95 protein-coding genes and 3 tRNA genes (1 of these 98 only partly in view) are annotated in these 103,482 nt (G+C 55.7%); 15 read left to right on the top strand and 83 right to left on the bottom strand.

Features of this window, described 5'->3' with window-relative positions; genetic code table 11:
- The 11 genes from FHR98_RS11045 to ccsA form a co-directional block, all read right to left on the bottom strand.
- Positions 1-461: TCP-1/cpn60 chaperonin family protein (locus FHR98_RS11045; protein WP_281369946.1), on the bottom strand; the 461-nt coding region annotated here is incomplete at its 3' end.
- A 70-nt stretch (positions 462-531) separates the two neighbouring features.
- Positions 532-819, bottom strand: a complete 288-nt coding sequence (locus tag FHR98_RS11040) for a co-chaperone GroES (RefSeq protein ID WP_183416739.1) — start codon at positions 817-819, stop codon at positions 532-534.
- Positions 820-970: 151 nt separating this feature from the next.
- Positions 971-2,251 carry a GTPase HflX gene (gene hflX / locus FHR98_RS11035; RefSeq protein WP_183416760.1) on the bottom strand — a complete coding sequence of 427 codons (1,281 nt, stop codon included), beginning with the start codon at positions 2,249-2,251 and terminating at the stop codon, positions 971-973.
- Positions 2,252-2,324: 73 nt separating this feature from the next.
- Positions 2,325-2,576, bottom strand: coding sequence for an RNA chaperone Hfq (hfq, locus tag FHR98_RS11030; RefSeq protein WP_183416738.1), 252 nt, complete (start codon positions 2,574-2,576; stop codon positions 2,325-2,327).
- Between the two features lie 120 nt (positions 2,577-2,696).
- Positions 2,697-3,404 (bottom strand): HAD family hydrolase, encoded by a 708-nt coding sequence (locus FHR98_RS11025; RefSeq protein ID WP_183416737.1) that lies wholly within the window; start codon positions 3,402-3,404, stop codon positions 2,697-2,699.
- 9 nt (positions 3,405-3,413) lie between these two features.
- Positions 3,414-4,790, bottom strand: coding sequence for a Trk system potassium transporter TrkA (gene trkA / locus FHR98_RS11020; RefSeq protein WP_183416736.1), 1,377 nt, complete (start codon positions 4,788-4,790; stop codon positions 3,414-3,416).
- A 28-nt stretch (positions 4,791-4,818) separates the two neighbouring features.
- The gene (gene ntrX / locus FHR98_RS11015; protein WP_183416735.1) at positions 4,819-6,210 is read right to left on the bottom strand and encodes a nitrogen assimilation response regulator NtrX; all 1,392 of its coding nucleotides are present in this window, start codon (positions 6,208-6,210) and stop codon (positions 4,819-4,821) included.
- A 10-nt stretch (positions 6,211-6,220) separates the two neighbouring features.
- Entirely contained in the window at positions 6,221-8,512 is a 2,292-nt protein-coding gene (locus tag FHR98_RS11010; RefSeq protein ID WP_183416734.1) for a sensor histidine kinase NtrY-like, read from the bottom strand.
- Positions 8,513-8,520: 8 nt separating this feature from the next.
- Positions 8,521-10,032 carry a nitrogen regulation protein NR(I) gene (gene ntrC / locus FHR98_RS11005; RefSeq protein WP_183416733.1) on the bottom strand — a complete coding sequence of 504 codons (1,512 nt, stop codon included), beginning with the start codon at positions 10,030-10,032 and terminating at the stop codon, positions 8,521-8,523.
- On the bottom strand, positions 10,029-11,234 hold the full coding sequence (locus FHR98_RS11000) for a two-component system sensor histidine kinase NtrB (RefSeq protein ID WP_246377716.1): 1,206 nt from the start codon (positions 11,232-11,234) through the stop codon (positions 10,029-10,031). The genes ntrC and FHR98_RS11000 overlap by 4 nt, the downstream gene beginning before the upstream one ends.
- Positions 11,235-11,262: 28 nt before the next feature.
- Positions 11,263-12,075 carry a cytochrome c biogenesis protein CcsA gene (ccsA, locus tag FHR98_RS10995; RefSeq protein WP_183416732.1) on the bottom strand — a complete coding sequence of 271 codons (813 nt, stop codon included), beginning with the start codon at positions 12,073-12,075 and terminating at the stop codon, positions 11,263-11,265.
- Between the two features lie 83 nt (positions 12,076-12,158).
- Here ccsA and FHR98_RS10990 point away from each other — a divergent pair, with 83 nt between their 5' ends.
- Genes FHR98_RS10990 through FHR98_RS10980 form a run of 3 tightly spaced genes read left to right on the top strand, consistent with a single transcriptional unit; the run spans position 12,159 to position 14,319 of the window.
- Positions 12,159-13,340: a bifunctional 2-C-methyl-D-erythritol 4-phosphate cytidylyltransferase/2-C-methyl-D-erythritol 2,4-cyclodiphosphate synthase gene (locus FHR98_RS10990; RefSeq protein WP_183416731.1), complete on the top strand. Its 1,182-nt coding sequence runs from the start codon at positions 12,159-12,161 to the stop codon at positions 13,338-13,340.
- Positions 13,337-13,852 carry a phosphatidylglycerophosphatase A family protein gene (locus FHR98_RS10985; RefSeq protein WP_183416730.1) on the top strand — a complete coding sequence of 172 codons (516 nt, stop codon included), beginning with the start codon at positions 13,337-13,339 and terminating at the stop codon, positions 13,850-13,852. Before FHR98_RS10990 ends, FHR98_RS10985 begins: the two co-directional genes overlap by 4 nt.
- On the top strand, positions 13,831-14,319 hold the full coding sequence (locus FHR98_RS10980; protein WP_183416729.1) for a CinA family protein: 489 nt from the start codon (positions 13,831-13,833) through the stop codon (positions 14,317-14,319). The genes FHR98_RS10985 and FHR98_RS10980 overlap by 22 nt, the downstream gene beginning before the upstream one ends.
- On the opposite strand, the gene FHR98_RS10975 is transcribed toward FHR98_RS10980, so the two are convergent.
- From FHR98_RS10975 to tpiA, 13 genes are all read right to left on the bottom strand, one after another.
- Positions 14,316-14,756, bottom strand: coding sequence for a type II toxin-antitoxin system RatA family toxin (locus tag FHR98_RS10975; RefSeq protein ID WP_183416728.1), 441 nt, complete (start codon positions 14,754-14,756; stop codon positions 14,316-14,318). The two genes, FHR98_RS10980 and FHR98_RS10975, sit on opposite strands and share 4 nt — an antisense overlap.
- Positions 14,757-14,809: 53 nt before the next feature.
- The gene (locus FHR98_RS10970; RefSeq protein ID WP_183416727.1) at positions 14,810-15,859 is read right to left on the bottom strand and encodes a TauD/TfdA family dioxygenase; all 1,050 of its coding nucleotides are present in this window, start codon (positions 15,857-15,859) and stop codon (positions 14,810-14,812) included.
- Positions 15,856-16,815: a lipoyl synthase gene (lipA, locus tag FHR98_RS10965; protein WP_183416726.1), complete on the bottom strand. Its 960-nt coding sequence runs from the start codon at positions 16,813-16,815 to the stop codon at positions 15,856-15,858. Before lipA ends, FHR98_RS10970 begins: the two co-directional genes overlap by 4 nt.
- Positions 16,816-16,843: 28 nt before the next feature.
- A complete protein-coding gene (lpdA, locus tag FHR98_RS10960) occupies positions 16,844-18,244 on the bottom strand; it encodes a dihydrolipoyl dehydrogenase (RefSeq protein WP_183416725.1) in 1,401 nt (466 codons plus the stop codon).
- 19 nt (positions 18,245-18,263) lie between these two features.
- Positions 18,264-19,598 carry a pyruvate dehydrogenase complex dihydrolipoamide acetyltransferase gene (locus tag FHR98_RS10955; protein WP_183416724.1) on the bottom strand — a complete coding sequence of 445 codons (1,335 nt, stop codon included), beginning with the start codon at positions 19,596-19,598 and terminating at the stop codon, positions 18,264-18,266.
- A gap of 63 nt (positions 19,599-19,661) precedes the next feature.
- The gene (locus FHR98_RS10950) at positions 19,662-21,050 is read right to left on the bottom strand and encodes a pyruvate dehydrogenase complex E1 component subunit beta (protein WP_183416723.1); all 1,389 of its coding nucleotides are present in this window, start codon (positions 21,048-21,050) and stop codon (positions 19,662-19,664) included.
- A 34-nt stretch (positions 21,051-21,084) separates the two neighbouring features.
- Complete coding sequence (gene pdhA / locus FHR98_RS10945; RefSeq protein WP_183416722.1) at positions 21,085-22,167, bottom strand: pyruvate dehydrogenase (acetyl-transferring) E1 component subunit alpha; 1,083 nt, start codon at positions 22,165-22,167, stop codon at positions 21,085-21,087.
- 139 nt (positions 22,168-22,306) lie between these two features.
- Entirely contained in the window at positions 22,307-22,663 is a 357-nt protein-coding gene (locus tag FHR98_RS10940) for an FtsB family cell division protein (RefSeq protein WP_246377713.1), read from the bottom strand.
- A gap of 191 nt (positions 22,664-22,854) precedes the next feature.
- Positions 22,855-24,129 (bottom strand): phosphopyruvate hydratase, encoded by a 1,275-nt coding sequence (gene eno, locus FHR98_RS10935; RefSeq protein WP_183416721.1) that lies wholly within the window; start codon positions 24,127-24,129, stop codon positions 22,855-22,857.
- A 122-nt stretch (positions 24,130-24,251) separates the two neighbouring features.
- A complete protein-coding gene (kdsA, locus tag FHR98_RS10930) occupies positions 24,252-25,103 on the bottom strand; it encodes a 3-deoxy-8-phosphooctulonate synthase (protein WP_183416720.1) in 852 nt (283 codons plus the stop codon).
- Between the two features lie 18 nt (positions 25,104-25,121).
- The gene (pyrG, locus tag FHR98_RS10925) at positions 25,122-26,747 is read right to left on the bottom strand and encodes a CTP synthase (RefSeq protein ID WP_183416719.1); all 1,626 of its coding nucleotides are present in this window, start codon (positions 26,745-26,747) and stop codon (positions 25,122-25,124) included.
- Positions 26,748-26,954: 207 nt separating this feature from the next.
- The gene (secG, locus tag FHR98_RS10920; RefSeq protein ID WP_183416718.1) at positions 26,955-27,332 is read right to left on the bottom strand and encodes a preprotein translocase subunit SecG; all 378 of its coding nucleotides are present in this window, start codon (positions 27,330-27,332) and stop codon (positions 26,955-26,957) included.
- Between the two features lie 120 nt (positions 27,333-27,452).
- The gene (gene tpiA, locus FHR98_RS10915) at positions 27,453-28,196 is read right to left on the bottom strand and encodes a triose-phosphate isomerase (RefSeq protein WP_183416717.1); all 744 of its coding nucleotides are present in this window, start codon (positions 28,194-28,196) and stop codon (positions 27,453-27,455) included.
- Positions 28,197-28,439: 243 nt separating this feature from the next.
- Here tpiA and FHR98_RS10910 point away from each other — a divergent pair, with 243 nt between their 5' ends.
- Together FHR98_RS10910 and trpE are read left to right on the top strand one after the other, a co-directional pair.
- Positions 28,440-30,347 carry a SurA N-terminal domain-containing protein gene (locus FHR98_RS10910; protein WP_183416716.1) on the top strand — a complete coding sequence of 636 codons (1,908 nt, stop codon included), beginning with the start codon at positions 28,440-28,442 and terminating at the stop codon, positions 30,345-30,347.
- Positions 30,348-30,360: 13 nt separating this feature from the next.
- Entirely contained in the window at positions 30,361-31,872 is a 1,512-nt protein-coding gene (trpE, locus tag FHR98_RS10905) for an anthranilate synthase component I (RefSeq protein ID WP_183416715.1), read from the top strand.
- A gap of 32 nt (positions 31,873-31,904) precedes the next feature.
- Here the strand turns inward: trpE and FHR98_RS10900 are convergent, their stop codons facing one another.
- Entirely contained in the window at positions 31,905-32,744 is an 840-nt protein-coding gene (locus FHR98_RS10900; protein ID WP_183416714.1) for a divergent polysaccharide deacetylase family protein, read from the bottom strand.
- Between the two features lie 393 nt (positions 32,745-33,137).
- Entirely contained in the window at positions 33,138-33,539 is a 402-nt protein-coding gene (gene cueR, locus FHR98_RS10895) for a Cu(I)-responsive transcriptional regulator (protein WP_183416713.1), read from the bottom strand.
- Positions 33,540-33,703: 164 nt separating this feature from the next.
- On the opposite strand from cueR, the gene FHR98_RS10890 reads away from it, so the two are divergent.
- From FHR98_RS10890 to lexA, 6 genes are all read left to right on the top strand, one after another.
- Positions 33,704-34,297 carry an anthranilate synthase component II gene (locus FHR98_RS10890; protein ID WP_183416712.1) on the top strand — a complete coding sequence of 198 codons (594 nt, stop codon included), beginning with the start codon at positions 33,704-33,706 and terminating at the stop codon, positions 34,295-34,297.
- Positions 34,298-34,312: 15 nt separating this feature from the next.
- Positions 34,313-35,347, top strand: coding sequence for an anthranilate phosphoribosyltransferase (trpD, locus tag FHR98_RS10885; RefSeq protein ID WP_183416711.1), 1,035 nt, complete (start codon positions 34,313-34,315; stop codon positions 35,345-35,347).
- Positions 35,344-36,153, top strand: coding sequence for an indole-3-glycerol phosphate synthase TrpC (trpC, locus tag FHR98_RS10880; protein WP_183416710.1), 810 nt, complete (start codon positions 35,344-35,346; stop codon positions 36,151-36,153). The genes trpD and trpC overlap by 4 nt, the downstream gene beginning before the upstream one ends.
- A 3-nt stretch (positions 36,154-36,156) precedes the next feature.
- Entirely contained in the window at positions 36,157-36,633 is a 477-nt protein-coding gene (gene moaC / locus FHR98_RS10875; protein ID WP_183416709.1) for a cyclic pyranopterin monophosphate synthase MoaC, read from the top strand.
- Positions 36,633-37,835 carry a molybdopterin molybdotransferase MoeA gene (locus tag FHR98_RS10870; protein ID WP_183416708.1) on the top strand — a complete coding sequence of 401 codons (1,203 nt, stop codon included), beginning with the start codon at positions 36,633-36,635 and terminating at the stop codon, positions 37,833-37,835. Before moaC ends, FHR98_RS10870 begins: the two co-directional genes overlap by 1 nt.
- A 128-nt stretch (positions 37,836-37,963) precedes the next feature.
- Positions 37,964-38,659, top strand: a complete 696-nt coding sequence (gene lexA, locus FHR98_RS10865) for a transcriptional repressor LexA (RefSeq protein ID WP_183416707.1) — start codon at positions 37,964-37,966, stop codon at positions 38,657-38,659.
- Positions 38,660-38,700: 41 nt separating this feature from the next.
- Here the strand turns inward: lexA and FHR98_RS10860 are convergent, their stop codons facing one another.
- Positions 38,701-40,671, bottom strand: coding sequence for a ComEC/Rec2 family competence protein (locus FHR98_RS10860; protein ID WP_183416706.1), 1,971 nt, complete (start codon positions 40,669-40,671; stop codon positions 38,701-38,703).
- A gap of 400 nt (positions 40,672-41,071) precedes the next feature.
- Here FHR98_RS10860 and gltX point away from each other — a divergent pair, with 400 nt between their 5' ends.
- The gene (gene gltX / locus FHR98_RS10855; RefSeq protein WP_183416705.1) at positions 41,072-42,499 is read left to right on the top strand and encodes a glutamate--tRNA ligase; all 1,428 of its coding nucleotides are present in this window, start codon (positions 41,072-41,074) and stop codon (positions 42,497-42,499) included.
- A gap of 67 nt (positions 42,500-42,566) precedes the next feature.
- Positions 42,567-43,862, top strand: coding sequence for a citrate synthase (locus tag FHR98_RS10850; protein ID WP_183416704.1), 1,296 nt, complete (start codon positions 42,567-42,569; stop codon positions 43,860-43,862).
- 30 nt (positions 43,863-43,892) lie between these two features.
- Here the strand turns inward: FHR98_RS10850 and lpxB are convergent, their stop codons facing one another.
- The 19 genes from lpxB to proS form a co-directional block, all read right to left on the bottom strand.
- Complete coding sequence (gene lpxB / locus FHR98_RS10845) at positions 43,893-45,098, bottom strand: lipid-A-disaccharide synthase (protein ID WP_183416703.1); 1,206 nt, start codon at positions 45,096-45,098, stop codon at positions 43,893-43,895.
- Positions 45,088-45,948 carry an LpxI family protein gene (locus FHR98_RS10840; RefSeq protein ID WP_183416702.1) on the bottom strand — a complete coding sequence of 287 codons (861 nt, stop codon included), beginning with the start codon at positions 45,946-45,948 and terminating at the stop codon, positions 45,088-45,090. The genes lpxB and FHR98_RS10840 overlap by 11 nt, the downstream gene beginning before the upstream one ends.
- Positions 45,926-46,714: an acyl-ACP--UDP-N-acetylglucosamine O-acyltransferase gene (gene lpxA / locus FHR98_RS10835; RefSeq protein ID WP_183416701.1), complete on the bottom strand. Its 789-nt coding sequence runs from the start codon at positions 46,712-46,714 to the stop codon at positions 45,926-45,928. The genes FHR98_RS10840 and lpxA overlap by 23 nt, the downstream gene beginning before the upstream one ends.
- The gene (fabZ, locus tag FHR98_RS10830) at positions 46,714-47,187 is read right to left on the bottom strand and encodes a 3-hydroxyacyl-ACP dehydratase FabZ (protein WP_183416700.1); all 474 of its coding nucleotides are present in this window, start codon (positions 47,185-47,187) and stop codon (positions 46,714-46,716) included. The genes lpxA and fabZ overlap by 1 nt, the downstream gene beginning before the upstream one ends.
- 2 nt (positions 47,188-47,189) lie before the next feature.
- Positions 47,190-48,206: a UDP-3-O-(3-hydroxymyristoyl)glucosamine N-acyltransferase gene (gene lpxD, locus FHR98_RS10825; protein WP_183416699.1), complete on the bottom strand. Its 1,017-nt coding sequence runs from the start codon at positions 48,204-48,206 to the stop codon at positions 47,190-47,192.
- Between the two features lie 23 nt (positions 48,207-48,229).
- Complete coding sequence (locus FHR98_RS10820; protein WP_183416698.1) at positions 48,230-48,787, bottom strand: OmpH/Skp family outer membrane protein; 558 nt, start codon at positions 48,785-48,787, stop codon at positions 48,230-48,232.
- A gap of 26 nt (positions 48,788-48,813) precedes the next feature.
- On the bottom strand, positions 48,814-51,123 hold the full coding sequence (bamA, locus tag FHR98_RS10815; RefSeq protein ID WP_183416697.1) for an outer membrane protein assembly factor BamA: 2,310 nt from the start codon (positions 51,121-51,123) through the stop codon (positions 48,814-48,816).
- Between the two features lie 43 nt (positions 51,124-51,166).
- On the bottom strand, positions 51,167-52,303 hold the full coding sequence (rseP, locus tag FHR98_RS10810) for an RIP metalloprotease RseP (RefSeq protein ID WP_183416696.1): 1,137 nt from the start codon (positions 52,301-52,303) through the stop codon (positions 51,167-51,169).
- 151 nt (positions 52,304-52,454) lie between these two features.
- Positions 52,455-53,633 (bottom strand): 1-deoxy-D-xylulose-5-phosphate reductoisomerase, encoded by a 1,179-nt coding sequence (locus FHR98_RS10805; protein WP_183416695.1) that lies wholly within the window; start codon positions 53,631-53,633, stop codon positions 52,455-52,457.
- Positions 53,626-54,459, bottom strand: coding sequence for a phosphatidate cytidylyltransferase (locus FHR98_RS10800; RefSeq protein WP_183416694.1), 834 nt, complete (start codon positions 54,457-54,459; stop codon positions 53,626-53,628). Before FHR98_RS10800 ends, FHR98_RS10805 begins: the two co-directional genes overlap by 8 nt.
- Positions 54,437-55,180 carry an isoprenyl transferase gene (locus FHR98_RS10795; RefSeq protein ID WP_183416693.1) on the bottom strand — a complete coding sequence of 248 codons (744 nt, stop codon included), beginning with the start codon at positions 55,178-55,180 and terminating at the stop codon, positions 54,437-54,439. Before FHR98_RS10795 ends, FHR98_RS10800 begins: the two co-directional genes overlap by 23 nt.
- A 5-nt stretch (positions 55,181-55,185) precedes the next feature.
- Entirely contained in the window at positions 55,186-55,707 is a 522-nt protein-coding gene (frr, locus tag FHR98_RS10790; protein ID WP_221205854.1) for a ribosome recycling factor, read from the bottom strand.
- 41 nt (positions 55,708-55,748) lie between these two features.
- The gene (pyrH, locus tag FHR98_RS10785) at positions 55,749-56,513 is read right to left on the bottom strand and encodes a UMP kinase (protein WP_322091245.1); all 765 of its coding nucleotides are present in this window, start codon (positions 56,511-56,513) and stop codon (positions 55,749-55,751) included.
- Between the two features lie 82 nt (positions 56,514-56,595).
- The gene (gene tsf, locus FHR98_RS10780; RefSeq protein WP_183416691.1) at positions 56,596-57,519 is read right to left on the bottom strand and encodes a translation elongation factor Ts; all 924 of its coding nucleotides are present in this window, start codon (positions 57,517-57,519) and stop codon (positions 56,596-56,598) included.
- A gap of 47 nt (positions 57,520-57,566) precedes the next feature.
- The gene (gene rpsB / locus FHR98_RS10775; protein WP_183416690.1) at positions 57,567-58,430 is read right to left on the bottom strand and encodes a 30S ribosomal protein S2; all 864 of its coding nucleotides are present in this window, start codon (positions 58,428-58,430) and stop codon (positions 57,567-57,569) included.
- 208 nt (positions 58,431-58,638) lie between these two features.
- Positions 58,639-62,106: a DNA polymerase III subunit alpha gene (dnaE, locus tag FHR98_RS10770; RefSeq protein ID WP_183416689.1), complete on the bottom strand. Its 3,468-nt coding sequence runs from the start codon at positions 62,104-62,106 to the stop codon at positions 58,639-58,641.
- 61 nt (positions 62,107-62,167) lie between these two features.
- Positions 62,168-62,848, bottom strand: a complete 681-nt coding sequence (locus tag FHR98_RS10765) for an ABC transporter ATP-binding protein (RefSeq protein ID WP_183416688.1) — start codon at positions 62,846-62,848, stop codon at positions 62,168-62,170.
- The gene (locus FHR98_RS10760; protein WP_183416687.1) at positions 62,841-64,088 is read right to left on the bottom strand and encodes a lipoprotein-releasing ABC transporter permease subunit; all 1,248 of its coding nucleotides are present in this window, start codon (positions 64,086-64,088) and stop codon (positions 62,841-62,843) included. The genes FHR98_RS10765 and FHR98_RS10760 overlap by 8 nt, the downstream gene beginning before the upstream one ends.
- A 46-nt stretch (positions 64,089-64,134) precedes the next feature.
- A complete protein-coding gene (proS, locus tag FHR98_RS10755) occupies positions 64,135-65,460 on the bottom strand; it encodes a proline--tRNA ligase (protein ID WP_183416686.1) in 1,326 nt (441 codons plus the stop codon).
- 253 nt (positions 65,461-65,713) lie between these two features.
- On the opposite strand from proS, the gene FHR98_RS10750 reads away from it, so the two are divergent.
- Positions 65,714-67,000 (top strand): NCS2 family permease, encoded by a 1,287-nt coding sequence (locus tag FHR98_RS10750; RefSeq protein WP_246377707.1) that lies wholly within the window; start codon positions 65,714-65,716, stop codon positions 66,998-67,000.
- A gap of 186 nt (positions 67,001-67,186) precedes the next feature.
- Here FHR98_RS10750 and FHR98_RS10745 read toward each other — a convergent pair whose 3' ends face one another.
- From FHR98_RS10745 to FHR98_RS10605, 29 genes are all read right to left on the bottom strand, one after another.
- A complete protein-coding gene (locus tag FHR98_RS10745; RefSeq protein ID WP_183416685.1) occupies positions 67,187-67,732 on the bottom strand; it encodes a DNA-3-methyladenine glycosylase I in 546 nt (181 codons plus the stop codon).
- A 17-nt stretch (positions 67,733-67,749) separates the two neighbouring features.
- Positions 67,750-67,986 carry a DUF1467 family protein gene (locus FHR98_RS10740; protein ID WP_183416684.1) on the bottom strand — a complete coding sequence of 79 codons (237 nt, stop codon included), beginning with the start codon at positions 67,984-67,986 and terminating at the stop codon, positions 67,750-67,752.
- Positions 67,987-68,017: 31 nt separating this feature from the next.
- Complete coding sequence (mce, locus tag FHR98_RS10735) at positions 68,018-68,422, bottom strand: methylmalonyl-CoA epimerase (RefSeq protein WP_183416683.1); 405 nt, start codon at positions 68,420-68,422, stop codon at positions 68,018-68,020.
- 21 nt (positions 68,423-68,443) lie between these two features.
- A complete protein-coding gene (locus FHR98_RS10730) occupies positions 68,444-70,108 on the bottom strand; it encodes a ribonuclease J (RefSeq protein WP_322091244.1) in 1,665 nt (554 codons plus the stop codon).
- Between the two features lie 26 nt (positions 70,109-70,134).
- The gene (locus FHR98_RS10725) at positions 70,135-70,905 is read right to left on the bottom strand and encodes a type III pantothenate kinase (RefSeq protein ID WP_183416682.1); all 771 of its coding nucleotides are present in this window, start codon (positions 70,903-70,905) and stop codon (positions 70,135-70,137) included.
- Positions 70,905-71,714 (bottom strand): biotin--[acetyl-CoA-carboxylase] ligase, encoded by an 810-nt coding sequence (locus FHR98_RS10720; protein WP_183416681.1) that lies wholly within the window; start codon positions 71,712-71,714, stop codon positions 70,905-70,907. Before FHR98_RS10720 ends, FHR98_RS10725 begins: the two co-directional genes overlap by 1 nt.
- Before the next feature lie 12 nt (positions 71,715-71,726).
- A complete protein-coding gene (gene nuoN / locus FHR98_RS10715) occupies positions 71,727-73,184 on the bottom strand; it encodes an NADH-quinone oxidoreductase subunit NuoN (protein WP_183416680.1) in 1,458 nt (485 codons plus the stop codon).
- Between the two features lie 15 nt (positions 73,185-73,199).
- Positions 73,200-74,726, bottom strand: coding sequence for an NADH-quinone oxidoreductase subunit M (locus FHR98_RS10710; protein WP_183416679.1), 1,527 nt, complete (start codon positions 74,724-74,726; stop codon positions 73,200-73,202).
- A gap of 10 nt (positions 74,727-74,736) precedes the next feature.
- A complete protein-coding gene (nuoL, locus tag FHR98_RS10705; RefSeq protein WP_183416678.1) occupies positions 74,737-76,665 on the bottom strand; it encodes an NADH-quinone oxidoreductase subunit L in 1,929 nt (642 codons plus the stop codon).
- Positions 76,666-76,675: 10 nt separating this feature from the next.
- Complete coding sequence (nuoK, locus tag FHR98_RS10700; protein ID WP_183416677.1) at positions 76,676-76,987, bottom strand: NADH-quinone oxidoreductase subunit NuoK; 312 nt, start codon at positions 76,985-76,987, stop codon at positions 76,676-76,678.
- A 1-nt stretch (position 76,988) separates the two neighbouring features.
- Positions 76,989-77,603 (bottom strand): NADH-quinone oxidoreductase subunit J, encoded by a 615-nt coding sequence (locus FHR98_RS10695; protein WP_183416676.1) that lies wholly within the window; start codon positions 77,601-77,603, stop codon positions 76,989-76,991.
- Between the two features lie 103 nt (positions 77,604-77,706).
- Positions 77,707-78,195, bottom strand: a complete 489-nt coding sequence (gene nuoI, locus FHR98_RS10690; RefSeq protein WP_183416675.1) for an NADH-quinone oxidoreductase subunit NuoI — start codon at positions 78,193-78,195, stop codon at positions 77,707-77,709.
- Positions 78,196-78,216: 21 nt separating this feature from the next.
- Entirely contained in the window at positions 78,217-79,227 is a 1,011-nt protein-coding gene (gene nuoH, locus FHR98_RS10685) for an NADH-quinone oxidoreductase subunit NuoH (protein ID WP_183416674.1), read from the bottom strand.
- Positions 79,220-81,280 carry an NADH-quinone oxidoreductase subunit NuoG gene (gene nuoG, locus FHR98_RS10680; RefSeq protein ID WP_183416673.1) on the bottom strand — a complete coding sequence of 687 codons (2,061 nt, stop codon included), beginning with the start codon at positions 81,278-81,280 and terminating at the stop codon, positions 79,220-79,222. Before nuoG ends, nuoH begins: the two co-directional genes overlap by 8 nt.
- Positions 81,281-81,286: 6 nt before the next feature.
- Entirely contained in the window at positions 81,287-82,576 is a 1,290-nt protein-coding gene (nuoF, locus tag FHR98_RS10675) for an NADH-quinone oxidoreductase subunit NuoF (RefSeq protein WP_183416672.1), read from the bottom strand.
- Positions 82,576-83,205, bottom strand: a complete 630-nt coding sequence (gene nuoE, locus FHR98_RS10670; protein WP_183416671.1) for an NADH-quinone oxidoreductase subunit NuoE — start codon at positions 83,203-83,205, stop codon at positions 82,576-82,578. Before nuoE ends, nuoF begins: the two co-directional genes overlap by 1 nt.
- The gene (locus tag FHR98_RS10665; RefSeq protein ID WP_183416670.1) at positions 83,202-84,380 is read right to left on the bottom strand and encodes an NADH-quinone oxidoreductase subunit D; all 1,179 of its coding nucleotides are present in this window, start codon (positions 84,378-84,380) and stop codon (positions 83,202-83,204) included. Before FHR98_RS10665 ends, nuoE begins: the two co-directional genes overlap by 4 nt.
- Entirely contained in the window at positions 84,380-85,015 is a 636-nt protein-coding gene (locus tag FHR98_RS10660) for an NADH-quinone oxidoreductase subunit C (RefSeq protein WP_183416669.1), read from the bottom strand. Before FHR98_RS10660 ends, FHR98_RS10665 begins: the two co-directional genes overlap by 1 nt.
- 32 nt (positions 85,016-85,047) lie before the next feature.
- Complete coding sequence (locus tag FHR98_RS10655) at positions 85,048-85,602, bottom strand: NuoB/complex I 20 kDa subunit family protein (protein ID WP_183416668.1); 555 nt, start codon at positions 85,600-85,602, stop codon at positions 85,048-85,050.
- A complete protein-coding gene (locus FHR98_RS10650) occupies positions 85,593-85,958 on the bottom strand; it encodes an NADH-quinone oxidoreductase subunit A (protein WP_183416667.1) in 366 nt (121 codons plus the stop codon). The genes FHR98_RS10655 and FHR98_RS10650 overlap by 10 nt, the downstream gene beginning before the upstream one ends.
- A 238-nt stretch (positions 85,959-86,196) precedes the next feature.
- Positions 86,197-87,075: a sulfotransferase family protein gene (locus tag FHR98_RS10645; RefSeq protein ID WP_183416666.1), complete on the bottom strand. Its 879-nt coding sequence runs from the start codon at positions 87,073-87,075 to the stop codon at positions 86,197-86,199.
- 160 nt (positions 87,076-87,235) lie between these two features.
- Positions 87,236-87,312, bottom strand: a tRNA-Asp gene (locus tag FHR98_RS10640).
- A gap of 111 nt (positions 87,313-87,423) precedes the next feature.
- The gene (locus FHR98_RS10635; protein WP_183416665.1) at positions 87,424-87,945 is read right to left on the bottom strand and encodes a thermonuclease family protein; all 522 of its coding nucleotides are present in this window, start codon (positions 87,943-87,945) and stop codon (positions 87,424-87,426) included.
- A gap of 110 nt (positions 87,946-88,055) precedes the next feature.
- The gene (locus FHR98_RS10630; protein ID WP_183416664.1) at positions 88,056-88,340 is read right to left on the bottom strand and encodes a DUF2160 domain-containing protein; all 285 of its coding nucleotides are present in this window, start codon (positions 88,338-88,340) and stop codon (positions 88,056-88,058) included.
- A gap of 25 nt (positions 88,341-88,365) precedes the next feature.
- Positions 88,366-89,166 carry a carbohydrate ABC transporter permease gene (locus tag FHR98_RS10625; RefSeq protein ID WP_183416663.1) on the bottom strand — a complete coding sequence of 267 codons (801 nt, stop codon included), beginning with the start codon at positions 89,164-89,166 and terminating at the stop codon, positions 88,366-88,368.
- The gene (locus FHR98_RS10620) at positions 89,166-90,029 is read right to left on the bottom strand and encodes a carbohydrate ABC transporter permease (RefSeq protein ID WP_183416662.1); all 864 of its coding nucleotides are present in this window, start codon (positions 90,027-90,029) and stop codon (positions 89,166-89,168) included. Before FHR98_RS10620 ends, FHR98_RS10625 begins: the two co-directional genes overlap by 1 nt.
- A 10-nt stretch (positions 90,030-90,039) precedes the next feature.
- Positions 90,040-91,107 (bottom strand): ABC transporter ATP-binding protein, encoded by a 1,068-nt coding sequence (locus FHR98_RS10615; protein ID WP_183416661.1) that lies wholly within the window; start codon positions 91,105-91,107, stop codon positions 90,040-90,042.
- A 58-nt stretch (positions 91,108-91,165) separates the two neighbouring features.
- Complete coding sequence (locus tag FHR98_RS10610) at positions 91,166-92,233, bottom strand: ABC transporter ATP-binding protein (protein ID WP_183416660.1); 1,068 nt, start codon at positions 92,231-92,233, stop codon at positions 91,166-91,168.
- A gap of 112 nt (positions 92,234-92,345) precedes the next feature.
- The gene (locus tag FHR98_RS10605) at positions 92,346-94,085 is read right to left on the bottom strand and encodes an ABC transporter substrate-binding protein (RefSeq protein WP_183416659.1); all 1,740 of its coding nucleotides are present in this window, start codon (positions 94,083-94,085) and stop codon (positions 92,346-92,348) included.
- Between the two features lie 828 nt (positions 94,086-94,913).
- Between FHR98_RS10605 and FHR98_RS10600 the strand changes: the two genes are divergently transcribed.
- Positions 94,914-95,528, top strand: a complete 615-nt coding sequence (locus tag FHR98_RS10600; RefSeq protein WP_183416658.1) for a DUF1326 domain-containing protein — start codon at positions 94,914-94,916, stop codon at positions 95,526-95,528.
- A gap of 59 nt (positions 95,529-95,587) precedes the next feature.
- Here FHR98_RS10600 and FHR98_RS10595 read toward each other — a convergent pair.
- The 8 genes from FHR98_RS10595 to FHR98_RS10560 all read right to left on the bottom strand — a co-directional run.
- Positions 95,588-95,663, bottom strand: a tRNA-Val gene (locus FHR98_RS10595).
- 120 nt (positions 95,664-95,783) lie between these two features.
- On the bottom strand, positions 95,784-96,056 hold the full coding sequence (locus FHR98_RS10590; RefSeq protein WP_183416657.1) for an HU family DNA-binding protein: 273 nt from the start codon (positions 96,054-96,056) through the stop codon (positions 95,784-95,786).
- Positions 96,057-96,226: 170 nt separating this feature from the next.
- A complete protein-coding gene (gene lon / locus FHR98_RS10585; protein ID WP_183416656.1) occupies positions 96,227-98,632 on the bottom strand; it encodes an endopeptidase La in 2,406 nt (801 codons plus the stop codon).
- 159 nt (positions 98,633-98,791) lie between these two features.
- Positions 98,792-100,057: an ATP-dependent Clp protease ATP-binding subunit ClpX gene (clpX, locus tag FHR98_RS10580; protein WP_183416655.1), complete on the bottom strand. Its 1,266-nt coding sequence runs from the start codon at positions 100,055-100,057 to the stop codon at positions 98,792-98,794.
- A gap of 134 nt (positions 100,058-100,191) precedes the next feature.
- Entirely contained in the window at positions 100,192-100,830 is a 639-nt protein-coding gene (gene clpP / locus FHR98_RS10575) for an ATP-dependent Clp endopeptidase proteolytic subunit ClpP (RefSeq protein ID WP_183416754.1), read from the bottom strand.
- A 111-nt stretch (positions 100,831-100,941) separates the two neighbouring features.
- Positions 100,942-102,501, bottom strand: a complete 1,560-nt coding sequence (tig, locus tag FHR98_RS10570; protein ID WP_221205845.1) for a trigger factor — start codon at positions 102,499-102,501, stop codon at positions 100,942-100,944.
- 72 nt (positions 102,502-102,573) lie between these two features.
- Positions 102,574-102,658 (bottom strand) — tRNA-Leu (locus FHR98_RS10565).
- A 102-nt stretch (positions 102,659-102,760) separates the two neighbouring features.
- Positions 102,761-103,482 carry the 3' portion of a thiamine pyrophosphate-binding protein gene (locus FHR98_RS10560; RefSeq protein ID WP_437126637.1) on the bottom strand. Its footprint extends 1,744 nt past the window's final position, so the window shows 722 of its 2,466 coding nt (coding positions 1,745-2,466); its start codon lies beyond the right edge, outside the window; the stop codon is at positions 102,761-102,763.

Genomic DNA, 103,482 nt, shown 5'->3' with positions numbered 1-103,482 from the left:
TCGCCGTTGGCCGAAATCGTGCCAACCTGCGAAACCTCGTCCGCGCTCTTGATCTTCTTCGAGCGCTTCTGCAGGTCTGCAACAACCGCCGCAACCGCCGTGTCGACGCCGCGCTTCAGGTCCATCGGGTTCATGCCCGCAGCAACCGCCTTGGCACCTTCGCGAACAATAGCCTGGGCCAGAACCGTCGCCGTGGTCGTACCGTCGCCGGCAACGTCATTGGTCTTGCTGGCGACTTCGCGCACCATCTGCGCGCCCATGTTCTCGAACTTGTCGGAGAGTTCGATTTCCTTGGCAACCGAAACGCCGTCCTTGGTGGTCCGCGGCGCACCGAAGGACTTGTCCAGCACGACATTGCGGCCCTTGGGACCCAAGGTAACTTTAACAGCGTCTGCCAGGGTATCGACGCCGCGCAGCATCCGCTCGCGCGCGTCCTGACCGAATTTTACTTCTTTAGCCATAGATCGCAAACTCCCTTGCGTTATTTGGCATTAATTACAGATAGTTGATCGTCGTTTTTAAAGCAATAATCTAGGCCACAATGCCCATGATATCGGACTCACGCATGATCAAGACGTCCTTACCATCGACCTTGACCTCGGTGCCCGACCACTTGCCATAAAGCACGACATCGCCGGATTTCACGTCGAGTGGGCAGAGTTTGCCACTATCGTCGCGTGATCCCGGACCCACTGCGAGGACTTTACCCTGCATCGGCTTTTCCTTGGCGGTATCGGGAATGATGATCCCACCCGCGGTTTTCTCTTCAGACTCGAGCGGTGCTACGACCACGCGATCATGAAGCGGCCTGAATTTCATGGCTCTTCTCTCCATCGCTTCGCGGTTAACAGAATAGGGTGAAACGACCGACTTTATCGATCGATTAGCACTCATGCCAGCAGAGTGCTAAGGGTGTTTAACGAACCCCAGATAGACTGTCAACGCTTTAGCCCTGCTTCGATTGCCGGACTCAGGCGTCTGAACGTTTGCGAGGGAATTTTCGATCAAACCGCGCAATATCCGCAGCGGCCAACCTAACCTCCAAATGGGCCGCGGCATCATCATCTTCACGCGCTATAATTTCGCCGTGGCTATAAAGCCATGCCAAGGCTTTGCCATCATTCAGGGGAACGTCTCGTTGGATTGTATCGCGACCCAAGGCAAGATGATCCTCTATCGCCTGCAAAAGCAACTCGGCACCCTGCCCGGTCAGCGCTGAACAGGCGATCGCCCTTCCATCCCTGTCCGCTTGGTTTAAGACAATGTTAGCCTGCTCGGCTGGAAGAAGATCAATTTTGTTCAGCACTTCAATCACGCTGCCGTCGAGCCTTTCTTCGAGCCCTAGATCACGCAGGACATCCAGGACTTCGGATCGCTGCAGTTCACTGTCCGGATCCGCAATATCGCGCACATGGACAATCAAATCCGCTTCGACCACCTCTTCGAGCGTTGCTCGAAAGGCAGCGACGAGATCTGTTGGCAGGTCGGAAATGAACCCGACGGTGTCGGAAAGGATCACCTCCCGTCCCCCGGGCAACTTCAGGCGCCGCAGAGTTGGGTCAAGCGTTGCAAACAGCAAATCTTTCGCGAAAACCTTGCTGTCGGTGAGACGATTGAACAACGTGGACTTTCCGGCATTTGTATAGCCAACAAGCGCAACCACGGGGCTGGGCACGGCTTTGCGCGCTTTGCGGTGCAGTCCCCTTGTTCGGCGCACTTGCTCAAGCTGTCTTTTAAGTTTTGTAATCCGCTCGGTGATCAATCGTCGATCTATTTCAATCTGGCTTTCGCCAGGACCGCCGATGAATCCCAGGCCGCCACGCTGACGCTCCAAATGCGTCCAGGAACGCACTAACCGCGATCTTTGGTAGGTCAAGGCAGCCAGTTCAACCTGAAGCTGACCTTCCCTGGATTGGGCTCGCTCACCAAAAATCTCGAGAATCAAACCGGTGCGATCTATAACCTTACAATTCCAGGCTCGCTCCAGATTACGTTGCTGTACGGGCGTGAGCTGCGCATCCACGAATGCAACTTCAATCTCCAAATCTGCAATCAGCTCGCAAAGGCGCGCAACCAAGCCACCACCCAGCAAGGTTGCGGGCACCACTTTGGAAAGCGAAACCGCTTCCTGGTACGCCACTTTCAGAAAAATTGCCTGAACCAAACCGACGGCCTCCGCCAGTCGGCGCTCCGGATCGCGTGCTACCTTGCCAGCTTGCTGCTGCGCGGCGCGGCGGTATTGTGGGAAAATGACGAGAGCGCGGCCACTGCCGGCGCCTCGCCAGCCCTGACCACGCTCCGATCCATCATGTCCTTGCGCCAGATTAAGCCTCCTCGTCTTCCTTGCCACCGTCGAAGAGCTGTATCGGCGCCGCCGGCATTACCGTCGAAATTGCATGCTTGTAGACAAGCTGTGCGTGGGCGTCGCGCTTCAACAACACAGAGAAATTATCGAACCAGGATACAATGCCTTGCAACTTCACGCCGTTCACCAAGAACACGGTGACAGGCACCTTGTTCTTACGGATATGATTGAGGAAAACGTCCTGGACGTTCTGGGATTTTTCAGCGGCCATTTTTTGGCCCCTCCTTATTTTTGGCTCGTGGTTATAGGGGTCACTCGCTTCTTGTTTGGAATCGCCGCTGCTTCACCGTCCTCGCTGAAAGCCCGGCGAAACGTCGATCCCTCGTGTTTTCTAACACGGAAGTTGCGATTTAAAAAAGCCATGCTGAGCAAGCAAAGTATGCAATTCTGAAAAATTCTTAACATGGAGGTCCGGCGGGCATTCGGCAAACTCCCGCGCAATTGGCGGCGTTTCGCGCAACAATACAGACGTACACCCGGCATTCTTGGCGCAAACCACATCGACGTCGGTGTCACCGACAAACCAAACCGACCTTCCGGCTTCTACGCCACTTACCGAAAGAGCCATGAATACAGGCGCATGTGATGGTTTGTCACACTCAGCGTCTCCGGCACCAATCAAGGCGCTGAAAAAGCCTGTCCAACCAAGCTGTGCGGCTTCATCTCGCAAAGTCGTTCCAGTCTTGTTACTGACCACCGACAGAGGGCCGCAGCCCTCGTTTGCTGCTTTCTCCAAAAAGGCCTGACTACCTTCCAAACCCTTGAGTTTGCCAATGCTTATCTCTCGGTAATGCTGGATATAGGTCGCGATTGCCTGCTCGGCACGGTCCCCGAAAAGTTCGGGAAAGGTTTCTCTCGCCGAACGGCGCACATGCTGCCGTGTTTCCTCAAAACTCCAGGGTTGGAGGCCAAACTCCCGGAACGTGGGTTCCAGAGCCGCATGAAGCAGCGCCCAGGTATCGATCAGTGTATTGTCCCAATCGAAAATCAACGCTATCGGCGGCTGAATTTCCACCACTTTTCTAGAGAAGGGCTGCACGGTGAAATCCTAGAAAAACTCAAGCCTGACCGAGAACAGTTTCTCGACCTTTTTTACAGCTTCAGCACTGGCAAACAGGACAACGCGATCATGCGCTTTGATGACCGTATCACCGCGGGGGATAATCACTTCCGGCGGGCGCACGATTGCACCGATCAAAACGCCTTCGGGAAGTCGAGCTTCCCGCAGGGGAATGCCTACTAACCCGGAAGTTTCAAGCGCCTCTGCCTCAATGACTTCACCAAAACCGTCCGCCAAGCTATGAACTGACCGGATGCGGCCGCGGCGGACATGCTGAAGAATTGTCGACACGGTAATGGCCCGCGGGCTAACGATAGCATCAATCCCTAGTGAACCGACTAAGGCTCCATAAGAAGTCTTGTTGACCAGTGTAACGGCCCGCTGACAACCAAACTGCTTTGCCAAAAGCGAGCAGAGAATATTGACCTCGTCATCGTTCGATACCGCGATCAAGGTCTCCGTTGCCTTTACATTTGCTTCCTCAAGGATATCCGAGTCCAAGGCGTCGCCGTGAATAACAACCGTGCTTTCCAGGGTTCGAGCCACGAACTCTGCGCGACCCTTATCAACCTCTATGAGCTTCAGATTCACGTGCGGATGTTTTTCCTCGAAGCTCTGCGCCAAATTGAGCCCAATGTTTCCGCCGCCGACGATGATTACCCGCCTGGCTGCTCGTTCCTCGTGCCCAAAGGAGGCCATCGCGCGCTGCAGATGATCGCTATCGGCAATGAAATAAACGTCATCGCCCTCTCTCAGTTCATCTTCGGGGCGCGGAACAAAACCTTTTCCCCCTCTTTGAACGCCAACGATCACAATATGCAAATCCGGGAACAAATCAGTTAGCTGTCGCAATGGGGTATTTAGGATCGGTGTTTCTTTTGAACAGCGGACGCCGATCAGCGTGACCTTCCCATCCGCCAGCGCGATCGCGTCGAAGGCGCCGGTGATCTGGAGGCGTCTTTCAATACCGCGGGCGACCTCCAGCTCCGGCGAGATGATATGGTCGATCGGCATGTGGTCACTACTGAACAAATCCGACCACATGGGCTCGAGATAACTTTGGTTCCTGACGCGGGCAATCTTCGTCGGTACTTCGAAGATCGAGTGGCAAATCTGACAGGCCACCATATTGACCTCGTCGGCGTAGGTAACCGCGATCACGAGGTCGGCATCGCGCGCGCCTGCGCGCTCAAGCACCTCGGGATAGGAGGCGAATCCCACAAGACCCTTTACATCCAGGTTGTCGCTAATCTTCTGGACAAGGTCCGGGTCGCGATCGACGACCGTGATATCGGCCCCCTCGCTTGCAAGGTAACGCGCAATATTGAAGCCAACCTGTCCGGCTCCGCAGATGATTACCTTCATGGACTATTGCCCTTGTTGCACCGACATCTCAATGGCGATCGGCTGAAGATGAAATGCCAAGGCTTCGTAGTTTTCTGTGGAGTGCTGACCGCTCCATCCCCACAAAAGCCGCCGTCCGTGAAATGTTACCGCCGAACCGAATTACTTGCGCCTCGAGATACTGCCGCTCGAACATCTCACGCGCGTCGCGCAGCGGCAATGACATCAACTCCGAGGCCCCTTCACTCCGCAGAATCACGGGAGTAATCGCACCGATCTCCACTGGCAACATATCAGCCGTGATCACGGCCTCGTCACCATCTCCTCCCATGATCAGCATCCATTCCACAGCGTTACGTAACTGACGCACATTCCCCGGCCAGTCGTATGACTGGAGAGCTGCAAGCGCATCTTCACTAAAGACCCTTTTCGCAACACCTGCCGCCTCTGCGGAGCGTTGCATGAAGTGTTGGGCCAACATAGGAATATCCTCGCGCCTCTCACGCAAGGGCGGAACCTTCATCGGGACGACATTCAAACGATAATAGAGATCTTCGCGAAATGTTCCCTCCTCGATACGCTTTGCCAGATCGCGATTTGTCGAGGCTATGACGCGGACATCAACTTCGACCCGCCGATCGCCCCCGAGACGCTGAAAAGTTTGTTCCTGCAAGACGCGAACGATCTTGCCTTGAGTTTCCAGCGGCATATCCGCGACTTCATCCAACAACAAGGTGCCGCCGTGGGCGCGTTCTAAAGTGCCAGCCTTGGCAGTGCGGCCAGCCTCTCCGTCACCTTCAATTCCAAACAGCTCTTCTTCCAGTCGGTCGGGATGCATCGAGGCACAATTAACAACAACGAAAGACGCATCGGCCCGGCGAGACTGTAAGTGCAAACAACGAGCGACAACTTCTTTTCCGGTGCCGGCTTGGCCGGTGATCAAGACTCGGCTGCCCGTCGGTGCCACCTTTTTGATCGTCTGACGAAGGTTGTTGATACTTATCGTCTTTCCGATCAACTTTTCCTCTGGCCCGGCGCGCATCTTTAATTCGCGGTTTTCCCTGCGAAGACGCGATGCCTCCAATGTGCGCGTCAAGATCAGCAAAAGCCTATCGCTATCGAAAGGCTTCTCGATGAAATCGTAAGCCCCCATCTTTATGGCCTTAACCGCAGTCTCGATAGTGCCATGACCGCTGATCATGATGATAGGCAGGTCTGGGTCGTGTTGACGTATCCATTTCAAGATTCCCAAACCATCCAAGGGAGAATTGTTGAGCCATATATCCAAGATGACGAGGCTTGGCCGGCGTGCTTGAATCGCAGCAATTGCGGCATCACTGTTTGCCGCATCCCGCGTTTGATACCCCTCGTCCTCAAGGGTTCCCGCAATAAGCATCCGGATGTCGGATTCGTCGTCAACGATCAGAATTTCTGTGGCCATGGTTACTTTTTTAGTTTCCTTCGTCCTGAGAAGTGACACCTGAGCGATCTTCTTTTGTGAAGACGAGCCGCACCATTGCCCCCCCTTCCGGGATGTCCTCCAGCCCCAAATGACCTTGATGATCTTCCATTATTTTTTTGACAATCGCCAGTCCTAGGCCGGTCCCTTTTTCCCGGGTCGTAACGTAAGGCTCTGTAAGTCTGTGCTTTTCTAACGGCGGCAAACCCTTTCCGTTGTCGCTAAACAGCACCTCAATCTGGTCGCCTTGCAGCGAGACCTGGATGCGAATCCGCCCTTGAGGTCCGTCCTCCCCCCGGCCTTCAATTGCCTCTGCGCCATTTTGCAGAATGTTTGTAAAGGCACGTCCTATCTGTTTGCGGTCACAGTGAAGTTCTACCGGTGCTTTAGGAAAATCCTTTTCGTAGATTATACCAGTGTTGCTTTGTTCCTGCAGAACCAAAGCCTCTTTAAGCACGGAAACCAGGTCCTCATTCTTAAACACCGGTTGCGGCATGCGGGCAAACGACGTGAACTCATTTACCATTTCGCCGATGTCAGACACATGACGCCGGATAGTGTCTATGCACACCTCAAAAGTGTGTGGGTCGCTTTTTATTTCCTTGAGATATCGCCGCTTCAAGCGCTCTGCAGATAATTGAATCGGTGTAAGAGGGTTTTTGATCTCGTGCGCAATGCGGCGCGCGACATCCGCCCAAGCTGCCTTTCGCTGTGCGGAAACCAACTCCGTGATATCGTCAAATGTGATTACAAAGCCCAGCAGAAATCCTTCTTTTTGAAACTCTGCCGTCACGCGGATCAAGAGGCTCCGTGCATGACCATCGGTATCGATAACCTGTATCTGGCTTTCCGCCGGCCGCCGTAGCCGCTTTCGCGACAGTTGAATCAGCTCTGCAGCTTCGGGCAAAACATCACTTAGCGGCCTGCCCTCAAGTTCATCGGCGCTTTGCCCCAGAAAATCCGTAGCAAAGCGGTTTGCCAGCGTGATACGGCCCATTTCATCCAAGCCGATAATCCCCGCCGTGACGCCCGCAAGAACCGCTTCTATGAATCCTTTCCGGTGTTCAAGTTCAGCGTTGGCTTGCAACAAAGCGTTCTGCTGGCTTCCCAGTTGGCTCGTCATGCGGTTGAAAGCGCGCGACAGATGCGCAAGTTCGTCTGTGTCTTCGCCTTCAACCACCCGGGCTTGGAGATCGCCAGCACTCACTTTCTCCGCAGCACCGATCAGGTTTCTGATCGGCTCGCTCAATCGGTTGGCAAACGCCATGCCCACCCAAAACGAACAGAGCAGAAGAAGTGTCGCGACCAACAAGAAGACAACCGCGAATGTCACTTGAAGGCCTGACCGTTGTCCTTCCAGTTCGGTATAGAGTTGGTAGGCGCCTCTCGTTCTATCCATGTGGCCGATGACCCGGGGGTCGATCAATCGGCCGATAACCAAGAAAGCATCGGCGAAGCTCTCGAGCTTAACGATGGCCCGTACACGTCCTTCCGACTCGCTCGAATAGACCACGACTTCGCTAGCGCGTGCGCGATCCAAGTACCGCTGTGGCACGGTTGGTGGGATCGACAAACCCAAGACAAGGTCAGAACGGGCGAATATGTTCCCGCCACTATCGATAACCGTTGCATCACTTAACGCACGGATCGCAGCCTGCTGCTTCACGAATGATTGAAGGCGTTGCGGGCTGTAAAGCAGCGCAGTTCCGGCTCGTCCCATGTCCTGTGCCATCGCGACCGCATCGCCAGCAATAGTTTGACTGTGCTCGTCCATGTAGGCTTCGGCAACCTCGAGCGAGTTCCGGATCGCTGTAGAGACTTGATCGCTAAACCAAGCGCGAAGCCCATACTCGAACACGATTGCCGAGAATGCCGCGACCACCACGGCCGGTAACGCCGCAACAAGGCCAAACAGTCCCACCATCCGCGCATGTATTCTTGCGCCTGCGAGCCCCTTCCGCCGCTCTAACCAGATATAGACCAAGCGTCGGCCCACAAGGACCAATAGGCTTAGCAGGAACACCATATCCAGGATCAAAAGCGCCGTTAACGTCCGGTCATCGACCTCCACCAAAGCGTTGCCGGTCGTAATCAGAAAAGTGGAGACGCCACTTACCACCGATGCAAAAACCAAAAGGAAAACAAGCTTCCGCTCGAGTCCTATTCGCCGAGCCCAACGGCTCCAACGCCAAATCAAAGTCTCTTTTGGTGAGCCGAGGAATTCATCGGGCAATTTTCTATTGCTTTCGACGACAGCTGCCTTGGCCTCGATGCTTTCTGGCATGCTTTTCTCTATTTGCGCCGACGTGGTGTTAAACGGCTCGCCGGCCGCGTTCGAATGCCCCCGGAGGGGTACTTTAAACTACGGACAACTTGAATGTCCAAATCGCGTATTTTTTTCCGCAAGGTATTGCGGTTTAGCCCCAACAATTGCGCCGCGCGAATCTGATTGCCTTTAGTCGCAGCAAGCGAAAGCTCAATCAGCGGTCTTTCAACTTCTTGCAAAACGCGCTCGTAAAGGCCGGAAGCCGGCAAAGAACCTTCATGCGCCTCGAAGTACTGCCTAAGGTGCCGTTCCGTCGCATCGGAAAGAGATTCCTCGCGGAGTTCCGACATACTCGCCGGATCTTTTTGCTCGGCCTGCTCGGTTAATTCCTGAGCAATAATATCGAGGTCTATGATCTCTTGAGTATAGAGTGCCGCCAATCGGCGCGTCAGATTCTCCAGCTCACGCACATTGCCCGGCCAGGGATAATTCTTGAGGTAAGCCATTCCGGCAGGATCAGGTGATTTGAGCGGCAATCCTTCCCTGTGGGCCAGATTGAAGAAATGTCTTACCAGTTCGGGAATATCCTCACTTCGTTCACGCAGAGGCGGAATACGGATTGGCACGACATTCAAGCGATAATAGAGGTCCTCCCGAAACTGACCGGCACGCACCATCTGACGTAAATCACGGTGTGTTGCCGCGATAATACGAACATCTGCTTTGATCGGCTGGCGCCCGCCGACCGTGGTGTATTCGCCTTCCTGCAAGACCCGCAGCAAACGCGTCTGCGCATCCAGTGGCATATCGCCAATCTCATCAAGAAACAGTGTCCCCGCTTTTGCTTGTTCAAAACGGCCTGCTGATCTTTGAGTCGCGCCCGTAAAAGCGCCCTTCTCGTGCCCAAAAAGCTCGCTTTCTATCAATTCCCTCGGAATCGCGGCCATGTTAAGGGCAATGAACGGGCCTTCCTTGCGTTTTCCATAATCATGCAGCGCCCGGGCGACCAGTTCCTTGCCTGTGCCAGACTCACCAAAAATCATGACGGTGAGATCGGTGCCCATAAGCCGCGCCAACACACGGTAGATCTCTTGCATCGCCGGCGAACGGCCGATCAATGGCAAGCGTTCCTCGTCGCCGTCGCCAAGCTTTGCGAGAGATGCATCATCACCGGGACTTGCTAACGCCCGCCGCACCGTTTCGACAAGTGTCTGAAGATCGAAGGGTTTGGGCAGATACTCGAACGCGCCCCGCTCGGTGGCTTTAACCGCTGTCAGTAATGTGTTTTGTGCGCTCATTACGATAACCCGCAAATCCGGGCGCGCTTTACGGATTCGGGGTACCAAATCCAACCCATTCTCATCCGGCATCACGACATCGGTGATAACCAAATCTCCGTCGCCACCACTCACCCATTGCCAGAGCGCAAGTCCGCTGCCAGTGGCGCGCACATCATAGCCCTGTCGGCTCAGCGCTTGCGAAAGCACGGTGCGAATCGCCTTATCATCGTCGGCGAGAAGGATGGTGGCGCCGGTCATGACCGTTTGTTCCGCATGAGGGCAAGAGGAAGCATAATTCTGAACTCCGTGCGCCCCGGTTCGCTGTCGAACTCAATGACCCCACCATGGGAATCGACAACTTTCGCCACTAAGGCCAGACCTAGGCCCTTACCGCTTGTTTTCGTCGTAACAAAAGGATCAAACAAGCGCAGTTGAATATCTTCCGGTATCCCGCCTCCGTTGTCCCTAACACTCACCATCAACGGCAGGTCTACACGGTCTCCGCCACCACGTACCGCCAATCGAACACCCTGCAAGAATCTGGTTCCAATATGTATCTCCCCCCCTTGATCCGGCACCGCCTCCGCCGCGTTTTTGACGAGGTTCAAGAGCGCTTGAATCAAAAGGTCACGGTTCCCGAGCACTGGCGGCAAGGACGGATCATAGATCTCGAAGAACCTGACATTACGGCCAAAACCACTCTGTGCGATGCGTCGAACATGTTCCAGCACCTCATGGATGTTGACTGAACCACGCTCGATCGGTCTGTCATCTGAAAAGCTTTCCATATGACCAACCAACGAAACAATGCGGTCAGCTTCCTCGCAGATAAGATTTGTCAGTTCCCGGTCTCCAGGATTCTCGACTACGCCCTCGAGCAGTTGAGCCGCTCCCTTAATGCCGGAAAGCGGATTCTTGATCTCGTGAGCCAGCATTGCACCCATCGCGCTGACCGAACGCGCTGCGTTGCGATGGCTTAGTTGATGGTCGATCTTGCGGGCAATGGAGCGCTCTTGAATCGAAACAACCACCTGACCCGGCGTTTCTGCAATTGCAGACGCGTCGATAGAAACAAAATGCGATCCTATTCTTTGCGTCTCAATTGTCAGTCCATACTCCGAGACCGAAGAATGCGACGAGCGCGCCTGCATGATCAGCGAGAAAACTGTGGAGTCTTCCTGTAGAAAATCGCCTAACGGACGATCTATTAGCGTGGCGCTGCTGGATCTGAAGAACTGCTCGCAAGCTAGATTTACATACAAAAACCGATCCTGCGCATCCAACACGAACACCGGTTCCGGCAGAGCGTTCAAAACAGCGGCAATATCCAACGGCACTGAATCCATGGCATCTGAGGCAATAGCGGCCGCCATAAAGTTACTTCTCCGAAAACGATTTACAGAGCACCTAATTTCAGCAGTTGGGCAGCTGTGCCCAAATTTTGTGCTGTTGTACCGCAAGCGCCCGTCAAGACAAAGCTTTTGCTTTTTAGGATGCCAGCAAAACGTCCGTTACGAACTTCACGCCAGGATAACTGAGGGTCAGCAGCAGATATGCACCAAGGGCCAATCGCGCCGCCCTTTGACCGCGTAAACCGCTTCTGGTTTGAACAAGGAGTAAAAGCCCAATCAACGCAAAAGCCGCCAGCGATAGCAGGGTCTTATGGTCTAGTTCGATCAGAGGCTGATTGTGCATCAAGCGAATGGCAATGCCAGTCACGATACCAACTCCCAAAACCGTTTCGGCGATCTTGAGAAATCCGACCTGAAAGGCCTCGCCTTCAGCCAGTGCCGGAAGCCGCCTGGTTAGCCGCGTTGGTCGCTTGGACTTGAGTGCCGCCTGTTGCAGCAAAACGGCGACACCTGCTACAGCGGCGAGCGTGGTCGCCGCGTAGGTCAACAACGAAAGTAGAACATGCAGCAGAAATAGGCCGTCAAAAGCGCCTTGTAGTCGGTGCGCCTGCGCCGTGCCGCTCCACACGGTTGCCAGCAAGCCCAATAAAAAGAGATAAGGCATTAGCAACGGCGACAGGTCCAAAAGCCCACTCCATCGGAAACTAAGCAACAGCAATACCGTGAGCGTGACCGACAATGACAACCAAAGTGCAACGCTAAACCCGGCAGGCCACCCAGCCGTTGCCAGCAAGGGTCCAAGAAAGCCGAGAAGGCTCCCCACAGCCGCTACAAGCACCAGCAAGCGCTGTCGGCCCTCAAACTCACGGCGCCCAGGACTTCCAGCCACAAGCAAAGCAGGAAGAAGGGATATCAGGGCAACGAGACTGAACAAAATCGGCTGTGGCATGAGGACTATATAATGCTCTCTTGGCGCTGGTGACAGAGAACTTTAGTCTGCACCACACATTGGTAATCCAAGATAGGGAATTGATGGGACAAAATGTACCAAAAGGCGGGACTATCGCACTGGTCGTAGCGGCAGGCCGGGGAACCAGAGCAGGCGGCGATGTGCCCAAGCAATATCAGCCACTCGGGGGCCGACCATCGCTGCTCTATTGTTTGGAAACTCTTGTGAACCATCAGGCCATTGACGCGGTACGCGTGGTGATTGGTCCAGACGATTCCAGTATTTACAACGCCTCAGTGCCGAATATCGCCTTGTTAGACCCGATAGTCGGCGGAGCGGAACGCCAGGAATCCGTCCGCCTCGGGTTGGAAAGTTTGGTCGCGCTGGAGCCCCGCCGAGTCATCATACATGATGGTGCACGCCCCTTTATAAATCCTGGCCTTATTGATTGCTTGCTGCAATCGCTGGACAGCTTCAACGGTGCCATTCCAACCATTCCGGTTATCGACACTCTCAAGCGTGGTGATGGTGCGCTTTGTCGAGAAACAGTTCATAGAGAGGGCCTCTACCGCGCACAAACACCACAAGCATTCCAGTTCCAGGAGATTTTAGATGCGCACCAAAGCTGCCGCGGTCAAACCTTGACCGATGATGCCGCCGTCGCGGAAGCCCACGGAATCACCGTAGCCATGGTCGCTGGGGACGAAGACAACATGAAGCTCACCGAGAGCAGAGATTTTATTCGCGCAGAGAAGTTGTTGCGTGCAGCTTTCGAGACACGGAGCGGTCAGGGGTTCGATGTTCACCGCCTCGCGCCAGGGTCCGGCATTATGCTTTGCGGTGTAAACATCCCTTGCGATCTTTCCTTGATCGGCCATTCCGATGCAGACGTCGGATTGCATGCTGTCGTGGACGCGGTCCTAGGGGCCCTCGCGGAAGGCGATATAGGCAGCCATTTCCCGCCAAGCGAGGCGCGTTGGCGCGGCGCGGACTCTTCTTTATTCGTAAAGGAGGCCGTTAGGCTGATGACCACGCGCCATGCTAGACTCTTGCACCTTGATGTCACCTTAATCTGTGAGCGCCCGAAGGTTGGCCCTTACCGGGAGGCAATGCGAGATAGACTAGCGGGGCTATTTGGCGTTCTGCCGCAGCGAATCAGCGTCAAAGCAACCACCACCGAGCAGCTAGGTTTTACTGGGCGTGGTGAAGGAATCGCGGCCCAAGCGCTGGCTACGCTCCATGGTCCCGTGAGGGAAAGTCTATGAGGTCCGCTCATGGCCACAGGAAAATGGGTTGGTACGACCCCGCTCGCTTGCTCGCTACGTGGTTCGGCAGTGGGCTTTTGCCGGGTGCGCCTGGGACCTGGGGATCGCTTGCCGCCCTCCCCTTCGCTGCCGTCATTCTTTGGATCGGCGGAAGCGCGCTTTTGCTTGTCGCCTCGACCCTCGTCTTTCTGATCGGGATATGGGCATCCAACCGCTATGCGGAATCAATTGGCAAGAAAGACCCCGGCGCCGTTGTCATCGATGAAGTGGCTGGACAATGGCTGGCGCTGACACCCGTGTGCCTTGAACCGGTGGGGTTCCTAGTTGGCTTTGCACTGTTCCGAACCTTCGATATTTTGAAAACTTGGCCGGCCAACTGGCTAGAGCGCTCGCTACCTGGCGGATTAGGGATAATGAGTGACGATATGGTTGCCGGTTTCTATTCGGCTATTGGCACCGTTCTTCTTTTAGATTTATTTGGAATTGCAAAGTGTTGGACAGTGACATTCTAGCTTTGGCTGAAGAAGTTATCGTGCGCTGCACAGCACGTTCGGCTACCCTGGCCACGGCGGAAAGCTGCACAGGTGGCTTGATCGGCGCCGCCCTGACCTCAATCGCGGGCTCCTCCGCTGTGGTGGATCGCGGTTTCATCACCTATTCAAACGAAGCCAAGTCCGAACTATTGGACGTTGCGGCGGATTTGATCGCCACTAAGGGTGCGGTGAGTTCCGAGGTCGCCGCTGCAATGTGCAGAGGTGTATTGGCAAAGTGTCCTGTCGATTTCGCCGTGTCTGTAACGGGCATCGCCGGACCTGGTGGCGCGACCCCGGATAAACCCGTGGGCCTCGTCTTTGTTGCTGCGCAGCGCCGCGGTCGTGACCCAGTTGTTACCCGCAATGTATTTCCCGGGAACCGCACGGCGGTGCGGACAGCCTCGGTAGCCACCGCGCTGAATCTGCTGTTGCAGGAACTAAACTAAACGTTTTTCCCGTAGAGCGCTGTCGCCCGCGTTTCAAAAGCGCGCACCATTCGGCGAACGGCTTCATCAAAAAGCGGCTGAATCACTCGCTGCAACAGGCGGGAACGAAATTCAAAGTCCACATAGAAATCGATCAAGCACCCGTCGGGATGGTCTTCAAACACCCAATGATTGTTGAGATAGCGAAAGGGCCCGTCTATATACGACACATGAATTCGTCGAGATTCCGGGTTCAATGTGACCTTGCTTGTGAACCGCTCCCTGAACATTTTAAAACCGATGATCAGGTCCGCGATTATCAAGGCTCCCTCTCGTTTGCGGATGCGCGCCCCGATACACCACGGTAAGAATTCGGGATAACGTTCTACGTCGGCAACCAACTCATAGAGCTGCTCTGGACTATGGGGCAGAACTCGTTTTTCAGCGTGCGTCGGCATGTCCAGCTAGTCTCGTTGGTGCGGGTGAAGGGGGTGACTAACGGTGTTAGCCATCAAACGTCAAGGATAACCTGAGGAATTACGCCAGGAACCCTGATACCGCCTCGAATTTCACCGGGCGTGACCGTGCCGTAGCGCTCGCAAAACACGGGTGGCAAAGGCCGCCCATTTGGCGTCGAGAGCCAAAGCCGCAAAAGGTGTCGCCGGCGCTCCACTTCGGACCAATCCTCATAGGCCGCCCGCGCATGCAAAATCTGATGATTGTGTAATAGCTGAACATCGCCCGGTTGGAAATCCATCGCCAGATAAAGACTTGGGTCATTTGCAAGACTATCCAGATAATCCAGAGCCTCAATCTGCCTGTTCGTCAAACGCGGGATCTCAGGAAAGCGCTGCTGGGCCGCCTCGATGAAATCCCTTGCATAGAACCCAGTGATGCGGTCGCCATATCTATGGAAAACCGGTATCTCGTAATAGGGCCCCTTTCCCTCGGGTACTTCATTCTTCCGATCCAGGACGAAGGGCTCATAGAGGACATTCAGTAAGTCTGGGCGCCTCGCCAGCATCTCATTGTGCAAAGTACTCGAACTGACGATCCTGCTCTCTCCACCTTGTTTGGCAGGACGAAGACAAAGCAGGCCGACAATATCGCAGGAATCCGTATGGAAAGGCTGGCGGTAGTTTGTTTGATAAATCCGTACGGCGGGATCTCGATAGTCTTTGCCAAGGTTTTTCACATGGCCAAGCAAATGCCCGTCTCCATTCTGAGGCACGGGATTCCCAAAATAGAGACCAAGCATCCAATAGACCCACGCGGTCGTTTCGCGATCCCAACGCTCGACCGGCAAGCCACGCAGTAAGATGAAGCCTCTGCCGGTCAGCACCTCTTCGGCGGCGCGTTGGAACTCTGGAAACTTTGGCACCTCCGAAAAATCCGTTTCCTGCAGCTCCTTCCCGGCATGCCGCAGAATCTCAATGGCACTTTCAAATGCCATGATCTGTTCGGTGGTAACTTCGACGATCCAATCACCGCGTCCGGCCATCTCGGGGCCGAACCAGACCCCTGGGCCAACTTCCGCCGCCATTGCGACGGTCGCGGTCATCCCGAGACAGCAGCTAAGCGCTCTTCGCGTGTCCGACGCATCTTCTCGAAATCCTCATCTGCGTGGTACGAAGAGCGCGTCAAAGGTGACGCTGAAACCATCAAAAAGCCCTTGTTGTAGGCTTTCCGTTCAAAAGCCTTGAACTCATCGGGCGGCACGAACCGGTCAACGTGATGGTGCTTGGGAGTCGGTTGCAGATACTGACCAATAGTCAAGAAATCGACGTCGGCCGACCTTAGGTCGTCCATGACTTGGTAGATTTCTTCTTTGGTCTCTCCAAGACCGACCATCAATCCCGATTTCGTAAAAATCGTCGGGTCGATTTGTTTGACTTGGTCTAGTAAACGAATGGAATGGAAGTAACGTGCGCCCGGACGGACGGGTCCATACAAGCGAGGTACCGTTTCCAGATTGTGGTTGAAGACGTCCGGCTTGGCGGAAACCACAACCTCCAACGCTCCATCCTTCCGCAAGAAGTCCGGCGTCAGAATTTCAATGGTCGTATTTGCAGACGCCTCACGAATCGCGAGAATCGTATCGGCAAAGTGACGCGCTCCGCCATCATCCAGGTCATCCCGGTCAACCGAGGTGATAACAACATGCCGGAGACCCAACTCTTTCACCGCCTTGGCAACATTGAAGGGTTCAAAGGGGTCCAACGCGCCTGGTTTACCTGTGGCTACGTTGCAGAAACTGCAGGCGCGGGTACAGATACCGCCCATGATCATCATTGTAGCGTGCCGCTTGGCCCAGCATTCTCCAATATTGGGACAAGCCGCCTCTTCACAAACCGTCGTCAGTTTGTTCTCGCGGACGATCTTGCGGGTTTCGTGATACTCCTTGCTGACAGGCGCTTTTACCCGAATCCAATCCGGCTTTTTGCGGTGAACCGGCTGATCGGGTTTGTGGGCCTTCTCCGGATGGCGAACGCGGAGCTTTTCAATTTCAGCGGACATTGCGAACCTTTATTCCTTGGGTTGTGCCCTAGAAGTGGATCGCCCGACCATAGGCGTCAAGCACGGACTCATGCATCATTTCCGAAAGTGTCGGATGCGGGAAAACCGTATGCATCAGTTCTTGTTCCGTTGTCTCCAGATTCATGGCCACAACATAGCCCTGGATCAACTCAGTCACCTCTGCGCCCACCATATGTGCGCCTAGAAGCTCGCCCGTTTTCTCATCAAACACGGTCTTGACCAGTCCTTGGTCCTCACCCAGAGCAATTGCCTTACCATTCGCTATGAACGGGAAGCGGCCCACTTTAACTTTATGCCCCTTCTCTTTGGCCTTGGCCTCCGTAAGGCCAACACTGGCGATCTGTGGGTGGCAATAGGTACAACCGGGTATCTTCGACTTGTCGAAGGCATGGACATTTCGGCCGGCTATCTTCTCAATACAAACGACACCCTCATGTTCTGCCTTGTGCGCCAGCATCGGCGGGCCCGCCACATCTCCGATAGCATAGACACCAGCGACATTGGTCCGCCCATAGCCATCGGTTACGACACATCCGCGGTCAGTTTTGACTCCCAAAGCCTCCAGCCCCAGATTCTCGATGTTGCCAACGACACCGACAGCGGAAATAACTTTCTCAACAGTAATTTCCTGCGTCTTACCCTTGGCGTCCTCAAGGTGACAGGTGACCGAATCCTTTGCTTTCTTGACCGAAGCCACTTTGGTTCCGGTCAGAATCTTGATGCCCTGCTTTTCAAACTGCTTGCGCGCCAGGCCTGCAATTTCCGCGTCCTCTACCGGCAGCACCTGGTTCATCACCTCTACAACGGTCACTTCGGATCCCATCGTGCGATAAAAAGAAGCAAACTCTATGCCGATTGCCCCAGATCCGATCACCAGTAGCGATTTGGGCAAGGTCTCCGGAACCATGGCCTCGAAATAGGTGAGGATTTGCTTCTTGTCAGGCTCGATACCTGGCAAAGCGCGCGGTCTGGCGCCGGTTGCAACAATGATATGTTTGGCGGCGTACTCGCCCACGGCCTTCCCGTCTTTCGATACGGAAATCTTGCCCTGACCTTGCAGGACCGCCTCACCGTCGATCACCTCGACCTTGTTCTTCTTCAAGAGGTGTCCAACGCCGCCATTCAAGCGCTTAGACACCCCCCGCGAGCGCTGCACCACGGCTTTCATATCGAAGCCGACTTTCTCTGCCGACAAGCCATAGTCCTTGGCGTGGGACATATAGTGAAAAATTTCCGCGCTCCGAAGCAAAGCTTTGGTCGGGATGCAACCCCAGTTGAGACAGATTCCACCAAGGTGTTGCTTCTCTACGATCCCAACCTTCAGGCCTAGCTGCGCCCCGCGAATAGCGGTCACATAACCACCAGGACCGGCACCGATGATGAGTACGTCGAAGCTTTTCTCAGCCATGCGTCTAATTTCTCCGTTCTCAGAGCAACATCGACAGTGGGTCTTCGATCAACACCTTGAAAGCTGCCAGATACTCAGCGCCGACCGCGCCGTCCACGACACGGTGGTCGACGGAAAGAGTGCAGCTCATGACCGTACCGATGGCCAGGGCTCCGTCTTTAACCACAGCGCGCTGCTCCCCGGCACCAACCGCCAGGATGCAACCCTGCGGCGGATTGATAACCGCTTCGAAGTGCTTCACGCCGAACATGCCTAAATTCGAGATGGAAAAGGTACCGCCTTGGTATTCCTCCGGGGTCAGTTTTCCATCGCGGGCTCTAATCGCCAAGTCTTTCATTGCGTTTGATATTTCGGCCAAGCCCTTACCTTCTGCAGCCTTGATGATAGGCGTTATCAAACCGGCGGGCGTTGCCACCGCAACCGATATATCCGCGTGCTTGTAATAGAGGATGCCGCTTTCATCGTATGAAGCGTTGGCCGCCGGGACTTTCTTTAACGCAAGTGCCGCCGCCCGAATTACGAAGTCATTGACCGAAAGCTTATAGGCGTCAGAACGAGAGTTCAGATCCTTACGGACCTTCAATAACTCATCCACCTGGCAATCGACTGTCAGGTAAAAATGCGGGACGGTTTGCTTCGATTCAGTCAGGCGTTTTGCAATCACCTTGCGCATGGAAGTCAGCGGCTCTTGCCTGTACTCCATTCCCAGCATGTCGGCGAGTTGCTTGGCCCCCGGACCGGAAGCCGTAGGCGCCGACGCTGGCGCCGTGACGGCTGTGGTAGCTGCAGTTGCAGGGGTTGCTCCTGGCTGTGAGGCCGCCGTCGTGCCACCCTTGACCGCCGCCTCGACATCCGCTTTGACGATCCGACCGTTGGGACCGCTTCCGCTGATCGTCGACAGTGTCAATCCTGCCTGTTCCGCCATACGTTTTGCGAGGGGGCTGGCCAGAACGCGTTCCTCGCCAGCGCCACTTTTTGGCGCGCTCTGCGGTTGCGTTGCTTGCGCCGCGGGCGCCGTATCCGATTTAGAGGGGGTTGTCTCGGACGGCTCAGGCTTCGACGGTGCCGGACTCTCTCCGCTCCCGGCACCATCCAGGGCGGATTTATCTTCGCCCTCCTCAAGCAGGATTGCGATCACGTCGTTAACGGGAACGCCCTCTGTGCCTTCTGCCACGACAATCTTACCGACAACGCCTTCCTCGACGGCCTCAACCTCCATGGTTGCCTTGTCGGTCTCGATCTCGGCGATGACATCGCCGGAGGCGACTTCATCACCTTCCTTAACCAGCCACTTCGCCAGTTTGCCCTCTGTCATCGTGGGTGATAACGCCGGCATAAGAACCTTCACGGTCATAGTTGGTCCTCCGCGCCCTGGCCACTTCGCTTGAGAAGCCCCAGGCATATCAAAGTCCTAAGATCAATCCGCATAACAAACGGCTTTAGCGGCTGCCACAACATCCTCAGCCTGAGGTAACGCCAGTTTTTCGAGATTGGCCGCATAAGGAAGCGGCACATCCTTACCGCAAACACGTGCGACCGGAGCATCCAACCAGTCAAACGCCTGTTCCATGCAAATGGCGGCGATTTCCGACCCAATGCCGCAGGGCCCCCAACCCTCCTCGACGCTAACGATTCTATTGGTCTTCTTGACCGACTGGATGATTGTTGCCGCATCGAGAGGCCGCAGACTGCGCAGGTCGATGACTTCTGCCTCAATCCCGTCTTCCGCCAGTTTCTCAGCGGCCTGCAATGCCTTGGCCACACAAATTGCGTAGGCAACGATCGTTACGTCGCTGCCTTTGCGAACGACTTTGGCCTTACCAATCGGCACAACCCAATCGTTGCTCTTGGGAACCTCGAACGATTGCCCATAAAGTATCTCATTTTCCAAGAAGACAACGGGATCCGGATCACGAATAGCTGCCTTCAGCAACCCTTTCGCATCGGCGGCACTGTAAGGCGCCACCACCTTGATGCCGGGTATATGCGCATACCAACTCGCATAGTCCTGCGAGTGCTGAGCGGCAACACGTGCTGCGGCACCGTTGGGACCACGGAAAACAATGGGAACGTTCACTTGACCGCCTGACATATAAAGCTGCTTTGCCGCCGAGTTGATGATGTGATCAACCGCCTGCATGGCGAAGTTCCAGGTCATGAATTCGACGATGGGTCTCAACCCGTAATAGGCCGCGCCCGTGCCCAGGCCGGCAAACCCCATCTCGGTTATAGGCGTATCAATGACACGCTTGGCCCCAAACTCCTCCAACAACCCTTGCGTGACCTTATAAGCGCCCTGGTACTCAGCGACCTCTTCACCCATTACAAATACTTTTGAATCGGCACGCATTTCCTCGGCCATCGCGTCGCGCAAAGCCTCGCGCACGGTCAAGGTCTCGGTTTCGCCGTCCCATTCCGGTTCGGGTTCAGGATCACTGCTCTGGGCGGAGACCACCGGCGCAGGCATCGCGGCTGGCGTCGACGCTTCGGCCTCCGCTGCCGCAGCCTTTGGCGCAGCTATGGTTTCACCGCCGCCTGCGCCTTCGAGAGCGCCGGCATCCTCACCTTCCTCCAGCAGCAAAGCGATAGCGGCGTTGACGGCCACACCCTCTGTTCCTTCTGCAACCAATATCTTGCCGAGCTTCCCCTCCTCGACCGCCTCCACTTCCATGGTGGCCTTGTCGGTTTCGATCTCGGCGATAACGTCGCCGGAGGAAATATCGTCCCCCTCCTTAACCAACCACTTTGCCAGCTTGCCTTCCGTCATGGTGGGCGATAGCGCCGGCATCAAAATCTCGATAGGCATCCTGCGGCCTCCCTATATCCTGTTACCGGCTGCCCTAAAGCGGCGCTGCATAAACATCTGTGTAGAGCTCAGACGGATCCGGCTCCTGGCTGTTCTGAGCGAATTCCGCGGCATCTGAGACAATATCTTTCACCTCGCGGTCGATCTTCTTCAACGCATCTTCCTCGCCGAGTTTGTTGTCCAGAATCAGCTTTTTGAGTTGATCTATCGGATCATGCTCGCTGCGCATTTTCTGAACTTCCTCGCGAGACCGATACTTCGCCGGGTCAGACATTGAATGCCCGCGATATCGATAGGTCATGACTTCGAGAATATAGGGCCCCGCGCCACCACGAACCTTCTGGATCACTTCACGTGCGACGTCACGCACTTTGATTACATCCATGCCGTCGGCTTGAACGCCTGGAATGCCGTAAGCCATTCCGCGTTTATAAAGCTCGGTTGATGCAGACGCGCGCTGCACGCTGGTTCCCATTCCGTAGCGGTTGTTCTCGATTACATAGACGATCGGGATTTTCCAGAGCGCGGCCATATTGAAGGATTCGTAAACTTGTCCCTGGTTAACCGCGCCGTCACCCAAGTAGCAGAAATGAACACTGTTCTCGCCCAGATACTTTTGCGCGAAGGCTATGCCGGTGCCAATCGGTACCTGAGCGCCCACTATGCCGTGGCCACCGAAGAAGTTCTTCTCGCGGCTAAACATATGCATGGAGCCACCCTTACCCTTGGAATAGCCGCCGCGCCGGCCAGTCAATTCCGCCATCACGCCCTTGGCGTCCATACCGCAAGCGAGCATGTGGCCATGGCACCGATAGGAAGCCACGACCGAATCGCTTTCCTGCATTGAGGCTTGAATGCCCGTTACGACCGCTTCCTGGCCGATATAAAGGTGACAGAACCCACCTATCAGGCCCATGCCGTACATCTGCCCGGCCTTCTCCTCGAAGCGTCGGATCAGCAGCATGTCGCGGTAATACTTCAGAAGTTCGTCGGCACTGTAATTTGTGGATCCGGCCTTTTGAGTTCGAGACTTTTGGGCCGTTGTGGCTTTGCGGCTTCGCGAACGAGTCGCTCCAGAAGCCGCCTTACTGGCGGCAGCACCACTCTTGGTCGCCATTGGCTCTCCCCGCTTTTGATTGCTGGGCGGCCGCGTCAGGGCGGTCGCGTTCCATAACAATCTCAAAGTAAGGCTAAAAACGACAAATTGCAATGAGCGTTAACTCATTGCAATTGCCGCATTTTCTTTGTTTAACTTGTTATTGGTTATCTTCGCCCGTGACCGGCTCGACAGCACTCTCGCCAGATGCTTCACCGAGCCAAACAACGGCTTCGTCGCCGCTGCCATAATTGAGTAAAAGCCGTGCTCGTTCATCGAGTAAGTCGAGGTCAAGGCTCTCCGGCCTCAAGCCCGCGACCTGTGTCTCTAACTCACGTCGCTCTTTGGCAACGGCAGCCTCTTGGGCTGCAATCTGAGCCAATTCCTTATTTAGCTTCACATAAGACAGGAAACCGCGCTCACCCTGTACAGCGTGATAGCCAAAATACACCACCATACAGGCCGCGAAGGCCTGCAGTGAAACGGCGACACCCCGTTTGCGTATTTCCTGAACCATTGTCATGCCCTTATGGAATCATGAAACGACTCGGAGAACAAGTCAAAAAACTCAATGATTCCAAGAGGATTCAATTTGTTGCTCAGATAGCGCTTTGTTCTGGTTTTGGACTCTCTCTGGAATGCCATCACAACCACATCTTGTGGATCCAGCACGCAGTGAACACAACTCCGGATCTATCAAACGATCTATCAACGGCGCAGAGAAACGCCATTATATCGCCCGGCGCCGCCTAACTCTTCCTCGATTCGAAGGAGCTGATTGTACTTTGCAAGGCGATCAGAGCGCGACAGCGAGCCAGTTTTGATCTGCCCACAGTTCGTTGCAACGGCCAGGTCGGCAATTGTCGAATCCTCGGTTTCTCCGGACCGATGCGACATGACGGCGGTAAAGCCCGCACGATGGGCGGTTTCTACGGCCTCCAATGTTTCACTTAAGGTGCCAATCTGATTGACCTTCACAAGAATCGAATTTGCCGCTGATTCGGCGATGCCCCGGCGCAGGCGCTCGGGATTGGTGACGAACAGGTCGTCTCCCACCAGCTGCACTCTTGAGCCAATTCGCCCGGTAAGGGTCTTCCATCCTTCCCAATCATCTTCGGCCATACCATCTTCTATGGATGCAATGGGGAAGGTTGAACTGAGGTGTTCCAGGTATGCCGCCATTTCCCCGCCATCAAGCTTACGCCCCTCACCCGTCAGGTCGTAGAGACCATCGCGATAAAACTCGGTCGAAGCACAATCCAACGCCAGCAAGACATCTTCGCCCGGGCGATAGCCGGCTTTCTCGATAGACTTCATAACGAAGCCCAAGACTTCCTCGGATGAGCCAATATCAGGGGCAAAGCCACCCTCGTCCCCAACATTCGTATTGTGACCCGCATCGGAAAGCTGATTGCGCAAGGAGTGAAAAACTTCGGCGCCGCAACGTAAGGCCTCGGCAAAGGATTCCTGCCCAACTGGCATAATCATGAACTCTTGAAAGTCCAAGGCATTGTCCGCATGTGCACCGCCGTTGATGATGTTCATCAAGGGAACCGGCAGTGTCCGGGCATAGGCCCCGCCAAGGTAACGATAAAGCGGCAACCCGGCCTCCTCTGCCGCAGCTTTTGCGATTGCCAAGCTGACACCGAGGATAGCGTTGGCCCCCAAGCGGGATTTGTTCGGTGTGCTGTCGAGTTCGATCATCAACTGATCAAGATGAACCTGCTCCTCGGCATCGTAGCCCAGAAGTGCTTCACCGATCTCATCATTGACGGCCTCAACAGCTTTTAAGACCCCTTTCCCGCCATAGCGCTTCTTGTCGCCATCCCGCAATTCGACCGCTTCATGCGCACCCGTTGATGCACCCGACGGTACGGCTGCACGTCCGAAAGCCCCGCTTTCAAGCACCACATCGACTTCAACGGTCGGATTGCCTCGGGAATCCAGGATTTCGCGCGCATGAATGTCGACAATGACGGTCATCTCAGCTCACAGCCTCTTTTCTGAAAGGGGTCCATACATTGGGCGCAGGAATACCCGCTCCGCCCCCTCGGAGCAAGAACGACGGCATGAAGTTGGAAGAAATTGACGCCGTTAGCGCCCGGTTAGATCCGAACGGGATTGGCTTTGGCTATAGCGTCGAGCGCCACCAAAATGGAAAGCACGCCTTCTAGCTCCTTGAGCGGTATCATATTCGGACCATCGGACGGCGCTGAATCGGGATCTTGATGTGTCTCTGCGAAAACACCAGCGACACCGACAGCGATTGCCGCTCTCGCCAATACCGGTGCGAACTCGCGCTGCCCACCCGAAGCCGAACCCTTTCCACCAGGTTGCTGAACTGAGTGGGTCGCGTCGAAAATCACCGGGCTGCCCGTATCACGCGCCATGATTGGTAGGCTCCGCATATCGGCAACGAGCGTATTGTACCCAAACGACGCTCCTCGCTCCGTAACCAACACCCGGTCGTTGCCGGAACCATGGAGCTTGGCCACAACCTGGATCATGTCCCATGGAGCCAGGAATTGACCTTTTTTTACATTGATCGCAGCGCCGGTTTGCGCCGCGGCTACAAGCAAATCGGTCTGGCGGCACAGAAAAGCCGGTATCTGAAGCACATCGACCGCCTCGGCAACCGGCGCACACTGTTCGGCTGCATGGACATCGGTCAGAACCGGGCAAGCGTAAGTCGCCTTGACGTCCGCGAGAATATCAATGCCTTCGGCCATGCCGATCCCACGCACGGCCTTTAGGCTCGTGCGGTTGGCCTTGTCGAACGAGGATTTGTAAATCAAACCGATTCCCAGACGATCGGTGATCTCCTTAATCGACGCACAGGTCTCTAGCGCATGGGCCCGGCTTTCAATCGCACAGGGCCCGGCAATCAGGGTAAAGGGTCTATCATTCGCGACCTCCAGTTCCCCGATTGAAACGCGTTGCGCGGACGTGCCGGACATAATGTATCTCTTCCTGCTCTACATGAGCCTAGATTGTTCAACCGCTGCCTTGATAAAGGCAGTGAAGAGCGGATGTGGGTCGAAGGGCTTCGATTTCAACTCCGGATGAAATTGTACGCCAATAAACCAAGGATGGTCGGCCAGTTCGACAATTTCAGGTAACTCACCATCCGGTGACAAGCCGGAAAAGGTCAAACCGGAACGCTCCAACGCTTCCCGGTAATTGATATTGACCTCGTAGCGGTGGCGATGGCGTTCGGTGATCTCGCGCTCTCCGTAAATATCCAAGACCCGAGAACCGTCGCGCAGTATACAGGAATAGGCGCCAAGGCGCATCGTGCCACCCAATTCGCTGTCGTTGTCCCGTCGTTCGACCCGATTGCCACGGGTCCATTCAGTCAACAATCCAACGATCGGATCTTTTGGGGTCCCGAATTCAGATGATCCCGCGCCCGGAAAGCCTGCCAGGCTTCGCGCTGCTTCGATGACCGCCATCTGCATTCCGAAACAAATGCCGAAATAGGGGACTTGCCGCTCGCGCGCGAAACCGGCCGCCTTGATTTTGCCTTCGCTCCCCCGCTCTCCAAAACCGCCGGGGACGAGGATTCCATGCACGTCTTCCAAATGCTGGATTGCGCCGTCTTCCTCAAAAATCTCCGAATCAAGCCAGTTGATCTTGACCTTGACGTTGTTGGCAATACCGCCGTGTGTCAGGGCTTCGGCCAATGATTTATAGGAATCTATCAAACTGGTATACTTGCCAACTACGCCAATTGTCACCTCACCGTCGGGCTGGCGCACTCGCTCGACGACACCGTCCCACACTGTAAGATCAGGCTCCTTGACGTCCAATCCAAAGTGTCGGCAAACCTCCGTATCCAGTCCTTCCTCATGATAGGCCCGTGGAACTGCGTAGATGCTGTCAACGTCGAGAGCTTGAATCACTGCCTCGGGTCGCAAGTTACAGAACAAGGCGATCTTGCGCCGCTCGCCCTCGTCGATCGGCTGCTCGGTGCGGCAAACTAAAACCTCCGGACGAATACCGACGGATTGCAGTTCCTTCACGGAGTGCTGAGTTGGCTTCGTCTTCAATTCACCTGCGGTCTTGATATAGGGCAAGAGGGTCAGGTGAATGAATAAAGCCCGTTCGCGCCCCAGCTCGTTGCCAAGCTGTCGGATCGCCTCGAGAAACGGTAGACCTTCGATGTCGCCGACGGTTCCGCCGATCTCGCAAACGATAAAATCCTCATCGTCAATATCGCCGAGAACGAACTCTTTGATGGCATCTGTTACATGAGGAATGACCTGTACCGTTGCGCCGAGATAATCGCCGCGGCGTTCTCGGGCGATCACCTTCGAGTAAATCTGACCAGTGGTTACATTATCGCTCTTGCGTCCAGGAACACCGGTGAAGCGTTCGTAGTGACCAAGGTCGAGGTCCGTCTCAGCTCCGTCATCGGTCACGTAAACCTCACCATGTTGGGTGGGGCTCATCGTACCGGGGTCGACGTTCAGGTAGGGGTCAAGTTTACGCAGCCGAACCTTAAAGCCTCGAGCCTGCAACAGCGCGCCCAGCGCTGCCGAACAAAGACCCTTACCCAAGGAGGAGACCACGCCGCCAGTTATGAATATGAATCGCGCCATGGAAGGACACTATCGGGCCTAAACCCCTGCAGGGCAAGCCTCGCCTCTCTACTGGTTAACCAAAGCATTCTCTTTTGTGGAAGCGAACGCCTAACACATTGAAACTAGGCCAATTCCAATTTTTAGAACCAACCCCGACAATTAACGACAGTCAGCAAAACGCCGGGGCAGACAACCACCCCGGCGCGACTCGGCACTTCCAGTATCTTACTGCACCGGAACTTGCGAACTGCCACCTTCCTGACCACCAGCCGGAGCTCCCTCGGCAGGGACACTTTCCAGCGGACGCAACGGCTGTAGATCGCTACCACCGCCTAAGTTATCTAGGATTGATCGCTGCTCGCCGCCGCCGCCAGAGAGAATTGTCAGCGCAATGCTTGTCATCATGAAGGCAGCCGCCAGAACGGCGGTAGAACGCGTTAAAAGGTTTGCGGTACCGCGGCCGGTCAAAAATCCGCCACCGCCGCCGCCGCCGCCGCCGCTGCCACCGATACCCAATCCGCCGCCTTCGCTGCGTTGGAGCAACACGACGATGATTAGGGCCAGGGTGATCAGCAGATGTATTACAAGAATGATCGAGAACATGAGCCCAACGCTTCTCTTCAATAGTTACAAGGCCGCGCAGCCTAAAGTCGGAGGCGGTCTCCATCTCCTCTCTAGGTAAGGAGTGTTCGGCGGGTATTTAACCGCTTTGACCGCCGATTGCTAGGGGCAAGCCTGCGCAATAGCCCAAAAATCTTCGGCAACAAGACTAGCGCCACCAACCAACGCGCCATCTACGTCTAGTAACTGCAGCAGTTCACCTGCATTTGCCGGCTTTACCGAACCGCCATAGAGAATTCGGCAACGCGCAGCATAATCAGCACCCCGCACCTCGCCCGTGACCTTCCGAATGGCCTCATGCATACGTGCAACGTCTTCTGGCGTCGCACTTCGCCCTGTGCCGATTGCCCATACCGGCTCATACGCCAGCACAGCCTCTCCGTCGTCTGGCAGTGAACCTCGAATTTGATCGGCCACACAGGCCTCGGCCTGCCCCGCTTCCCGTTCTTCCAAGCTTTCACCAACGCAGATCACCGGTGTCATTCCCGCTGCCTGGGCGGCACGGGCTTTTTGTCGTATCACTGTATTGCTCTCGGCATGATCGTTGCGCCGCTCTGAGTGGCCGACAATCACAAACCGGCATCCCAGATCCGCTAGCATCGCAGCAGAGATATCGCCTGTATGCGCGCCCTTCGGTTCACAATGGCAATCCTGCCCACCCAACGCTATACCCGAACCCGAAAGTAACGTGGCCAGCGGTGAAATCAGCGTCGCTGGCGGTGCTATCAACAAATCACAGTTCACGGAATTGGAAGCTTGTAAATTGACTAATGCTTCCGCCAGAGCGGTCCCTTCTGCCAGAAGTCCGTTCATTTTCCAGTTTCCGGCAATAAGTTTGCGTCGCATGGCTCAAACCCTTCGTACTATCATGTTCCGCAAACGAGGTAGCACAGCGATAGGTCCAAAGCCAGTACACTACCGGCGTTGAATCTTTGCTTGTTGCCGGGTTAGCTTGGCCTCACTAAGATGCGCGCCGGTCGGTCCACAGGATAGTCCCGATGGGGGATCGCCAGCTAGGTGAAGGCTATACTGCGGTAACAAAAGCTGAACCGGCGGCTTGGGCAGAAGATAAGAAAGGACCTCTCCTCGATGCTCATGAAAATGCGCAGCAAGGGTGCGAAATTCGTAACCTTTATACTGTTTGGGCTTTTGATCCTCAGTTTCGTGGTCTGGGGCATTGGCGATATCTTCCGCACCGTCGGCGTCGATACCACAGTGGTAACGGTCGGCGACCGTGAGGTGACACAGCAGGAGTTCGCAACCAATCTGCAGCAAGAGGTACGTCGAACGCAGCAGGCCCTGGGCCGTACAATCGGCCAGGAGGAGATTCAGACCTTTGGACTGGCAAAGCGTGCGTTGGATCGTATTGTTACCCAAGCTGTGTTTGATTCACTGGCCGATGATTTGGGTATGGCCGTAAGTGAAGCGCAGATCGAGGAGCGTTTGCGGAACGATCCGAACTTCAAGGGCCCTGATGGAAAGTTCGATCCCAACATCGTACGTAGCGCTTTACGGGCGAACAACCTTTCGGAATCTGGATTTGTCCGCAGTCTTAGCGATGGCACCAAACGTCAGCAGGTCCTTGATTCGAGCATGTCCGCGGTCAAGCTTCCCGGTTTTGTAGCCGAGCGCCTGTTCGCCTATGAAGAAGAGAAGCGCGTCGGGCGCTACGTTGTCGTTTACAACAACAGCTTTGTCGATGTGCCAGACCCCGATGAAGTCACGCTCCAGAGCTACTACAACGACAACAAACAGTCCTTTCTCTCGCCTGAATACCGATCAGCGACAATCATCCGCTTTACCGCCGAGGATTTGGTCGACGAAGTCAGCGTGACCGAGGAAGCGCTGTTGGCGGCCTACGAGGAACGCCGCGAGGAATTCAACGACCCCGAAAAACGCAGCATCACTCAGCTTGTCGTTCCCGATAACGAAACGGCCGATAAAGTCCTCGCGCTGGTCGAAAACGGTAAGACTCTGGAGGAAGCCGCAACCGAATTGGCAGTCGGAACACCGGTCACTCTAGGTGAGATCGTGCCAGGTGAACTGCCGGAGAATCTGGAGAAAACGGCATACGCACTAAGGAATGGAGAGGTCGGCGGGCCCGCAGAATCGCCTCTTGGATTTCATATCGTGCGCGTCGACAACATCGTACCGGGTGTGCAACGCGGTTTCGAAGAGGTCCGCGATCAAGTTGAACGTGACCTCCGGCTTCGCGAAGCCGTCGATACGCTGGTTTCCATCGCAAACTCGCTGGATGATACGCTCGCCTCGGGTGCGAGTTTGGAGGATGCGGCCCGTGATTTGAACCTACCGATCGAGAGCTTCGATGCGATCGACCGATTCGGCAGGGATCGTGATCAAGAACCGATTGCGTTCCTTGAACCACGCAATCGAATCGTAGGCACCGTTTTCGAAACCAACGCCAATGAAGAAAGCATTGTCACGGATACCGGTGACAACGGCTATTACGTCGTGCGCGTCAACGGCATCACACCCCAGGCCGAGCAACCGCTGGACGCTGTCCGTGAGCAGGTCCTGCGGGCATGGAAACGCCAAGAACGGGAGCGCCTTGCCGAAGAGCTTGCCAAGGCGATTGTCGCAAAGGTTCAAGAAGGGGTAACCCTTGATGCCGCGATCAAGGCTGTCGATGCGCCCGACACCGCCAATCTGGCGGTAGAGGAAACATCCCCCGTCAAGCGTGACGAGCGAAGCGGCGAGAAAGTGCCGTCCCCGCAGTTCACCCGCAGCCTATTTGCCCTTGCACCGGGAGACACCGAAACGACACAAGGGCAACTCAGTCAGATAGTCGTTCAATTGAAGGAGGTCATACCGGCTGACCCGCAAAGCGGGACGGCTGACCTCGAAGCCATCGAGGCCGCGACCGCCATTGATATGGAAGGGGATTTGTTCGTACAGCTTATGGGCGCCTTGCGGCAACACTACGGCGTTAGTGTCAACCAGCAGCAGGTCAATCAATTGCTTTCAAATTACTTCTGAAGGTCTTAACCCGATGACTGCCGCCACCACACCCGAAGATTTCTGCAAAGCCTACGACGACGGCAGACCTCAGGTCTTATCTCTAACGTTGATGGCCGACTTGGAGACACCGGTTTCCGCATTCATAAAGCTGACCGACGGGCAGCGGTACCGCTGTTTGTTTGAGTCGGTCGAGGGCGGCAAGACGATCGGACGCTATTCCTTTATTGGGTTGAAACCCGATGTGATCTGGCGCTGCAAGGACGGCAAGGCGGAAATCAACCGTAGTGCCCGCGCCATGCCTGATGCTTTTGAGTCCGTCACGGAAGATGCGCTGACCAGCCTGCGCGGATTGATCGACGAGAGCCGCATTACCCTGCCCGAAGGGTTCCCGCCAATGGCCTCTGCTCTGATCGGGTACTTCGGCTATGACATGATCCGGCTTTTCGAGCGCATTCCGGCAACAAACAAGGATGTTCTGGGGGTTCCAGATTCTTTGTTTCTGAGGCCGACGATCGTGGCCGTTTTCGACCGTCTCGAAGATCGTATTACGGTTTTCACACCGGTTTGGCCGGATGCAGGCATCAACGGTGCCCAGGCCTTTGCAGAAGCACAAACCCGGTTGAACGAGGTTGCATCCGACTTTGAGCGCTCGCTCCATGATCGGCGTATGCCGGTCGTCGGCGCAGCAACATCGCTTCCCGAACCAAAGGCCAATATGGCGCGAACGGCATACCATGCCATGGTGGAGAAAGCGAAAGAGTACATCCTGGCCGGCGATATATTCCAGGTCGTGCCATCCCAACGCTTTGCGCTGCCGTTCGACCTACCGCCCCTGAGCCTTTATCGGTCTCTGCGACGGCTTAACCCCTCGCCTTTCCTGTTCTTCTTGGAACTCGATGACCTCGCGATCGTCGGTTCAAGCCCCGAGATCCTTGTCAGGTTACGTGGGCCGCAGGTCACGATACGACCCATCGCCGGAACCCGCCGCAGAGGCCAGACGCCTGAGGAAGACAAAGCGCTCGCCGCAGACCTTCTGAGTGATCCCAAGGAACTGGCGGAGCATCTGATGTTGCTAGATCTAGGACGCAACGACGTCGGTCGCGTCGCTGAGATCGGCAGTGTGAAGGTGACCGAACGAAACACTATCGAGTATTACAGCCACGTCATGCACATCGTATCCAACGTCATCGGCAAACTGAACCCGAACCACGATGCCTTGGATGCCTTGGCTGCCGGATTCCCTGCCGGCACTGTGTCGGGTGCACCGAAGGTCCGCGCGATGGAGATCATCGAGGAGTTGGAGCAAGAGCGCCGCGGCATCTATGCGGGCGCTGTCGGCTATTTCGGCGCCAATGGCGATATGGATACTTGCATCGCCCTCCGGACAGCCGTGATCAAGGGCGGCACTATGTACGTTCAGGCTGGCGGCGGAGTCGTGGCGGATAGCGATCCTGAGGCGGAATACCAAGAAAGCTGCAACAAGGCCCGCGCCTTGATTCGCGCGGCGGAAGAAGCTGTGGCCTTCGCTAAGAACCGCGGATGAGGCTGTAAAGCACCCTTTCCGCTCCTAGTCGTTCATCCAACGCCTTCCAAACGCTTAGCAATCACGCTGATCGGCACGATATCAAAGCCCCTTGCCCTTGCTATCGGAAGCCAGGCACGTATTACATCCAGCGTGAATGTCTGGGGATGGCCTATCCCAATGGCGAACCCCTTTGCCTTCGCGCGCTGCTCCAACAGAGCGAGTTGGCGCCTCACCTCCTCAGATGTCGGGATGTGATCCAGAAAGATATCCCGCTCCAGCACGGTCAAGCCCACCCGTCGAGCCTCGGCTGCCGCCACACTGCTACCGGTGGTCATGGAATCCAGAAAGATTAGACCACGCTTGCGCAGCGCAAGCGCGACCCGTCGCATGCCAACTCTGTTTCGGGTAAAGCGGCTACCCATATGATTGTTGAGCCCAACGAACCCTTTGAAACGATTGAGACCCCATTCAAGGCGTCGATCCAATTCCGTCTCCGACAATCCAACCATAAGAGCATTTGGACCCGGGTCATTGCGCTTTAAGTCATCGGGCTCCATTGGAAAATGCAGCAGCAATTCATGCCCACGCCCAAGCGCTTGCTGAGACAATTCCTCAAGGTTGTCCGCATAGGTCATAAACGCCAATGTCAGCGGTGCTGGCATTTCCACAGCCATCTTGGCGCCCCCGTGGTTTACGCCAACATCGTCGATAACAATAGCGATCCAAGGTTTGGTCGGATCCGCGTCATAACTGACCGCAAACTGTTTCCAGCTATCTAAAGCGCTATTGGTTACGGTCGGCGAATGTTGCGTTTCCGAAGGTCTTGTTGGCTGCACCAGGTCTTCGGTTTCCGGAGGTAAGGCCGCCGAAACCTTAAGGGTATCCAACATGCCATCCGATGGCGGGATTAATGGAAGCGGGAATGGCACATCGAGCTCAGTACCGCGGGACACTTCAATCGGATTTGAGTTTTGCACCGGAGCCTGCATCAACACCTTCACCCGCAAGTCCTGCGCCGTGTGAGATGGTCCAAATGGCACCGAAATGAAAAAGCCCGCAAGCCAAACAAGCTTTAAATAAGCCATCGGCTTATTTGACGCTCCAGTTTCTCTGCTAAGCTTCTGACATGGCTCTTCAGTGTCTAGGATCGAAATCGGCACACTGCCAGTAGTATGCTCGTGTCGTGCCGCGCCACGATACTTGGTGTGCTCCACCCTTGCCCCCTCCGGTCAAATCGCTCCCGATTCGCGGAGGAATTATATCATGCCTAGGCCGCAAGTCCTTCAAGCGTCGCTGGTTTTTCCCTCAAGGCCTTCCAGGATTGGGCAGTCTGGGCGGTCATCTCCGTGGCAATTCTCCATCAGGTGCGACAGAGTGCCTCGAATCGACCGCAATTCCGCGATCTTTTCATCAATTCTCCGCAGATGTTCTGCCGCCACTTGCTTCACTTGCGCACTGTTGCGATCGCGATCATTCCACAGCGCAAGCAGATCCTCCACCTGAGCTACGGTGAATCCCAGACCCCGCGCCCTTGAAATAAATCGCAGGGTTTCCAACTCATGATGACCATAATCCCGATACCCGCTAATTGTGCGAGATGCTGCATCGATGAGGCCAATTTCTTCGTAATAGCGAATTGTCTTTGACGGAACGCCGGTACGTCGTGAAACCTCGCCTATTCGCATGTCCGTGGTTCCTTTGCCGAAAAGAACATCAACCATTCAAGATACGATATCTGGCTTCCAGTAGCTGGAAGGTCAAGGGTTCTTTCCACGGCCCTGAAATCGCTGCTATAAAGGCAGACCCGAACCGGATTTGAGCCGGAAACACTTCTCTATAAGGCATTGTTATGTTTGCGCTGATAGATAACTACGACAGCTTCACCTATAACCTCTTCCACTTCCTGGGAGAACTTGGGGCTGAAGTTCGCGTATGGCGCAACGATGCTATTACGGTAAAGGACCTAGCCGCCATCAAGCCGCAAGGGATCATCTTATCGCCGGGCCCTTGTGATCCTGATAAAGCAGGCATTTGCCTAGAGGTTGTCAAACAACTGGGCGGCAAGGTGCCGTTACTGGGTGTGTGTCTCGGGCACCAGGCCATAGGGCAGGCTTATGGCGGCCAGGTCGTGCGGGCCGCTGTTCCGATGCATGGGAAGCTCAGCTCTATATCGCACGAGAGCAACGGCGTGTTTTCCGGGTTGCCGTCTCCCTTCGCCGCGACACGGTACCATTCGCTAACGGTTGAGCGGACATCGCTCCCCGAGGTTCTAGAGGTGACAGCGGAGACGGAAGACGGCCTCATCATGGGGCTTCAACACCGGGACTTACCAGTACATGGCGTACAGTTCCATCCGGAATCGATTGCCTCGGAGCATGGCTACAAACTACTGGGCAATTTCCTGCGCCTTGCCGGACACAACGCCGTACGTGACGTCGCCTGACAAGGATACGAGAGCATGCCAGCAAGCAGCAATGACCTGAAACCGCTCATTGCGCGTGTGGCCGATGGCCACAGCCTGAGTGAAACCGAAGCTGAATCGGCCTTTGACATTATGATGTCTGGTGCCGCTACCCCTACCCAAATCGGCGGCTTTCTAATGGCGCTTCGTGTTCGGGGCGAAACAGTGCCGGAGATTACCGGTGCGGCACGCGCCATGCGCGCGAAGATGGATCGTATCGTCGCACCACCGGAATCTCTGGATACCTGCGGCACGGGTGGCGACGGCAAGGGAACACTCAATATCTCAACAGCGATTGCCTTCGTCGTGGCGGCTTGCGGCGTCCCCGTCGCTAAGCACGGAAATCGGGCTGCGTCATCGAAGAGCGGTGCCTCCGATGTGCTGACGGCATTGGGCGTCAACATCGATGCAGACAAGACTAAGGTTGAAAAGGCACTCAAGCAGGCAGGAACGGCATTTCTCGCAGCGCCGCGTTATCACAGTGCCATGCGGCACGTTGGCCCATCACGGGCTGAATTGGGGACGCGGACGATCTTTAATCTGCTCGGTCCACTCTGCAACCCGGCGGGCGTGAAACGCCAAGTAATTGGCGTATTCTCACCCGATTGGGTCCTGCCATTGGCGCAAGTTCTACGGGAACTTGGGAGCGAGGCCGCATGGGTTGTTCATGGTGATTCCGGCCTCGACGAGATCTCGATCACCGGGCCGACCCAGGTTGCGGAACTCAAGGACGGCAAAATCCGCGAATTCCAAGTCACACCAGAAGACGCGGGCTTATCACGTAGCCCGCTGGAAACTATTCTTGGTGGAACCGGAGAAGAGAACGCGAAAGCCCTCTCCTCCTTACTCGCTGGCGAGAAGAGCGCCTACCGGGATACCGTCCTCCTCGGTAGCGCAGCGGCACTCCTCGTTGCCGGAAAGGTCGACGATCTCAAGTTGGGTGCTACGAAGGCCGCGGCCGCTATCGATAGCGGCAAAGCCGCAGCCGTTCTCAAGCAGATGGCGGAAATAAGCCGGGAGGGCGCCGAGTGAGCGACGTACTGACAAAGATTTGCGCTGATAAAACCAAGCATATTGCGGCAATGAAGGCCCAAAACAGCCTGGCTTTCTTGGAAGCGAAGGCAAAGGCCCATCCAGCACCTCGGGGGTTTGCAAAGGCTCTCGCCAAGGCGGCGACGACGCATGGTTACGGGTTGATTTGTGAAATTAAGAAAGCCTCTCCCTCCAAAGGGCTTATCCGGGCCGACTTCGATCCCTGTTCGTTGGCAAAAGCTTATGAGGAGGGTGGCGCAACCTGCCTTTCGGTGCTGACCGACGAACCCTATTTCCAAGGCGCTGATCATTACCTTGAGGAAGCGCGGAGGGCTACAAATCTCCCGGCGCTCCGCAAAGATTTCATGCTCGACCCTTATCAGATCGTCGAATCGCGCGCGTTGGGCGCAGATTGCGTCCTGCTGATAATGGCTGCTCTGGAAGACGCTCAGGCCGAGGAACTGGAAACGACAGCCATCGAATTTGGCATGGATGTCCTGCTTGAGGTTCATGATCGCACCGAACTGGACCGCGCCTTGGCGTTACAATCGCCGCTGATTGGTATTAACAACCGAAACCTCAAAACACTGGAGGTTGATCTCGCAACGACGGAGCAGCTGGCCCCAAACGTGCCGAGTGACAGGTATTTGATATGTGAAAGCGGGCTTTACAGCACACAAGACCTGAACCGCATGACTGCTGTCGGAGCCACCGCGTTCTTGATCGGCGAATCTTTGATGCGCCAACCTGACGTTATAGCGGCAACCCGGGCGCTGGTGCCCCAGTCCCTCTCCGAAAGCGCCTGAATCATGAGTGATTTCACGCATTTTGATAGTGATGGTAAGGCAATCATGGTCGATGTGTCCGGTAAGGCCGCGACAGAACGAAGCGCCACCGCACGAGGATCTATCGTCATGGCGCCCGCAACCTTTGAACTTGTGCGCGGCGGCGGAATGAAAAAAGGCGATGTCCTGTCAGTTGCTCGTCTCGCCGGAATTATGGGGGCGAAGCGAACACCGGATCTTATTCCGCTTTGCCACCCTTTGAGCCTCAGTTCCGTGAAGGTAGACCTAACACTCAACGAAGAAAAACAGGCAATCGATGTAACGGCAACCTGCAAGCTAGTCGGACAAACCGGCGTCGAAATGGAAGCGCTGACCGCCGTCAGTGTGGCTTGTCTGACCGTCTACGACATGTGCAAGGCCGTGGATAAGGCCATGATCATTAGTGATATAAGGCTAGTTCACAAATCTGGCGGAAAATCTGGTACTTATGAGGCGTCTTAATGATTTCTGTTGAAGAAGCACAGGCGCGCATTCTCAAGGAGTTTGCGACTACCCCCGCGGAAATAGTCACACTTTCCGACAGTCTGGGCAGGGTCTTGGCTGATGATCTGGAGTCTCGCCGTACCCAACCCCCCATGGACGTATCCGCAATGGATGGTTACGCAGTGCGCGCAAGCGATGTACTTCACGTGCCTACAACATTGAAGGTTACAATGGAGATTCCGGCCGGGAGCCTGCCACCGCAAGCGTTGGCTGCCGGAGAAGCGGCGCGTATCTTTACCGGCGCCCCCGTCCCGCCAGGCGCCGATAGCGTGGTCATCCAGGAGGACACTGAGGCGGCGGAAGACGAAGTCACGATCCTGGAGACCGCAAAACGCGGCGCCTATGTAAGGCGCGCCGGATTGGACTTTCGGGAGGGTGAGGTCAAGCTCAGGGCCGGCACGCGCCTTGGTGCCCGTGAAATCGGTCTTGCCGCCGCCATGAACAGGCCATGGCTGCCGCTTCGCAGACGCCCACGGATCGCACTTCTGGCAACGGGCGATGAAGTCGTGATGCCAGGCGATCCTATTCGGGAAAATCAGATTGTCAGCTCCAACGTCTTGGCGCTGGCAGCCTTGATCGAGCAGGCTGGCGGCGTCGCGGTCAATTTGGGTATCGCGGCGGACCGGGAAGACGCTCTGGATAATTTACGTGACCGCGCGCGCGGCTGCGATCTGTTGATTACGACAGGCGGGGCTTCCGTCGGCAAACATGATCTCGTTCAGTCGGCCCTGCAGCGGTCCGATCTATCGCTTGATTTCTGGAAGATAGCGATGCGTCCCGGCAAACCGCTGATGTTTGGCAGATGGCCTGAATTACCCGTACTGGGCTTGCCCGGCAACCCGGTTTCCAGCCTCGTATGCGGATATCTTTTCTTGCTGCCGATTATGGCCAAGCTCTTGGGCGCTCCCGATATTGCCCTAAGCGAGGAAACGGGATTGCTCGAGCATGATTTGAAAGAGAATGATCGACGCCAGGATTACCTGCGCGCTCTTTTTGTCGAACCTGACGGAAATGGCCCAAAGCTCAAAGTTTTCGAACGGCAGGACAGTTCGATGCTGGCAACGCTACAACACGCGGATGCCTTGATCATACGCCGCCCGCAGGCCAGAGCGGCCAAGGCCGGTGAGACCTGCTCCTTCCTTCGCCTGCCCCGGCCATGAAGCGCGCACACCCTTTGGCTCACGACTCGCAACAGTCATAAAAATGCTTGACCGGCGCAATGGAACTAAACTAGAACATTTATAACGTTTCTATTTTGTTCTTGTCTTGCCTGAACGGGGAATGCGCGATGTTGACGCGGAAACAACGGGAACTACTACTCTACATTCACGGTCATCTATCCGAGAATGGCGTTTCCCCCTCCTTCGATGAAATGAAGGACGCGCTGGGTCTCAAATCCAAGTCTGGCATTCACCGTTTGATCAGCGGATTGGAGGAACGTGGCTTTATTCGGCGGCTTGCCCATAGGGCCCGCGCAATTGAAGTACTGCGTTTGCCGGAAGACCATGATCAGTCACATGACCTTGGCCATGATACAAATGTCATTCATGGTGTGTTCGGACGCGTACAACGCCTGCCCTCACTGGCGGGTGACGGCAGCAATCGCCAACTACCATTGTACGGCCGAATCGCGGCAGGTACGCCGATTGAAGCTTTGCGCGATACCAGCAACTTCGTCGATGTCCCAGCAACCATGTTGGGCAATCGCGCGGAATACTATGCGCTGGAGGTTGAGGGCGATTCGATGATCGAGGCTGGTATCTTCGACGGCGATACGGTGATCATCGAAAGGTGTGAAACAGCAGAGAACGGCGCGATCGTCGTAGCCTTGGTCGATGATGGCGAGGTCACCTTGAAACGTATCAGAAGGCGCGGCCAGTCAATCGCATTGGAACCAGCCAACAAGAGTTATGAAACCCGAATCTTCCCGCCCGACCGCGTTCAAGTTCAAGGCAAACTCGTGGGGCTGTTAAGGCGCTATTGAGTGGTGTACTGCAGTTAGTATCACGAACCAGCACAATCACTCTAATCCGGACCACCGCTCCAAGGACGCAGTCCGCGCAGGCTTTCGACGGTTCGATATGTGACTGATGCGCGCTGGGCATCCAACCAAAAGGCGTGCGTACCGTTCCTCCAGAAATCAAAGCGGTCGAAAAGCCGGTCGCTGGGAATATCGTCGCAGTGTGCGCTACGAACCGGCTCCAGGCTTATGACCAGAGCCGCGCGCCGGCAGTCCTCCTCCAATCCACGCCCGTCAAAGGAAATTGCGACCGGCCATCCATCCTTGCGATAGAGACACCCCAATCCATCGCAGCTCAGCCAATCGTTACGATCACCCTTTTCATCCCAGGCGAAAACGGATTGGCTGCCAAGCGCCTCCATCCAGATTTGCCGCTCGAAAGTTTGGCGTCTGAGAGTGGAGAAGCCGTAGTGACCATTCGGGCCGCGCAGTGCAACCAGATCGGCGGACTCGTCAATGATAATGTCAGGAGGAGTGCGAGACAGCGGCGCGCCAAGACTCAAAAGGATGATTGGTAGTGCGATGTAGCGCCACGGCCTGCGCCAGATACACAACCAAAGCCCAGCCACGGCGATCACGACCAAAGGCAGGGTCGGCAAACTGGGTATCTTCACGACGGCGCCTGGCAAGCTGGCAACATAGTGAGCGACTGTAAGCAATAGCTCCAAGAGGATGGCCATCAGCTTCAGTATCCAAGCGTCTGCAGTGAACGGCGCCAGTAATAGAGCAAGCAGCACCAGTGGCATTATGCCAAATGCCATCAACGGCACAGCGATTAGGTTGGCAAGAAGACCGTACACAGCGAAGCGACCAAAATGGTGTAATGCGAAGGGGGTTGTCGCCACTATCGCCACAACCGATGTAATGCTGAGGACCGCAAGATAACGGATGGGCACCCCGAGTGCTGACAACCCCGGCTGCCTGGTCGCCCTAACCTGACGACCCTCCGGCTTTTCGAATACAGCGATTAGCGCTACCACAGCGGCAAAAGAAAGCTGAAATGACGCCGAAACCAGACTCTCCGGTCGCAAAAAAAGTACCACTAACGCGGCAGCGCCAACCAGTCTCAATGAAATCGGAGATCGGTCAATAAGCACTGCTACAAGCGCCAGCAGAACCATGATGAATGCTCGTTCCGCAGGGATTGAAGACCCAACAAGTAGGAGATAGGAGAAAGCCACCGGTGCTGCGGCAACCGCAGCGATCTTTTTGATCGGTGCTCTAAGGGCAAAGAACGGCAAAAGCGCGAACAACGCACGAAGACCGCCAAACACCAAACCAGCGATCAACCCTAGATGCAGACCGGAAATAGCCAGAAGATGTGCTAACCCTGCGTCGCGCATGGCTTGTGTGCTTTCCGGCGAAATAGCCCCCCGATCACCGGTCATTAGAGCGGCGGCCAGCGCGCCTGTGTCACCGGGGAGTACTCCCCGGACTCGCGCAGAAAGTGATTGTCGAGCCGTGGCCAACCAGATCGCCAAATCGGTGTGGTTGTCGCCCCCATGAGCCCGCGCGACCAGCAACGGCTTGCCAAAGGAAAAGCCGACAGCGCCAATACCTTGGAAGTAGGCATTGCGAGCGAAGTCGAAGCCGCCGGGAAAGGCAGGACGTGCTGGTGGCAGCAACATGGTCAGCACCGTGACACGGTATCCGGGACGGATTTCCTGCCATCCGTCCCGAAGTGAAATCCTGATGCGTGTCGGCAATTCAGAGACTGGTAATTCCGGCCCTTTGAGGTCTTCCAGGACGATCCGGGCGCCCATTTCTCTCGCCTCTACCGAGATGACCCTGCCGGAAAGTTCGACCGGGCCGACCTTGCGTTTCAACGCTCCAACATCAAGAAGATCGGTGCGGATCTTTGCGGTGGTCAAGCCTGAGGCAATCAGGGCGACCAGCAAAAACGGCCAAAGGACACCGCGGCCTTTGCACAGCAGAACTACGATCCAAGCCAGAAGCGATACCGTGGCGAGCGGCATTAATGCAGGTTCTTTTGAGAGCGAAAAGTAAATGCCCACGCCAGTGCCGAAAAAGCCTGGCACCCAAAGGATCCATCGGCTTCGTTCTTCCAAAAAATTTCCCGCAAACGCGCGAGCCAGGAACCCGCACACTGAACAGCGTCTTGCGCCCAAATCGCTCGCCCCCCAACGATAGCCGGCGTCGCCGCTTTACTTCGATTTCGTTTTAGCGATCACCGTTCCGAAAATCCCAATCGGGGCATCGGTTGGAACTAAGAATGACGACCCGACAACAGCCTGACAACCTCCATTGGAGAGAGTTATCCAATGCCCAAGGATGGCATAAGGTACGTAATATGTGGTAAGAGCCCCATCCATCCTGACGACCTCCCGCCTTGCAACAGGAAAACGCTGGACAGCCATGACCATTGTAACCCGCTTCGCACCCTCACCCACCGGATTCCTTCACATTGGTGGCGCACGCACAGCTTTGTTTAACTGGTTGTATGCCCGCCACCATGGTGGAACGTTTCGCCTTCGCATCGAAGACACCGATCGGCAACGATCCACGCCGGAGGCGATCGCAGCAATCCTTGAGGGTTTACAGTGGCTAGGTCTCGATTGGGACGAAGATGTTGTCTACCAGTTCGAGCGCGCCGGTCGCCATGCAGCGGTTGTGGAGGAACTCCTTGCAAAGGGATTAGCCTATCGCTGCTATGCCTCGCCGGAAGAGTTGGACGCCATGCGAAGCGAGCAGCGGGCCAAGGGACTACCAGTCCGCTATGACGGCCGCTGGCGTGATCGGGACCCCGCCGATGCACCCGCAGGGGTGCAACCTGTCATTCGTCTAAAGGCGCCACAAGAGGGCGAAACCGTGATTGAGGACCACGTCCAAGGCGCTGTGACGGTCATGAACGCCCAACTTGATGACATGGTGATGCTGCGCGCCGACGGAACGCCGACCTACATGCTGTCTGTCGTGGTGGATGACCATGATATGGGAATCACTCATGTTATCCGTGGGGATGACCATCTGACCAATGCCTTCAGGCAAACGCAGCTTTACCGAGCGATGGGTTGGCAGGTTCCTGCTTTTGCGCACATTCCCCTCATACACGGCCCTGATGGCGCAAAACTTTCCAAACGACACGGCGCGCTCGGGGTCGAAGCCTATCGCGACCTGGGGTACCTGCCCGAGGCCATGCGGAACTACCTGCTGCGTTTGGGTTGGGGCCATGGCGATGACGAGATCATCACTACTGAACAGGCTGTGGCTTGGTTTGAATTAGGCGCCGTTGGCCGCTCGGCTTCAAGGTTCGATTTCGCAAAACTCGATAGCTTGAATGCGCACTACCTAAAGAACAGCGACGATCACAGGCTTGTAAGTTTGATTGCCCCACGGCTTGAGAAAACACTGGGTGCGACGCTAAGCCAGGATGACAACGAGCGTTTGATTAAAGGTATGAACGGACTCAAGCAGCGAGCAAAGAATCTGAACCATCTCGCAGAGACGGCGCTTTTCTACGTGAAGCGGCCGGACAGCCTCTCACAAAAGGCAGGGAAAATTCTCGACCATCAGGGTAAATCCACGATAGAGGAGCTCTTGCCACTGCTGGAAGACTTGAAAGCATGGAGCGAAGAGGCTTGCGAGAGCACAGTGAAAGCCTATGCCGACTCACACGATATGAAGCTTGGTAACGTTGCCCAACCGTTGCGTGCCGCGCTGACCGGAACAAACGTATCGCCAGGTATTTTCGAGGTCATGGCGATTCTAGGGCGCGATGAAACCCTGCTGCGCTTGCGAGAGATACCGACGATTGTTCTGGCTGATGAACGCGCTGTGAATTGATCCACCAATACTTTAGCTCTATGCTGCGCTGCATCTAAATAATGACCAAACCAAAGAGGATCGGGAGATGACAGAAAAAAAACATATGACCCTCACCGACAATTCCAGCGGCAAGAGCTGGGACCTCCCGGTTATGGAAGGAACTCTTGGGCCGAGCGTGGTCGACGTACGCAAGCTCTATGGCGACACCGAACACTTCACATTCGACCCGGGATTTACCTCAACCGGTAGCTGTGAATCCAAGATTACCTATATCGATGGCGACGAAGGCATACTGCTGCACCGCGGTTACCGGATCGAAGATCTTGCCGAACACAGTGATTTCATGGATGTTTCCTACCTGTTGTTGCATGGCGAGCTTCCCTCCCGTTCTGAGAAGCTGGCGTTCGAAAAAGCCATCACTTATCACACGATGGTTCACGAACAGCTCAACTATTTCTTTCGGGGGTTCCGTCGAGACGCGCACCCGATGGCCATCATGGTTGGGGTCGTCGGCGCCCTCTCATCCTTCTATCACGACAGCACGGACATTGGTGACCCACACCAGCGGATGATCGCCAGCCATCGCCTGATTGCCAAAATGCCGACCATTGCCGCCTGGGCGTACAAGTATTCGGTCGGCCAGCCTTTTATGTATCCGCGGAACAGCCTCAACTACGCCGAGAACTTCCTGCAAATGACTTTCGGGGTCCCTGCTGAGGAATACAAAGTCAGCCCCACGCTTGCTCGGGCCATGGACCGTATTTTCATCCTTCATGCAGACCACGAGCAGAATGCTTCGACTTCCACGGTTCGGATCGCTGGCTCTTCGGGCGCCAATCCCTTTGCCTGCATTGCAGCAGGCATAGCGTCTCTCTGGGGACCGGCGCATGGTGGAGCAAACGAGGCCGTTCTACTGATGCTCCAGGAGATTGGTCATAAGGACCGCATCCACGAGTTCATCAAGCGCGCAAAAGACAAGGATGACCCCTTCCGGCTGATGGGTTTTGGCCACCGGGTCTACAAGAACTACGATCCACGCGCCAAGGTAATGCAGAAATCCTGCCATGAGGTTCTTTCGGAGCTGGGCGTTGACGACCCGCTTTTAGAACTCGCCATGGAGTTGGAGAAGATCGCACTGGAAGACGATTATTTCGTCTCGAAGAAACTCTTCCCGAACGTTGACTTCTATTCGGGCATCATTCTTAAGGCGATGGGATTCCCCACGACCATGTTCACTGTCCTCTTTGCGCTCGCCCGCACTGTCGGATGGGTCGCCCAGTGGAAGGAAATGATTGAAGATCCCAACCAGAGAATCAGCCGCCCTCGGCAGCTCTATACGGGCTACGCCGAACGGCCCTACAAACCAATCGACAAACGATAAACTTTTGAATTATCCAACAAAAAAGCGGTTTCATCCAATGTGAAGCCGCTTTTTTTCTACCGATTCGCCCAGCAGTTTCTGCAATACCTCACCGGCAAGCCCCGCCGGGTTTCCCGTTGGACCTTGCATCAGGGCGAGCGCCGGTTCCAGTGCTGCGATCTGGCGTGCACAGGCGGATCCGTCGCCAAGGTATTGTAGGATTGCTGAAGCAAGGAGATCCGGCCGGGCACGATCTTGTATAAACTCGGGCTGTATTTCGCGCTCCATTATCAAATTAACCAGGCTTACATAACGAACCTTCAGCATTCGGCGAGCAAAGAACGCCGAAACTGCATTTACTTTGTAAGTTATGATCGCCGGCACTTTAGCCGCAGCCAGTTCAACAGCAACGGTACCGGACGCCGCCAGGGCCACGTCGCTGATGGTAAAAGCTGCCCGCTTCAATTGGTCCCCATCGAGCACGGTCACCTGCCAGGGCCATTTTGCAACCTCCTCACGGACGTGGCTCGAAACGGCCGGAACTGTCGGCAATAGAACCTTCAGATTTGCCACTTCTGGCAATACAAACCCAAGGGTTTGTTTGAACAAAGGAAGGAGCCGCGCGATCTCCATTCGGCGGCTGCCGGGTAGCAAGCATAGAACCGGGAAATTCGGCTCTTCTGCCAAACCAAGCGTTCGCATTGCCGCGGCTTTGGTTGGCGCATCCGCCGATAGATGTGCCGCAGGGTGCCCGACGAAAGTGGCAGGCAGTCCATGACGTTGAAAGTAGGGCGGCTCAAAGGGAAGGAGCGTCAGGAGATGATCAAGGTACCCCGCCATCGCCTTCGCTCGCCATGCTTTCCACGCCCATACGCTGGGCGCAACTAGATGAACAAGGGGCAACGAACCATCTGGGTGCCTTTTCCTTAGCCGTTCTGCGACGCGCAACGAAAAGGATGGACTATCTATCGAAAGGAATAAATCCGGCTGGAAAGAGACCGCTGCATCGATGGTTTCTTGCATTCTCCGGGTCAAGCGCGGCAGATGACCCAGTACTTCTACCAACCCCATCACGGATAGATCATGCATTGGGAACAGGCTTTGAAGACCCTGATCCTCCATAGCCGGCCCCCCAACACCGGCGAATAGAATCCGCCCGTTAAGTTTGCCGGCAAGATCCTTCATTACGGCAGCGCCTAACTGGTCGCCGGAAGGCTCACCCGCGAACACAAAGACCTTTACCGTGTCAGAATTCATTGCCTGTTACACCGACTATGAAGCAACCTCTCTCGTCCGCAAACTCAATCGTCTTCTCCGGCTCCAAGAGCAGTGTCCGTCCCGCTTCCAACGCGACGCCGTCCAGGCCACTTTCAATGATCCTACGCAAGGTTTCAGGACCAACCGTGGGCATATCAACGCGCATCTCCTGCTGTGGCTTAGCGACTTTGATCAGCACCCCCCCAGGACCGGGCCTTTTAAGCTCCCTCACCCGATCCAACAGGCAATCCGTCCCCTCGATTGCCTCGACACCCAAAACCAGGCCCTGTTGAACGACGACAGACTGACCGACATCAAGCCGACCCAAGGCCCTGGCAATTAAAAGGCCGCGCTCAATATCCTGTCGCGCAAGATCATCCGGCGCGTGGCGCCCTAAGACACCGACAACAACCGGCTGGGTCCTGGCCAGAAACTGCTCTGGGCCAAGCACCCTGAATCCCTCTTCTTCCTCCAACAGACGGACAATTCCGCCGAGAAGCCCATCATCGCCAAAAACGGACTTTCCAGCCCTCATCAGCGCTTTGCGGGCACGTTTATCGAGTGCAAGAGCAGAAAATCCGGGACGCCGGATTGGCCCCACCAACACGACGTCTCTCACCTTGGCGCTATGCAAGCGAGCGAGAATTTCACCGGCCGCCCCAAGTTGCGTCCAAAAATGGCTGAAACCTTCAACTGCTTCAGGATCGGTTTGCCCCTCAAAGGCAACGACCAGAACACCGTACCCACGCCTTTGGGCCTCCAGAGCAACTTGCCGAGGAAGGTCGCCGCTGCCTGCTAGGATCCCAAGAATCCCTGGCGCTTTCTGATTAGTCGGGTCGGCAGATTCCATGCTGCGATGGCTCCAGGACGAATTCTATCAGGGCCTTCCCCGCCGGACCGTATTCAGCTAGCTCGCGTAGACGTGCGGCCCGCTCCGATAATGGCTCCCCTATCGGGCCGAACAGAGAATCGTAAATTGACCGAAGCTGGCCCAACTCTTGGCTCGGCATCGAACTGCGTTTCAATCCGATTAAGTTCAAGCCGACTAGGGCCGCCCGGTCTCCCTTAACAAGTCCGAAGGGGATGACGTCCTGTTCTACCCCCGACATCCCGCCAATCATGGCCCCTTTGCCGATCCTGACAAACTGTAAGACCGCCGAGAGCCCCCCGATCACGGCTCCCTCGCCGACATGCACATGCCCTGCCAGAGTAACGTTGTTGGCCAAAATCACTCGGTCACCAATTTGGCAGTCATGCGCAACATGAACGCCAACCATCAGCAAACAATCGGCGCCCACACTTGTGATCATTCCGCCACCAAGGGTACCGGTGTTGATGGTAACCTGCTCCCGGATCACCGTACGCTCACCGATGACCAACTCCGAAGGTTCGCCCGCATACTTCAGGTCCTGCGGTATGTGCCCGATTGAGGAAAACGGGTACAGCGTGCAATGCGAAGCAATACGGGTTCGACCCATAATGGAAACATGACTAATCAGTCGGCAGTTATCACCAATAACGACATCGCTTCCGACGTGGCAAAACGGGCCAATTTCTACACCATCGCCCAGCGTCGCACCGGGCTCCACGATAGATGACGGGTGTAGCTTGGCCATCAATGATCCATAATCATCGCCGAAAACTCGGCTTCAGCCACATTCCGCCCTTCTACCTGAGCCTCGCCTTTGAAACGCCAAACGTTGCCACGGTTCTTAGTCTTACGGACCAGAATCCGGACCTGATCACCAGGCACGACGGGCTTGCGAAAACGAGCGTTGGCAATCGTCATAAAATAAACCAGCTTGCCAGCTGCCTCTCCCTCCAAGGTCTCCACCACCAGTACGGCAGCCGTTTGGGCCATCGCCTCTACCAAAAGGACACCCGGCATTACAGGTTGACGTGGAAAGTGCCCCGCAAAGTAGGGCTCGTTTATTGTTACATTCTTTATCCCCACGGCAGATACGTCTGGTTGAATCTCAACGACCCGGTCGATCATCAAAAATGGATAACGATGCGGAATCATTTCCATGATTCCTAAAATATCCACGTTCCCTTTATCTGCACGCGCTCCCAATGGGTTTCCGACCATTCCTATTTGTCCTTACCACGCAATTGTCTTTTCCAAAGTGCGACAAGCTTGAAATATTCCCGCAAAGGCATCGCCGGCAGGCCGCCCACGGTCTGACCTGCCGGTACGTCTGCCATCAAACCAGACTTAGCGGCCAGTGTCGCCCCATCCCCCATCTCCAGATGCCCTGCAACCCCTGCTTGGGCACCCAGAGAGACAAAATTACCAAGTTTGGTGCTTCCTGCCACACCTGATTGAGCGACCAGGATGCAATTTCTTCCAATGTCGACGTTATGCCCAAGTTGCACAAGATTATCGATCTTTGTATTTGCGCCGACGACTGTATCCGGCCCTGCTCCACGATCAATCGTGACATTGGCGCCGATTTCACAATCATCTTGGATCAACACGCGACCGAGTTGGGGAATATCTAAAAACCCATCTGCGCCGGTCGCAAATCCGAACCCTCGCTGTCCGATTCGCGCGCCGGGGTGGATGGTAACCCGCTCACCAACAATACTATGCGAAATGGATACGCTAGCCCCAATCCGACATGCCGAGCCGATGACGACACTACGCCCAAAATAACAGTAAGGGCCTATTTCGCAGCCTTCACCGATCTCGACGCCCTCTTCCACAACCACGTAGGGCCCGATACTGCACCCCTCACCAACTATCGCGCCTTCATGAATGACAGCGGTGTGATGCCGACCGGGCACCACGGGTGGCTCCGGATAGAAGTGAGCGGCGATTTTTGCGTAGGCATGATAAGGGCGGGCTGTCAGTATTTTTGCCATTCCCGCTGGGGCCCTCTCGCCTTGTTGAGGCGTTAGAACGCAGGCAGATGCTGCGCTGGTTGCAAGCATTGCCGAATAACGTTTGTTATCCAGGAAGGTCAACTCGCCTTTGGCCGCGCGCGCTATAGGCGCCACATCGTGAATCAACAAGGCTTCATCGCCCACCAACTCGCCTTGCGTGATCTCTGCAAGTTCAGCGAGTGCGAAGGGCCCTCTACGATCGAAGAAACGCGGATCTGGCATCCGTTCTAATTCCTGCCTTTGATTTACTCAGGCAAGGTTACAGCAGGAAGAGATTTGTTCAAACGACCTAAAGCTTCGTCCGTGATTTCCAATGCTGGACGCACGATCACAACGGTGGATTTCGATAATACCAAGTCGGCATTTCGTTCTTCAGCGATTTGGCGAATAACGACAATCAGAGATTCCTGAATACCAGCCATGGCGTTAGCATAGAGCCGGTCCAAATCAAGCTTCGATCCCTGGATACTCTTCTGAACCGAGGCCACTTTCGCCTCGAATGTTGCCCGCTCTGCTGCGAACTCATCGTTCGTCAACGAACTGCGGCGTTCCACCAAAAGCCTTTCATCGTCCCGAAGTTCTTCTTCCTGCTCACGGATCCGAACCTGTAACGCTCGCCTGCGTTGTTCCATTTCAACCTGAAGCGCTCGAACGGCCGAAGCTTCTCGTAAAATCTGCTGCAGGTCGGCAACCAGGTAGCTAGGACTGCTGCCCGTGGTGTCTCCTGATGTCTTGTCAGCCCCAAAGGTGCTCCCTGTCGTCAGAGACAGCAACAAAAGAGCGCTAAGAAGCAGGCGTTTCACTCAATTATCCAAACGGCGCATGGCCACTAAAACTGCGTGCCGAGGCTAAAGTAAAGGATGCTGGTGTCGTCGAAATCTTCCTTAACCACAGGGAAACCGAAGTCGATCGCCAATGGGCCAAGAGGAGATGACCAGGAAAACCCGAATCCAACGGACGCACGAAGACTGGACTCATCGGCAATGTTTGCGCCTGTGATGCTGGGCGTATCAAATGCTGTGCCGAAGTCTGTGAATAACCGTCCCTTGATACCGATCGATTCCGGCAACCCCAACGGGAACGTCGCCTCAATCGTGCCGACCGCGAAGTTCTCAGCGCCCAGCGAATCATCGGTATTGGTGTCACGCGGACCGACGCCACCGATCGCAAAGCCACGGAACGTTGCACCACCAACAAAGAAACGATCGCTGACGCTCGTATCATCATGCAATGAGGTAATGTTACCCGCTTGGGCACCAAGACGGATCACTACATCTTCCGCAGCCGGAATATAGTAGTTCGCATCAACCCGATTCTTGACGAAATACTCCGTGCCACCTAGGCCCGCCAACTCGGTTGCAAACGTGACGTTGACGCCATCGGTTGGTGAAAGCCGATTGCTGATCGTCGAATAACGCAGGCTGTGCTCCAACGAAGATTTTACTGTCTCTCCTTCTTCCGCCTTGATGGCCGTGGAAGCTGTGGAATCGACGTCGGTAATTTTGCGAACCGTCAGCGTGTAGTCCCAAAGCTGGCGCAAATCGTTGCTTAAATTATAACCCGCGCGCACACCGCCGCCCGTGCGCTCTTCGTCAAAAGAGCTTTCGTCTTGCTGGGTCGTGACCCGGAACAAATCGAAGCCCGCAGCCAAGTTACGATCCAGGAAGTAAGGCTCCGTGAAGCTCAGGTCGATCTGAGACCGGGACCCTGCTATCAAAAGGTTGATCTGCAAATCTTGTCCCTTACCCAGCAGATTGCGTTCACGAACGCCAACCTGACCAATGGGACCGAGCGACGTTGAAAATCCAGCGCCAAAACTAAACTCCCCGGTGGACTGCTCCGTAACTTCCACATCAATGACGGTGCGATCCGGTGTTGTTCCCGGCTGAGAATCCACCTCTACCGTCTCAAAGAATCCGAGGTTGCGAATCCGGTCACGGGACCGACGAATTTTTGTCGCGTTGAAGGCATCGCCTTCTACGACCTGAAACTCACGCCGGATTACGCGGTCAAGTGTCCGGGTGTTGCCGGATATGTCGATACGCTCGACAAAAACCTTTGGACCCTCGTTGATCTCGTAAACAAGATTGATCAGCTTGTTCTCAAGATCGCGTTCGACGCGCGGTGTGATATCGACGAAGGCAAATCCTAACGTCCCCACCTGATCTGATAGGTTGCTGACCGTATCGCTGACTTCTTTGGCGCTATACCATTCGCCTTCTTCTGTGAGGATAGCTTCCTGTACAGCCTCGACATCTAGATTGCGAAGAGTCGTCGCGACATCAATGCTGCCATAGCGATACCTTTCGCCTTCTTGCAAAACGAAAGTAATGATGAAGCTGTCGCGCTCCGGCGTCAGTTCGGCAGACGTCGAGAGTACTTTAAAGTCGGCGTATCCTTCGTCCTTGTAGAAGTCTGAAAGCAACTGTTCATCAAACTGGAGACGATCCGGATCATAGGTATCTGTCGTCGTCAGAAAATTCCAGAAACTGTACTCATCGGACAGAACCTCCGAACGCAGCGAACCGTCCGAGAATGCTTTGTTACCGATGAAGTTAATGGCGCTGATTGTTGTCTTGGGCCCTTCGTCGATCTCAAAAACGAGATCGACGCGATTTTGCTCCAACCGAATGATATTGGGCTCAACCGTCGCGGCAAATCGTCCCTGACGCCGATAAAGGTCACGAATACGATCCGAATCGCTCTGTGCTTTGGAACGTGTAAAGACCCGGCTTGGCTGCAGCTCGACTTCCGACTGCAAGGTCTCATCATCAATCCTGTCATTACCTTCGAAGGCGATACGATTGATGGTCGGGTGTTCTTCGACTACCACGACTAACGAATCAGCCTCGCGGCGCAAAGCCACGTCGGCGAAGAAGCCAGTCTCGAACAGGCGTTTCAGCGTTTCATTTAACGCAATCGCATCGAATGGATCACCGGGATCCACCGTCATGTAGGAGCGGATAGTTCTGGGATCTATTCGCAGCGATCCTTCAATGCGAATTTCCTCAATCGTGCCGCCTTCTAGCAACGATTGCGCATTACCCGCTTCTGTATGCAAAAGCATCAGCGCAAGAGCAAGAAATGAAAGTCTCTTGGCGATAGCTCGAGCGATCCGCAAGATTTCCCCCTTCGTCATTCGGTCTACTTGAAGGAACGCTGCCCTGAACCCAAACAAAGACCTAAGAGATCAGATTAATCAGGTAATCAAAAACCTTTAGGCTGGCCAGATCATTCCAAGTGACAAGCACCATGAGGCTCAATACCAGAGCCAACCCTATCCGGAAACCATATTCTTGCGCCCGCTCACCCAATGGTCGACCGCGCACCCATTCAAAGGCGTAGAACATCAGATGTCCACCGTCCAACATCGGAATAGGGAAAAGATTGATCAAACCGAGGTTGATCGAGAGCACTGCTGCGAACCAAAGTGCCGCTGAGATGCCTAGTTCGGCAGCCTGCCCGGACATCTGAGCAATGCGAATCGGCCCACCCAGTTCTTCGGTGCTGCGATCACCCACGATGATCTGCCCAACAGCTCGCAAAGTCCCAACCACCAGGTTACCGGTTTCGGTAAAAGCAACACCGATTGCCGAAACCGGTCCCAGCGAGCGATATTCGACTCCGCTGCGGGTGATGCCCAGGCGTCCCACCATGCGCTTGTTGCCGAGGTTGTCGTCGATCTCGACCTGTTGTGGCGTAACCGGAAGCGATAGTACCGATCCGTCTCGAAGAACGTCGACCTGCAGCTCCGTTCCCGGATTCAAGATAACCAGCCGCTGAATGTCCTCGAAGCGCTCGATCGTTTCACCATCGATCTTGATGATGCGGTCATCCGGTTGGAAACCTGCGGCTTGAGCGGCGCTGCCCTCTTGAATCTGCCCTACTACAGGCGGCGTGAAGGGCTGGCCATAAGCCAGAAACAGCCCTGCAAGCAGTATGATGGCAAAAATGAAATTGGCGATCGGACCGGCAGCCACGACTGCGGTCCGCTGTCCCAAGCGTTTATGATGGAAGGAGACCGCCTTTTCCTCTGGCGACATCTCCTGCACACCCTCATCCGGGCGACTGGCCGGGTCACTGTCGCCGAACATTTTCACGTAGCCGCCAAGCGGCAAAAGTGAAATCTTCCAGCGCGTTCCGCTCTTGTCATTCCAGCCAAATATCTCTCGACCGAAACCAATAGAGAAAACCTCGACTCGCACGCCATTCCAGCGCGCAACGAGGTAGTGACCCATCTCGTGAACGAACACCAAGATTGAAAGAATTACCAGGAACGGGACTACAATTTCCCAAAACCCGTTCAGGACCGATAGCATGTTTCAGAGCTCCAGAGATGGTTTCGAGAGAGACTGCATATATTTATCAATACTGTCCAGCACCACGACATCCCTGGAATCCTACAACAGAGTGCATCGACGGCTGAAGTCCTTACACAAATAGTAAGATCCAACGGAATTTCCACATCTTTCAAGCTTGCTGCAGGGCCGTGCTCAGCGCATCACGGGTAATGCGCCGCGCCTCTTCATCCGCGAGCAACGCATCTTCTACCGAATTGGGAGTCGGCCAATCGAACGATTCGACTATCTGCCGAACCAGCTTGGCGATTTCCAGGAATCCCAGGCGACCGGCCAGGAACCCTTCGACAGCGATTTCGTTTGCGGCATTCAAAGCCGTTGGGGCGCAACCACCGGCAACCAAAGCGTCACGGCATATCGAAAGTGCCGGAAAGCGTTCCGGATCGGGCTTCTCAAAAGTTAGTTGTGCAAGGTCTGCCAGGTTGAGACGCGAAACCGGTGCTTGCATTCGTTTTGGCCAGGCCAAGGCATAGGCGATGGGAATACGCATGTCTGGCGCGCCTAGTTGGGCCAACAAGCTTCCATCCACATAGGCCACCATTGAATGAATAATCGATTGCGGGTGCACAAGGATTTCAATCTGCTCCTGAGGCATCCCGAAAAGATGGTGCGCTTCGATTAGTTCAAGGCCTTTGTTCATCATTGTTGCCGAATCGACGGAGATCTTGGCGCCCATGTCCCAGTTCGGATGGGCGATTGCTTGCGCCGGCGTTACGCGCTCCATTCCCCTTTGATCAAAACCTCTGAATGGCCCGCCCGATGCTGTCAGGACAATGCGCTCAACGGTCTCCGGTTGGGTCCGATCAAGCACCTGAAAAATAGCGTTGTGTTCTGAGTCGACCGGCAGAAGCGTTGCGCCGTGCGCAGCAACCTCTCGCATCATGATATCGCCCGCACAAACCAGGGTTTCTTTGTTTGCCAACGCCACAATGCAGCCACGCCGCACGGCTTCGAGCGTAGGCGCCAGGCCAGCGGCACCGACGATTGCGGCCATCACAAGGTCGCTGGGACGTTTTGCGGCTTCCAGTAATGCCTCACGACCGGCGGCCACTTCGATGCCGCTCCCCGATAGCAGGGATTTCAAATCTGCGTACCGGGCCTCGTCCGCCGTTACCACGAATCGCGCTTTGAACCTCCGCGCTTGCGCGGCCAAAAGCTCAATATTGTTGTTTGCCGTCAGAGCCGCAATCTGGAAACGATCCTTGTGATGCGAAACGAGATCAAGCGTACTGGTTCCAACGGAGCCCGTGGAGCCCAGTATCGTCAAGCAACGGGGCAAACCGTCAGTCATGCATCCCCCCAGTCCCCACCAGCGTTATATAGGCGGCAGCGGCCACACTCGCCAGCAAGAGGCCGTCGGTGCGGTCCAACAGCCCACCATGCCCCGGTATCAAGGCGCCGGTATCTTTGACCCCGAAGTAGCGTTTCAGCATTGATATCAGTAGGTCCCCGACCTGCTCGATTGCGGCAAGGCCTGCAGCCGCTAAAACCAGCGCCATGGATGACCAGGCACCGACCACTTGTACGAAAATCCATGACACTAGAGCTGCCATGATCATGGCTCCCGTGAAGCCAGCCCATGTTTTTTTCGGGCTGATTTTTGGCGCCAGCTTGGGCCCGCCAATGACCCTACCGAAAAGATAGGCGCCGCTATCTGCCGCCCAGACTATCGCGACGAGCCATAAGGCAAGGAAACGACCATCCGGCGTATGTCCGCGTATCAGCAAGAATGCGAGGCAAGCCACACCGATGTAGAGCGTTCCCAGAATCACCAACCGGGGCTCAGCCCGGTCTCTTGCTGCAAACAAGGCGGCAACCACAGCGCCGAGCAGTAACAACGGCCACGACAGCGAAACCCCAAAGGCGGGCAACGCCAACAAGGGAACAATCACGGCGACCATCATAACCCAAGATGATCGTTCAGGGCCGCTCCGGCAGCATAGTCGTCCCCACTCACGCGCCATGATCCCTGCGCTGATGATAATCAAGGGTTCGATGAAAGGTGTGCCGGCATAGATTGCCAACACTACAGGCGGCGCCAACAACAATGACGCCATCACCCGAACGTTGAGCCCAGAGGCCTTGGGTCCTGGGTTATGTTCGGGAGATGCTGGCACCGTAGCGCCTTTCCCGCGTCTGATACTCTTCAATCGCGGCAAGGAAATCAGCTTCGCCGAAATCCGGCCAAAGGGTATTGAGAAATACTAACTCGCTATAGGCCGATTGCCATATCAGGAAGTTGCTAATGCGTTGCTCTCCACTGGTTCTGATAATCAAATCGGGGTCAGGCAAATCGACCGTGTAGAGATGTGCTTGAAACTGCTCTGCATCAATTTCATCCGGCGTCAGTTCACCGGCACTAACGCGTTCTGCCAAGGCGCGAGCTGCTGCGACGACCTCCTGTCGCCCACCATAACTCAGGGCTATCATGAGGTTGAGGCGGGTATTCTCCGAAGTTAGAGCCTCGGCTTCCTCTATAAGCTTGATAATATCGGTGGCTAGGCGCGATCGATCGCCGATCACGCGCAATCGGACGCCGTTGTTGTGGAGTTCGTCAATCTCACTTTTCAAATACCAGCGCAGTAGCCCCATCAATTCGTCCACCTCCTCCAGTGGACGTTTCCAATTCTCCGCCGAGAAACTGAACAGCGTCAGGTGGCGGATTCCTAAATTGGCGGCGGCTCGTACACAGCCGCGCGCAGCCTCGGCACCCCGTCGATGCCCGGCTGAACGGGGCAAGCCACGCGACTTGGCCCACCGACCGTTGCCATCCATGATAATGGCAACGTGCCCGGGCATCGTACCGCCTTCAGGTGCTTTGGGTTCAATCGCTGCCATTCCGATCAGACCTGCATGATCTCCGCTTCCTTGCTCGACAGCATTTCATCGACTTTCTTGATGTGAGAATCCGTCAACTCCTGGATTCGCTCTGCCAAACGCTTGTGCTCATCCTGAGAAATCTCATGATCCTTTTCTTGCTTCTTCAGCTTGTCCATACCATCGCGGCGAACATTGCGAACCGCCACTCTCGCTTGCTCGGCATACTTCCCGGCCACGCGAGTCAGTTCCTGTCTGCGTTCCTCATTGAGCGCTGGAACTGGAACTCTTATTAACTGACCATCAGTGGCAGGATTGAGACCCAAATCGGACTCACGAATGGCTTTCTCGGTCGCCTGCACCAACGATCGGTCCCAAACCTGAACCGTGATCATGCGCGGTTCTGGAACGCTGATGGTGCCGACTTGCGTCAATGGCATCAAGCTGCCGTACGCATCGACCATGACCGGCTCAAGAAGCCCTGCCGATGCACGTCCTGTGCGCAGGCCGACGAATTCGCGCCGCAAGGCCTCAAGCGCCCCGTCCATGCGATGTTCGATATCTTTTAAGTTTGCGTCAGCCACGGTTGTCACTCCCGATATTTGCTGTCTGAAACAATGGTAAACTGTCCGCGCCCTGCAATCACCTCCGCAAAAGCTCCGGGCTGATTAATCGAGAAAACTGCGATCGGAATCCGGTTCTCCCGAGCGAGTGAGATCGCCGAATGATCCATTACACCAAGATCTTCCGTCAGGACTCTGTGGTAGGTCAGTCGATCATAGCGCTTCGCCCTTGGGTTTTTAACCGGGTCGGCGTCATAAACACCGTCGACCTTCGTACCTTTCAGCAAAAGATCACAGTTCATTTCCGATGCGCGCAATGCCGCTGCTGTATCCGTGGTGAAGAAAGGATTCCCCGTACCGGCACCAAAGATGATAATCCGACCCTTCTCGAGATGCCTGACCGCTCGGCGGCGTATGTAAGGCTCGGCCACAGTCGACATGGGAATTGCGGATTGAACACGCGTTGGAACGTCTAACCGCTCCAAGGCGTTTTGCATCGCTAGCGAGTTAATAACGGTTGCCAGCATACCCATGTAATCAGCCGTGGCCCGTTCCATTCCAGCGGCCGCCCCGGATAGCCCCCGGAAGATGTTTCCTCCGCCGATCACCAAACAGATCTCGACGCCCAGCCCATGGACCGTGCGCACCTCTTGAGCAATCCGCTCGACCATGTCGGGATCAAGCCCATATTCACGCTGACCCATCAGGGCCTCACCCGAAATCTTCAAGAGGACGCGCTTGTATTTGACCTTATCGCCCATGTTTCCTCCCGGTTTTCTGGTGTGGGACATACTTTCGCCCCTTTGCAAAAGAAAGCGCCGCCCTTTTTAGGGGGCGGCGCTCAATCAGACAAGCGTTCTGCAACGCAAAGCGTCAGTTACCAAGCTGCGCAGCAACCTCGGACGCGAAGTCTTTTTCCTCTCGCTCGACGCCTTCGCCAAGCTGCATCCGAACAAAGCCCGTGATTTTCACGGCTGCGCCCAGGTCCTTGGAAAGGCCTTCCACCGCTTTGGCAACACGGCTCTCCCCGTCAATGACGAAAACCTGCTCCAAAAGGACAACCTCTTCGTAGTACTTGCGCAGACGCCCTTCGACCATCTTGCCGATGATCTCTTCAGGCTTTCCGGAAGCGCGCGCCTGTTCGCTTAGCACGTCACGCTCACGCGCCAGCAATGCCGGGTCCAACTCGTCTATGTTGACGGACTGCGGGTTAGTGGCGGCGATATGCATCGCCACCTGGCGACCAAACGCCTCCAGCTTGGCCTTGTCCCCAGTGGACTCAAGAGCCACCAGAACGCCAATTTTGCCGAGCCCCGGGACTTCCTGGTTGTGAACGTAGCTCGCCACGACACCGTCAGAGACCTCCAAATAGGCCGTCCGGCGCAGATTCATGTTCTCGCCAATGGTACCAATGAGCTTGCTCACCGCGGCTTCAACCGTATCACCATCACCGAAATCCGAGGCCTTGAGAGCGTCGATATTCCCCTTCGCATCAAGCGCTTTTTCCGCCACCGCACTTACGAATGAGCGGAACTGATCGTTGCGTGCCACAAAGTCGGTTTCCGAGTTGACTTCTACCACCGCACCGCGGGTTCCCGCGGACGCTATACCGACCAATCCCTCGGCTGCGGTACGCCCTGCCTTCTTCGCGGCGGCGGCCAAGCCCTTCTTCCGCAGCCAATCGACTGCCGCTTCAAGGTCGGCACCCGATTCGATAAGCGCCTTCTTACAATCCATCATGCCGGCGCCGGTCTTCTCGCGAAGCTCCTTGACCTGCGCTGCTGTGATTTCAGCCATTTTTATTCACCTATTCTATTAAAATGCCACCATAAGAGGTTGATCTCTTAAGCGCTTTCTTTCTCGCTCTTTGATTTCTCTTCGGTAGAAGCTTCTTCAGCAACCGCCTCTTCGGCAGGTGCAGCAGCTTCAACCGGAGCAGCTTCCTCGGCAGGCGCGGCTTCCTCCAGCTTTTCCGCAGGCGCCACTTCAGCGGCGCCAACGTCAGTCCCACTGGCAGAAAGTTCGGCCTGGATACCATCCAGAACGGTATCGGCAAGCAAGTCACAGTAACTGGCGATCGCACGCAGAGCATCGTCGTTGCCGGGAATGGGGAAAGTAATTCCGGCCGGATCGGAGTTTGAATCGAGCACGCCAACCACGGGGATGTTCAAACGGTTGGCTTCCTCAATCGCCAAATGTTCTTTGTTCGTGTCGATCACAAAGATCACATCCGGCAAGCCACCCATGTCCTTGATTCCGCCAAGCGCGCGCTCCAGCTTGTCGCGCTCACGCGTCAGGTTAAGGAGCTCTTTCTTGGTCAAGCCAATGTTCCCTTCACCAAGCTTCTCCTCAAGTTCCTTGAGGCGCTTAATGGAATGGGAGATGGTCTTCCAATTGGTGAGCATACCGCCCAGCCAGCGATGATTGACGTAGTACTGACCGCTACGCTTGGCGGCCTCCGCGACTTTGTCGCTCGCCTGACGTTTGGTGCCTACGAAAAGCACGCGACCGCCGCCCGCGACAACGCCGTGGACAAACTCAAGTGCGCGGTGCAACAACGGAACCGTCTGACCAAGATCGATGATGTGAACGCCGTTACGTTCCCCAAAAATGAAGGGAGCCATCTTCGGGTTCCAACGGCGGGTGGTGTGGCCGAAGTGAACGCCAGCCTCAAGCAGCTGACGCATGGTAAAGCTAGGAAGCGCCATGTCGTACCTCTTTTCCGGTTATGCCTCCGCGGGGGGATTATCCGGGACATCCCGGACACCGGAGCGAAACACCGGGATTTCTCCCCGGCGCACCGCATTACCCGCGTGCGTATTCCTTAGTGCCGCGGAAAATACCTATTGGGTGCGCAAATGCAAGGGAAAAGAGCCGTAGAAGCTTGCCTAAGCCTAGGGCGGCTCTCAACTGCTGCTAAAGATCCTGTACTTCGATATTCGGTATGGCCTTGATGGCCTGACGCCCTTGAGCCGAGAGGCTGAAGCCACCGGGCAGGCCCATTTCAACTTCCCGACCATCGCCAAGCGTGAGAACCAGCGAGACTTCACTACGACCCCGCCCCTCTCTACTAAGCACACTATGCAGGGACGTCAGGGCTTTATCGTCTCGTAGATAGACGCGCAAGCCGGCGGCGGATTTTGCCATCGCCTGATCAAGCAGTTCAATCTCGTGGGCGGTGATGCGCGGCTCGTCGTCACCGCGCGTTTCCACATTGGCTGTTATGAGCAAAGGTAAGTTCTGATCAAGCAGGTCGCGCGCTTGGGCAAGCACTTCGGAAAAGAGCGTTACCTCGAACACCCCGGCCAAATCAGAAAACTGCACAAAGGCCATGCGTTGGCCCTTGCGGTTGTTCAACTCGCGCTTCCCCACGACTATACCAGCCAAACGCTTCCGGCCCGGCTCCAGGCGAGAAACCGCTTGTAACTGACCAGAGGAAACGACCCGCAGGCGTTCCAGGTTGTAGGAATCCAGAGGATGAGCTGAAAGATAGAACCCCAGGGCATTGAACTCAGAGGCTAATCGTTCCATCGCCGGCCAATCATCAACCGCTGGAAGCTTGATCCCCGCGATCTGCTGATCGCCGCCGAAGAGGCTCTCCTGACTGCTAGCCCGCTCGCTGGTCGCCGCGGCTGCGTGACGGACGATGGTTTCCGCGCCTTGATAAACCCGTCTTCGATTCGCCTCCAGGCCATCAAAGGCGCCTGCACAAGCGAGATTCTCGACCGCTCGCTTGTTGATCAAATGGTTATCCAGGCGTTCCGCAAAATCAGTTATGTCCTTGAATGGCCCCCCGGTTTCCCTCGCCTGGACGAGGCCGGCCATTGCCGAACCACCGACATTCTTAATAGCCGCTAATGCATAGCGGATGGCGCCGCTACGCGGGTCACCTTCCTTGCGGTCTTCAACCGCGAAATCAGGACGGGATCGGTTGATGTCCGGCGGCAAAAAAGGAATTCCCTGGCGATCCAGCTCCTGTCTGAAAATCGCCAGTTTGTCGGTATTGCTCATGTCGTAAGTCATTGACGCGGCGAGAAATTCAACTGGGTAGTTTGCTTTCAGGTAGGCTGTTTGATAGGCGACGAGTGCATAAGCCGCTGCGTGGCTCTTGTTGAAACCGTAGCCAGCAAATTTAGCGACCAGATCGAAAATATCGCTGGCCTTCTTCTCGTCGACATTCTTTTCCTTCGCCCCTTTGACGAAGAACTCCCGTTGCGCATCCATCTCCGCCTGGATCTTCTTGCCCATGGCCCGCCGCAGCATATCCGCCGATCCCAGCGAGTAGCCCGCAAGCTCCTGTGCGATCTGCATCACCTGTTCTTGATAAATCATGATCCCGAAGGTCTCCTTCAGGATTCCCTCCAACGAGGGATGCAGATAATCCGGCTTCTCCTGACCGTGCTTACGGGCAATGTAGTGCGGAATATTGTCCATCGGCCCAGGCCGATAAAGTGCGACCACAGCGATGATATCCTCGAAGCGGTCGGCTTTCAGGCGCTTCAGGACATCGCGCATTCCCGAAGATTCAAGCTGGAAGACACCTACCGTGTCGCCTCTGCCCAACATCTCGAAAGTTCCGCTGTCATCAAGCGGGATTTTGCTCAGGTCAATGGTAACACCGCGCTCTTCCAACAACTGGCACGCACGCGAGAGGACCGTCAGCGTCTTCAGGCCAAGAAAGTCGAACTTCACCAAACCGGCCTGTTCGACATACTTCATGTTGAACTGCGTAACCGGCATATCCGAGCGTGGATCACGGTAGAGCGGCACCAACTCCGTTAGCGGTCGGTCGCCGATCACGACACCGGCGGCATGCGTCGAGGCGTGACGGTACAATCCCTCCAGCTTCAACCCAATATCGATAAGCTTGGCAACCTGTTCGTCGCTATCGCGCCAGACCTGCAACTGAGGTTCGCCGTCCACCGCCTGTGCGAGCGTCACAGGATTGGCTGGATTGTTCGGCACCATCTTGCAGATACGATCAACTTGTGGATAAGGCATCTGCAATACGCGACCAACATCCCGCAACACCGCCCGCGCCTGCAATTTTCCGAAGGTAATGATTTGGGCGACGGTGTCATACCCGTACTTCTTCTGCACATAGCGTATCACCTCGTCCCGCCGGTCCTGGCAGAAGTCGATATCAAAGTCAGGCATGGAGACGCGTTCGGGATTCAAGAAACGTTCGAAAAGCAGGTTCCAGCGTAGCGGATCCAAATCCGTAATGGTTAGCGCATAAGCGACGAGCGATCCGGCTCCCGAACCACGGCCCGGCCCAACGGGTATACCCTGCCCCTTCGCCCACTGGATAAAATCGGCGACGATCAGGAAGTAACCGGGGAATCCCATTTGTCCGATAACGTCGAGTTCGAAATCAAGACGCGCTCGGTAGCGTGCCTCGGCCTCCTGCTTCTCTACCTGAGACATAGCGTCGGTGAGAATCTGGTCCTCCAGACGCTTATGCAAGCCCGCCTCGGCCTGAGCCCGCAGTTCTTCAGCCTCACTGCGACCTTCAGCCGTTGGAAAGGCGGGTAGAATCGGATTGATGGTCTCCGGGAAAAAGGCGCAACGCTGGGCAACGACTACAGAATTGTCGACGGCTTCCGGTAAGTCTTCAAACAGCGCCCGCATTTCCTCGGCACTTTTGAAGCGATACTCGGCATTCATCCGCCGCCGTTCTTCCTGGGTTACATAAGCGCCACCGGCTATGCAAAGCAAAGCGTCGTGCGCCTCGTAAATCTGTGCATCGAGAAAATAGCAATCATTTGTCGCCACGAGCGGGAGATCATGCCTGTAGGCCAGATCCAACAGCGCGGGCTCGCTCGCGACCTCGTCCTGGATGCCATGGCGCTGTATTTCGATGTAAAGTCGGCCATTGAAAATGGTTTTCAGCCGAAGCAGGTAGCTTTCGGCCTCCGCGCCTCGTCCTTCATTCAATAGCCGGTTGACCGGCCCCTTGGCGCCGCCCGTCAAAGCGATCAGACCCGCGCCGCATTCCTCCAAGGCTTCGATATCAACCTGCGGCGTTTCGCCGGCGTCAGTTTCCAGATAGGCCCTGCTTGAAAGACGCATCAGGTTTCGATAACCCTGCTCGTCCTTAACCAACAGAACCAGTTGATCAGGATTTGGCCTTTTAGCGCCCGTGGTTACCGTCGAATCGCTGCGTGTCACCCATAGTTGACAACCGATGATCGGTTGAATACCCGCAGCCGTTGCGGCCAGAGAGAATTCCAGTGCGCCAAAAAGATTTCCTGTATCGGTGACTCCAACTGCGGGCATCCCCATCTTGCGACAACGTTCGACCAACGGCTTCAGCTTGATTGCCCCCTCGGAGAGCGAATAAGCCGAATGCACACGAAGGTGAATGAAGTCGCTACCTGACATCGATGTTTACCGCTCCCAGCGCGTTCGCGACGTGGATTACTGGTGATCCCATCCAGATTAACTAGCCCTCGAGGATTCGACCATCCTGCAAAGACAACGTGCGGTCCATACGTGCGGCAAGATCGTAATTATGGGTGGCGATCAATGCCGCCAAACCTTCCTCGCGAACCAAAGTGGTTAGAACCTCGAAAACACGGTCCCCTGTACCTGGATCGAGATTGCCTGTGGGTTCGTCAGCCAGAAGCAGGGCCGGACCGTTAGCCAGGGCCCGCGCCATGGCGACACGCTGCTGCTCGCCACCTGACAACTGGCCGGGACGATGCCCGGCACGGTCTTCCAGGCCCACCTGTCGCAACAACGCCTCGGCGCGTTGTCGGGCCACGCCGCGCGGCCTGTCAGCGATCAACTGCGGGATCACGATGTTTTCCAAGGCAGAAAATTCAGGCAACAGGTGATGATACTGATATACGAACCCGATGGTTCGCCCCCTCAGCGCCGTACGCTGCCGCTCACCCAGGCCCGAGGAAAGGTTTCCGTCAATTGATATTTCGCCGCCATCTGCGCCTTCAAGCAGGCCGCATATCTGCAGCAGCGTCGATTTTCCGGCCCCTGAGGGTCCGACAAGGGCGACCATTTCACCACGCTGGATAGTCAGATCAGCGCCTCGCAAAACTTCAAGCTTGCGGCCTCCCTGATTGAAAACCTTGCGCACCCCCGTCAACGAAAGCACCGAGTTACTCATAACGAAGCGCCTCCACCGGATCGAGGCGCGCAGCGCGCCAGGAAGGATAGAGCGTCGCCAGAAGTGACAGTCCCAAAGCCATGGCCACGACAGAAACCACTTCCATTGGGTCAATCACAGCCGGTAGCTGAGATAGGAAGTAAATTTCAGCATCAAACACCGTCGCGCCGAGCAACCCTTCAAGCCACTCGCGGATGGTTTGGATATTGTCGGCGAAGGCAACCCCCAGAACCAACCCCAAGAAGGTTCCTACAAAACCGATAGAGGCACCGCTCAGGAGAAATATACGCATGATCATGCCGCGCGACGCGCCCATGGTCCGCAATATTGCGATGTCACGCCCCTTGTCCTTCACTAACATTATCTGGCCTGAAATAATGTTGAACGCGGCCACCACGATAATGAGCGTAAGGATGAGGAACATAACATTACGTTCGACCTGCAACGCATTGAAAAAACTAGAGTTTGTTTGCTGCCAATCCTGGGTTACGAAAGTCGGCCCCAGGGCATCGCGTACCCTGGATCGCTCCAGGAACATACGATCCGCGTCCTTTACGAAAACCTCGATATCAGTGACGGCGCCCGGCACTTGAAAGAAAATCTGCGCGGCCTCCAGCGGCATGTATATGAAACTGCTGTCATATTCGTACATGCCAACTTCGAAGACGGCCGCCACGCGATATGTCTTGATCCTCGGCACCGTACCCAACATCGTCGTGTTTCCTTGGGGTGATACCAGCTTCAAGCTGCCACCAGCCCCCACATTGAACGCGCGTGCAAGGCGGCTGCCTATTACAAGGCCATCCTTCTCACCCACCTCGTCCAACGAACCACCGACAATGTTTTCGGCTATGATTTTGCGATTACGGAGCTCTTCCAGGCTGATACCGCGCACCACGGCACCGGACGCACCTTGGCCTGCCGTGACCATAGCCTGGCCACGTACTTGAGGCGTCGCTTGGATCACGAAATCCAAAGCTCGAACCTTGTCGGCGGCCGTCTCAAAGTCTTTGATGGTGCCACCACTTGAATAAACCGTCAGATGGCCGTTCACACCGAGAATGCGACCTAGTAACTCCTGACGGAAACCATTCATCACGGACATGACGATGATCAAGGTGGCCACGCCGAGACAGATTCCCAGCAGCGAGAACCCAGCAATCACATTGACGAAACCTTCCTGTCGCCGCGAACGGAGATAGCGCCAAGCAACCATCCGCTCGAATAGACCGAAGATCATGGGTATCTCCCTAGGCGTTCGACGGGCCACTATGACCCCAAGTGGTTCAGGCGCTCAGCTTGGCGAGCGCTGATTCGAGTGACATTTCCTGCTTTTCACCAGTTGCCCTGGATTTAAGCTCGACCACGCCCTTTTCCAACCCGCGCGGGCCGATAACCAACTGCCAAGGCAACCCGATCAGGTCCATATCGGCGAACTTTGCGCCGGGTCGAACATCCCGGTCATCGTAAAGCACCTCGACCCCGGCATCCTGAAGCTTTGCGTAAGCCTGATCGCAAGCAACGACACAGGTGTCGTCATTCACCCGCAGGTTCACCAGGCCGACCTTGTAAGGCGCTACGCATTCTGGCCAGATAATCCCCGCATCGTCATGGCTGGCTTCAATGATTGCACCCACCAAACGCGATACACCGATCCCGTAAGACCCCATGTGGACGGGCACCTCACCGCCATCCGGCGCAGCAACCACGGCACCGAATGGATCAGAATACTTGGTGCCGAAATAGAAGATGTGGCCGACTTCAATACCCCGTCGTTCTATCCGCTTATCGGCAGGCACCTGCGATTCAAACATCGCCTGATCGTGCTTTTCGTCCGTACGCGCATAAAGACTTGTGAAATGGTCCACGACACTCTGAACAGCTTTAGAGTCGTCATAGTTGACTGTCAGATTGGCAGCATCGGCGTCCTCAAAATCCTTATGGCACCAGACAGCGCTCTCACCGGTATCTGCCAGAATGATGAATTCATGGCTGAGATTGCCGCCGATTGGGCCGGTATCGGCTTCCATAGGAATTGCCTTTAGCCCCAGCCGCGCAAACGTCCTCAAGTAACACACGAAGTATTTGTTATAAGACTCTTTAGCGCCGTCATAATTCAGATCAAAACTATAGGCATCCTTCATCAAGAATTCGCGCCCGCGCATGACCCCAAAACGTGGCCGCACCTCATCACGGAACTTCCATTGAATGTGATAGAGTTGCTTCGGCAGGTCCCGATAGCTGCGCGCTTCGGCCTGGAAGATGTTGGTGATCAACTCCTCGTTTGTCGGGCCGTAGAGCATCTCCCGCTCGTGCCGATCCGTGATGCGAAGCATTTCAGGACCGTAGGCATCGTAGCGACCCGACTGCCGCCAAAGGTCCGCCGATTGAATGGTCGGCATTAGCATTTCCTGGCCACCCATCCGGTCCTGCTCTTCGCGGACGATCTGTTCGATCTTTTGCAGAACCCGGAATCCCATGGGTAACCAGGAATAAATTCCGGCACTGGCTTGGCGCACCATACCGGCGCGCAGCATCAAGCGGTGCGAGACGATCTGGGCCTCGGCGGGAGTGTCCTTCATCGTGGGCAGGAAGTAACGCGATAGGCGCATAAGGATTAGCCTTCTTTGACATATCTATTCCGCGCTTATAGCGCAGGCCTTGCTGCGGCGGAAGGTAGGCAAAGCGAGCAGTCCTGTCCAGCGAGTGTTTCCAGCCCAGCGGGTCGTCCACGAAAACACTCAGGGAAGATGCACTTCCCAATGACCCTCCCTAGCGTGTATGAGAATATTATTACCGAAGTAGCGGCTTGGGGGCGGCGCCTCGGTTTCACGCTTGGGCAGCATGACTAAAATGGGGGCGCAAATGGAAAGCCTATTCAAACTCAAGGAACACAACACCACAGTCCGCACTGAAATTCTCGCGGGGCTGACCACTTTCTTGACTATGGCGTACATCACCTTCGTTAACCCGGCAATCCTGTCTGATGCGGGGATGGATTTTGGCGCGGTCTTCGTCGCCACCTGCCTAGCCGCCGCGTTCGGCACGGCAGCCATGGGCCTCTTGGCCAACTATCCGGTCGCCCTAGCGCCGGGAATGGGGCTCAACGCCTTCTTTACCTACGGCGTGGTCCTGGGGATGGGCTACACGTGGCAAGCCGCCTTGGGTGCGGTTTTCGTGTCGGGCATACTCTTTATCATTTTGTCGATCCTGCCGGTGCGCGAGTGGATCATAAACTCGATTCCCAAGACGCTAAAGATGGCGATCTCCGCGGGTATCGGGTTTTTCCTGGCCATCATTGCACTGAAAAACGCTGGTCTCGTCGTTGATCACCCTGCGACCTTGGTGACGCTGGGCGATGTCACCGCCCTGCCCGCCGTGCTGGCAATCCTTGGATTCGTGGCCATGGTTGCTCTCGATTCCCTGCGGGTGCCAGGCGCAATTCTCCTTGGTATTCTCGGCGTAACGATTATCGGCATCCTGTTGGGCGTATCAGAATTTGTCGGCATCATGGATGTGCCGCCCGACCCAAGCCCGACCTTCCTTGCGATGGATATCGCCGGGGCGTTGCAGATTGGCATGCTGTCGGTCGTCTTCGCCTTCCTCTTTGTCGATATTTTTGACACGGCGGGAACACTGGTGGGTCTTGCCCATCGTGCTGGCTTACTCGACGAACAGGGCCGCCTGCCCCGCTTGAACAAAGCTTTGCTTGCGGATTCCGGCGCTTCGGTTGTCGGTGCGGCCCTCGGCACCTCCACAACGACCAGCTATATTGAAAGCGCTTCCGGGATCAAGGCTGGTGGTCGGACCGGCCTGACCGCAGTTGTCGTTGCGGTCCTGTTTCTACTAGCGCTTTTCTTTGCACCATTGGCGCAAACGGTTCCGGGATACGCAACCGCGCCGGCCTTGCTGTTTGTTGCCTGCATGATGGCGCGTGGTATCGCTGAAATCGATTGGGACGATGCAACAGAATATGCGCCGGCGGTGGTGACCGCGCTCGCCATGCCACTCACCTTCTCGATTGCCGAGGGAATCGGTCTTGGATTCATCACCTATGCCGCGGCGAAGTTACTCAGCGGGAAGGGTGCGAGCTGTCCAATCGCAGTTTATGTCATCGCTGCTGTATTCATCCTCAAACACGTGATTACGTGAAAGCGAGGTTTGACGACAAAATATTGCGTGACGTTAGCCCGATGATGCATTAAAAAACCTCATCCGGTCGACAAAAGCACGGCTCGGGTTTGGGGAGGAAAAATAGAAAACGGCGGGCTTCAAGGAGCCTGCCGTTTTTAATTCAGCGAAACCGTATGGAGCAGCCGCACTGGGCTCCTTTTCCTCTCACTTAGTCTCCTGATGCCACAAGGGGTTCGCATCCAGTATGCGGCGCTGCACGGGACATTTCGCCTGATGGGCCCCCGGCAGAACGCCGGTCGACATAAGGAATTCTCCAACGATCTCCGGGCCCATGAACTTGAAAGTCTTGCGGAACAGCTTGATCCACTCTTCCTTTGGCAAGGGATGGTGGGCCGCTATCCACCCTGCAAACCCGCCGTGGCTGGCCCGCAGATCTTGAATGCATCTAGCATTATGCATAAAGGCCTTGAGCTTTAGGCGGTTCCGAACCACACCCGGGTCGGCCAGGAACGCCGCCTGTTCTGCTTCACTGAGGGTTGCGACTCTATCGACATCGAATCCTGCGAGGCGATGTCTAAATCCTTCGCGCTTCTTCAGAATCAATTCCCAGCTTAATCCGGCTTGGGCGATCTCCAGAACCAAGCGCTCAAACAGTCGCGATTCATCATCGATCGGAAACCCATATTCATAATCATGGTAATGCCCATGAACCGGATGCCCCGGCGCCACATCGCAGTAATGCTGTCCCATAACAGCGCCTTTCCAGCCTATAGGTCTCTGAAAACTAGGATGTTGTTGTCGATCAGGTAGTAAAGGATACCCCATAAGATCAAGGTGATAAGGGACGTAGCCACGACTTTTCGCACCAACATGGGGCGCTCGGGGGCGCCGGGGTCATGCCCTACTTCCGGGTTCTTTGCCCGATGGACGCCCCAGGGGAGGACTGCAAAAAGTACAACCCACCAGATTATGAAATAGAGCACGATCGCGGTGACGGTCGTCATCGTTCGAAGCTGCCTTTTCTAAAGGTGCCAATCACACCTGCTCCAGTTCGACCAACGTGCCGCAGAAGTCTTTGGGATGCAAAAACAGCACCGGCTTGCCGTGCGCGCCGATCTTCGGCTCACCATCACCCAGGACCCGTGCGCCTTCCGCTTTCAAGCGATCCCTGGCCGCGAGGATATCATCAACTTCGTAACAGAGATGGTGCATGCCCCCCGAAGGGTTGCGTTCCAGAAAGGCAGCGATCGGCGATCCTTCGCCCAAAGGATAAAGTAACTCGATCTTGGAGTTTGGAAGCTCGACAAATACCACCGTAACACCGTGGTCAGGCTCGTCCTGCGGGGCAGATACCTTGGCGCCAAGAACATCTCGATACTGACGGCTCGCTGCTTCCAGATCGGGGACTGCAATTGCTACATGGTTCAATCGTCCAATCATTCTAACCCTTTCCTCATCGCTTTATTCCAGCCGGATGACATGAACCTGGGTAACAGGTTTCCTTCCGGTAAGCCGCTTAAAAGAACGTCTTAGAGCCACGCGAGCCGTTTCCGTAACGATTGCGTCGTTGCGTCGTTCGGATTTGCGCAGGCTTGCTATCTGCCGCTCAATGTAATCAGCCACATCCTCCATATTGGCTTCCTGCTCTTCTTCATCCAGTAGCCCGTGACAGGAGATCACAGGGTCGGCGAGCAGTTCACCATCCTCGTCGATTACCAGTGTTACGCCAGCGGACCCATTATGGAGCATGCGCACCCGGCTCCGTAAAACCTCGCTGTCGATTGGTCTCACCTTTTGGCCGTCCAACGCCAAACGGCCGCTCGGCACTTGTGAAACGATCTCGGCGGGTCCGGGGGCAAGCCGGATCAGGTCGCCGTTGGCCGAAATGATGCTTTCAGGAACTTGGCACTCCCGGGCCAACTGTGCGTGTTCTTGCAGCATCCTGGGTTCACCGTGGACCGGTATGGCAATACGGGGTCGAACCCAGTGATACATCTGGGTTAGCTCTTCACGTGCCGGGTGCCCGGACACATGAATAGGATGATCATCGTCGGTGTAGACCTGGACACCGTCCAGCGCCAACAAGTTTTGCAGCGAAAAGATGCTGACCTCGTTGCCGGGAATAATTCGAGAAGAGAACACTACCGCGTCCCCAGCCTCCAACTTCACATGCGCATGCTCTTTGCGGGCTATACGGGCCAACGCCGAGCGCGCTTCACCCTGGCTTCCAGTACAGATCAGCATGACCTCGCTGCGCGGTAGATACCCTATTTCCCGCTCATCGACAGTGTTCGGGAAATCAAGCAGATAGCCTGTCTCCTGTGCGGCTTCGACCATTCTATGCAAAGAACGGCCGACCAGGGCAACGCGACGCCCGGTCTTCCTGGCCACTTGGCCGAGCGAATGCAGACGGGCCACATTGGAGGCAAAGCAACCGACCGCAACACGCTGATCAAGGCCACTAATAAGCCGCAACAAGCCTTGCTGGACACCCGATTCTGATCCGGATTCCCCTTCGACGAGCGCGTTGGTTGAATCACAGACCATCGCGAGCACATCTTCGTCGGCAAGGCGTCGTAAACGCGCCTCGTCGAAATTATCGCCAAGCAGAGGTTCTGGATCGAGCTTCCAGTCGCCCGTATGGAGGACCGTTCCCATAGGCGTCTTTATGATCAGAGCGTTGGGCTCAGGAATCGAGTGGGTCAACGTCACCAACTCGATCTCAAAGGGCCCAACAGAAAAACTCCCCGAAAGGTTGACCTCATGAATCGGCACCTTACCAAGCAAGCCGACTTCCTCAAGCTTTCGGCGCAAGAGCGATGCGGTGAAGGCCGTCGCGTAGACGGGGCAACCCAGGCGATCCCAAAGATATGGCACGGCCCCCAGATGATCCTCATGCGCATGGGTCAGGATCAATCCTACGAGATCCTTTCGTCTGGCCTCGATGAAGGCCGGGTCAGGCATGACCAAGTCCACACCCGGCACCCGTTCGTCACCAAAAGTGACGCCTAGATCGACCATTAACCATGCGCCATCATGGCCGTAGAGATTGAGATTCATCCCAATCTCGCCAGTGCCGCCTAATGGCAGGAAATAAAGCGCTTCTTTTTCTGGAAAATCAGCCACATTCACCTAATTTCTTATCTTATACTTTAATTATTGTTGAGCGCGTGGATAAGCTGCAATCCGCGAAGCGTCAAGTCACCGTCTACCATGCCGATGGCGTCTGTCGCCTCCGAGAACAGCGGTGCAAGGCCGCCCGTGGAAATTACTTTCATTGGTTGGCCGTATTCCGCTTGGATGCGCGCCACAAGACCTTCTATCAAACCTATGTAGCCCCAGAAAACACCCGATTTCATGGCCGGAACCGTCGCTTTGCCAATGACGGTCGCAGGCTTATCGACAACAATCCTGGGTAGTTGAGCGGCTGCCCGATATAGGGCATCGATAGACAAATTGATCCCGGGCGCTATGACACCCCCTTCATAGGCTCCGTCTGGACCAACGATATCGAATGTCGTAGCAGTGCCGAAATCAATCACGATCAGGGGTCCGCCGTAGCGCTCCTGCGCAGCCACGCAGTTTACCAAGCGGTCTACGCCAACCTGTTCGGGGCGATCAACGCGGATGGGGACACCGATCTTCACATCGGGCTGTCCCACCATCAGGGGTTGGACGCGAAAGTAACGGCGACAAAGGCTGATCAGGGCATAGTTCGCCGGTGGCACCACATTGGCGATTATTGCGGCCGAAATATCTTGCGAGGCAAGCCCGTCGAGCTGCATCAACTGGGTCAACCAAACGGCGTACTCATCAGCGGTCCGGTTTGCCTGGCTTGACGCGCGCCAGTATCCACAACGCCGATCACCATCATAGATGGCGAACCCGACGTTGGTGTTGCCTGAATCAATGGCCAACAGCATCAGCCACGCACTCCCTCACCGGAGATTTCCGGGTTCTCAGAGGAACCGAAAAAAACATCGCCCACTGAGATTCGGCGCGTACTATTGTCGGCCATTCGGACGATCAGGCGACCCTCCTCATCAAGGTCTTCAAACAAACCAGTGGTGACTTCATTTGGTAAACGCACACGAATATCCTGGCCCAGCCCATGCGCGTGCAGTAGCCAGGTTTTCCTAAGAGGCGCAAAGCCGTCCTCTAGCCAGCGGTTCACCCACGACATGAAATGCCGTGTAAAGCGTTCCAGCAAAACCACCTCGGTCAGGGAGGAATCAGCACCCTCGAACCGCAGCCCGGTCGCGGGAAATTCCGTGTCCTTCGGAAAAGAGCTGATGTTCACCCCCATCCCCAGAACCATCCATTCCAGGTAGCCATCCGCATCGCCCTTGCCTTCCATCAACATACCCGCAAGCTTCCGACCATTCGCCAGAATGTCATTCGGCCATTTGTAGGTGATTTCGATCAGTGGTGGAGCTACGGAACCGATGGCATCGCCCATGGCGAGAGAGGCTGCAAAACCAAGTTGCGATGCCTCCCGTAGCGGGCGGTCCGGTCTCAGGATAATTGAAAAATACAGATTCCCAGGAGGGCTCTGCCAGTTTCGACCCTGTCGCCCGCGCCCGGCAGTCTGCTCAAGAGCCCAAACCAATGTGCCCTCTTCAGCGCCCTCCTCGGCAAGACGCCGAGCTTCCTCGTTCGTGCTCCCAATCTTTTCCAGGGCAACTAAGCGAAACGCAGGCGCCAGCTTGGGTGTTTCAGGCGCGTCGCTCATAGATTTTTCTCCTCAGCCGGCAAAGAGTGAAGCTGCTGCGCTACCCGCGGTTTCAACCAACGGCCCCGGAACAACGAAGAAGAAGACTATTGCCACAGCAGTCGCCAGCAACACCAGTCCCAGTGGCCTTCCCGGCGGTTCATCTAGACTTTCGACAGGCTCATCAAAGTACATGAGCTTGATGATTCGAAGGTAGTAAAAGGCTCCTACGACTGATGCCAGAACACCAATCACCGCGAGTGTGTAAAGCTCAGCATTGATCGCGGCCATAAAGACATACAGCTTTCCGAAGAAGCCCGCCAGCGGCGGAATTCCAGCCATGGAAAACATGAAAATCGCCATTGCAAGCGCCACCATTGGATTGGTCTTGGAAAGCCCCCGTAAGTCGTCGATTCCCTCCAACATGCGGCCTTGATGACGCATAGACAAGATCACCGCGAAGGTTCCCAGGTTCATGACCAGATAGATCGCCATATAGATCATGATCCCCTGGACACCCTGCTCGCTGCCCGCAGCAAGCCCCACCAGTGCGTAGCCCATATGTCCAATAGAGGAATAAGCCATCAGACGCTTGATGTTGGTCTGCTGTATCGCCGCAAAAGCGCCAAGAGTCATCGAAGCGATGGAAATGAAAATTACGATCTGCTGCCACTGGTCGATCAAATCGCCAAAAGGCCCAATCAAGACACGCACGAACAGTGCCATCGCCGCTACCTTCGGCGCGGTCGCAAAGAAAGCCGTAACCGCTGTGGGCGCGCCTTCATAAACGTCAGGTGTCCACATATGGAAAGGCACGGCGGAAATCTTGAAAGCCAAACCCGCCATGACGAAGACCACACCGATGATCAGGCCGAGGGAGGGTGCTTCACCAGAGGCGGCAGCCGCCTCAAAGACATTGGCGAGCACGACGAAATCAGTCGCGCCTGCAAAGCCATATACCAGAGAGCAGCCGTAGAGCAGCATTGCCGACGAAAGGGCGCCCAGAATAAAGTACTTCAAGCCCGCCTCGGTCGACCGCTGGCTGTCACGCCGAAAGGCGGCAACCACGTACAGCGCCAGCGACTGAAGCTCCAGACCGACATAGAGCGACATTAAATTGCCGGCAGAAATCATCATCAGCATGCCAAGGCTGGAAAGGACGAGTAGTACTGGGAACTCGAAGCGGTCCATGCCCTGCTCCGCCACGTATCGAAGTGACAGGAACATCGCGCCAATCGCGCCAATCAACACCAGCGACTTCATGAACGTCGCAAAGCCATCAATCACGAACAGGCCGTTGAAGGCGAGCCCCGCCGGTTCCGGCTGAAACCACAACAGCAACAAAGCCAAAGTGAGAACGCCCACGGATGGCCAGAGCGTCGTATCTGCTGTTCCCTTTTTGTGGAAAACGCCCAGCATCAATAGCCCCATTGAGGCAACTGCCAGGAACAATTCCGGAAGGGCGCGAGTTAGTTCGAGGTCGGCAATCATAGGCTACGCTTTCCCTCAGTTTAGGCCGAACACGGCAGCAAGGCGGGGCGCATCGCTCCCGGCCAGCGCCAGCTCGTAATTAGAGATCAGGTTTTCCACCGAAGCCGACATGATGTCGAGGAAACTCGCCGGATAGACACCCATCCACAGCATGATGACCAGAAGTGGCGCAAAGACTGCCTGCTCACGCCAACTTAGGTCGGCGAGGCTCTTTAGATCCTCCTTGGTCAACTTGCCGAAGATAACGCGGCGATAGAGATAGAGCATGTAGGCCGCACCCAGCACCATGCCGCTTGCCGTCAACAGCGCGACCCAGGTGTTGTGCTGGAAAGCGCCGACGATGACCAGGAACTCGCCAACAAAGCCAGACGTGCCCGGCAGCCCCACGGAACCAAGCATGAAAGCCATAAAAATTAGTGCATACGCCGGCATCGTTTCCGCAAGACCGCCGTAGCGGGAAACTTCGCGCGTGTGCAAACGATCATAGACGACACCGACGACGAGGAAGAGAGCCGCCGAGACCACACCATGCGAAAGCATCTGGAAAATAGCGCCTTCAAGGCCCTGTTGATTGACCACGAAAATGCCGACCGTCACGAAACCCATGTGCGCGACTGACGAGTAGGCAATCAGCTTTTTCATGTCTTCCTGTGCCAAGGCAACCAGTGATGTGTAAATCACGGCGACGATGGAAAGGGTAAAGATCAACGGCATGAAGAATTGGCTGGCCTCTGGTAACATCGGCAAGGAGAAGCGCAGGAACCCATAAGCACCCATCTTCAAGAGCACGCCTGCCAGAATGACAGAGCCTGCCGTCGGTGCCTCCACGTGGGCGTCCGGCAACCAGGTATGAACCGGCCACATCGGCACTTTGACGGCAAAGGAAGCGAAGAAGGCCAGCCACAACCAGATCTGCATGTCGAAAGGAATGCGACTTGTCAGCAAGGTTGGAATATCTGTGGTCCCGGTTTCCAGATAAATCGCGAGAATTGCCAGCAGCATCAACACCGAACCCGCCAGCGTATAGAGAAAAAACTTAAAGGCGGCGTACACACGGCGCTGACCGCCCCAAACACCGATGATCAGGAACATCGGAATCAGCACGGCCTCAAAGAAAATGTAGAAGGTGATGAAGTCGAGTGCGCAGAACATGCCCACCATCATGGTTTCCAGAACCAGGAAGGCGATCATGTACTCCTTAACGCGCTTTGTGATCGATTCCCAACTCGCCAACACGCAAAGCGGCGTCAGCAGGGTCGACAACAACACGAAGAGCACCGAAATACCGTCGACTCCAACCTTGTAGGCGATACCAAAGGTCGGCAACCATTCAATGCGTTCGACAAACTGAAACTCGGCAGTGCCTCGTTCGAAATCGAACCAAAGGAAGAGCGACAAGGCAAACGTGATAAGTGATGTCCAGAGCGCGACATAACGGGCGTTGCGCGCAACAACCTCTTCATCACCCCGCACAAACAGGATGAAAGCAGCCCCTACCAGCGGCAGGAAGGTTACTAGCGAAAGAATTGGCCAACCTTGCATAACTTTCGCCTCATCCAATCCGAGTCAAGAGATACCAGCTAACCAGGAACACCACCCCGATCAGCATGGCAAAGGCATAGTGATAGACGTAACCGCTTTGAACCTTGGCCACGCGTTGCGCGATACCCCGAGCAACGCTCGCAACACCGTTGGGACCCAAACCATCTATCAACAGAACATCGCCCGTCTGCCACAGTCCTCGGCCCAAAGCTCTCGCCGGTCGTACGAAGAGAAAATCGTAAAGCTCGTCGAAATACCATTTGTTGAGCAAGAACAGGTAAAGCGGCCGCGCTGCCGAAACGAACCGGGCAGGCAAGCCGGGCATTACGCTGTAGGCCAGATAAGCAGTGGCAATACCGGAAACCGCGACGACCAGCGGCAAGATCTTGACCCAGGTCGGAACGTGGTGCGCTTCTTCGATAACATCTTCAAGCGCAAGTATGGATGCACCCCAGAACGCTTCACGACCATCTCCGACGAACCAGTCATAGGCAACGTAACCCACCAAAACGGCACCGCTCGCCAGCACCATCAATGGGATCAACATCACCTTTGGCGATTCATGGGCATGCTCAAACACATGAGCGTCACCGCGGTACTTACCGTGGAAGGTCATGAGCAGAAGGCGCCAGGAATAGAACGCCGTCAGGAAGGCGGCGATCACGCCGGCCCAGAAAGCAAACTGCCCTGCCCCGGTATGCGCTGCGTAAGCCGCCTCCAAGATCATGTCCTTGGAGAAGAAACCTGCGAAAGGCGGAATACCGGCCAATGCCAACGAGCCGATCCACATCAACCCATAGGTATAGGGAATGGTCTTCCACAAACCGCCCATCTTGCGCATATCCTGCTCGTCGGACACCGCATGGATGACCGACCCAGCACCCAAGAAAAGCAATGCTTTGAAGAAAGCATGAGTTGCCAGGTGGAATATCGCCGCACCATAAGCCGACACACCAATCGCGAAGAACATGTAACCAAGCTGCGAACAGGTCGAATAGGCGATCACGCGCTTGATATCGTTCTGCGTCGTGCCGACAGTGGCTGCAAAGAAGGCCGTGCAGGCGCCGACAATGGTCACGACGGTCAGCGCATCAGGCGCATACTCGAAAATGGGCGAAAGCCGGACCAGCATGAAGACCCCTGCCGTCACCATGGTCGCTGCATGGATCAGGGCTGAAACGGGTGTCGGCCCCTCCATGGCATCGGGCAGCCAGGTATGTAGGCCGAGTTGCGCGGATTTACCCATGGCGCCGATGAAGAGCAACAAGCATATGATTGTGAGCGCATGGCCTTCAAACCCCAGGAAACCGAGTTGATGGTCGGCATACTGTGGGACGATCTGAAAGGCCTGTTCGAAATTGACCGTACCGAGCAACAAAAAGGCACCGGCAATGCCCAGGGCAAAACCGATATCACCAACCCGGTTGACCAAGAAAGCCTTTATTGCCGCGGCATTGGCGCTAGGACGCTCGTACCAGAAACCAATCAGCAGATAGGATGCCAGCCCCACGCCTTCCCAACCGAAGAACATCTGCACGAAATTATCGGCGGTCACCAGCATCAACATGAAAAATGTGAAGAGGCTGAGATAACTGAAAAAACGCGGCTTGGATTTGTCATGGCTCATGTAGCCAACAGAGTAGATATGGACCATGGCGGACACGACCGTGACCACCACGAGCATGACAGCTGAAAGCGTATCGATCCGCAGCGCCCAGGATGCCTCGAATGACCCGCTGTCAATCCAGGTGAAGAGCTCGACAAGACGCACCTTTTCGTCGCCGAAGGCTACAGAGGCAAAGGTGATGCAGGACAGCAGCGCAGCGAGCACCAGAAAACTGCAGGTCACAAGCTGTGCACCACGGTCACCGATACGCTTGTCGAAGAAACCCGCGATGATGGCGCCCAACAACGGCAAAAAGACGATCAGAAATTCCATGGCTAGCGCCTCAGCCCTTCATCATGTTGATGTCTTCAACCGCGATCGACCCACGGTTTCGGAAATAGACCACCAGAATGGCCAAACCGATCGCCGCTTCAGCAGCGGCAACCGTTAAGACAATCATGGTGAACACCTGACCGACCAGATCCCCCAGATGAGTGGAAAAAGCCACGAAGTTGATGTTAACAGCCAGCAACATCAGCTCGAGAGACATCAGAATGACGATTACGTTCTTGCGGTTCAGGAAAATGCCGAAAATCCCCAGGGTAAAAAGGATCGCCGCCAGCGTGAGGTAATGCGATAAGCCAATTTCCCACATATCACACCCCACTCCGACTTGGGACTTTCTTGACCTCCACGGAATCGCTGACTTTGCGCGAAACCTGTTGTGAGATCGACTGACGTCGCACGCCTTCGCGCTGGCGCAGGGTCAGTACGATGGCGCCGATCATGGCAACCAGCAGCACCAAGCCCGCAGCTTGGAAGAGGTAAATGTAGTCCGTGTAGAGGATACGCCCCAAGGCCCGGGTGTTACTGGCCTCGGACAAGGGCGGTATCGGCAGTTGCGCGACAGCGACCGCTTCCGGCGAAACAACCCACGCACCCAGTGCCAAGACCAACTCCAGCAGCAGGATCAGGCCTACAAGAGCTCCGATAGGCAGGTATTGAAGGAACCCCTGCCGCAACTCGACGATGTTGATATCCAACATCATCACGACGAAAAGGAACAACACCGCCACCGCGCCGACATATACAACAATCAGGATCATCCCCAAGAACTCGGCGCCCATCAGAACGAACAATCCGGCCGAGTTTACGAAGGCAAGGATTAGGAAAAGGACCGAATGCACGGGATTTCGCGCCGCAATTACCATTACGGCCGAAGCCACCGTGATCGCGGCGAAGAGATAAAAAACCAGGGCTTGTACGATCATGACCGGCTGCCCTTCCTCTCTCTCACGACAAACAAAATACCGTTCCTTTCCTAGTCACCGACTCATCCCTCGGGCCGGCCCATCTCTGTCATCTGGCTGCCGATCACCGATAGGGTGCATCCAACGCCAAATTCTGAGCGATCTCCTGTTCCCAACGATCGCCATTTTCGAGAAGCTTTTCTTTGTTATAGAAAAGCTCTTCGCGGTTCTCGGCGGCAAACTCGAAATTTGGCCCTTCGACAATAGCGTCTACCGGGCAAGCCTCCTGGCAAAGACCACAGTAAATGCACTTCGTCATGTCGATGTCGTAGCGCGTCGTACGACGGCTGCCATCTTCACGCGGCTCCGCCTCGATGGTAATCGCCAGCGCAGGACAAACCGCTTCGCAAAGCTTACAGGCGATACAACGCTCCTCGCCGTTCGGATAACGGCGCAAGGCATGCTCCCCCCGGAATCGCGGGCTCAGCGGCCCCTTCTCGTGGGGATAGTTCAATGTCACCTTCGGCTTGAAGAAATACCGCAGGGTGAGCCACATCCCGGAGAGCAACTCCAACAGGAACAGCGATTTGACGCTACGCTCTACAAAGGCCATTGGATCAAACCTCTTTCATCGTCATGCGGGCACCCAATCGAAAGCCACCAGTACGCCCGCCGTCAGCACGACCCAAATCAGCGATAGGGGCAAAAATACTTTCCATCCCAGGCGCATCAATTGGTCGTAGCGATAGCGCGGGAAGGTAGCACGCACCCAAAGGAAGCAGAACAAAACCAAGGCAATCTTACCGGCGAACCAAATGGGCCCCGGAATCCAGTTAAACGGCGCAATGTCCATGATCGGCAACCAACCGCCCAGAAACAGGATGGACACCATCGCACTCATAAGGATCATGTTCGCGTATTCGCCGAGGAAGAAGAGTGCGAAGCTCATCGCTGAGTACTCGACGAAATAGCCGGCCACCAATTCCGACTCGCCTTCCGGCAGGTCAAATGGCGCCCGGTTCGTCTCCGCCAGCACCGACACGAAAAAGATCACGAACATCGGCAGCAGCGGTAAGGCAAACCAGACGGTTCGCTGTGCCTCCACGATCGCTGTCAGGTTCAACGAACCAACACACAGCAACACTGTGATAATGACGAAGCCCATGGAAACTTCGTAGGACACCATCTGCGCAGCCGAGCGGAGCGCGCCTAAGAAGGGGTATTTGGAGTTCGAGGCCCAACCGGCCATCAAAACGCCATAGATACCAAGGGAGGAGATCGCAAAAAGATAGAGGATACCGACGTTGATGTCGGCGATCACCAACCCCTCACCGACGGGAATCACGGCCCATGCCACCATTGCCAGTGCAAAGGTCAGCATCGGCGCTGCCATGAACACAACCTTGTTCGCGCCGACCGGCAGAATCGTCTCTTTGAACAGCAATTTCACGCCATCGGCTAACGGCTGCAGCAAACCGAGCGGGCCGACGACGTTGGGGCCCTTGCGAAGCTGCATCGCTGCGATGACCTTGCGCTCGGCATAGGTCAGATAAGCGACGGCTACCAACAAAGGAACAACGATCGCCAGAATCTGCAGGACGATATAGATTGTCGGCCAGGCGTAGCCGCTCCAGAATTCAACCATGGGTCCCGGTCGCCTCCCCTGTCTTCCAGACGAAGGCCTCGCTACAGGCCGCCATGGTCTCTGACGATCTTGATATCGGGTCCGTCATGTAGAAATTCTCGATCGGTAGGCTGAAGGGCTCCTTGTTCACGGTCCCTGCTTTGCCAAACACACCCCAAGCCCCGGGAGCGATCTGATCAAGCGATCCGAAAACCGAATTCACTTCGATCATCCGTTGACGCAGTTGCCCAAGATTATCGTATGGCAAAGGCTCCCCAAGGCGTTCGGACAGCGCGCGCAGTATCGTCCAGTCCTCGCGCGCTTGTCCGGGAGGAAACACCGTTAGACGGCCCAGTTGTACCCGGCCTTCGGTGTTCACATAGGTACCATTCTTCTCGGTGTAAGCCGCACCCGGCAGGATGACATCGGCGCGATGCGCCCCGGCGTCGCCATGGTGGCCTTGATAGACGACGAAGGCATTGCCCAGTTGATTCGCCGGAATTTCGTCCGCACCCAACAGCCACACGGCCTTGACATCACCCGCCTTACAGCCTGCGAGGATACCTGCCAGGTCGCGGCCACCTTCGCCGGGCAAGAAGCCTATATCTAAACCGCCGACACGGCTGGCCGCGCGCTGCAGAACATTAAAGCCGTTCCAGTTGTCGCTCACCATGCCGTAACGTTCGGCGACCTCCCGGGCCAAAGCCAATAAGGCGTCGCCGTCAGCACGCGCCAACACGCCGGAACCCAGAACGATCATCGGGCGCTCGGCTTGATCGAGAACCTTGGCAAAATCACTTTTGCCCTTGGCAAGCGCGGCCAGAGCGCTCGGGTCCTCACCCAGATGCGCATAGTCATATGTCAGATCGACTTCCGGTCCAATCAAACCGATCGGAAAGCGACCTTTCAAGAACCGCTTGCGGATGCGGGCATTAACCATGGCCGCTTCCCATCGCGGGTTGCTGCCCACGATCAAGCAAGCATCTGCCTCTTCAATCCCAGCGATCGAGGTATTGAAAATATAACTTCCGCGAGGGCCGTTACCGATCTTGGCACCGTCTTGTCGACAATCGATGTTGGTAGAGCCAAGACCGCTCATGAAATCCTTTAGAGCGAGCATGGATTCCACGTCACAAAGGTCCCCGGCAATAGCTGCCAGTTCATCGCCACCCAAGCCCTTAAAGCCCTCAATGATCGCATCAAAGGCTTCGTCCCAGGTCGCTGGCTGCAGCTTTCCGTCACGGCGTACATAGGGACGGTCGAGACGGCGCCTCTTGAGGCCATCAATAGCGTGCCGGGTCTTATCGTGAATCCACTCTTCGTTGATGCCCTCATGCAGGCGCGGCAGGACACGTAGAACTTCACGACCTCGGACATCGACACGAATGTTGGAGCCAACCGCGTCCATAACATCAACGCTCTGCGTCTTGCGCAGTTCCCAAGGGCGCGCATGAAAAGCATAAGGGCGGCTGGTAAGCGCGCCCACCGGACAGACATCCACGACATTGCCCGAAAGCTCCGAATTGACTGCCTGCTCCAAGCTGGTGATTTCAGCGTTTTCACCACGGTTCAACAGCCCCATCTGCTCCACGCCGCCAATCTCCGTTGAGAAACGAACACAGCGCGTGCAGTGAATGCAGCGGGTCATGATTGTCTTTATCAACGGCCCCATGTACTTCTCTGGAACCGACCGCTTGTTTTCCTCATATCGGCTGCGATCAAAGCCATATGCCATGGCTTGGTCCTGCAAATCGCACTCGCCGCCTTGATCGCAAATCGGGCAATCGAGCGGGTGGTTGATCAGCAGGAATTCCATCACACCCTTGCGGGCTTTTTTTACCTTTTCCGAATCGGTCCGGATGACCATGCCGTCACCAACCGGCATCGCGCAGGAGGCGATGGGCTTGGGAGCTTTTTCCATCTCAACCAGACACATGCGGCAGTTGCCCGCAATGGACAAGCGGTCGTGATAGCAAAAGCGCGGCACTTCCTTGCCCGCCATTTCGCAGGCCTGAAGGACTGTTACCCCTGCGGGGACCTCAATTTCAACGCCATCTACCGTGATTTTCGGCATGAAGCCCTACTCCGCCGCCGTCTGGCGGGCTTTCTTGTAAGCGACAATTCGTTTTTCAAGTTCCGGCCGGAAATGCCTGATCAGCCCTTGAACCGGCCAAGCCGCGGCATCGCCCAGCGCGCAGATCGTGTGCCCTTCCACCTGATAGCTCACATCAAGCAGGCTATCGATTTCCGACACGTCAGCCCGACCTTCGACCATGCGCGTCATGACCCGGAACATCCAACCCGTACCTTCACGGCACGGTGTGCACTGACCGCAGGATTCATGCATGTAGAAGTGACTGAAACGCGCAATGGCTTCGACGATATCCGTCGACTTGTCCATCACCATCACAGCCGCCGTACCCAGACCGGACTTAACTTCACGCAGCGAATCGAAATCCATCAAAACGCTGTCGCAAATATCCTTGGGAATGACGGGCACCGAAGAGCCCCCAGGCACCACCGCCAGCAGGTTGTCCCAACCGCCCCGCACGCCGCCAGCGTGCTTTTCGATCAACTCCTTGAGCGGAATCCCCATTTCCTCTTCGACATTGCACGGTTGATTCACGTGACCGGATATCGAGAAAATCTTGGTGCCGGTATTGTTCGGCCGTCCCAAACCGCTCCACCACTCAGCGCCGCGCCGCAAAATGGTCGGCGCAACAGCGATGGTTTCAACATTGTTGACCGTCGAAGGACAGCCATAGAGCCCAACTGCCGCCGGGAACGGCGGTTTCAACCGTGGCTGACCCTTCTTGCCTTCGAGAGATTCGATTAACGCAGTTTCCTCGCCGCAGATATATGCGCCCGCACCGCGATGTATTTCGATATCGAAGTCATAGCCGGAACCGCAGGCGTTCTTACCTAGCAAGCCGGCAGAGCGCGCCTCCGCCACGGCCGCCTCAAGCCTGCACCAAGGCTCCCAGTATTCGCCGCGGACGTAGATGTAGGCTTTTGCGCAGCGCATCGCGAAACCGGCAACAAGACAGCCTTCCAACAGCATGTGCGGGTCATTGCGCATGATCTCGCGGTCCTTGCAGGACCCAGGCTCGGATTCATCGGCGTTGACCACCAGATAGCTCGGGCGCCCGTCACTCTGCTTGGGCATGAAAGACCACTTGAGACCCGTCGGAAAGCCTGCGCCCCCGCGCCCACGCAGTCCGGATGCTTTGATTTGCTCGACGATTCCTTCCGGCCCCAAATCAAGCAACTTCTTGGTCTGGTCCCAGATGCCGCGTTTCTGCGCACCCTTCAGCCCCCAGTCCTGCTGTCCATAAAGGTTCAAAAATACGCGGTCTTTATCGGAAAGCATCAGGCGCCCTCCTTCCCGAAAGTCGCTTGCAAGGTCGTCGGGCCACCTTCAGGCACCGACGCCAACCGCCCTTTTTGAGACCCAGGCTGAACCGTCTCGTCACGCTTTAATGCAGCAACAATTTCTTGAGCCCGTTCGGGTGTCAGGTCTTCGTAGTAATCACGGTCGTTCACCTGAAACATCGGCGCATTACAACAAGCGCCCAGACACTCGACCTCACGGACCGTCACCATTCCGTCGCTGCTGGTTTCGCCCAGGTGCGTTGTGCCCGCAGCCTCCAAACAAGCTTTGGCAATAGCGTCAGAGCCATTGAGCCAACAATGCGTCGTCCGGCAAACCTGGACGAGGTACTTGCCGACCGGTTTGCGGTTGAACATCGTGTAGAAACTGGCGACTTCATAGACCCGGATCGGTGCCATCTCCAAAAGCTCGGCAACATATTCGATACAGGCGTCTGAAACCCAATTGCCGTTTTGTACCTGCGCAAGGTAGAGCAGATAAATTACGGCGCTGGCCTGCCGCCCTTCCGGGTAACGCGCCATGTAATCCTTGGCCTTGGCGAGATTCTCCGAAGAGAACACAAAGCCGTCCGTTTTGGGCGCCGGGTAGGAGGTAATCTTGAGGTTCATCGGTCTACCTCCCCAAAAACAATATCCATAGCACCCAAAATGGCCACCGAGTCCGCCAGCATGTGGCCCTTGCACATAAAATCCATAGCTTGAAGGTGTGCAAATCCGGGTGCCCTGATTTTGCATCGGTAGGGCTTGTTCGAGCCATCCGATACCAGGAACACCGCAAACTCACCTTTCGGCGCCTCGACCGCCGTATAGGTTTCACCGGGAGGGACGTGATAGCCCTCGGTATAGAGCTTGAAGTGATGGATCAAGGCCTCCATTGAACGTTTCATCTCCCCGCGCTTGGGGGGCACGATCTTGTTATCGGTAACCGAAACCGGTCCATCAGGCATTTTTTCCAGACATTGCACGATAATTCGGTGGCTCTGGCGCATTTCTTCCATGCGAACCAAGTAACGATCGAAGCAGTCACCGTTCTTGCCGACCGGAATATCAAAATCCAAGTCTTCATAGCACTCATAGGGTTGCGATTTTCGAAGATCCCAGGCCACGCCCGAACCTCGCAGCATCGGTCCGCTAAAGCCCCAAGCATAGCAATCGTCCGCGGTAACCACCCCGATATCGACAGTCCGCTGGCGGAATATACGGTTGTCGGTCAACAGATCCTCGACATCGTCCAGCAATTTCTCAAACCCTTTGGACCAGGTCGCAATATCGGCCAGCAAACTGGCAGGCAGGTCTTGATGCACGCCACCCGGACGGAAATAGGCGGCGTGAAGTCTCGCTCCCGATGCCCGCTCGTAGAACTCCATGAGCTTTTCACGTTCTTCGAACATCCAGAGAATCGGCGTCATAGCGCCAACGTCCAGCGCGAAAGTCGCGACGTTCAGCAGGTGATTCAAAATCCTTGATATCTCGCAGTACAGCACGCGGACGTACTGCCCTCTCAGCGGCACTTCGATCCCTAGCAATTTCTCGGTTGCCAGACTAAAGGCGTGTTCTTGCGACATCGGTGCGACATAGTCCAACCGATCAAAATACGGCACCGCCTGAAGGTAGGTTTTGTATTCGATGAGCTTTTCCGTCCCCCGGTGCAACAATCCGATGTGAGGATCGGCGCGCTCGATGACTTCACCGTCCATTTCCAGAACAAGACGCAATACACCGTGCGCTGCGGGGTGTTGAGGACCGAAATTAAGCGTGAAGGGGCGGATTTTAGTTTCAGCCATCAGGATGCCCCCTCCTTACCGGATTTGCTCGCGGCCGGTTTCTCCGCCTTTTCATCACCGGGCAAGCGCAACATTCCCTCCCATGGACTCACAAAATCGAAGGTGCGGAAATCCTGAACCAACTTGACAGGTTCGTAGACAACCCGCTTTTGCGTTTCGTCGTAGCGTAATTCGACATGGCCGGTCAGCGGGAAATCCTTGCGCAAAGGATGGCCTTCAAATCCATAATCCGTGAGGATGCGGCGCAAGTCCGGGTGGTTATCAAAATAAATACCAAAGAGGTCCCATACTTCTCGCTCGAACCAATTCGCGCCGGGATAAAGCGGTGTCAGCGAAGGCACGGACTCTTCATCGCCCACGGCAAGTTTGACGCGCAGCCGCATGTTGTGGGCAAAGGACAACAGGTTGTAGACGAGCTCGAAACGTTGTTCACGGGCCGGGTAGTCGACCGCAGTGATGTCGGAAATCTGCTTGAATTTGCAGTTCTGATCATCGCGCAGGAAGCTCATCAGCTTAACCAGCCCGTCCTTACCGGTCCAAATCACCAGCTCGTCGTATGCAATTTCGCTGCGCAAGACCTCACGAGGCCTGCTCGCCTCAAGGTAATCTGCCAGCTCTTTCAAGGCTTCTAGCATGAAAGCCCTTCTCATTTCCCGGGTTGAAACGATTAGCGGGACAGGCCGCCCTGCCGACGTATCTTCTTCTGCAACTGTAAAACGCCATAGAGCAGCGCCTCGGCGGTTGGCGGACAGCCGGGTACGTAAATATCAACAGGTACGATTCGGTCACATCCACGCACAACAGAGTAGGAATAGTGGTAATACCCCCCTCCATTGGCACAGGAGCCCATCGAAATCACATAGCGCGGTTCGGCCATCTGGTCGTAGACCTTGCGCAGTGCGGGCGCCATCTTATTGCACAAAGTGCCGGCCACGATCATCACATCCGACTGCCGCGGGCTCGGTCTGAACACCATCCCGAATCGATCCAGATCATAACGACTACAGGCGGTATGCATCATTTCCACGGCGCAACAGGCCAACCCAAAGGTCATGGGCCAAAGCGACCCGGATTGCGCCCAAGCAGCCAGCTTGTCCAGTTGCGCGACGACGAACCCTTTGTCTTCCAACTCGTTGGTCACGGTCTTTAAAAGGGCATCCTGTTGGACGCCGGGAGCCAAGGGCGCTTCATTTGCAGCCACGACGGGGATTTTCACTCCCATTCCAACGCTCCCTTTTTCCACTCGTAGACAAACCCGATCGTCAAAACGCCGAGAAAAATCACCATCGACCAGAACCCAAAGACACCTATTTCGCCAAGGCTCACTGCCCAGGGAAACAGAAAAGCGATTTCAAGATCGAATATAATAAATAGCAATGTGACGAGGTAGAACCGCACATCGAAACGGCTCCGCGCATCGTCGAAAGCTTCGAATCCGGATTCGTAGGCCGACAGTTTGTCCGCGTCGGGCCGTTGCGGCGCAACGACGTATGAAGCACCCACCATCACAGCGGCAAGCCCAATGGCTATTCCGATGAAAATCAATACCGGCAGATATTCGACCAAGAACTCATTCATTCTATTGCTCCAACGGCCCGTGCGGTGACCAAGGCGCCACAGGGAATAGCCAAGTTCGGCGCCTTCGTCCAGAGGGCGATCCAAGGCGGCGCCTCACTTGCTAGACTAAGGCTTCACGCGACGGTGTGCCATAGTTCCCGCGGCGCCGACTATAGCGACGTGCGACAGCGCTGCAAGGCGCAAAGAGAGAAAAATTTTATGCCCCGACCCTATGACCCGAAGCAGAGCCGAGGAGCGGCTAGTCGGGCAAAGCGGTGTTATAATCTCGCAGCCACTGTGCGGGAGGCTCGCCTGCCATATGCGAAAATACATAATCATAGACTGGCCTTAACTCCTGAACGGCGGCACGACGAAGTTTTTCAGGCATTTCCATTGCAGGGCTCGTATTGACCTTGCGCGCCTGCCAAGTCTCCAATTCCTGCGTTGGAATTGGCCTCAGGTTCAAAAACTCAAAGAGCGCTCGAACAGCATCGGGCAGATTGGTAATTCTCTCATAGTATTCAATGAAGCAGCGATCCCGCCCGGTCGCGAACAACATTTTGCGTAAGACCGCCGGATAATCGCTCTTCACCGCAAAAGAGCCTCGGCGAAGGGCGGCGAAGGGATCGGTGAATCTGCTCAAGCGGCGACCGGACTTTTCCGCTCTATCGGCATGGAACCTAAACTGGCTCCAAAAACGGTCCACAGGATTGCGGAGGATGAACATCATTCGGGCGTCCGGGTAAACCCGCGCCATTTCATCGAACGCTGTTTGAGGCAGCACGCTGTAGTTTGGCGTTTTCTCCCCACAAACTTTGTAGCCATTGCCAAAGCGCTCAAAAAACGCCCGGTAGGCGTCGTCGGAATCGGCGTCGATCAGCATCTCTATCTGATCCCGTAGCTCAACTATGCTGGCCACATTCTCCGGAGAGGCTGCTTCCGCCTTTGCGAGACGCTGCTCCACATACCCCAGGCGACGGTATAAGGTTTCATTCTTGTCATAAAACCCGTGTTTAGTGTCGAAGTAGTGAATTTCCTGAGTGGCAGGCATAAAGACGTCGGGGTGTGCGGAAAGCACACGACCGAGCCAACTCGTTCCCGCTTTCTGAGCTCCTAGCAGTACGAAGAAAGTATCCAACGCCCCCCGACTTTCCGGCGCTTCTTATATTGTTATGCGCCATCGATAGACCTGTACCACAACGGAGCCACCAATTGAAGAAAGCGACGCTGGCCATATGCCGTCTTTCACGGAAAAGCCTACGCGGAACGGCTGGGGATTCAATCTTGTTTAGGGAAAGTGGCGGGAGTGACGGGACTCGAACCCGCGGCCTCTGGCGTGACAGGCCAGCGCTCTAACCGACTGAGCTACACCCCCTTACTTTGAAGGGCGCGCCGCTCTGCCGCGGCGCAGGCGTGGTCTACTCTAGCCCCCCACCCCTGTCAAGCAACTAGGGGCAATTTCCCGGAGGCTTTTTTTCACACTGCCCTATACCCCCTCCAATGAAGGCAACCAATCTGGCACGAATCGTCCGTTCCACATACCACGCCGATCCTTGCGGGCTCCTGCTTCAAGCCTGCGAAGAGGTTGCAAGGTGCGCGGCCAAGCGATCGCCCAGCCCGTGTAGACCATGCCTTCCGAAAGATCATATCCCTGAATACTGCAGCGGGCATATTGTAGCCCCGCATCATCGGTTCCAGGTGCGATTCGACAATGAGCCGTCGCACCCGCCGTCAGGTCCATCAATGCCGTTTGAGCTATCAAACCGCAGTCGAAACGCTTGCCGCCCGGTCGAATGCAACGCTGTCCGACCGGCGGAGCCAGAATCCCGACAAGCGCAAGTTCGTGGCCCTCAATCCGCAAGACATCCGCTCGGACCACAGATACCTCGCCTGAAATAACCCGACCGACCTCCAGTGGCGGCTCGGCCAGCTGTCTCTCGGCGTTCGGCACGGCGCACCCTGCAAGCGCGAGTAGGAATATCAGAACGGACCAACTGAGTAGCGACAAGGGGTGGACTCCGCTCGACCATCAAGCTGAGAGACTATGGTATTCCACAGGGGACGGCAGCCTCCGGCTCCATCAAGTGAAAACACAGTTGCGTGAAACTAAAGACGGCTTCAGACCCAACGGAACACTGCGAAGGCAAGCAGAATAGAAAGTGCCAAAGGCGCCCAAAGCGGCGTACCCATTACCCATAACCAACCGAGGAATACATAGGCAGCACCGATCAGGGAAATGAACAACCGATCCCCGCGGGTGGTTTCCAGCCCAAGCACGCCTCGGCGCGGCGAGCCTCCGGGGACGTAATGCTCCCACACCGCCATGCCGGCGAGGCAACAGACGATAAAGACGAAAAACGCCGCAGTGGGAAGGGTCCAGGCCATCCAGGAAAGTGAAAACATCGCTCTAGCCTCCCCGCTCTCTTGCCTAAACCCGCCCGAGGGCAAAGCCCTTGGCAATGTAGTTGCGGACGAAATAGATAACAAACGCCCCCGGCACGATGGTTAGAGCGCCTGCCGCAGCCAGTAATCCCAATTCATACCCGGAGGTGCTGGCCGTTCGTGTCATCGTGGCCGCTATAGGTTTAGCTGCGACAGACGTCAGGGTTTTTGCCAAAAGCAGTTCTACCCAGGAGAACATGAAGCAGAAGAAAGCGGCGACACCAATACCGGCAGTGATCGTCGGCACGAAAATTTTAAAGAAAAAGCGCCAGAAGGAGTACCCGTCGACATAGGCCGTCTCGTCCAACTCCTTGGGCACTCCCGACATGAACCCCTCGAGAATCCACACGGCAAGAGGAATGTTGAAAAGGGCATGAGCCAGGGCGACGGCGATATGCGTATCAAATAGGCCGACAGCCGAATACAGTTGGAAAAATGGCAGGGCGAAAACTGCCGGAGGGGCCATGCGGTTAGTCAGGAGCCAGAAGAACAGGTGCTTGTCGCCGAGGAACCGGTACCGTGAAAAGGCGTAGGCCGCCGGCAGCGCCACCGAGACCGAAATCACCGTGTTCAGGCCGACATACAGAATTGAATTGATGTAGCCGTTGTACCAGGTCGGATCGGTGAAAATTTTAATGTAATTCTCTAGCGTGAACTCCTGCGGCCAGAGCGAGAATCCGCCCAGAATCTCGTTCGTTGTTTTGAACGACATGTTGAGCAGCCAATAGATTGGCAGCATCAGAAAGAAGATGTAGAGCGTCGGCACAAGCCAGGTAAAACGTCTCATCACTGCTCCTCATTCCGCATCATCAGGGTATAGAAAACCCAACTCAGCAGCAGGATAATCAGGAAGTAGATAAGCGACATCGCGGCCGCTGGGCCAAGATCGAACTGCCCCAAGGCAATCTTCACCAGATCAATGGATAGGAACGTCGTTGCGTTGCCCGGACCGCCGCCGGTCAATACGAACGGCTCTGTATAAATCATGAAGCTGTCCATGAAGCGCAGCAGTACGGCGATCGTTAGGACACGTTTCATTTTTGGGAGCTGAATATAGCGAAATACCGCCCAGGCATGAGCGCCATCAATCTTGGCCGCTTGATAGTAGGCATCGGGGATTGAAATCAGTCCTGCATAGGCCAGCAACACGACCAAGGACGTCCAGTGCCAAACATCCATCAGGACCACGGTTGCCCAGGCCGCCAATGGGTCCTGGGTATAATTGTAATCGAATCCCAGTGCGTTGATGGAGCGGCCCAGCAGGCCGATATCCGGCAAAGCAAAGATATTCCAGATAGCGCCGACCACGTTCCAGGGGATCAGCAGCGGTAGCGCCATCAAGACCAAGCAGACAGACACCCAAGGGCCTTTACGCGGCATGGCGAGCGCGATTGCGACCCCCAAAGGGATCTGGATAACCAGAATGATGCCGGTAAAAAGGAGTTGGCGCAAAAGCGCGTCATGGAATCGGTCGGAATGGAGAATTTGCTCGTACCACGTGACCCCTTCCCAGAAGAAAATATTGTCGCCAAAAGTCTCTTGAACCGAATAGTTCACCACCGTCATCAAAGGGATGATGGCATTGAAGGCCACCAGCAAGACGACAGGCAGCACAAAGAACCAAGCCTTTTGATTAACGGTTTTCTTCATCGGCTACGCCTCATGACTGCACCCATCCGTCCGCGTAAATCCAGGTATGGCCGGGATCAAAACGCACAGCCGCCTTCTCGGAGGGAATTCTCTCGCCCTCCTGAAGCAACAGCTTGATGATTACATCGCGGTGTCGGGTCTCCACCACACTGTAGCGGCCCGCATCGCTGACTTTTATAACCTCCACCGGAATGCCTTCTTCGGCGAAGGAAACGAACTCCGGCCTTACGCCGATTTCAAGCGCGGCCACATCCGTTGTGGCAAGCGCGCCGGACCCGGTTTCGATACTATGCCCAAAGAACTGCGGCCTGCCGTTGTCCAGTTCGCAGGGCAAAAGGTTCATGCCGGGAGAACCGATGAAATGCCCGACAAAGGTATGGCGGGGCCGCTCGAAAAGTTCGACCGGCGTGCCGAACTGCACGACCCTGCCCTCGTGCATCACCACCACTTGATCGGCAAATGTCAAAGCCTCGGTCTGATCGTGAGTCACATAGATCATGGTTGCGCCGACTTCCTGATGAAGTTCCTTCAATTTCGAGCGCAGGAGCCACTTTAAGTGAGGATCGATAACCGTCAGCGGTTCGTCGAACATGATTGCACTCACGTCGGCTCGAACCAACCCGCGGCCAAGCGAAATCTTTTGCTTGCCGTCTGCCGTCAACCCGGAAGCCCGCCGCGCCAGCATCTCCGTTAGGTCCAACATGGCCGCTATCTCACGAACCCGGCTATCAACCTCGGGTGCGGCTACGCCCCTGTTGCGCAGAGGAAAAGCCAAGTTGTCGTATACCGTCATCGTGTCGTAGATCACCGGAAACTGAAACACCTGAGCAATGTTTCGTTCGTCTGTCGGTAAATCAGTCACGTCACGCTCGCCAAAAAAAACCCGCCCCTCCGTCGGTCGCACCAACCCCGAGATTATGTTGAGCAAAGTGGTCTTACCGCAGCCCGATGGCCCAAGAAGGGCATAGGCCCCGCCGTCTTCCCAGCGCATGTCGACCTGCTTGAGCGCCCAATCGTCCTCTGCCTCGGGCTGCTTCACATAACTGTGTCTCAGGTCCTTCAATTCGAGCATCGCCATTAGAGCGCCTCCCTACCTTGCGATGCGAAACAAGAAACGCTCTTTTCCAGGCCGTCTGTCATAGCGTGATCCGCTTTTCGTCCTGATCGAAGTAAAGGCACTGGGAGACATCGATGAACAAACGCGCGGTTTCTCCCACGCGAAACGCATGAATGCCGTGGGCTTGCGATACCCAGGCGCCCTTCTCTACGGAAAAATGAACGATACTCTCGGAGCCGCTGAGCTCGGTCACCTGAACCCGACCTTCGATCGCTATGGCGCGTTCAGATTGCGGTGTTGGTGACAAATGATGCGGTCTGATCCCAACGGTGTAGCGCCCTTCCGGCAACCCGGCAAAGCGCTCGCCCACCGGCCAGCGCACAGCCTCGTTCAGTACAAACTCGGCCCCTTGCTTGGCAACGGGTGCCGTGTTGATCGGTGGATCGGAGAAGACCCGCGCCGAGCGCAGATCCCACGGTTTGCGATAGACCTCCGACGTTTCCCCGAACTGAGTTACCCTGCCTTCATCAAGAGTCGCGGTATGGCCGCCCAGCAGCAATGCCTCGGTGGGCTCCGTCGTCGCGTAAACCACGGTACAGTTTCTATCGGCGAAAAGTTTCGGAAGCTCGTCCCGTAGTTCCTCGCGCAACTTATAGTCCAGGTTCGCTAGTGGTTCATCCAGCAAAACCAAATCGGAATCCTTCACCAGAGCACGCGCCAACGCAGTGCGCTGCTGTTGACCACCGGATAGCTGGCTTGGCCGGCGCTGCAACATCGGGGTTAGCCGCAACAGTTCGGCCATCGCCGCAACGCGGGACCTGATCTCGGGTTCGCTCAAGCGCGCAACGCGCAGCGGTGAGGCTATGTTCTCGAACACCGACAGGTTTGGATAATTGATGAACTGTTGATAGACCATCGATACGTTACGCTTTTGAACCGCAACGCCGGTGACGTCGCGGCCCTCGAACCACACCTCGCCCGAGGTTGGACGCTCCAGGCCAGCCATCAATTGCATGAGCGTCGTCTTGCCCGACAACGTGGTGCCGAGGAGGATGTTAAAGCCCCCCTCCTTCAGCATCAGCGACGTTTCATATATGTGGGTTTCGGCGCCGACACGCTTGACGACGTTCCTGAGTTCCAGAGCCATGGTGGTAAGCAAGCCCCCTTGGAGGACAGTATATTCGAGAAAGCCATGACAGGTGCGCCGGACCCGAAGCCCCTTGTCGGAACTTCGGGCCACGACGCACACTGTCTGGCTTTTAGTTGGCGCTCCAGCGGGCAACCAACTCATCGTAGGGGATGGTCTCACCCTGCGGCTTCTCGTTTGCCAACAGAGCTTTCGGTCCACCCGGCTTGCCAAGCCAGGCGGCCGCATCCATCTCCTCGTTCAGGCGCGGTCCACAACCACCATAAGTTCCGGCACGTTCGTCGGCCTGCTGCATACGCGCCATAACCTGGTCCATCTGCTCGGCCAGACGATCCATAGCCTCTTGCGGCGTGAATGCGCCGGAGTTGACGTCACCAATGTTCTGCCACCAAAGCTGCGCCAGCTTGGGATAGTCAGGTACGTTGACGCCCGTTGGAGTCCAGTTCACCCGGTCCGGCGAGCGATAGAATTCCACCAAGCCGCCCAAGTTGGGTGCCCGGTCGGTAAAGGACTGATGGCGAATATCGGAATCGCGGATGATGGTCAGACCGACATGGCTCTTCTTGAGCGAAACCGATTTGGAGACCGTGAACTGAGCGTAAAGCCAAGCGGCCTTACGACGATCAACCGGCGTTGATTTGAACAACGTCCAGGAACCTGCATCCTGATAGCCGAGCTTTTGCCCATCTTCCCAATAAGGGCCGTGCGGCGATGGCGCCATGCGCCACAAAGGCTTTCCGGCGTCATCGACCGTGTTGTTGCCTTCACTCTTAGGCGCAACCATCGTTGCGGTAAAAGCCGTGTACCAGAAAATCTGCTGGGCTACGTTGCCGGTCGCAAGCGCCGGCAAGGATTGATAGAAATCATAGTCTGCCGCGCCTGGAGGCGCGTACTTGCGCAGCCACTCGTCCCATTTACGGATCGCATAGACAGCCGCTGGCCCGTTCGTGCCGCCGCCACGCGAGATTGACGCACCTGCAGGGTTGCAGGAATTCTCTTCCATGCGAATGCCCCACTCGTCGATCGGGCGCCCGTTCGGCAATCCTTTAGAGCCGGCGCCGGCCATCGACAGCCAGGCGTCCGTCATGCGCCAACCCAAGTCCGGCGCACGCTTGCCATAGTCCATATGGCCGTAAACACGAACCCCATCGATCTCCTTGACCTTCTCAGAGAAGAACTCGGCGATGTCCTCGTAGGCTGACCAATTAACCGGCACGCCAAGGTCATAACCGTAAGCTTCCTTGAACCTAGCCTTCAGATCGGGGCGCTCGAACCAGTCGTAACGGAACCAGTAAAGATTGGCGAACTGCTGGTCGGGAAGCTGATAGAGCTTTCCATCCGGACCGGTCGTGAAGGATTTGCCAATGAAATCATCAACATCAAGGGTCGGCAACGTGACATCCTTGCCCTCGCCCTCCATCCAGTCAGTGAGATTGACCGCCAGCTGCAAGCGAGAGTGTGTCCCAATCAAGTCGGAATCATTGATGTAAGCGTCGTAGAGGTTCCGACCTGTTTGCATCTGGGTTTGCACGGCCTGAACGACTTCACCTTCACCAAGTAGCTGATGATTAACCTTGATCCCGGTAATCTCTTCGAAGGCCTTCGTCAGGACTTTGGATTCGTACTCGTGGGTTGGAATTGTTTCAGACAGAACGTTGATTTCCATCCCTGCAAAGGGCTTTGCCGCATCGACGAACCATTGCAGTTCCGCTTTCTGCTCTTCAGCGGATAGTGTCGTCGGCTGGAACTCGTCCTTCGCCCACTTCTCGGCCTCGGCCGAACCCGCAAAACTGGGCCCGGCATAGGCGAACACAGCAGCGGTTAATGCTGACACAAGTAACTTTCGGCGCATCTTGTTTCCTCCCTGTACGGTTTACAGCGTCTTTTTATTTGTCCAATGACTGCAAACGAACTGGGCCGCAAAGTCAATCATCCCGCGAACAAGCGCGCAGGTTTTCGTCTCGTCGAGCGTCGTTGCCAAACGATTAGATAGCGAAAAACGCATAGGAAGTAAGCCAGAAGGCCAGTTTCCGCAAAACGAAAAGGCGGCTGAATATCAGCCGCGGTAAAATCTCTATCACCTACCTTAGCGAAGGACGATTGCCGGTGATCTCGCCCGAATCCTACTGCTCAGAGCAGGCGTGTTACAGCGTCGGCAAGATCATCGAAAAAGAAATAGGCCGCAAGGCCTATTATGCCGACGGTAAAAAGGAAACCGGGTAGAAACGGGCTGTCGCTCATCATCTCAAATCTCACTGTGTTTTATTTTTTTTAGTTATCCACGAGACGGCCCCGATTTGGCGATAAAAAGAATATAAAAATTTATTAAAAACGAGCCGTAACTATGATGTTTTTCAGGAAATTTCCACCTTGAGGTCCAGAATTTTCTCTCCTCTTGCCTCCAGGTTGTCGGACACGGGAACGTGAAAATTTATTTTTTGACGTTCGTTACAATATTTCCCAAATTACAGTTGCGCTAGATCATTCCTCGCAGATCGATCTTCCGGCGCCGAGCGTGGCCTTCTTCTCCATTCACCCAAAGATGGGCCACGCTCGATCCTAGCGCTTATCCGGAAAATATCGGAAAGACTGTGCGCGGACTTCCGCCGATCACGATACCTGTTCCAGTATCGGTCTCTTTGCAATACCATTCCTTCTTTCACTAGAGGGAGAGGTCGTGATGAGCGCTTGGCACATCGAAGGGCAGTACATGGAGACGTGCAACTGCGCGTTCCTCTGTCCCTGCATCAGTTCCAACCTTACTGCGAAGCCAACGGAGGGCGATTGCAAGGCGGCCATCGCTATGCAAATCGATAAGGGGAAGAAAGGTGGAGTCTCCCTGGACGGCCTGGCCTTCATCGTACTGCTGCATTCGCCTGGCCCCATGATCGAGGGCAATCTCAAAGTCGGACTGATAGTCGACGACAAGGCAAACGAGGATCAACTCGCCGCTATCAGCGCTATTGCCACGGGGGCGGAAGGCGGACCAATGGCGGCGCTGGCGCCGCTTGTTGGAGCGGTTGTGGGTATCGAACAGCGCTCAATCCGCTTCGAGAAAGCCGGAATGAGCTATGCCGTCAAAGCTGGTGAATTGGTCGAACAAACGTTGGAAGGCCTGGCAAGCGCCGTCAAGGAAGGCGAGCCATTGTATTTGGAGAACGCTTTCCACCCGGTGTCCTCCAAGCTTGCCCTCGCTCGGGCAACAAGCAGCAAGTTCCACGCTTTTGGGATCGATTGGGAAGATTCTAGCGGCACTCGAAACGGACATTTCGCCCCCTTTTCCTGGAGCGCTTGAACCGCCAAAACGATTGTCCAATCAGGAGGCCGAGCTAATCTGAAGAATTCAAAGAATAATGGTGGGCGGTGACAGGCTCGAACTGCCGACCCTCTCGGTGTAAACGAGATGCTCTACCAACTGAGCTAACCGCCCACTAACTCGCTAATGTGATTCTGCGGACAGGTTCTTACCGCGAAATAAGCGCCACGGCAATGAAAACGGCCGCCCCGCATTGCGGTAAGCGGCCGTCCCATCGATCCATACCAAGTACGCTTAGTTAACAGCGTCCTTGAGGGCCTTACCAGCCTTGAACTTCGGCTGATTGGAGGCCGGAATCTTTATCTTCTCACCCGTGCGGGGATTCCGCCCTTCGGAAGCTGCCCGTTTGGTAACGGCGAAATTACCGAAACCAACGAGGCGAACATCGCCCCCGGACTTCAATGCGTCAGTGATCGAATCAAATACAGCGTCGACGGCCTTTGCACTATCAGCCTTAGAAAGACCAGTGCTGCTAGCGACCGCGCTGACAAGATCGTTTTTGTTCACGTCGAAAACCCCCCATCCAATGCCTGTGGGAATAACGGAATTCACGGAGCGAAAAACGCTACGAGACAAAAAGAGTGTAAGCCTTCAAAAACCGGAACGTCAACGCGTCAGCCTGTGGAAAGCGGGAGAAATCTGCGGATTTCCGAAGATTTCTCCCGCGACTCGGCATATCAGTGCGTTACAACCTCTTTATGGTCGCCTTCCTTCTTGGCCAAAGCCGCCTTTTCGACTTCTTCCTCGTTCCACTCAATTGGAGTCGGCTTCTTCGTCAAAGCGACTTCTAGAACCTCATCGACGGTTTCAACTGGCCGGATATCAAGCTTGGAGCGAACATTCTCCGGGATATCCGCAAGGTCTTTTTCGTTCTCCTTGGGTATCAAGACGGTCTTCATCCCGGCACGCAAGGCTGCCAGCAGCTTCTCTTTCAGGCCGCCGATCGGCAACACACGCCCGCGCAGGGTGATTTCACCCGTCATTCCCACTTCGCGTCGGATGGGGATTCCGCTCAACGCCGACACGATTGCAGTGATCATCGCGACGCCGGCAGACGGTCCGTCCTTAGGTGTCGCACCCTCTGGCACGTGTACGTGGATATCCTTGCGCTCGAAGAGAGTCGGTTTGATACCAAATTCAATTGCGCGGCTTTTCACGTATGATTCCGCTGCCTGAATTGATTCCTTCATGACATCGCCAAGCTTGCCGGTCGAAATCACCTTGCCTTTACCGGGCACGGTCACAGCTTCGATTTGCAGGATCTCGCCGCCTACTTCCGTCCAGGCCAGTCCAGTGGAAACACCGACTAGGTCTTCCAGTTCCGCCTCACTGTGGCGGAAACGAGGAATGCCTGCGTACTTGTCCAGGTTCTCCACCGTAATTACCACCTCGGTCACGCCATCCATGGCGATTTCCTTGACGGCCTTGCGGGTGAGATTGGCAATCTCGCGCTCCAGGTTGCGCACACCGGCCTCACGCGTATAGCGCTGGATCAGCAACCTAAGTGCATCATCGCCAATAGACCACTCATCGCCCTTGAGCCCATGATCCTTCATCTGCTTCGAGATCAAATGACGCTTGGCGATCTCAACCTTCTCATCCTCGGTGTAGCCCGGGATGCGAATGATCTCCATCCGATCCAACAAAGGCTGCGGCATCCGCAGGGTGTTGGCCGTAGTCACAAACATTACGTCTGACAGGTCGTAATCCACCTCCAGGTAATGATCGCTGAATGTGTTGTTCTGTTCGGGATCAAGAACCTCCAGCAAGGCAGAGGAAGGATCGCCCCGCCAATCGGCACCCAATTTGTCCACCTCATCGAGGAGGAAAAGCGGATTGGAGCTTCCGGCCTTCTTCATGCTCTGGACGATTTTGCCGGGCATCGACCCGATGTATGTCCGACGGTGGCCTCTGATTTCAGCCTCGTCGCGCACGCCGCCCAGGCTGATTCGCACAAACTTGCGGCCCGTGGCTTCCGCCATCGACTTACCCAACGAGGTCTTGCCCACTCCAGGCGGTCCCACAAGGCAGAGAATGGCGCCGCGAACCTTCTTCATCCGGCCCTGAACGGCGAGATACTCAAGGATGCGTTCTTTGACCTTTTCCAAGCCATAGTGATCGCGATCAAGAACTTCCTGCGCCAGCTTCAAATCATGCCGGACTTTCGTGCGCTTTTTCCAAGGCAAGGCCACCAGCCAGTCAAGGTAATTCCGGACCACCGTCGCTTCGGCTGACATGGGGCTCATCGACCGGAGCTTACGCATCTCGGCCACAGCCTTTTCCCTCGCTTCCTTGGAGAAACGGGTCTTCTTGATTTTTTCTTCGAGCTCAGTGAGCTCATCCTTGCCGTCTTCGCCCTCGCCAAGCTCCTTCTGAATCGCCTTCATCTGCTCATTCAGATAGTACTCGCGCTGGGTTTTCTCCATCTGGCGTTTGACGCGGTTGCGGATACGCTTTTCAACTTGAAGAACGCCGATCTCGTTCTCCATGAAGGCATAAACTTTTTCCAGACGGTCGGCGACTCGCGGGAGCTCCAGAAGCTCCTGCTTTTCCGCAATCTTAAGATTGAGATGCGAGGAGACCGTATCGGCGAGCTTGCTTGGCTCTTCGATCTGGTTCACGGAGGAAAGCACCTCCGGCGGAATCTTCTTGTTGAGCTTGATGTACTGCTCAAACTCGGTCACCACGGTCCGGGCCAGCGCGTCGAGCTCGCGCTCATCGCCCCTCTCCTCTTCCAAGGATTCGGCGTTGGCCAAGAAAAAGGCTTCGTTCTCCACAAACTCCGTGATCTTGGCGCGGCGGCTGCCTTCGACCAACACCTTCACGGTGCCGTCGGGCAGCTTTAGCAGTTGCAGAACAGTCCCGATGGTTCCGATCCGGTAGATGTCTTCGGTCTGCGGATCGTCCTGCGCGGCGTCGCGCTGCGTCACAAGGAGAATCTGTTTATCATCTTTCATCACGTCTTCCAGAGCGCGCACAGATTTGTCGCGACCCACGAAAAGCGGAACGATCATGTGTGGAAAAACAACGATATCCCGAAGCGGGAGCACCGGAAATTGAGTCACAGTTGAAGTATCGGCCATGGTTCCTCTTTTCACTTCGCCTGCCGTTCTTGGACATTCCCCATTATGGGCGGAGCCTCACGGCGCGCCGTCCATCGCATTGGATCAAACGGCGTGGTCACAACAGAACTGGGCAGAAAACAGCCCGTCTTCAAGTGCCAAGAAACGGGAATCGGACGATTAAGCGCTGCTACCGACGTCTTCACGGCGATCAGTGTAGATTTGCAGCGGCTTTGCGCGTCCTTCAACAACCTCACGATTGATTACCATCTCCTCAACGCCTTCAAGTCCAGGCAGTTCATACATTGGATCAAGTAGGATTCCCTCCATGATCGAACGCAGCCCACGGGCGCCAGTTTTGCGGGCGATGGCTTTTTTCGCGATGGCCTGAAGCGCATCGTCGGTAAAATCGAGACGGACGCTCTCCATATCGAATAGCCGCTGGTACTGCTTTACCAGCGCATTCTTCGGTTTGGTAAGAATCTCAATGAGTGCGACTTCATCCAAGTCTTCCAAGGTCGCCACGACCGGAAGACGGCCGACGAACTCCGGGATCAGACCAAACCGCAACAAATCTTCCGGCTCGACCTCACGGAGAATCTCACCTGTCGTGCGCTGGTCCGGGCCGCGCACGTCAGCCCCAAACCCAATCGACGAGCCCTTGTTACGGCCGGCGATCAGGCGTTCCAAACCAGCGAAGGCGCCGCCGCAGATAAACAGGATGTTTGTCGTATCGACCTGGAGGAATTCCTGTTGAGGATGTTTACGTCCGCCCTGCGGTGGCACGGAAGCCACGGTGCCTTCCATAATCTTCAACAATGCTTGCTGAACGCCCTCACCAGAGACATCCCGCGTTATCGAAGGATTATCGGACTTACGACTGATCTTATCGACCTCGTCGATATATACGATACCGCGCTGCGCCTTCTCGACATTGTAGTCGGCGGACTGCAGCAGCTTCAGAATGATATTCTCGACATCCTCACCGACATAACCCGCTTCGGTCAGCGTGGTCGCATCGGCCATAGTGAAGGGTACGTCCAGAATGCGCGCCAGTGTCTGTGCCAGAAGCGTCTTGCCGCAACCGGTCGGTCCAACCAGCAGAATGTTGGATTTCGACAGCTCCACATCGTTGTGCTTCTGACCATGAGCGAGGCGCTTGTAGTGATTATGCACCGCGACGGAAAGGACCCGCTTGGCGTGGAACTGCCCAATGACGTAATCATCCAGAACCGAGCAGATATCGCCCGGCGAGGGAACGCCGTCCCCTGCCTTCGGCAACGCGGACTTACTTTCTTCCCGGATGATGTCCATGCAGAGTTCGACGCACTCGTCGCAGATGAACACTGTAGGCCCGGCAATAAGTTTGCGCACCTCGTGCTGGCTCTTTCCGCAGAAAGAGCAGTAAAGGGTGTTCTTCGAATCGTTGCCGCTGCTTTTAGTCATGATCTCCGCTCGGCACTTTCGTCCACTAGTATGTTAGACAAGTCGATCGAAGCCGCACAATGAAAAATCCCACGACCTTCGACCGGGCAAGGAGGCACCTGTAACACCTCTATCGTCCGGATCGGCAAATTGGCTCAACGATCATCAGAGCCCTTGCCTTCTCCTTTATCCTTGTCAGCACCGGGAATGCTGTGTTGCTGCACCACGCTATCGATCAAACCAAACTTCTGGGCGTCTTCCGGATTGAGAAAGCGATCACGCTCCATAGCTTCCTCAATTGCCTCGATCGGCTGCCCGGTATGTTCGACGTAAATTTCGTTCAATCGGCGACGAATCGAGAGAATCTCACGCGCATGAATCTCAATATCCGTAGCTTGCCCCTGGAACCCGCCCGAGGGCTGATGGACCATCACGCGCGCATTGGGCAAAGCAAAGCGCTTACCCTTAGCACCCGCGCAGAGCAACAGCGATCCGGCAGAAGCGGCCTGACCGATGCACAGGGTCGAGACGTTCGGCCGGATGTATTGCATGGTGTCATAAATAGCCAAACCGGCCGTTACGACACCTCCCGGTGAATTGATGTAAAAGGAGATATCCTTTTCGGGGCTTTCAGACTCAAGAAACAGGAGCTGCGCACACACCAGACTCGCCACTGCATCATTGATGGGGCCGGTCAGGAAGATGATCCGCTCTTTAAGCAAGCGCGAGTAGATATCATAGGAGCGCTCGCCCCTGTTGGTCTGCTCGACCACCATGGGAATGAGGTAATTCATCTGGATATCGTTACTCACCTGTGCTGCTCCTCGTTTTCATGAACCTCCACACTCAAGATCTGGGAAGCGGTTCGGCTTTTCAAAAGCCCCCACCCTTCCCAAACCCCAAGATCAGTCGCCTTTCGTCGGCTTCTTGGCCGGCGCTTTCTTTTTAGCCGGAGCCTTCTCCGCCGCGTCGGCTTTCGCATCGGCGGCCTTAGGCGCTGCTTTCTTTGCCGCCGCCTTTTTTGCCGCTGGCTTCTTGGCTGCCGCCTTTTTCTTCGCCGGCGCTTTCGAGGCTTTGTCATCGGCCGCGGAAGCTTCGCTTTCCGCCACCATCTCCTGACGCAATTCCTCGGCTGTCATGTTGCGCTCGGAAACCTTCGCCAACTCTACGATGTAGTCGATGACCTTATCCTCGAACACCGGTGCGCGGAGGTTGTCCATCGCCTGCGGGTTTTTCTGGAAAAACTCGAAGACTTCCCGCTCATGGCCCGGATGACGTTGTGCCTCCTGCAACAACGCACGGTTCAACTCGTCCTGCGTCACTTCGATCTTGTGCGCCCGGCCGACTTCGGAGAGCAGCAGCCCAAGACGTACCCGACGCTCCGCGATCGTGCGGTACTCGGCCTTAAGCTCGTCTTCGGACTTGTCCTTGTCCTCGGGGTCGATGTCGCCCTTTTCGCGGTCCTGTTGCACCTGCTGCCAGATAACCTCGAATTCATTCTCGACCATGCTCGCGGGAACCTGGAAGCTGTGTGCTTCGGCAAGCTTGTCCAGCAACTCCCTTTTCATGCGCGCTCGTGTCAGGCCCTCGTACTCACCGGCGATCTGTTCACGCACACGTTCTTTCAGCGCGTCCAGCGATTCCTCGCCGAGCTTTTCGGCAAAAGTGTCATCGATCGGCTGGGGCTCGGTCTCCAGAACCTCTTTCACCGTCACCTGGAAAACCGCTTCTCGGCCAGCCAGCTTGTCGTTCATATAAGTTTTCGGGAAGGTAACGGTGACGGTCTTTTCATCACCGGCCTTTGCGCCGATCAGTTGATCCTCGAAGCCCTCGACAAACCGGTTGGAGCCCAACTCGAGATTGTGGTCTTCCGCTGCCATGCCTGGCAGTTCTTCACCATCAACCGAGCCGCGGAAATCAATGACGAGAACATCGTCCTTCTTTGCTGCGCGTGGCTTGGCGAGCGGCTTAGTGGCTTTCTGCTGGCTGGCCAGGTTCTCAAGCGCCTGCTGAACTTCATCATCAGGCACGGACAGCTTGATACGCTCAATCTCTATGGTCGCGAAATCAACAGGCTCAACATCGGGCAGAAGTTCGATCTCGATCTTGAACTCGAGATCCTCGCCCTCCTCGAACTTCGTAACCTCAATCTTGGGCTGAACCGCTGGCCGTAAGCCGCGTTCACTCAGCGCTTGGTTCGTGCCGTCATTGACTGCGCGCTCCAAAACTTCGCCCATCACTGCCTGTCCGTAACGGCTGCGCAGCATCTTCATCGGCACCTTGCCGGGCCGGAACCCTGGAATACGAACCGTGGTGCCGACTTCCTTCAGCCGAGTCTCGACTTTCTGGTCGATATCGGTGGCGCTGATAGTAACCGCGAACTCGCGCTTCAAGCCTTCGGAATTGATCTCGTTTACCTGCATTGGGAACCCGGCCTTTCTTGCCTCGAAGCCCTTGAAATCCAAACTCTCTTTACGGGAAACAGCGCTTGCACTCGGGCCGCCGCCGCTTTCCCTGTTCGTTCGTAGCGCACCTCGTGGTGCGGGCGGAGGGACTTGAACCCCCACGGATTTCTCCACTGGAACCTAAATCCAGCGCGTCTGCCAATTCCGCCACGCCCGCATGACACGCCTGCCCCGCGACAAATGTCTGCGAGCAGCGCGGTTTACAACATCGTTACCCTGCATGGCAACTGCGCCGACGGCCTTTTTTTTTGAAAGACCCTCACCTGCGGCGCAGACGATCTAACAAAACAGCCGCTGCGGCATCGACAATTGCTTCCGCATCCAACCCATATTGGCGATAGAGATCGGGTAGGTCACCAGATTGGCCAAAATGCTCGACACCCAACGCCTGAAGACTGTGACCGCGGACAGCGCCAAGCCATTCCAGAGTAGCCGGATGACCGTCAATCACTGTTACAAGCCCAGCATCCGGCGCCAGCGGTGCAAGGAGTCGTTCAACCGCTGATACGGCGTTACGATGCCCAGCCCTTCGGGCCTTTTCCGCAGCATGCCAGCCGGCATTGAGCCGGTCTGCCGAGGTCACGGCGAGCAAACCCGCCCCAGGCACCTCATCGGCTATTGAATCAAAGGCCTCCAACGCCTCTGGGGCGATCGCACCACTGTAAATAATCGCCAGTTCCGCACCGTTTTCAGGTTCGCGCAGCCAATAACCGCCTTCGATGATCTGCTTTTCCACCCGTGCCGTTAGACTGCGTTCGGGTTGCACCAACTGGCGTGTCGACAGACGCATATACAGCGAGCCGCCGTTGATATCTCGCTGCCAGTCACCTTCGTTCTCCTGTAGCTCCGTTCCCCTGTCACTACGCAGGCTGCCGTCGCGCTGAAGATAATCAAATCCCCAGCGCAGAATGGCGGAAAGCTCATCAACAAATGCAGGCTCGAAGGACACCAAACCGTCCTGTGCCATGCCGATCAGCGGCG

This window comes from Limibacillus halophilus, from assembly GCF_014191775.1.
Lineage (GTDB): Bacteria > Pseudomonadota > Alphaproteobacteria > Kiloniellales > CECT-8803 > Limibacillus > Limibacillus halophilus.
Note: the sequence above shows the minus strand (reverse complement) of the source record. Positions and strands in the feature narration are given on the sequence as shown.

Bases quoted from the DNA above. Each gene is read 5' to 3' on its own strand.
- proS (WP_183416686.1), bottom strand. From the start codon at position 65,460: ATGCGCCTATCGCGTTACTTCCTGCCCACGATGAAGGACACTCCCGCC.
- lipA (WP_183416726.1), bottom strand. From the start codon at position 16,815: ATGTCCGCTGAAATTGAAAAGCTCCGCGTTCGCCATCCGGAGAAGGCC.
- pdhA (WP_183416722.1), bottom strand. From the start codon at position 22,167: ATGGCGACCAAGAGTGGTGCTGCCGCCAGTAAGGCGGCTTCTGGAGCG.
- rseP (WP_183416696.1), bottom strand. From the start codon at position 52,303: ATGCTATCGGTCCTGAACGGGTTTTGGGAAATTGTAGTCCCGTTCCTG.
- FHR98_RS10970 (WP_183416727.1), bottom strand. From the start codon at position 15,859: ATGACCGCGACCGTCGCAATGGCGGCGGAAGTTGGCCCAGGGGTCTGG.
- FHR98_RS10745 (WP_183416685.1), bottom strand. From the start codon at position 67,732: ATGGGACAGCATTACTGCGATGTGGCGCCGGGGCATCCGGTTCATGGG.
- ntrC (WP_183416733.1), bottom strand. From the start codon at position 10,032: ATGACCGGCGCCACCATCCTTCTCGCCGACGATGATAAGGCGATTCGC.
- FHR98_RS10990 (WP_183416731.1), top strand. From the start codon at position 12,159: ATGGGACAAAATGTACCAAAAGGCGGGACTATCGCACTGGTCGTAGCG.
- FHR98_RS10615 (WP_183416661.1), bottom strand. From the start codon at position 91,107: ATGGCGATGCTCGAATTGAAGGACCTGAGACACAGTTATGTGAAGCAG.
- nuoN (WP_183416680.1), bottom strand. From the start codon at position 73,184: ATGATTGCCGACCTCGAACTAACTCGCGCCCTTCCGGAATTGTTCCTG.
- lpxD (WP_183416699.1), bottom strand. From the start codon at position 48,206: ATGCCAGATCCGCGTTTCTTCGATCGTAGAGGGCCCTTCGCACTCGCT.
- lon (WP_183416656.1), bottom strand. From the start codon at position 98,632: ATGGCCGATACTTCAACTGTGACTCAATTTCCGGTGCTCCCGCTTCGG.
- FHR98_RS10890 (WP_183416712.1), top strand. From the start codon at position 33,704: ATGTTTGCGCTGATAGATAACTACGACAGCTTCACCTATAACCTCTTC.
- FHR98_RS10630 (WP_183416664.1), bottom strand. From the start codon at position 88,340: ATGTTTTCACTTTCCTGGATGGCCTGGACCCTTCCCACTGCGGCGTTT.
- nuoK (WP_183416677.1), bottom strand. From the start codon at position 76,987: ATGTGGGAAATTGGCTTATCGCATTACCTCACGCTGGCGGCGATCCTT.
- FHR98_RS10710 (WP_183416679.1), bottom strand. From the start codon at position 74,726: ATGCAAGGTTGGCCAATTCTTTCGCTAGTAACCTTCCTGCCGCTGGTA.
- lpxA (WP_183416701.1), bottom strand. From the start codon at position 46,714: ATGGCCAAGCTACACCCGTCATCTATCGTGGAGCCCGGTGCGACGCTG.
- clpX (WP_183416655.1), bottom strand. From the start codon at position 100,057: ATGACTAAAAGCAGCGGCAACGATTCGAAGAACACCCTTTACTGCTCT.
- FHR98_RS10620 (WP_183416662.1), bottom strand. From the start codon at position 90,029: ATGAAGAAAACCGTTAATCAAAAGGCTTGGTTCTTTGTGCTGCCTGTC.
- FHR98_RS11040 (WP_183416739.1), bottom strand. From the start codon at position 819: ATGAAATTCAGGCCGCTTCATGATCGCGTGGTCGTAGCACCGCTCGAG.
- lpxB (WP_183416703.1), bottom strand. From the start codon at position 45,098: ATGAATTCTGACACGGTAAAGGTCTTTGTGTTCGCGGGTGAGCCTTCC.
- tpiA (WP_183416717.1), bottom strand. From the start codon at position 28,196: ATGCGACGCAAACTTATTGCCGGAAACTGGAAAATGAACGGACTTCTG.
- FHR98_RS10600 (WP_183416658.1), top strand. From the start codon at position 94,914: ATGAGCGCTTGGCACATCGAAGGGCAGTACATGGAGACGTGCAACTGC.
- FHR98_RS10840 (WP_183416702.1), bottom strand. From the start codon at position 45,948: ATGGAATCTGCCGACCCGACTAATCAGAAAGCGCCAGGGATTCTTGGG.
- FHR98_RS11010 (WP_183416734.1), bottom strand. From the start codon at position 8,512: ATGCCAGAAAGCATCGAGGCCAAGGCAGCTGTCGTCGAAAGCAATAGA.
- FHR98_RS10950 (WP_183416723.1), bottom strand. From the start codon at position 21,050: ATGCCTATCGAGATTTTGATGCCGGCGCTATCGCCCACCATGACGGAA.
- pyrG (WP_183416719.1), bottom strand. From the start codon at position 26,747: ATGGCGCGATTCATATTCATAACTGGCGGCGTGGTCTCCTCCTTGGGT.
- FHR98_RS10720 (WP_183416681.1), bottom strand. From the start codon at position 71,714: ATGAGCGACGCGCCTGAAACACCCAAGCTGGCGCCTGCGTTTCGCTTA.
- pyrH (WP_322091245.1), bottom strand. From the start codon at position 56,513: ATGTCCCACACCAGAAAACCGGGAGGAAACATGGGCGATAAGGTCAAA.
- FHR98_RS10610 (WP_183416660.1), bottom strand. From the start codon at position 92,233: ATGGCTCTGGAACTCAGGAACGTCGTCAAGCGTGTCGGCGCCGAAACC.
- rpsB (WP_183416690.1), bottom strand. From the start codon at position 58,430: ATGGCGCTTCCTAGCTTTACCATGCGTCAGCTGCTTGAGGCTGGCGTT.
- FHR98_RS10860 (WP_183416706.1), bottom strand. From the start codon at position 40,671: ATGCCGCTCGCCACGGTATCGCTTCTGGCTTGGATCGTAGTTCTGCTG.
- moaC (WP_183416709.1), top strand. From the start codon at position 36,157: ATGAGTGATTTCACGCATTTTGATAGTGATGGTAAGGCAATCATGGTC.
- lexA (WP_183416707.1), top strand. From the start codon at position 37,964: ATGTTGACGCGGAAACAACGGGAACTACTACTCTACATTCACGGTCAT.
- cueR (WP_183416713.1), bottom strand. From the start codon at position 33,539: ATGCGAATAGGCGAGGTTTCACGACGTACCGGCGTTCCGTCAAAGACA.
- nuoE (WP_183416671.1), bottom strand. From the start codon at position 83,205: ATGAACCTCAAGATTACCTCCTACCCGGCGCCCAAAACGGACGGCTTT.
- gltX (WP_183416705.1), top strand. From the start codon at position 41,072: ATGACCATTGTAACCCGCTTCGCACCCTCACCCACCGGATTCCTTCAC.
- FHR98_RS10900 (WP_183416714.1), bottom strand. From the start codon at position 32,744: ATGTTGGATACCCTTAAGGTTTCGGCGGCCTTACCTCCGGAAACCGAA.
- FHR98_RS10940 (WP_246377713.1), bottom strand. From the start codon at position 22,663: ATGGTTCAGGAAATACGCAAACGGGGTGTCGCCGTTTCACTGCAGGCC.
- ntrX (WP_183416735.1), bottom strand. From the start codon at position 6,210: ATGGCCACAGAAATTCTGATCGTTGACGACGAATCCGACATCCGGATG.
- trpE (WP_183416715.1), top strand. From the start codon at position 30,361: ATGACTGCCGCCACCACACCCGAAGATTTCTGCAAAGCCTACGACGAC.
- FHR98_RS10660 (WP_183416669.1), bottom strand. From the start codon at position 85,015: ATGCTAGAAGCCTTGAAAGAGCTGGCAGATTACCTTGAGGCGAGCAGG.
- dnaE (WP_183416689.1), bottom strand. From the start codon at position 62,106: ATGTCAGGTAGCGACTTCATTCACCTTCGTGTGCATTCGGCTTATTCG.
- mce (WP_183416683.1), bottom strand. From the start codon at position 68,422: ATGATTGGACGATTGAACCATGTAGCAATTGCAGTCCCCGATCTGGAA.
- FHR98_RS10795 (WP_183416693.1), bottom strand. From the start codon at position 55,180: ATGGCAGCGATTGAACCCAAAGCACCTGAAGGCGGTACGATGCCCGGG.
- FHR98_RS10665 (WP_183416670.1), bottom strand. From the start codon at position 84,380: ATGGCTGAAACTAAAATCCGCCCCTTCACGCTTAATTTCGGTCCTCAA.
- nuoI (WP_183416675.1), bottom strand. From the start codon at position 78,195: ATGGCCTTTGTAGAGCGTAGCGTCAAATCGCTGTTCCTGTTGGAGTTG.
- secG (WP_183416718.1), bottom strand. From the start codon at position 27,332: ATGTTCTCGATCATTCTTGTAATACATCTGCTGATCACCCTGGCCCTA.
- kdsA (WP_183416720.1), bottom strand. From the start codon at position 25,103: ATGTCCGGCACGTCCGCGCAACGCGTTTCAATCGGGGAACTGGAGGTC.
- FHR98_RS10760 (WP_183416687.1), bottom strand. From the start codon at position 64,088: ATGATCTTCGGTCTATTCGAGCGGATGGTTGCTTGGCGCTATCTCCGT.
- FHR98_RS10870 (WP_183416708.1), top strand. From the start codon at position 36,633: ATGATTTCTGTTGAAGAAGCACAGGCGCGCATTCTCAAGGAGTTTGCG.
- nuoH (WP_183416674.1), bottom strand. From the start codon at position 79,227: ATGGTTGAATTCTGGAGCGGCTACGCCTGGCCGACAATCTATATCGTC.
- FHR98_RS10650 (WP_183416667.1), bottom strand. From the start codon at position 85,958: ATGAATGAGTTCTTGGTCGAATATCTGCCGGTATTGATTTTCATCGGA.
- FHR98_RS10740 (WP_183416684.1), bottom strand. From the start codon at position 67,986: ATGACGACCGTCACCGCGATCGTGCTCTATTTCATAATCTGGTGGGTT.
- FHR98_RS10605 (WP_183416659.1), bottom strand. From the start codon at position 94,085: ATGCGCCGAAAGTTACTTGTGTCAGCATTAACCGCTGCTGTGTTCGCC.
- ccsA (WP_183416732.1), bottom strand. From the start codon at position 12,075: ATGCCACAGCCGATTTTGTTCAGTCTCGTTGCCCTGATATCCCTTCTT.
- FHR98_RS10975 (WP_183416728.1), bottom strand. From the start codon at position 14,756: ATGCCGACGCACGCTGAAAAACGAGTTCTGCCCCATAGTCCAGAGCAG.
- trkA (WP_183416736.1), bottom strand. From the start codon at position 4,790: ATGAAGGTAATCATCTGCGGAGCCGGACAGGTTGGCTTCAATATTGCG.
- eno (WP_183416721.1), bottom strand. From the start codon at position 24,129: ATGACCGTCATTGTCGACATTCATGCGCGCGAAATCCTGGATTCCCGA.
- FHR98_RS10765 (WP_183416688.1), bottom strand. From the start codon at position 62,848: ATGAGTAACTCGGTGCTTTCGTTGACGGGGGTGCGCAAGGTTTTCAAT.
- trpD (WP_183416711.1), top strand. From the start codon at position 34,313: ATGCCAGCAAGCAGCAATGACCTGAAACCGCTCATTGCGCGTGTGGCC.
- FHR98_RS10750 (WP_246377707.1), top strand. From the start codon at position 65,714: ATGGAAAGCCTATTCAAACTCAAGGAACACAACACCACAGTCCGCACT.
- FHR98_RS10955 (WP_183416724.1), bottom strand. From the start codon at position 19,598: ATGACCGTGAAGGTTCTTATGCCGGCGTTATCACCCACGATGACAGAG.
- FHR98_RS10850 (WP_183416704.1), top strand. From the start codon at position 42,567: ATGACAGAAAAAAAACATATGACCCTCACCGACAATTCCAGCGGCAAG.
- lpdA (WP_183416725.1), bottom strand. From the start codon at position 18,244: ATGGCTGAGAAAAGCTTCGACGTACTCATCATCGGTGCCGGTCCTGGT.
- nuoF (WP_183416672.1), bottom strand. From the start codon at position 82,576: ATGCTTTCCGATAAAGACCGCGTATTTTTGAACCTTTATGGACAGCAG.
- frr (WP_221205854.1), bottom strand. From the start codon at position 55,707: ATGGACGGGGCGCTTGAGGCCTTGCGGCGCGAATTCGTCGGCCTGCGC.
- FHR98_RS10985 (WP_183416730.1), top strand. From the start codon at position 13,337: ATGAGGTCCGCTCATGGCCACAGGAAAATGGGTTGGTACGACCCCGCT.
- clpP (WP_183416754.1), bottom strand. From the start codon at position 100,830: ATGAATTACCTCATTCCCATGGTGGTCGAGCAGACCAACAGGGGCGAG.
- tsf (WP_183416691.1), bottom strand. From the start codon at position 57,519: ATGGCTGAAATCACAGCAGCGCAGGTCAAGGAGCTTCGCGAGAAGACC.
- FHR98_RS10625 (WP_183416663.1), bottom strand. From the start codon at position 89,166: ATGAGACGTTTTACCTGGCTTGTGCCGACGCTCTACATCTTCTTTCTG.
- FHR98_RS10805 (WP_183416695.1), bottom strand. From the start codon at position 53,633: ATGACTGACGGTTTGCCCCGTTGCTTGACGATACTGGGCTCCACGGGC.
- FHR98_RS10655 (WP_183416668.1), bottom strand. From the start codon at position 85,602: ATGGGAGTGAAAATCCCCGTCGTGGCTGCAAATGAAGCGCCCTTGGCT.
- FHR98_RS10910 (WP_183416716.1), top strand. From the start codon at position 28,440: ATGCTCATGAAAATGCGCAGCAAGGGTGCGAAATTCGTAACCTTTATA.
- FHR98_RS10695 (WP_183416676.1), bottom strand. From the start codon at position 77,603: ATGATCGTACAAGCCCTGGTTTTTTATCTCTTCGCCGCGATCACGGTG.
- FHR98_RS10725 (WP_183416682.1), bottom strand. From the start codon at position 70,905: ATGCTGTTGGCCATTGATTCAGGCAACACCAACGTCGGGTTCGCCATC.
- nuoL (WP_183416678.1), bottom strand. From the start codon at position 76,665: ATGGAATTTCTGATCGTCTTTTTGCCGTTGTTGGGCGCCATCATCGCG.
- hfq (WP_183416738.1), bottom strand. From the start codon at position 2,576: ATGGCCGCTGAAAAATCCCAGAACGTCCAGGACGTTTTCCTCAATCAT.
- bamA (WP_183416697.1), bottom strand. From the start codon at position 51,123: ATGACGAAGGGGGAAATCTTGCGGATCGCTCGAGCTATCGCCAAGAGA.
- nuoG (WP_183416673.1), bottom strand. From the start codon at position 81,280: ATGCCGAAAATCACGGTAGATGGCGTTGAAATTGAGGTCCCCGCAGGG.
- fabZ (WP_183416700.1), bottom strand. From the start codon at position 47,187: ATGGTCGGAAACCCATTGGGAGCGCGTGCAGATAAAGGGAACGTGGAT.